The sequence below is a fragment of the Bradyrhizobium sp. Bra64 genome (assembly GCF_024519875.1).
Classification (GTDB): domain Bacteria; phylum Pseudomonadota; class Alphaproteobacteria; order Rhizobiales; family Xanthobacteraceae; genus Bradyrhizobium; species Bradyrhizobium japonicum_G.
In genome coordinates, this window is record NZ_JALJRD010000003.1 from 1 (window position 1) to 109,167 (window position 109,167).

At 64.7% G+C, this 109,167-nt stretch carries 110 protein-coding genes, 1 tRNA gene and 1 pseudogene; 62 read left to right on the plus strand and 50 right to left on the minus strand.

Translation table 11 applies throughout. From position 1 onward, the window contains the following. Positions 1-617 precede the first annotated feature (617 nt). Positions 618-2,342: a dihydroxy-acid dehydratase gene (gene ilvD, locus NR187_RS12330; RefSeq protein WP_211386301.1), complete on the plus strand. Its 1,725-nt coding sequence runs from the start codon at positions 618-620 to the stop codon at positions 2,340-2,342. Then, entirely contained in the window at positions 2,329-3,153 is an 825-nt protein-coding gene (locus NR187_RS12335; protein ID WP_211386302.1) for a tetratricopeptide repeat protein, read from the plus strand. Before ilvD ends, NR187_RS12335 begins: the two co-directional genes overlap by 14 nt. A 64-nt stretch (positions 3,154-3,217) precedes the next feature. On the opposite strand, the gene xth is transcribed toward NR187_RS12335, so the two are convergent. After that, entirely contained in the window at positions 3,218-4,015 is a 798-nt protein-coding gene (xth, locus tag NR187_RS12340) for an exodeoxyribonuclease III (RefSeq protein ID WP_256806589.1), read from the minus strand. Positions 4,016-4,148: 133 nt separating this feature from the next. Here xth and NR187_RS12345 point away from each other — a divergent pair, with 133 nt between their 5' ends. Further along, the gene (locus NR187_RS12345) at positions 4,149-6,479 is read left to right on the plus strand and encodes an ATP-binding protein (protein ID WP_256806590.1); all 2,331 of its coding nucleotides are present in this window, start codon (positions 4,149-4,151) and stop codon (positions 6,477-6,479) included. Positions 6,480-6,630: 151 nt separating this feature from the next. Beyond that, positions 6,631-7,668, plus strand: a complete 1,038-nt coding sequence (locus NR187_RS12350) for a dienelactone hydrolase family protein (RefSeq protein ID WP_256806591.1) — start codon at positions 6,631-6,633, stop codon at positions 7,666-7,668. A 36-nt stretch (positions 7,669-7,704) separates the two neighbouring features. Here NR187_RS12350 and NR187_RS12355 read toward each other — a convergent pair whose 3' ends face one another. Next, the gene (locus tag NR187_RS12355) at positions 7,705-8,607 is read right to left on the minus strand and encodes a hypothetical protein (protein WP_306235383.1); all 903 of its coding nucleotides are present in this window, start codon (positions 8,605-8,607) and stop codon (positions 7,705-7,707) included. A gap of 249 nt (positions 8,608-8,856) precedes the next feature. On the opposite strand from NR187_RS12355, the gene NR187_RS12360 reads away from it, so the two are divergent. The 3 genes from NR187_RS12360 to NR187_RS12370 all read left to right on the plus strand — a co-directional run bounded on the left by NR187_RS12360 (position 8,857) and on the right by NR187_RS12370 (position 10,863). After that, positions 8,857-9,438: a hypothetical protein gene (locus NR187_RS12360; RefSeq protein WP_256806593.1), complete on the plus strand. Its 582-nt coding sequence runs from the start codon at positions 8,857-8,859 to the stop codon at positions 9,436-9,438. Beyond that, positions 9,438-9,785 (plus strand): hypothetical protein, encoded by a 348-nt coding sequence (locus NR187_RS12365; RefSeq protein ID WP_256806594.1) that lies wholly within the window; start codon positions 9,438-9,440, stop codon positions 9,783-9,785. Before NR187_RS12360 ends, NR187_RS12365 begins: the two co-directional genes overlap by 1 nt. A gap of 139 nt (positions 9,786-9,924) precedes the next feature. Continuing rightward, entirely contained in the window at positions 9,925-10,863 is a 939-nt protein-coding gene (locus NR187_RS12370; protein ID WP_256806595.1) for a hypothetical protein, read from the plus strand. Positions 10,864-11,189: 326 nt separating this feature from the next. Here the strand turns inward: NR187_RS12370 and erpA are convergent, their stop codons facing one another. After that, positions 11,190-11,519, minus strand: a complete 330-nt coding sequence (gene erpA, locus NR187_RS12375) for an iron-sulfur cluster insertion protein ErpA (protein WP_256806596.1) — start codon at positions 11,517-11,519, stop codon at positions 11,190-11,192. 136 nt (positions 11,520-11,655) lie between these two features. Between erpA and NR187_RS12380 the strand changes: the two genes are divergently transcribed. The 12 genes from NR187_RS12380 to surE all read left to right on the plus strand — a co-directional run bounded on the left by NR187_RS12380 (position 11,656) and on the right by surE (position 23,748). Beyond that, on the plus strand, positions 11,656-12,864 hold the full coding sequence (locus NR187_RS12380) for a deoxyguanosinetriphosphate triphosphohydrolase (protein ID WP_256806597.1): 1,209 nt from the start codon (positions 11,656-11,658) through the stop codon (positions 12,862-12,864). Between the two features lie 9 nt (positions 12,865-12,873). Next, positions 12,874-14,664 (plus strand): arginine--tRNA ligase, encoded by a 1,791-nt coding sequence (argS, locus tag NR187_RS12385; protein ID WP_256806598.1) that lies wholly within the window; start codon positions 12,874-12,876, stop codon positions 14,662-14,664. A 141-nt stretch (positions 14,665-14,805) separates the two neighbouring features. Further along, positions 14,806-16,380 (plus strand): SPOR domain-containing protein, encoded by a 1,575-nt coding sequence (locus tag NR187_RS12390; RefSeq protein WP_211386307.1) that lies wholly within the window; start codon positions 14,806-14,808, stop codon positions 16,378-16,380. 46 nt (positions 16,381-16,426) lie between these two features. Then, positions 16,427-17,455 (plus strand): beta-N-acetylhexosaminidase, encoded by a 1,029-nt coding sequence (gene nagZ, locus NR187_RS12395; protein ID WP_256806599.1) that lies wholly within the window; start codon positions 16,427-16,429, stop codon positions 17,453-17,455. Then, positions 17,452-18,291, plus strand: coding sequence for a ScpA family protein (locus NR187_RS12400; protein WP_211386309.1), 840 nt, complete (start codon positions 17,452-17,454; stop codon positions 18,289-18,291). Before nagZ ends, NR187_RS12400 begins: the two co-directional genes overlap by 4 nt. Positions 18,292-18,312: 21 nt before the next feature. After that, positions 18,313-19,065, plus strand: a complete 753-nt coding sequence (gene scpB / locus NR187_RS12405) for an SMC-Scp complex subunit ScpB (protein ID WP_211386310.1) — start codon at positions 18,313-18,315, stop codon at positions 19,063-19,065. Between the two features lie 167 nt (positions 19,066-19,232). Continuing rightward, the gene (locus NR187_RS12410) at positions 19,233-19,466 is read left to right on the plus strand and encodes a twin-arginine translocase TatA/TatE family subunit (RefSeq protein WP_074120659.1); all 234 of its coding nucleotides are present in this window, start codon (positions 19,233-19,235) and stop codon (positions 19,464-19,466) included. Between the two features lie 90 nt (positions 19,467-19,556). Continuing rightward, a complete protein-coding gene (tatB, locus tag NR187_RS12415; RefSeq protein WP_211386311.1) occupies positions 19,557-20,081 on the plus strand; it encodes a Sec-independent protein translocase protein TatB in 525 nt (174 codons plus the stop codon). Further along, positions 20,078-20,887 carry a twin-arginine translocase subunit TatC gene (gene tatC / locus NR187_RS12420; RefSeq protein WP_211386312.1) on the plus strand — a complete coding sequence of 270 codons (810 nt, stop codon included), beginning with the start codon at positions 20,078-20,080 and terminating at the stop codon, positions 20,885-20,887. The genes tatB and tatC overlap by 4 nt, the downstream gene beginning before the upstream one ends. A gap of 195 nt (positions 20,888-21,082) precedes the next feature. Then, complete coding sequence (serS, locus tag NR187_RS12425; protein WP_211386313.1) at positions 21,083-22,414, plus strand: serine--tRNA ligase; 1,332 nt, start codon at positions 21,083-21,085, stop codon at positions 22,412-22,414. Positions 22,415-22,511: 97 nt separating this feature from the next. After that, positions 22,512-22,874, plus strand: coding sequence for a hypothetical protein (locus NR187_RS12430; protein WP_256806601.1), 363 nt, complete (start codon positions 22,512-22,514; stop codon positions 22,872-22,874). Between the two features lie 106 nt (positions 22,875-22,980). Continuing rightward, a complete protein-coding gene (gene surE / locus NR187_RS12435) occupies positions 22,981-23,748 on the plus strand; it encodes a 5'/3'-nucleotidase SurE (RefSeq protein WP_211386315.1) in 768 nt (255 codons plus the stop codon). A gap of 3 nt (positions 23,749-23,751) precedes the next feature. On the opposite strand, the gene NR187_RS12440 is transcribed toward surE, so the two are convergent. Continuing rightward, complete coding sequence (locus NR187_RS12440; RefSeq protein ID WP_211386316.1) at positions 23,752-24,144, minus strand: response regulator; 393 nt, start codon at positions 24,142-24,144, stop codon at positions 23,752-23,754. A gap of 198 nt (positions 24,145-24,342) precedes the next feature. Between NR187_RS12440 and NR187_RS12445 the strand changes: the two genes are divergently transcribed. Both NR187_RS12445 and NR187_RS12450 read left to right on the plus strand, forming a co-directional pair. Further along, entirely contained in the window at positions 24,343-24,993 is a 651-nt protein-coding gene (locus tag NR187_RS12445) for a protein-L-isoaspartate(D-aspartate) O-methyltransferase (protein WP_211386317.1), read from the plus strand. Between the two features lie 109 nt (positions 24,994-25,102). Next, positions 25,103-26,488 (plus strand): LysM peptidoglycan-binding domain-containing M23 family metallopeptidase, encoded by a 1,386-nt coding sequence (locus NR187_RS12450; protein WP_256806603.1) that lies wholly within the window; start codon positions 25,103-25,105, stop codon positions 26,486-26,488. A gap of 126 nt (positions 26,489-26,614) precedes the next feature. Here NR187_RS12450 and NR187_RS12455 read toward each other — a convergent pair whose 3' ends face one another. Then, positions 26,615-27,619 carry an ATP-binding protein gene (locus NR187_RS12455; protein ID WP_211386319.1) on the minus strand — a complete coding sequence of 335 codons (1,005 nt, stop codon included), beginning with the start codon at positions 27,617-27,619 and terminating at the stop codon, positions 26,615-26,617. A 181-nt stretch (positions 27,620-27,800) separates the two neighbouring features. Between NR187_RS12455 and yajC the strand changes: the two genes are divergently transcribed. Genes yajC through NR187_RS12485 form a run of 6 tightly spaced genes read left to right on the plus strand, consistent with a single transcriptional unit; the run spans position 27,801 to position 33,457 of the window. Continuing rightward, positions 27,801-28,181, plus strand: a complete 381-nt coding sequence (gene yajC / locus NR187_RS12460; protein ID WP_211386320.1) for a preprotein translocase subunit YajC — start codon at positions 27,801-27,803, stop codon at positions 28,179-28,181. Between the two features lie 47 nt (positions 28,182-28,228). Continuing rightward, the gene (gene secD / locus NR187_RS12465) at positions 28,229-29,833 is read left to right on the plus strand and encodes a protein translocase subunit SecD (protein WP_211386321.1); all 1,605 of its coding nucleotides are present in this window, start codon (positions 28,229-28,231) and stop codon (positions 29,831-29,833) included. Positions 29,834-29,843: 10 nt separating this feature from the next. Then, positions 29,844-30,863, plus strand: a complete 1,020-nt coding sequence (secF, locus tag NR187_RS12470; RefSeq protein WP_211386322.1) for a protein translocase subunit SecF — start codon at positions 29,844-29,846, stop codon at positions 30,861-30,863. Between the two features lie 60 nt (positions 30,864-30,923). After that, positions 30,924-31,307, plus strand: a complete 384-nt coding sequence (locus NR187_RS12475; RefSeq protein ID WP_211386496.1) for an Mth938-like domain-containing protein — start codon at positions 30,924-30,926, stop codon at positions 31,305-31,307. Then, positions 31,304-32,167, plus strand: a complete 864-nt coding sequence (locus NR187_RS12480; protein ID WP_256806604.1) for a phytoene/squalene synthase family protein — start codon at positions 31,304-31,306, stop codon at positions 32,165-32,167. Before NR187_RS12475 ends, NR187_RS12480 begins: the two co-directional genes overlap by 4 nt. A 45-nt stretch (positions 32,168-32,212) precedes the next feature. Further along, positions 32,213-33,457 (plus strand): threonine ammonia-lyase, encoded by a 1,245-nt coding sequence (locus NR187_RS12485; RefSeq protein ID WP_256806605.1) that lies wholly within the window; start codon positions 32,213-32,215, stop codon positions 33,455-33,457. An 11-nt stretch (positions 33,458-33,468) separates the two neighbouring features. Here NR187_RS12485 and NR187_RS12490 read toward each other — a convergent pair whose 3' ends face one another. The 6 genes from NR187_RS12490 to NR187_RS12515 all read right to left on the minus strand — a co-directional run bounded on the left by NR187_RS12490 (position 33,469) and on the right by NR187_RS12515 (position 38,641). After that, positions 33,469-34,647, minus strand: a complete 1,179-nt coding sequence (locus NR187_RS12490) for an aminotransferase class V-fold PLP-dependent enzyme (RefSeq protein ID WP_256806606.1) — start codon at positions 34,645-34,647, stop codon at positions 33,469-33,471. A 27-nt stretch (positions 34,648-34,674) separates the two neighbouring features. Continuing rightward, the gene (locus NR187_RS12495) at positions 34,675-35,088 is read right to left on the minus strand and encodes a GFA family protein (RefSeq protein ID WP_211386326.1); all 414 of its coding nucleotides are present in this window, start codon (positions 35,086-35,088) and stop codon (positions 34,675-34,677) included. A 92-nt stretch (positions 35,089-35,180) separates the two neighbouring features. Continuing rightward, on the minus strand, positions 35,181-35,738 hold the full coding sequence (locus tag NR187_RS12500) for a CAP domain-containing protein (protein WP_211386327.1): 558 nt from the start codon (positions 35,736-35,738) through the stop codon (positions 35,181-35,183). Between the two features lie 95 nt (positions 35,739-35,833). Then, positions 35,834-36,928, minus strand: a complete 1,095-nt coding sequence (locus tag NR187_RS12505) for a serine/threonine protein kinase (RefSeq protein ID WP_211386328.1) — start codon at positions 36,926-36,928, stop codon at positions 35,834-35,836. 7 nt (positions 36,929-36,935) lie between these two features. Next, a complete protein-coding gene (gene trmFO / locus NR187_RS12510; RefSeq protein ID WP_211386329.1) occupies positions 36,936-38,363 on the minus strand; it encodes a methylenetetrahydrofolate--tRNA-(uracil(54)-C(5))-methyltransferase (FADH(2)-oxidizing) TrmFO in 1,428 nt (475 codons plus the stop codon). Positions 38,364-38,488: 125 nt separating this feature from the next. Then, positions 38,489-38,641 carry a DUF1127 domain-containing protein gene (locus tag NR187_RS12515; RefSeq protein ID WP_007590701.1) on the minus strand — a complete coding sequence of 51 codons (153 nt, stop codon included), beginning with the start codon at positions 38,639-38,641 and terminating at the stop codon, positions 38,489-38,491. Positions 38,642-39,293: 652 nt separating this feature from the next. Here NR187_RS12515 and NR187_RS12520 point away from each other — a divergent pair. Next, positions 39,294-39,620, plus strand: coding sequence for a hypothetical protein (locus tag NR187_RS12520; RefSeq protein WP_256806607.1), 327 nt, complete (start codon positions 39,294-39,296; stop codon positions 39,618-39,620). Between the two features lie 79 nt (positions 39,621-39,699). Here the strand turns inward: NR187_RS12520 and NR187_RS12525 are convergent, their stop codons facing one another. Then, positions 39,700-40,524, minus strand: coding sequence for a lytic murein transglycosylase (locus tag NR187_RS12525; protein WP_256806608.1), 825 nt, complete (start codon positions 40,522-40,524; stop codon positions 39,700-39,702). Positions 40,525-40,653: 129 nt separating this feature from the next. Beyond that, positions 40,654-41,559 (minus strand): DUF2189 domain-containing protein, encoded by a 906-nt coding sequence (locus NR187_RS12530; protein WP_211386332.1) that lies wholly within the window; start codon positions 41,557-41,559, stop codon positions 40,654-40,656. Between the two features lie 331 nt (positions 41,560-41,890). Here NR187_RS12530 and NR187_RS12535 point away from each other — a divergent pair, with 331 nt between their 5' ends. Further along, a complete protein-coding gene (locus tag NR187_RS12535; protein WP_211386333.1) occupies positions 41,891-42,292 on the plus strand; it encodes a DUF3597 domain-containing protein in 402 nt (133 codons plus the stop codon). 55 nt (positions 42,293-42,347) lie between these two features. Here NR187_RS12535 and NR187_RS12540 read toward each other — a convergent pair whose 3' ends face one another. Beyond that, the gene (locus NR187_RS12540) at positions 42,348-42,623 is read right to left on the minus strand and encodes a GNAT family N-acetyltransferase (RefSeq protein WP_211386334.1); all 276 of its coding nucleotides are present in this window, start codon (positions 42,621-42,623) and stop codon (positions 42,348-42,350) included. 298 nt (positions 42,624-42,921) lie between these two features. On the opposite strand from NR187_RS12540, the gene NR187_RS12545 reads away from it, so the two are divergent. Next, positions 42,922-43,320 carry an SPW repeat protein gene (locus NR187_RS12545; RefSeq protein ID WP_211386335.1) on the plus strand — a complete coding sequence of 133 codons (399 nt, stop codon included), beginning with the start codon at positions 42,922-42,924 and terminating at the stop codon, positions 43,318-43,320. Between the two features lie 37 nt (positions 43,321-43,357). Here NR187_RS12545 and NR187_RS12550 read toward each other — a convergent pair whose 3' ends face one another. The 3 genes from NR187_RS12550 to NR187_RS12560 all read right to left on the minus strand — a co-directional run bounded on the left by NR187_RS12550 (position 43,358) and on the right by NR187_RS12560 (position 44,611). Further along, complete coding sequence (locus tag NR187_RS12550; RefSeq protein WP_256806610.1) at positions 43,358-43,633, minus strand: GNAT family N-acetyltransferase; 276 nt, start codon at positions 43,631-43,633, stop codon at positions 43,358-43,360. An 11-nt stretch (positions 43,634-43,644) separates the two neighbouring features. Further along, the gene (locus NR187_RS12555) at positions 43,645-44,160 is read right to left on the minus strand and encodes a DUF3828 domain-containing protein (RefSeq protein WP_256806611.1); all 516 of its coding nucleotides are present in this window, start codon (positions 44,158-44,160) and stop codon (positions 43,645-43,647) included. 91 nt (positions 44,161-44,251) lie between these two features. After that, positions 44,252-44,611, minus strand: coding sequence for a hypothetical protein (locus NR187_RS12560; RefSeq protein WP_256806612.1), 360 nt, complete (start codon positions 44,609-44,611; stop codon positions 44,252-44,254). Positions 44,612-44,705: 94 nt separating this feature from the next. On the opposite strand from NR187_RS12560, the gene NR187_RS12565 reads away from it, so the two are divergent. From NR187_RS12565 to NR187_RS12575, 3 genes are all read left to right on the plus strand, one after another. Further along, positions 44,706-45,200, plus strand: a complete 495-nt coding sequence (locus NR187_RS12565) for a hypothetical protein (protein WP_256806613.1) — start codon at positions 44,706-44,708, stop codon at positions 45,198-45,200. Positions 45,201-45,305: 105 nt separating this feature from the next. Then, complete coding sequence (locus tag NR187_RS12570) at positions 45,306-46,913, plus strand: acyl-CoA synthetase (protein ID WP_256806614.1); 1,608 nt, start codon at positions 45,306-45,308, stop codon at positions 46,911-46,913. 9 nt (positions 46,914-46,922) lie between these two features. Then, positions 46,923-47,783: a PCC domain-containing protein gene (locus NR187_RS12575; RefSeq protein WP_256806615.1), complete on the plus strand. Its 861-nt coding sequence runs from the start codon at positions 46,923-46,925 to the stop codon at positions 47,781-47,783. A 16-nt stretch (positions 47,784-47,799) separates the two neighbouring features. Here the strand turns inward: NR187_RS12575 and NR187_RS12580 are convergent. Beyond that, positions 47,800-48,090 (minus strand): annotated as a pseudogene (locus NR187_RS12580) (DUF1217 domain-containing protein); the annotation flags it as partial. A 114-nt stretch (positions 48,091-48,204) separates the two neighbouring features. Here NR187_RS12580 and NR187_RS12585 point away from each other — a divergent pair. Together NR187_RS12585 and NR187_RS12590 are read left to right on the plus strand one after the other, a co-directional pair. Continuing rightward, the gene (locus NR187_RS12585; RefSeq protein ID WP_256806616.1) at positions 48,205-48,786 is read left to right on the plus strand and encodes an SRPBCC family protein; all 582 of its coding nucleotides are present in this window, start codon (positions 48,205-48,207) and stop codon (positions 48,784-48,786) included. A 2-nt stretch (positions 48,787-48,788) separates the two neighbouring features. Continuing rightward, on the plus strand, positions 48,789-49,736 hold the full coding sequence (locus tag NR187_RS12590) for a cytochrome D1 domain-containing protein (RefSeq protein ID WP_211386343.1): 948 nt from the start codon (positions 48,789-48,791) through the stop codon (positions 49,734-49,736). A 16-nt stretch (positions 49,737-49,752) separates the two neighbouring features. On the opposite strand, the gene NR187_RS12595 is transcribed toward NR187_RS12590, so the two are convergent. From NR187_RS12595 to NR187_RS12620, 6 genes are all read right to left on the minus strand, one after another. Continuing rightward, positions 49,753-50,673: a nucleoside hydrolase gene (locus NR187_RS12595; RefSeq protein ID WP_256806617.1), complete on the minus strand. Its 921-nt coding sequence runs from the start codon at positions 50,671-50,673 to the stop codon at positions 49,753-49,755. Positions 50,674-50,704: 31 nt separating this feature from the next. Further along, positions 50,705-51,346 carry an HAD-IA family hydrolase gene (locus tag NR187_RS12600; RefSeq protein ID WP_256806618.1) on the minus strand — a complete coding sequence of 214 codons (642 nt, stop codon included), beginning with the start codon at positions 51,344-51,346 and terminating at the stop codon, positions 50,705-50,707. An 18-nt stretch (positions 51,347-51,364) separates the two neighbouring features. Continuing rightward, positions 51,365-51,928 (minus strand): DinB family protein, encoded by a 564-nt coding sequence (locus NR187_RS12605; RefSeq protein ID WP_211386346.1) that lies wholly within the window; start codon positions 51,926-51,928, stop codon positions 51,365-51,367. 47 nt (positions 51,929-51,975) lie between these two features. Beyond that, on the minus strand, positions 51,976-54,960 hold the full coding sequence (gene uvrA / locus NR187_RS12610) for an excinuclease ABC subunit UvrA (protein ID WP_256806619.1): 2,985 nt from the start codon (positions 54,958-54,960) through the stop codon (positions 51,976-51,978). Between the two features lie 277 nt (positions 54,961-55,237). Then, positions 55,238-55,927 carry an outer membrane protein gene (locus NR187_RS12615; protein WP_256806620.1) on the minus strand — a complete coding sequence of 230 codons (690 nt, stop codon included), beginning with the start codon at positions 55,925-55,927 and terminating at the stop codon, positions 55,238-55,240. A 236-nt stretch (positions 55,928-56,163) separates the two neighbouring features. After that, positions 56,164-56,931 (minus strand): outer membrane protein, encoded by a 768-nt coding sequence (locus NR187_RS12620; RefSeq protein ID WP_256806621.1) that lies wholly within the window; start codon positions 56,929-56,931, stop codon positions 56,164-56,166. A 458-nt stretch (positions 56,932-57,389) separates the two neighbouring features. Here NR187_RS12620 and NR187_RS12625 point away from each other — a divergent pair, with 458 nt between their 5' ends. The 3 genes from NR187_RS12625 to gyrA all read left to right on the plus strand — a co-directional run bounded on the left by NR187_RS12625 (position 57,390) and on the right by gyrA (position 61,390). Then, positions 57,390-57,887 carry a single-stranded DNA-binding protein gene (locus NR187_RS12625; RefSeq protein ID WP_211386350.1) on the plus strand — a complete coding sequence of 166 codons (498 nt, stop codon included), beginning with the start codon at positions 57,390-57,392 and terminating at the stop codon, positions 57,885-57,887. A 200-nt stretch (positions 57,888-58,087) separates the two neighbouring features. Continuing rightward, positions 58,088-58,486 carry a DUF2306 domain-containing protein gene (locus NR187_RS12630; protein WP_211386351.1) on the plus strand — a complete coding sequence of 133 codons (399 nt, stop codon included), beginning with the start codon at positions 58,088-58,090 and terminating at the stop codon, positions 58,484-58,486. 168 nt (positions 58,487-58,654) lie between these two features. After that, the gene (gene gyrA, locus NR187_RS12635) at positions 58,655-61,390 is read left to right on the plus strand and encodes a DNA gyrase subunit A (protein ID WP_211386352.1); all 2,736 of its coding nucleotides are present in this window, start codon (positions 58,655-58,657) and stop codon (positions 61,388-61,390) included. A 50-nt stretch (positions 61,391-61,440) separates the two neighbouring features. On the opposite strand, the gene NR187_RS12640 is transcribed toward gyrA, so the two are convergent. Continuing rightward, entirely contained in the window at positions 61,441-63,294 is a 1,854-nt protein-coding gene (locus NR187_RS12640; protein ID WP_256806912.1) for a potassium transporter Kup, read from the minus strand. Positions 63,295-63,486: 192 nt separating this feature from the next. After that, positions 63,487-63,744: a hypothetical protein gene (locus tag NR187_RS12645; protein WP_211386353.1), complete on the minus strand. Its 258-nt coding sequence runs from the start codon at positions 63,742-63,744 to the stop codon at positions 63,487-63,489. A gap of 246 nt (positions 63,745-63,990) precedes the next feature. On the opposite strand from NR187_RS12645, the gene coaD reads away from it, so the two are divergent. The 6 genes from coaD to NR187_RS12675 all read left to right on the plus strand — a co-directional run bounded on the left by coaD (position 63,991) and on the right by NR187_RS12675 (position 68,490). After that, positions 63,991-64,488, plus strand: coding sequence for a pantetheine-phosphate adenylyltransferase (coaD, locus tag NR187_RS12650; RefSeq protein WP_211386354.1), 498 nt, complete (start codon positions 63,991-63,993; stop codon positions 64,486-64,488). Positions 64,489-64,525: 37 nt separating this feature from the next. Beyond that, the gene (locus tag NR187_RS12655; protein WP_211386355.1) at positions 64,526-65,101 is read left to right on the plus strand and encodes a peptidylprolyl isomerase; all 576 of its coding nucleotides are present in this window, start codon (positions 64,526-64,528) and stop codon (positions 65,099-65,101) included. Between the two features lie 9 nt (positions 65,102-65,110). Continuing rightward, positions 65,111-65,521: a hypothetical protein gene (locus NR187_RS12660; protein WP_211386356.1), complete on the plus strand. Its 411-nt coding sequence runs from the start codon at positions 65,111-65,113 to the stop codon at positions 65,519-65,521. After that, positions 65,518-65,982 (plus strand): peptidylprolyl isomerase, encoded by a 465-nt coding sequence (locus NR187_RS12665; protein WP_028144513.1) that lies wholly within the window; start codon positions 65,518-65,520, stop codon positions 65,980-65,982. Before NR187_RS12660 ends, NR187_RS12665 begins: the two co-directional genes overlap by 4 nt. A 142-nt stretch (positions 65,983-66,124) precedes the next feature. Then, the gene (gene queA / locus NR187_RS12670) at positions 66,125-67,198 is read left to right on the plus strand and encodes a tRNA preQ1(34) S-adenosylmethionine ribosyltransferase-isomerase QueA (RefSeq protein ID WP_211386357.1); all 1,074 of its coding nucleotides are present in this window, start codon (positions 66,125-66,127) and stop codon (positions 67,196-67,198) included. Positions 67,199-67,386: 188 nt separating this feature from the next. Beyond that, on the plus strand, positions 67,387-68,490 hold the full coding sequence (locus NR187_RS12675) for an acyltransferase (protein WP_256806913.1): 1,104 nt from the start codon (positions 67,387-67,389) through the stop codon (positions 68,488-68,490). A 39-nt stretch (positions 68,491-68,529) separates the two neighbouring features. Here NR187_RS12675 and NR187_RS12680 read toward each other — a convergent pair whose 3' ends face one another. The 4 genes from NR187_RS12680 to NR187_RS12695 form a co-directional block, all read right to left on the minus strand. Further along, the gene (locus tag NR187_RS12680) at positions 68,530-69,567 is read right to left on the minus strand and encodes an aspartate-semialdehyde dehydrogenase (RefSeq protein ID WP_211386359.1); all 1,038 of its coding nucleotides are present in this window, start codon (positions 69,565-69,567) and stop codon (positions 68,530-68,532) included. Positions 69,568-69,799: 232 nt separating this feature from the next. Further along, a complete protein-coding gene (locus NR187_RS12685) occupies positions 69,800-70,402 on the minus strand; it encodes a PepSY domain-containing protein (RefSeq protein ID WP_211386498.1) in 603 nt (200 codons plus the stop codon). Between the two features lie 249 nt (positions 70,403-70,651). Then, positions 70,652-71,398, minus strand: coding sequence for a TetR/AcrR family transcriptional regulator (locus NR187_RS12690; protein WP_211386360.1), 747 nt, complete (start codon positions 71,396-71,398; stop codon positions 70,652-70,654). A gap of 134 nt (positions 71,399-71,532) precedes the next feature. Beyond that, positions 71,533-72,702, minus strand: a complete 1,170-nt coding sequence (locus NR187_RS12695) for a patatin-like phospholipase family protein (protein ID WP_211386361.1) — start codon at positions 72,700-72,702, stop codon at positions 71,533-71,535. 215 nt (positions 72,703-72,917) lie between these two features. Between NR187_RS12695 and tgt the strand changes: the two genes are divergently transcribed. Beyond that, positions 72,918-74,066, plus strand: a complete 1,149-nt coding sequence (tgt, locus tag NR187_RS12700) for a tRNA guanosine(34) transglycosylase Tgt (protein ID WP_211386362.1) — start codon at positions 72,918-72,920, stop codon at positions 74,064-74,066. A gap of 17 nt (positions 74,067-74,083) precedes the next feature. Here tgt and NR187_RS12705 read toward each other — a convergent pair whose 3' ends face one another. Further along, positions 74,084-74,302: a hypothetical protein gene (locus NR187_RS12705; protein ID WP_211386363.1), complete on the minus strand. Its 219-nt coding sequence runs from the start codon at positions 74,300-74,302 to the stop codon at positions 74,084-74,086. Positions 74,303-74,525: 223 nt separating this feature from the next. Between NR187_RS12705 and cysK the strand changes: the two genes are divergently transcribed. Together cysK and NR187_RS12715 are read left to right on the plus strand one after the other, a co-directional pair. Beyond that, the gene (gene cysK / locus NR187_RS12710) at positions 74,526-75,503 is read left to right on the plus strand and encodes a cysteine synthase A (RefSeq protein ID WP_211386364.1); all 978 of its coding nucleotides are present in this window, start codon (positions 74,526-74,528) and stop codon (positions 75,501-75,503) included. 3 nt (positions 75,504-75,506) lie between these two features. After that, positions 75,507-75,749 carry a BrnA antitoxin family protein gene (locus tag NR187_RS12715; protein WP_256806623.1) on the plus strand — a complete coding sequence of 81 codons (243 nt, stop codon included), beginning with the start codon at positions 75,507-75,509 and terminating at the stop codon, positions 75,747-75,749. A gap of 194 nt (positions 75,750-75,943) precedes the next feature. Here NR187_RS12715 and NR187_RS12720 read toward each other — a convergent pair whose 3' ends face one another. Together NR187_RS12720 and NR187_RS12725 are read right to left on the minus strand one after the other, a co-directional pair. Further along, positions 75,944-77,359, minus strand: a complete 1,416-nt coding sequence (locus NR187_RS12720; RefSeq protein WP_211386366.1) for a caspase family protein — start codon at positions 77,357-77,359, stop codon at positions 75,944-75,946. Positions 77,360-77,555: 196 nt separating this feature from the next. Then, the gene (locus NR187_RS12725) at positions 77,556-78,431 is read right to left on the minus strand and encodes a DMT family transporter (RefSeq protein WP_211386367.1); all 876 of its coding nucleotides are present in this window, start codon (positions 78,429-78,431) and stop codon (positions 77,556-77,558) included. A 150-nt stretch (positions 78,432-78,581) separates the two neighbouring features. Here NR187_RS12725 and NR187_RS12730 point away from each other — a divergent pair, with 150 nt between their 5' ends. After that, positions 78,582-78,980 carry a RidA family protein gene (locus NR187_RS12730; RefSeq protein ID WP_211386368.1) on the plus strand — a complete coding sequence of 133 codons (399 nt, stop codon included), beginning with the start codon at positions 78,582-78,584 and terminating at the stop codon, positions 78,978-78,980. Positions 78,981-79,032: 52 nt separating this feature from the next. Here NR187_RS12730 and NR187_RS12735 read toward each other — a convergent pair whose 3' ends face one another. The 3 genes from NR187_RS12735 to NR187_RS12745 form a co-directional block, all read right to left on the minus strand. Continuing rightward, on the minus strand, positions 79,033-79,578 hold the full coding sequence (locus tag NR187_RS12735; protein WP_211386369.1) for a hypothetical protein: 546 nt from the start codon (positions 79,576-79,578) through the stop codon (positions 79,033-79,035). Further along, positions 79,523-79,867, minus strand: a complete 345-nt coding sequence (locus NR187_RS12740) for a hypothetical protein (RefSeq protein WP_256806624.1) — start codon at positions 79,865-79,867, stop codon at positions 79,523-79,525. The genes NR187_RS12735 and NR187_RS12740 overlap by 56 nt, the downstream gene beginning before the upstream one ends. Before the next feature lie 198 nt (positions 79,868-80,065). Beyond that, on the minus strand, positions 80,066-80,653 hold the full coding sequence (locus tag NR187_RS12745; protein ID WP_211386371.1) for a formyltransferase family protein: 588 nt from the start codon (positions 80,651-80,653) through the stop codon (positions 80,066-80,068). Positions 80,654-80,841: 188 nt separating this feature from the next. Here NR187_RS12745 and NR187_RS12750 point away from each other — a divergent pair, with 188 nt between their 5' ends. Further along, positions 80,842-81,126: a hypothetical protein gene (locus NR187_RS12750; protein ID WP_211386372.1), complete on the plus strand. Its 285-nt coding sequence runs from the start codon at positions 80,842-80,844 to the stop codon at positions 81,124-81,126. Between the two features lie 338 nt (positions 81,127-81,464). Then, entirely contained in the window at positions 81,465-81,701 is a 237-nt protein-coding gene (locus tag NR187_RS12755; protein WP_211386373.1) for a hypothetical protein, read from the plus strand. Between the two features lie 3 nt (positions 81,702-81,704). Here the strand turns inward: NR187_RS12755 and NR187_RS12760 are convergent, their stop codons facing one another. Then, positions 81,705-82,007 (minus strand): hypothetical protein, encoded by a 303-nt coding sequence (locus NR187_RS12760; RefSeq protein ID WP_027534614.1) that lies wholly within the window; start codon positions 82,005-82,007, stop codon positions 81,705-81,707. A 127-nt stretch (positions 82,008-82,134) separates the two neighbouring features. Further along, positions 82,135-82,362 (minus strand): hypothetical protein, encoded by a 228-nt coding sequence (locus tag NR187_RS12765; protein ID WP_211386374.1) that lies wholly within the window; start codon positions 82,360-82,362, stop codon positions 82,135-82,137. 255 nt (positions 82,363-82,617) lie between these two features. Between NR187_RS12765 and NR187_RS12770 the strand changes: the two genes are divergently transcribed. From NR187_RS12770 to NR187_RS12780, 3 genes are all read left to right on the plus strand, one after another. Further along, a complete protein-coding gene (locus NR187_RS12770) occupies positions 82,618-83,337 on the plus strand; it encodes an outer membrane protein (protein WP_256806625.1) in 720 nt (239 codons plus the stop codon). A gap of 381 nt (positions 83,338-83,718) precedes the next feature. Continuing rightward, entirely contained in the window at positions 83,719-84,816 is a 1,098-nt protein-coding gene (locus tag NR187_RS12775) for an AI-2E family transporter (protein WP_211386376.1), read from the plus strand. 97 nt (positions 84,817-84,913) lie between these two features. Further along, entirely contained in the window at positions 84,914-85,309 is a 396-nt protein-coding gene (locus NR187_RS12780) for an NUDIX hydrolase (protein WP_211386377.1), read from the plus strand. A gap of 10 nt (positions 85,310-85,319) precedes the next feature. On the opposite strand, the gene NR187_RS12785 is transcribed toward NR187_RS12780, so the two are convergent. The 4 genes from NR187_RS12785 to NR187_RS12800 form a co-directional block, all read right to left on the minus strand. Continuing rightward, positions 85,320-85,613, minus strand: coding sequence for a hypothetical protein (locus tag NR187_RS12785; protein ID WP_211386378.1), 294 nt, complete (start codon positions 85,611-85,613; stop codon positions 85,320-85,322). A 207-nt stretch (positions 85,614-85,820) separates the two neighbouring features. Then, positions 85,821-86,045 (minus strand): hypothetical protein, encoded by a 225-nt coding sequence (locus tag NR187_RS12790; protein WP_372703104.1) that lies wholly within the window; start codon positions 86,043-86,045, stop codon positions 85,821-85,823. Positions 86,046-86,217: 172 nt separating this feature from the next. Next, on the minus strand, positions 86,218-86,460 hold the full coding sequence (locus NR187_RS12795; RefSeq protein WP_211386380.1) for a hypothetical protein: 243 nt from the start codon (positions 86,458-86,460) through the stop codon (positions 86,218-86,220). A gap of 379 nt (positions 86,461-86,839) precedes the next feature. Next, entirely contained in the window at positions 86,840-87,010 is a 171-nt protein-coding gene (locus NR187_RS12800; RefSeq protein WP_211386381.1) for a hypothetical protein, read from the minus strand. 273 nt (positions 87,011-87,283) lie between these two features. Between NR187_RS12800 and NR187_RS12805 the strand changes: the two genes are divergently transcribed. Further along, positions 87,284-87,949 (plus strand): hypothetical protein, encoded by a 666-nt coding sequence (locus NR187_RS12805; RefSeq protein WP_256806626.1) that lies wholly within the window; start codon positions 87,284-87,286, stop codon positions 87,947-87,949. Between the two features lie 131 nt (positions 87,950-88,080). On the opposite strand, the gene NR187_RS12810 is transcribed toward NR187_RS12805, so the two are convergent. The 3 genes from NR187_RS12810 to NR187_RS12820 form a co-directional block, all read right to left on the minus strand. Then, positions 88,081-88,156 (minus strand) — tRNA-Lys (locus NR187_RS12810). A gap of 295 nt (positions 88,157-88,451) precedes the next feature. Then, positions 88,452-91,121, minus strand: coding sequence for a glycosyltransferase (locus NR187_RS12815; protein WP_211386383.1), 2,670 nt, complete (start codon positions 91,119-91,121; stop codon positions 88,452-88,454). A 215-nt stretch (positions 91,122-91,336) separates the two neighbouring features. After that, on the minus strand, positions 91,337-91,930 hold the full coding sequence (locus tag NR187_RS12820) for a beta-1-3, beta-1-6-glucan biosynthesis protein (RefSeq protein WP_211386499.1): 594 nt from the start codon (positions 91,928-91,930) through the stop codon (positions 91,337-91,339). 330 nt (positions 91,931-92,260) lie between these two features. Here NR187_RS12820 and NR187_RS12825 point away from each other — a divergent pair, with 330 nt between their 5' ends. Next, positions 92,261-93,820, plus strand: coding sequence for a beta-(1-6) glucans synthase (locus tag NR187_RS12825; RefSeq protein ID WP_256806627.1), 1,560 nt, complete (start codon positions 92,261-92,263; stop codon positions 93,818-93,820). Here the strand turns inward: NR187_RS12825 and NR187_RS12830 are convergent. Together NR187_RS12830 and NR187_RS12835 are read right to left on the minus strand one after the other, a co-directional pair. Next, positions 93,780-94,160 (minus strand): hypothetical protein, encoded by a 381-nt coding sequence (locus NR187_RS12830; RefSeq protein ID WP_211386384.1) that lies wholly within the window; start codon positions 94,158-94,160, stop codon positions 93,780-93,782. The two genes, NR187_RS12825 and NR187_RS12830, sit on opposite strands and share 41 nt — an antisense overlap. A gap of 82 nt (positions 94,161-94,242) precedes the next feature. Next, entirely contained in the window at positions 94,243-95,658 is a 1,416-nt protein-coding gene (locus NR187_RS12835) for a hypothetical protein (protein ID WP_256806628.1), read from the minus strand. A 176-nt stretch (positions 95,659-95,834) separates the two neighbouring features. Between NR187_RS12835 and glmU the strand changes: the two genes are divergently transcribed. Beyond that, positions 95,835-97,190 carry a bifunctional UDP-N-acetylglucosamine diphosphorylase/glucosamine-1-phosphate N-acetyltransferase GlmU gene (gene glmU, locus NR187_RS12840; protein ID WP_211386386.1) on the plus strand — a complete coding sequence of 452 codons (1,356 nt, stop codon included), beginning with the start codon at positions 95,835-95,837 and terminating at the stop codon, positions 97,188-97,190. Positions 97,191-97,197: 7 nt separating this feature from the next. On the opposite strand, the gene NR187_RS12845 is transcribed toward glmU, so the two are convergent. Further along, on the minus strand, positions 97,198-97,416 hold the full coding sequence (locus NR187_RS12845; protein WP_211386387.1) for a hypothetical protein: 219 nt from the start codon (positions 97,414-97,416) through the stop codon (positions 97,198-97,200). Between the two features lie 220 nt (positions 97,417-97,636). Here NR187_RS12845 and glmS point away from each other — a divergent pair, with 220 nt between their 5' ends. From glmS to NR187_RS12860, 3 genes are all read left to right on the plus strand, one after another. Beyond that, complete coding sequence (gene glmS, locus NR187_RS12850; RefSeq protein WP_256806629.1) at positions 97,637-99,463, plus strand: glutamine--fructose-6-phosphate transaminase (isomerizing); 1,827 nt, start codon at positions 97,637-97,639, stop codon at positions 99,461-99,463. Positions 99,464-99,553: 90 nt separating this feature from the next. Then, entirely contained in the window at positions 99,554-100,324 is a 771-nt protein-coding gene (locus tag NR187_RS12855) for a DUF502 domain-containing protein (RefSeq protein ID WP_211386389.1), read from the plus strand. 106 nt (positions 100,325-100,430) lie between these two features. Next, positions 100,431-101,288: an NAD(P)-dependent oxidoreductase gene (locus NR187_RS12860; RefSeq protein ID WP_211386390.1), complete on the plus strand. Its 858-nt coding sequence runs from the start codon at positions 100,431-100,433 to the stop codon at positions 101,286-101,288. Between the two features lie 15 nt (positions 101,289-101,303). Here the strand turns inward: NR187_RS12860 and NR187_RS12865 are convergent, their stop codons facing one another. Next, complete coding sequence (locus NR187_RS12865; RefSeq protein ID WP_211386391.1) at positions 101,304-101,825, minus strand: AAA family ATPase; 522 nt, start codon at positions 101,823-101,825, stop codon at positions 101,304-101,306. A gap of 104 nt (positions 101,826-101,929) precedes the next feature. Here NR187_RS12865 and panE point away from each other — a divergent pair, with 104 nt between their 5' ends. Continuing rightward, the gene (panE, locus tag NR187_RS12870; RefSeq protein ID WP_256806630.1) at positions 101,930-102,859 is read left to right on the plus strand and encodes a 2-dehydropantoate 2-reductase; all 930 of its coding nucleotides are present in this window, start codon (positions 101,930-101,932) and stop codon (positions 102,857-102,859) included. On the opposite strand, the gene recG is transcribed toward panE, so the two are convergent. Next, entirely contained in the window at positions 102,856-104,964 is a 2,109-nt protein-coding gene (recG, locus tag NR187_RS12875) for an ATP-dependent DNA helicase RecG (RefSeq protein WP_211386501.1), read from the minus strand. The two genes, panE and recG, sit on opposite strands and share 4 nt — an antisense overlap. 193 nt (positions 104,965-105,157) lie before the next feature. Here recG and NR187_RS12880 point away from each other — a divergent pair, with 193 nt between their 5' ends. Then, positions 105,158-105,448 (plus strand): succinate dehydrogenase assembly factor 2, encoded by a 291-nt coding sequence (locus tag NR187_RS12880; RefSeq protein WP_211386393.1) that lies wholly within the window; start codon positions 105,158-105,160, stop codon positions 105,446-105,448. Beyond that, positions 105,445-108,963, plus strand: a complete 3,519-nt coding sequence (gene mfd / locus NR187_RS12885; RefSeq protein ID WP_256806631.1) for a transcription-repair coupling factor — start codon at positions 105,445-105,447, stop codon at positions 108,961-108,963. Before NR187_RS12880 ends, mfd begins: the two co-directional genes overlap by 4 nt. Positions 108,964-109,167 lie beyond the last annotated feature (204 nt).

Genomic DNA, 109,167 nt, shown 5'->3' on the forward strand with positions numbered 1-109,167 from the left:
CCACTGCGCAGGGAAGGCCGAGTGATTGGCTACACCTGTATGCTGCTGTGCGGTTTTCTCTGCGTGTGCTTTTCGCGCAGCGGACCGCGGGTGCAAGCCGGCACCCGGCCTTCCCTGCGCCCTCTTGGCTTAGAGGGTGGAGAAACGAAGCAGAGCTCGGGCGAAATGCGCCGCGAGGACGCGAAGCCGTGCCTGCAAGTCGAAATGTGTGTCGCAGGACTGCGATGTCGCCCCTTGCTCCGTCATTGCGATGTGTAAAGGCGAATACGTCGACTCACCTCGCTTGGCGCAATCGTCGAGCCGGATGGGGGGCGCGATGCGCCCGCACGAAATCTCAAGTTGTAGAGCGTCACCCCAGCAAGGGGTATCTCGGTAAGCCAATTCGTGTCTTCCGGGTCACGATTGTGCCATCCACGCAACAGTCATCGCGGATTTAACCCATATCTCCGTCCGTTCGCATCGGCGCCGCTTTTTAGCCACACCTGAACATGAATAAAATAACTCGAATGTTTGGCGGCAGCGGTGGTCTTGGAAGGCGACGGGAAATCCCAAGGTCGATTCAAATCTTGGCTCTGATTTTTCGGGTCTGAAAGGGTTGGCCGGGGAAACTGGTTGCGATGGACGCGAAGACCGACATCAAGCAGAGGCTGCCGAGCCGTCACGTGACGGAAGGGCCAACGCGCGCGCCCCATCGCTCCTACTTCTACGCCATGGGCCTGACTACCGCGCAGATCCACCAGCCTTTCGTCGGCGTCGCTTCCTGCTGGAACGAGGCCGCGCCCTGCAACATTTCCCTGATGCGCCAGGCCCAGGCCGTGAAGAAGGGCGTGGCTTCCGCCGGCGGCACGCCGCGCGAATTCTGCACCATCACCGTGACCGACGGCATCGCCATGGGCCATGACGGCATGCGCTCCTCGCTGCCGTCGCGCGAATGCATCGCCGACTCGGTCGAGCTGACTGTCCGCGGCCACGCCTATGACGCCCTCGTGGGCCTCGCCGGCTGCGACAAGTCGCTGCCGGGCATGATGATGGCGATGGTCCGCCTCAACGTTCCCTCGATCTTCATCTATGGCGGCTCGATCCTGCCCGGCAATTTCCGGGGCCAGCAGGTCACCGTGCAGGACATGTTCGAAGCTGTCGGCAAGCACTCGGTCGGCGCCATGTCGGACGAGGACCTCGACGAGATCGAGCGCGTGGCCTGCCCGTCGGCGGGCGCCTGCGGCGCGCAGTTCACCGCCAACACCATGGCGACCGTCTCCGAGGCGATCGGCCTGGCGCTGCCGTATTCGGCCGGCGCTCCGGCGCCGTATGAAATCCGCGACGCTTTCTGCATGACCGCGGGCGAGCAGGTCATGGATCTGATCGCCCGAAACATCCGGCCGCGCGACATCGTCACCCGCAAGGCGCTGGAGAATGCGGCCGCCGTTGTCGCCGCCTCGGGTGGCTCGACCAATGCTGCACTGCACCTACCGGCAATCGCGCATGAGTGCGGCATCAAGTTCGACCTGTTCGACGTCGCCGAAATCTTCAAAAAGACACCATATGTCGCGGATTTGAAGCCGGGCGGCCGTTATGTCGCCAAAGACATGTTTGAAGTAGGTGGCATACCGCTTCTGATGAAGACGCTGCTCGACAATGGATTTCTCCACGGTGACTGCCTCACCGTCACCGGTCGAACGATCGCCGAAAACCTCAAGAGCGTGAAATGGAATCCGCACCAGGACGTGGTGCACCCGGCAGACAAACCCATCACCGTCACGGGCGGTGTGGTCGGTCTGAAGGGCAATTTGGCGCCAGAAGGTGCGATCGTGAAAGTCGCGGGAATGTCCAACCTCAGGTTTACCGGTCCGGCCAGGTGCTTTGACCGTGAGGAGGATGCTTTCGAGGCGGTCCAGAAGCGTACCTACCGCGAAGGCGAAGTCATCGTGATCCGCTACGAGGGGCCGAAGGGCGGTCCCGGCATGCGGGAAATGCTCCAGACCACCGCGGCGCTGACCGGCCAGGGCATGGGCGGCAAGATCGCGCTCATCACCGACGGCCGCTTCTCCGGCGCCACCCGCGGCTTCTGCATCGGCCATGTCGGGCCGGAAGCCGCCATCGGCGGTCCCATCGGCCTGCTCGAAGACGGCGACATCATCGAGATCGACGCGGTGGCCGGGACCCTTAACGTAAAATTGAGCGACCAGGAACTGGTCCAGCGCAAGACCAAATGGAGCGCTCGCGCGACTAACCACACGACGGGCGCGCTCTGGAAATATGCTCAGCAGGTTGGACCAGCGGTCGGTGGGGCAGTCACCCATCCGGGCGGCGCGCACGAGAAACAGTGCTATGCGGATATCTAGGCGTACCATAGTTGCGTTTGTGTTGGGGGCCGGCGCGCTGGCCGCGCCGGCGCTCGCCTTTGACGGCGCACCTGTCAGCCCGAAGGATGCGACCATCCCGGTGGTCACGACCTTGCCGGGCGCAGCGGGCAAGGTGCGCAATGTGCCGCCGGCGGCCTTGCCCCAGGAAACCTCGCTCAGCGCCCTGCAATACGCCGCCGAAGGTGGCCACCCGATCGCGCAGTGGAAGCTCGGCCGCATGTACGCCAATGGCGACGGCGTCGCTCAGGACGACGTGCGCGCCTTCGAATATTTCAGCCGGATCGCCAACGCGCATGCCGAGGACAGCCCGTCGGCGCCGCAGGCGCAGGTCGTGGCCAACGCCTTCGTCGCGCTCGGCCGTTATTATCTCGCCGGCATCCCGAACTCGAAGATCAAGGCCGATCCGGACCGGGCGCGGGAGATGTTCTCCTACGCGGCGTCCTATTTCGGCAATGCGGATGCGCAATACGATCTCGCCCGGCTGTACCTGAAGACCCCGGACGCCTCGCGCGAGGATTTCCGCTATGGCGCGCGCTGGCTTGGCCTCGCGGCCCAGAAGGGCCAGCACGAGGCCCAGGCGCTGCTCGGTCAGATGCTGTTCAACGGCGACCGCCTGCCGCGGCAGGCCGCCCGCGGTTTGATGTGGCTGACGCTCGCGCGTGACAGCGCCGGGACCGACGAGGTCTGGATCAAGGAAAGCTACAACCGCGCCTTCTCCAAGGCCTCCGACGACGACCGCGCCATGTGCCTGCAAATGCTGGAACAGTGGGTGCAGGGCCGCCGCGAATAGGCCGCTCTCTTAGGATGGGCAAAGGCGCCTTGGCGCCGTGCCCACCACCACCTCGGCATATTGCCTAAGCCGCCTCCAGATCGAGATCCGCCCACACCGGCACGTGGTCCGACGGCTTCTCCCAGCCGCGCACATAGCTGTCGATGCCGACATTGGCGAGCCGATCGCCGGCTTGCGGCGACAACAGCAGGTGATCGATCCGCAGGCCATGGTTCTTCTGCCAGGCGCCGGCCTGATAGTCCCAGAAGGTGTAGAGCCCGGGCTCGTCGGTGACGGCGCGCAAGGCATCGGTCAGGCCGAGGCCGAGCAGTGACTGAAAGCTCTCCCGTGTCTCGGCCTTGAACAGGGCGTCCTCGGTCCAGGCGGCGGGATTGTGGACGTCGCGGGCATGCGGGATGACGTTGAAGTCGCCTGCGAGGATCAGCGGCTCCTCGGTCTTGAGGCGCTCCTTCGAATATTCAAGAAGCCGCGACATCCATTTGAGCTTGTAGGGATATTTCTCGGTCCCGACCGGGTTGCCATTGGGCAGATAGAGGCAGGCGATGCGCAACACCCCGCGCTTGAGCGTCACCACGCCTTCGAGGAAGCGGGCATGGGCGTCCTCGTCGTCGCCGGCCAGCCCCGACTTGGTCTCGTCGAACCGGAGCTTCGAGAGCAGGGCGACACCGTTGAAGGTCTTCTGTCCGTGGGTGACTACGTTGTAGCCGAGCGCCTCGATCTCCAGCCGCGGGAAGGCCTCGTCGACGCATTTGATCTCCTGGAGGCAGACGATGTCCGGCTGGCACTCCTTCAGCCAGCTCAGCAGGAGATCGATCCGCTGCCGAACCGAGTTCACGTTCCAGGTGGCAATTCTGATGGGCATGTCGGCGGCTCCGGGCAGGGGCCATGGTTAGAACAAAATGCAAACGCGCCCGTCAAGGACGCCGCAAAATCTCCCACAAAATTAACCCGGCTTAAGCCCGCCCCGGGCCATTGATACCAAAAAGGTTTTTCGAATGGGATGGCCGGACAAATCCATGAAGCGAACCGAACCGCGCAGCGGCCTGATCGGCGCGTTTCTGTATTGGCTCGGCGGCTACGAGATCGAGGAGGGCCTGACCGCCGATCTCAGCGAGCGCGAGCTGCGCCGCATCCGCGCCAAGCAGATCGACGCGGTGACGCGGCTGATTCCGGTGACGATGGCCGTCACCATGCTCAACGTCGCCATCGTGCTGATCCTGTTCTGGGGCCGGGGCTGGAACGACTTCCTCGCAATCTGGGGCGTGACGCTCGCCGCCGTCGCCCTCGTCGCGTTCCGGTCATGGCAGCGATCGCACGCGAGCCCCCCGCAGGAAGCCTCGCCGCATGCCGCGCGGCAGATGCTGCGGCAGGCATTCTTCCTCGCCGCGATCTGGGGCACGTTGCCGCTCGCGCTGTTCAGCCGCGTCGAGCCGACCAGCCAGCTCATCCTGGCCTGCCTGATGGTGGGCATGATGTCCGGCGGCGCCTTCACGCTGTCGACCTTCCCGCGCGCCGGCCTCGCCTATCTCGCCACCATGACGATCGCCTGCGCCGGTGCGCTGTTCGTGTGCGGGACGGGGCCGTATCTGGTGACGGCGGTGTTCCTGCTGCTGTTCGCGTTCTTCATGGCGCGCAACATCGTCTCGCAGGGCAATTTGTTTCTCGGCAATCTCAAGGCCCGGCTCGAGCTCGAACGGCAGACCGAGATCATCTCGCTGCTGCTGAAGGATTTTCAGGAGAACGCCAGCGACTGGCTGTGGCAGACGGATGCCGAAGGACATCTCACCGACGTGCCCCAACGCTTCGCCGACGTCGCGCAATTGCCGCTTCCGCTCCTGAAGGGATCGCTCTTCGCCGACGTGCTCGACATGCTCTGTCCCGAGGACAAGGCGGCCGCCTACAACATCGTCGGCCTGATGGAGCATGCCGAGCCGCTGCACGAGATGAACCTCAAGGTCGTTGCCGGCGGCGAGGCGCGGCTGTGGTCGCTGACCGCGAAGCCGGCCTATGACCGCGACGGCCAGTTTCTCGGCTATCGCGGCTTCGGGCGCGACGTCACCGAGCGCTGGCGCGCGGAAAAGGCCGAGGCCGAAAGCCGCGCCAAGTCCGATTTCCTGGCGGTGATGAGCCACGAGATCCGCACCCCGATGAACGGCGTGCTCGGGCTCGCCAGCATGCTGCTGGAGACCAGGCTCGATCCTGAGCAGCACGAGGCCGTCACCACGATCCGGGAGTCCGGCGACAATCTCCAGCGCATCCTCAATGACATCCTCGATCTCTCCAAGCTCGAGGCCGGGCGCTTCGCGTTCGAGGCGATCGATTTTGCACCGCAGTCGCTGGTCGAAGCGGTCGCAACCGTCGTGCGCGCGAGCGCCAAGAGCAAAGGATTGGCGGTCAAGGTCGAGCTCGATCCGACCCTGCCGCCGACGCTGCGCGGCGACGTCGCGCGCATCCGCCAGGTGCTGCTCAACCTTGCTTCCAACGCGGTGAAGTTCACCGATGAGGGCGAGGTGACGATATCCGCGACCTGCCAGGCGCGCCGCGATCTGCTCGCGACCGTCGAATGGACGGTGACCGACAGCGGCATCGGCATCGCTCCGGAGAAGCTCGACAAGCTCTTCAGTGACTTCGCGCAGGCCGACGCCTCGATCAGCCGCCGCTTCGGCGGCACCGGGCTTGGGCTTGCGATCTCCCGGCGCATCATCGAGCAGATGGGCGGCACCATCGGCGTCACCTCGACGCCGGGCGAGGGCTCGACCTTCCGCTTCACGCTGGTGCTGCCCTGGAGCCAGGCGCAGGCCTCCGACCTGGCGGACGGCCGCGATGAGGCCGACGAGCTCAAGGCCCGTATCGCCGAGCTGGACCGGCCACTGAAGGTGCTGGTCGCCGAGGACGACGCCGTCAACCGCATGGTCGTGAGCAAGATGTTGGGCGCGTTCGAGGTCGAGCTGCGCGTCGTCACCGACGGCGTCCAGGCCGTCGAGGCGGCTTCCGAGGGCGATTACGATGTCGTGCTGATGGACGTGCGTATGCCCGACATGGACGGCCTTGCCGCGACCCGCGCGATCCGTGCGCAAGGCGTACGTTTTGAGACGTTACCGATCGTCGCGCTGACCGCCAACGCCTTCCCCGAAGACGTCAAGATCTGCCGCGAGGCCGGCATGTCGGACTTCCTGGCCAAACCGCTGCGCAAGCCCGCGCTGGCTGCCGCCTTGTTGCGTGCGCTGAACGGCCACGCGATGTCGGAGGACGCGCCGCTGCAGCCGGAACTGATGCCGGTCGATGTCGAGTGGACGGACGAGGAAAGGCAGATGACGGGGGCGTAGGCGTTAACCCCCTGCATGAATATGCGCTTCGCACCGGTTAGCCGGGCGCTGGCGCTCCAAATGCGCCGTGTTACCTTGCGCCGCCATGCGCCTCCTTGCCCTGCTTCTCTTCTTGTTCACGGCCTCTGCCCGCGCCGGCGACGGGCCGTTGATGAGCGCGCATATGATGTTGCCTGTCGTGATCTCCGGCAACCAAGTGTCGCTCGAAAGCTTCGTCATTCGTCCTGATCGCCCCGGCAAATTTCCTCTCGTCGTGATCACTCACGGAATGCCTTCCGGCAATCAATTCTTCGCTGAAATCCTCGACCGCTCTCCGGTCGGATACAGCAAGGCGGCCGTCGCTTTCGCGCAGCGAGGATATGCAGTGGTCTCGGTCATGCGTCGTGGCTATGGCCGATCCGGGGGCGGGTTTTCCGAGTCCGCGCGGCAGGGCTGCGACTATCTTCCGGCCACGCGTGCTGCCAGCGACGATGTCATTGCGGCGGTCGCTTCACTGCGCAATGAGCCGTGGGTCGACGCTGACCATGTTGTCTTGCTCGGCCATTCCGTTGGGGGGCTCGCCGTGATGGCCGTCGCTGCTCAGAACATGCCGGGGGTCGTTGGCGCAGTGAATTTTGACGGCGGTCGGCATAGCTTCTCCGCACCCAACCAACCTTGCTCGCCTGATAATCTGGTCGATACATCAGCCGCATTGGGGCGTACGGCCCGTATCCCCATGCTTTGGCTCTATGCCGAGAACGATCAATTCTACGGTCCAGACCTGGTACAGCGCATGTTCGCGGCCTACAGCGCTGGCGGCGCGCCTGCGCAGTTGCATATGCTGCCTCCGTTCGAACCGAACGGCCACAATACCGTTGTGCTCGCGCCGGCAGGCAGCTGGTTTCCGGCCGTCGATCCCTTCCTTGAAAGGTTGGGTCTTCCAACCAGGACTGTCATCGAGGCGCCCTTGTTCGCTGAGCTACCGATCCCGCCGGGGGCTGTCGCCGCCTGTCAGGCGGCGTTCGCCGACTACCTTGCCAATCCTGATGATGCCAAGGCCTTCGCAGTGAGCACGCATGGCCATTGCGGGACTGGATTTGCCCGCACAGCTCTCGAGGCGCGCGAGCCTGCTGTGATGAAATGCAAGATCAACTCGCGCGGCGAAGATTGCAGGCTTTACGCGCTGGGACAGAAGCTTGCGGGGGACTGAACCGGGGTCCACGCGATGCAGTGTAACGCGGCACCGTCACAGCTTTCCATAGACTCGCCCGGCGACCGCCTTCAGGCGTTCGACCGAGCCGGACTCCGGATGCGGCTTGACCGGGGCGAACAGGATTGAGGCCTGCCTGCCGTTCTTCCAGACAAAGATGTTGACGGCATTGCCGTTGCCCTTGGTGCAGGAATGCTCGCCGAACGCTTCGCCGCCGAGCTCAGGGATCGCGACGTGTTTGCACGGGCCGGCGCGTTTCATCATGCTGATGACCGTGTCGCGCGAGATCGAGATCACCGCGACTGTCATGGCGTTGGCCTCGCGATCGAACATCATGCAGCTTCCTGCGCCGGTCCGCTGGACCTGCAGCGTGCTCTTGTCGAGGAAGCCGTCGGCATCCCCAGGCGTGAGCCATTCGCAGTCGCCGAACCGTTCGCTGCTCTTGCTCACTTTGGCGATGGCAATGCGCGCGGCTTCGGTGAGGGGCCCGAGCAACGCGTCATCGGCGCGCCGGCCGATCGGATAGATGCTGATCTGCAGAATGTAGTCGCCGGACAAGGTGACGATCGAGGCCCCCTGGCGCTGCGCGCCGGCGGCGGTCGTCCCGCGCTGGCCTTCATCGCCGATTCCCGCCACTGCGCTCAGCGGCATGCGCTCGCCGAGCGTCTTGACGAAGGTCGCATACAATTCCCTGGCGCGGTCCTTGTCGGGATTGCGGAACACGGTGAGCATCATCGTGTCGCCGCGCCCGGCCTGGTAGATGCAGCCGCGGCCGTCCTGATTTGAAATCAGCGACCATTTGAGCGCCGGCATTGCGCCGGCGAGCTCCTGGGCGCTGATGAACGGGCAGGTTTCGGCAGCGTTCGCGGAAGGCACCGGAAGGGCTGCGATCGCAAGGCATAGGGCGAGGCAAGAGAACAGACGATTGATCGTGCGCATGGGATGAATTGATACCTGTCAGCTCGCTGAAGGAGGCTTTCGAGCCTGAATGATGTGGACTGTCCCTGGCATTTGGTCGAGTTGGGCACACAACGGGTTCATGGTTGATCCCGGGCAGTGGCCGACGGAAGGACCATCAAATGATCTGAGGCCGTTTTCCCTCAAGGCAGCCGAAGAGCTATTGCAGGGAAGCGGGTCCTGCAGGCCCGGTTTGCTAGGGCAGTATTGTCGAGATCACTGGAGCCGCGCTTGCTTTCGCATATTGCTTTCCTGACGATGGTCGTTGCGCTCATTGCGTGGACCTTTCTGCCATTGCTCCGGAGATCGCGGAGTAGCGCGGTTCGGTTCGATCCCGATCGTCCCTATCAGGTCTATACCCGCGACTTCGATTTGGAGATCAAGGTCGACGATCTCGACGCGGTCCTGGCGACGCTCCCCGACCGGCGATGGGCTGAGCGATTTCCCGAGGTCGATCCCGGAGAGCTATACGACCTCGAAAGGGAGCTGGCTGGACGGCGTGTGGGCATGGAGACTGTCGAGCCTCAAGTCGCCGATATGATCGTGTCCTTGCTGATCGATCATTCCGGTTCGATGCGCGGACAACCGATGCTGTGCGCGGCCCGCGCTGCGTTGGTCGCCTCCGACCTGCTCGACGGCGTTGGCGTGAAGCACGAAGTGCTTGGTTTCACGACTGCGCGCTGGAGGGGCGGTCGAAGCCGGGAAAAATGGTTGAGCGCCCGCCGGCCCGCCTATCCTGGGCGACTGAACGATTTGCTGCACATCGTCTATTGCAACGCCGGCGAGACGCTGAGCGCACGACACTGTGCTTGATGCTGCGGCGAGACCTCGTGAAGGAGAATATCGATGGCGAAGCCGTTGAATGGGCCGCGTCGCGATTGCGCCGACGCGACGAAAAGCAGAAGCATCTGATCGTCCTGTCCGACGGCGCGCCGGTCGACGATTCCACATTGCTCGCGAATGGCGATGGGTATCTGATCCATCATTTGACCCGTGTCACAAGCGACATCGAGCAGGCCGGCGACATCACGCTTGCGGCGATCGGCATCGGCCATCCGGTCGAGCAGTACTACAAGCAAGGCATCACCATCGGCTCTCCGGAAGAGCTGGAGGGCACCCTGGTTCAGCTCATCAACCAACTATTGCACCCGGTGCCATGATGGCGCGGTGCATCGGTGACGCGCAGGCTCGTCTACCCGAACGAGGCCATCGCGCCCGCGCGGACGGGCCCGGCGGAAATCGAAGAGGAGAGCGGCTCCCCGGCTTCGCAGCAGCGCCCCGACGTGATTGAGTGCTCATATGAATCACGAGATGATTTTGGGCGGGACCACGCCTTTGCCATCCACACCCGGCGGATGGTTTGACTATGCCTATGCTGTGCTTTGGAACGGCGATTTGGCGCTCGTTCGCACTGATCGTGACATCCATGCGGAGCGCGTGCGCTGGCAGGACCAAGTTCAGCGCGGTAATATTCATGCGCATCATCCGGGTTTTCAAGGCAAATACCTGCGCCTCAGCACCTTTGACGGCAACACAGAGAGCGGTGCGATCGAGATACCGGCCTGGCCTTGGCCACGAGTCGATCGTCTTCCCGATGGACGGTGGCTGGTCGTCACGAGCCGCGTGGAGCCCAATCAGAACAATGCATCTCTATTCGCGACCGACGGAACGCTGACGGGCACCTTTGCGATGGGCGACGGCATCGCACATATCCAGTGCGCGAACGACGGCACGATCTGGGCGGGCTATTTCGACGAAGGGGTCTTTTCAGGCGGGGCTGCGGATGGAGGCTGGCCGGTCTCGGCGTCAGGCGTCGCGCAGTTTGGACCTGACGGCAGCGTCCTGTGGAAATTCAACGATCAAGCGCCCGAGAACCTCTTCATTGCCGATTGCTATGCGCTGACCATTGATGGGTCGGCTCTCTGGTGCTGCGCCTATGACGGTTTCTCAATCGTCAAGGTCGAGCGTGATGTCGTGACGGCCTGGCAGAACGAGGTTACGGGCGCGGATGCACTGGCTATCGATGGTGACCTCGTTGTTTTGGCCGGTGGCTATGGCGACCAATCAGGGCGGATTGCCTTGCTCCATCTCGGCGATGGTCAAGCCCAGCAGATCGGAGAATGGCAATTTCAGAGGCCAGATCGAAACGCCGCGCGGCTGGTACAGGGACGCGGCGCAACGCTCCATATCGTTGGACAGGGAAACTGGACCAGACTGAGTGTCGCCGACGCGAGTTGAGTTCGAATTCGCGGACGGTAGACAGATCGCCTCCGCGTCCAGCATCCGCGGCGGCTCGCTCACGGTGGTGTCGAGACGCAGTGGCGCCGCCGATGAAATTCGAACTTTCTCAAATGATTGGACTGCGGCAGAGGCCGCGTCGGCATCAGGCTATATCGAACCCGTGGCGCGCGCGCCTGGTCGAGCCCCCAGCCTGGGGATCTCGCGATGATGACATCCTACCCCTGTTTTGCCCGACGGGTCAAATGTTATTCGCAAAAGCCGAATCGCACTACCGGCATCCCGGCTACTGTGCATGGGGTTGTTTTGCGGATTTTTAAGTCGGGCTAGATCGAGAAGCTGGTCCCGCAGCCGCAGGACGCCGTCGCGTTCGGATTGTTGACGCGGAACGAGGCGCCGATCAGGTCGTCGACGAAATCGACCTGCGACCCCGCCAGAAACGGCTGCGAGGCGGAATCGACCAGCACCACCGCATTGTCCTGCTCGATCACGAGATCGTCGTCGGTGCGGTCGCGGTCGATGTCGAACTTGTACTGGAAGCCGGAGCAGCCACCGCCCTCGACGGAGATCCGCAGCATCGCGCCAGATCCTTCGCCCTTGAGGATCTCCCCAATCCGGCGTGCGGCCTTGTCACTGATGGTCACGTCAGTCGTCATCGTTCATCTCCGATAGTCCCGCGGTCATACCAAATTCACTTGATCGGTTCACTAGCCCAATTCATTTGGTATCCGGCACCCGGCATAGTTAAGTGCCACCATACGCAGAATCAAATGGATAGGGACTAAATTCGCCGTGTCCGTCGGAATGGCAGCCCCCCATGCGCCCTATGCCTGCGACCCCGACCGCAGCCGCGGCCGGCTGGTCGCCGAGCCCCCGAGCCGGACCCGGAGCCCGTTCCGGCGGGATTGCGACCGGGTGATCCATTCCACCGCCTTCCGCCGCCTGAAGTACAAGACCCAGGTGTTCGTGTTCCACGAGGGCGACCACTACCGCACCCGGCTGACCCATTCGCTGGAGGTGGCGCAGATCGCCCGCGCGCTGGCCCGGCAGCTGGGGCTGGACGAGGACCTCACGGAGACGCTGGCGCTCGCCCATGATCTCGGCCATCCGCCGTTCGGGCACGCCGGCGAGCGGGCGCTGGATGCCTGCCTGAAGGAGTTTGGCGGCTTCGACCACAACGCCCAGACGCTCCGCGTCGTCGCGGCGCTGGAGCACCGCTATCCCGAGTTCGACGGACTCAACCTGACCTGGGAGTCGCTGGAGGGCATCGTCAAGCACAACGGCCCGCTGACCGATCGCAACGGCGTGCCGGTCGGGCGCTATCGCGAGCACGGCATTCCCGTCGGGATCGCCGACTACGTCAAGGCCTACGATCTCGAACTGTGGAGCTTCGCCTCGCTGGAAGCACAGGTCGCCGCGATCGCCGACGACATCGCTTATGATGCCCACGACATCGACGACGGCCTGCGCGCCGGCCTGTTCCATCTCGACGATCTCAAGGCGATGCCGCTCACGGCCGAGATCATCGCCGAGACGTCCGCGCACTATCCAGATCTCGAAGACGTCAGGCGCGGGGCCGAGCTGGTGCGCGAACTGATCTCGCATCTGATCGGCGCCGTGTTTGCAGAGGCGCAGAAGAACCTCGCCGTCGTCAAGCCGCAATCGGCCCGGGACGTGCGCCAGCAGAGCCGGGCGCTGATCGCGTTCCCCGCCGCAGTCGCGGAGGAGGAGGCTGCCATCAAGCGCTTCCTCTACCAGCACATGTACCGCCACAAGCGGGTAATGCGGGTGATGGGGGAGGCGGAGCAGATCCTGTTCGACCTGTTCGCGAAATACCTGAAGGTGCCGACCGAGCTGCCTCCGGAATGGCTGCTGGGGGCGGAGGCGGACAACGCGGGCGACCGGGCTCGCCGGATCGGCAATTTCATCGCCGGAATGACCGACCGTTTCGCCCTGACCGAGCACCAGCGGCTCTTTGACTCGACCCCGGATTTGCGTTAGGCGGCGCCCATGCCCGACACATCCTCATCCCTGCACCTGTTCGCCGACGTGCTCGCGCGCGTGCACGCCGCCTGCCGCGCGCTCGCGGTGGATGCCAGCTGGCCCGAGGGCATCGATTTCTCGCGCGTGGTGGTCGAGCCGCCGCGCGACGCCTCCCATGGCGACATGGCGACCAATGCCGCCATGGTGCTTGCGAAAGAGGCAAAGGCGAAGCCCCGCGACCTCGCCGAGCAGATCGCCGAACGGCTGCGCGCCGATGCGCTGATCGCCAAGGTCGACATCGCCGGTCCCGGTTTCATCAATTTGACGCTCAGGCCGGCCGCATGGGCCGAGGCGTTGCGCACGGTGCTGCGCGAGGGCGCCGATTACGGCCGCGTCCGCGGCGGCTCCAATGTCAATGTCGAATACGTCTCGGCCAATCCGACCGGACCGATGCATGTCGGCCATTGCCGCGGTGCCGTGTTCGGCGACGCGCTCGCGAGCCTGCTCCAGTTCGGCGGCCACGACGTCACGCGCGAATATTACATCAACGACGCCGGCGCCCAGGTCGACGTGCTCGCGCGCTCAGCATTTCTCCGGTATCGCGAGGCGCTCGGCGAGGACATCGGCGCGATCCCGGAAGGGCTCTATCCCGGCGACTATCTGAAGCCGGTCGGGCAGGCGCTAGCCAGGGAGCATGGCGACAAGCTGCTCGCGATGAGCGAGGCGCAATGGCTGCCGACGGTGCGCGCCAAGGCGATCGCGATGATGATGGACGAGATCAAGGATGATCTCGCCGCCCTCAACATCCGCCACGACGTGTTCTTCTCCGAGCGCTCGCTGATAGAGACCGGGGACAACAAGGTCGCCGAGACCATCGATTTCCTGAAGGCCAAGGGCGACATCTACGAAGGCCGCCTGCCGCCTCCGAAGGGCGCGCCGGTCGAGGATTGGGAAGACCGCGAGCAGCTGCTGTTCAAGGCGACCGCCTACGGCGACGACGTCGATCGGCCGCTGATCAAGTCGGACAATTCCTACACCTACTTCGCCTCCGACATCGCCTACCACAAGAACAAGTTCGACCGCGGTTTTGCGGAGATGATCGACGTCTGGGGCGCCGACCATGGCGGCTACATCAAGCGGATGCAGGCGGCGGTGAAGGCGACGACGTCCGGCAAGGGCGCGCTCGACGTCAAGATCGTCCAGCTCGTGAAGTTGCTGCGCAATGGCGAGCCGGTGAAAATGTCGAAGCGAAGCGGGGACTTCGTCACCTTGCGTGAGGTGGTGGATGAAGTCGGTCAGGACGCCGTGCGCTTCATGATGCTCTACCGCAAGAACGACGCGGTGCTCGACTTCGACCTCGCCAAGGTCATGGAACAGTCGCGTGACAACCCGGTGTTCTACGTCCAGTACGGCCACGCCCGCGGCCACTCGATCTTCCGGAATGCGCGTACCGAGGTGTTCCCGGAACTCCCGGAGGACTCAGGCAAGCGCGTTGCATGGCTGCGTGAGTCGGCGGTGGAACGGCTGTCTGATCCGGTGGAACTCGACCTTCTTAAGCGCCTCGCAATTTATCCGCGCATGCTGGAAGCGGCCGCCAGTGCCCATGAGCCGCACCGAATTGCGTTCTATCTCTATGAGTTAGCCAGTGAATTTCATGCGCTTTGGACGAAGGGGCGCGATTTGCCCTATTTACGCTTCATTATCAATAATGATGCAGAGCTAACGAAGGCGCGGCTGGCCATGGTCCAGGGCGTCGTCTCCGTCCTGGCATCGGGCCTCGCCATCCTCGGCGTCCATGCTCCGGACGAGATGCGGTAGTTTGGGGCGAACTACTTAAGGGGAATTTTGGGGGTAACCGGCAGAAGCCGGATCACTTAGACTTGGTTGAAAGCCTTGTGGGTCGAAAGCCGTGCCTTGGTCGAGGGGCGCGCGGCTTTCCCGAAGGGACGCATCATCACGATGGCCGAACGATATCAGGACAGACCGTTTCCTTCCGATGACTACGGTCGCGGTGGCGACCAGCATGGCAAGGCGGAAAATGATCCCCTGGCCGAACTTGCCCGCCTGATCGGACAGACCGATCCCTTCGCAGCGCAGGGACGGCCCGGTACCCGCACGCCGGCGGCGCCAGCGCCGGCCCAGAGCTATCAGGACGACGACTATTCGCAGGACGATGACCAGCAGGACTATGCCGAGCAGGCGTCGCCGCCTCCGGCCGGGCCGCCCTCATGGATGCGGCGCGCCAACGTGCAGCCGCAGCCGGCACCCGAACCCGACTATCCGGTCTCTGTGAACCCGGTTCATCCATTGCATCGCTATTCGGCCCAGCCGACCGCGCCCGAGCCTGATTTTCATCAGCCGCAAGCCTATCAGGATCACGCATATCAGGATCAGGCTTATCAAGCTCAGGCCTATCAAGGGCATGCTCGCCAGCAACATGATCAGGCTTATCAGGAGCATGCCTATCAGGAGCTGCATCAGCAGCCCGATCCGGCGCGCTACGATGATGCGCTCTACGGACGGCTGGAGGCGGGCGAGCAGGACTACCAGCGCGATCCGGCCTATCCGGACGATCCCTACGCGTTCCAGAGCGATTATCCCGAAGCAGATCTCGACGAGCCGAAGAAGCAGCGCGGCGGCATGATGACCGTCGCGGCGATTCTCGCGCTCGCCGTGGTCGGCACTGGCGCGGCCTTCGCCTACAAGACCTATGTGGGCTCGCCCCGCAGCGGCGAGCCGCCGATCATCAAGGCCGACAACACCCCGACCAAGATCGTGCCTGCGCCGACGGATTCCTCGGCCAAGGTGCCGGATCGCATGGTCAGCGGCGATGGCACCGAGAAGATCGTGCCGCGCGAGGAGGCGCCTGTCGACGTCAACGCCAAGGCGGGCGGTCCCCGCGTGGTGTTCCCGCCGCTGAACCAGAATGCGAATCCGCCTCCGGTGGCGAGCGTTTCGCCGTCCATGGTTCCATTACAAAGCGCCGGCACAAACGCGAGCAACGGGACCCTGCCGAACAATTCGCCGCGCCCGATCAGGACTGTGGCCGTGAAGGGTGATCAGACCGATAGCACCGCGCCACAATCGGCTGCGGCCAAGCCGGCAACTGCACCAAAGCCGGTCGCTGCCCCGGCCGCGCCGCGCAATCCGCCGACCTCGGCCAATGCCAGCGCCAACCAGCCGATGTCGCTGGCTCCGCAGGCGGCGCCGGCTGAACCGCCGCAGCGGATGGCTGCGACCAATCCGACGCAAATTGCGCCCCCCAGCAGCGGTGGCGGCGGCTATGTCGTGCAGGTCTCCTCGCAGCAGACGGAAGACAGCGCCCACGCCTCCTATCGCGTGCTTCAGAGCAAGTATGGCAGCGTGCTGGGCTCCCGCTCGCCGGTGATCAAGCGGGTCGATCTCACCGACAAGGGCAAGGGAATCGTCTACCGCGCTTTCGCAGGGCCCTATGGTTCGGCTGAGGAAGCGACGCAGGCCTGCAACAGCCTGAAGTCCGCAGGCCTGTCCGCCTGCTTCGTCCAGAGGAATTAACGGCCGTTTCCTTGACCCCCTCGCGGGGCAGGGTTAATCGGCCCTTATGAGCACGCGGGCCTTCATTACGGGCGTATCCGGAACGGAACTGACCGCCGCCGAGCGGGAGTTTATCCGCAGCGAGCGCCCATGGGGCTTCATCCTCTTCAAGCGCAATGTCGAGACGCCGGCACAAGTTGCTGCACTCGTTGCTGAATTGCGTGCGGTTTCCGAAGCCGCCGACGCGCCGGTCCTGATCGATCAAGAGGGCGGTCGGGTGCAGCGGCTGGGGCCGCCACATTGGCCGGTCTATCCGCCGGGCGCCATTTTCGCGGGTCTGTACGACACTGATTCGGCGCTTGGGCTGACTGCGGCGCGCCTGAGTGCCCGCCTGATCGCGGCCGATCTCGCCGAACTCGGCATTACCGTGGATTGCTTGCCGTTGGCTGACGTACCGGTGGCGGGTGCCGATGCCGTGATCGGAAATCGGGCCTATGGCACTGAGCCCGGCAAGGTCGCGGCGATCGCCCGCGCGGTCACCGAGGGCCTGGAGCAGGGCGGCGTGCTGCCGGTCCTCAAGCACATTCCCGGCCATGGCCGCGCCACGGCCGACACCCATTTCAAGCTGCCGACGGTCGATACGCCACGGGATGAGTTGGAGCGGACCGACTTCGCAGCCTTCAAGCCGCTGGCGGATTTGCCGATGGCCATGACTGCACATGTTGTGTTTAGCGCGGTCGACCCCGCCCATCCGGCGACGACATCTGCGACAATGATCGCTCAGGTGATTCGCGGCGCAATCGGGTTCCAGGGTTTGTTGATGAGTGATGACGTGTCGATGAACGCGCTGTCGGGGAATATCGCGGAGCGGACCCGCGCCATCTTCGCGGCCGGCTGCGACATGGCCCTGCATTGCAACGGCAACATCGAGGAGATGCGCGAGGTCGCCGGCCAGACCCCTGAACTGTCGGGCAGGGCGCTGCAGCGGGCGAATGCTGCGCTCGCGGCGCGCAGAGAGCCGCAGCCGTTCGACCGGGCGGCCGCGCGCGCCGAACTGGACGCATTGATCGCACGGGCAAACACGGCATCCGCATGACCGCAGAAATCCTATCGTTTGAAACCGGGCGGCCCGCAGAGCTTGCCGAGGGTGAGCCGGCGTTGGTGGTGGACGTCGAGGGCTATGAGGGCCCGCTCGACCTGCTGCTCGCACTGGCGCGGCAGCAGAAGGTCGACCTCGCCAAGATCTCCATCCTGGCGCTGGCCGACCAATATCTCCACTTCATCGAAGCCGCGCGAAAAATCCGGCTGGAGCTCGCTGCCGACTACCTCGTCATGGCAGCCTGGCTTGCCTTCCTGAAATCGCGCCTGCTGCTGCCGGAGCCGCCGAGCGCGGAAGGTCCGAGCGCGGAAGAGATGGCGACCGCGCTCGCCAACCGTCTGCGCCGGCTGGAAGCCATTCGCGAAGCCGCCAACCGGCTGATGAACAGGCCGCAATTGCAGCGCGACATCTTCCCGCGCGGCGAGCCCGAACGGATCGCCGAGATCAAGCATCCGAAATACACCGCGACACTTTACGACCTGCTCACGGCCTACGCCGCGCAGCGTCAGTCGCGCGTGCTGGCGAGTGTGCATCTGGCCAAGCGCACGGTGTGGTCGCTCGCCGAGGCGCGCGCGACGCTGGAGCGGCTGGTCGGCAGCATCAGCGAACAGGACGACTGGGGCGTTCTCGACGATTTCCTGATCAGACACGTCGCCGATCCGACCCAGCGTGCGACGGTGTTCGCCTCGAGTTTCGCCGCTGCGCTCGAGCTGGTGCGCGAGGGGCAGCTCGAGCTGAACCAGAAAGAGGCATTTGCGCCCATCTACTTCCGGAAGGGGCGTCCCAAGCCGGTCCCGGACGCAGCTCCTGCGCCTGATGCGCCGGTCGCTTAAGTGCAAGAAGGAGAATCTGCCATGGCAAGCCTGGCTGAAGTGCGGGTAGAAGAGGCCGAGCCGATGGAGAGCGAGTCCCAGGCACGTCCCGAGGAATTGCGGCTGCTGGAAGCGCTGCTGTTCGCTTCGAACGAACCGCTGGATACCGCGACGCTGGCCAAGCGCATGCCCGAGGGCGTGGACGTGAAGGCTGCGCTCGAGCAGCTGCAGGCGGACTATGCCTTGCGCGGCGTGAATCTGGTGCGGGTTGCCAACAAATGGACCTTCCGCACCGCGGGCGATCTCGCCTGGCTGATGACCCGCGAAAGCACCGAGACCCGCCGCCTGTCGCGGGCCGCGATCGAGGTGCTGGCGATCATCGCCTATCACCAGCCGGTGACGCGCGCCGAGATCGAAGAGATCCGCGGCGTCGTCACGTCGAAGGGCACGCTCGACGTGCTGCTGGAGACCGGCTGGATCAAGCCGCGCGGCCGGCGCAAGACGCCCGGCCGTCCCTTGACCTTCGGAACCACCGAGGACTTCCTGTCGCAGTTCACCCTGGAACAGCTCGGCGACCTGCCGGGCCTGGAGGAACTGAAGGGCACGGGCCTGCTGGATTCGCGCCTGCCGACCGGATTCAGCGTGCCGACGCCGTCGGATGACCCGCAGTTGCGCGAGGACGAGGATCCGCTCGAACCGGGCGAGGACCTTGATCTGGCGCTGGCGCCTGCGGTGGAGCCCGAGACGCCGCCGGAAGGCGGCAATGAGGGTGGCGAGGGCGGCCGCGAGGACTGACGTTGCAGCCTTTTTGCGTCCCCCTGCGACCAGTTAACACTAGCAAGATTACGTAGTGCCAACAGCGAATTGGCGCTGCCTTGGTCCTTGTTTTTGACACCCGCCAAGCCTAGGTTTCGGTGAAGATCGGCCGGGTCCCCGGCCATGCGCGTTTGGAGGGTTGCAGGATGGGTTCACTCAGCATTTGGCACTGGATCCTGGTGATCGCAGTGGTCCTGCTGCTGTTCGGTCGCGGCAAGATTTCGGATCTGATGGGCGACGTGGCACAGGGCATCAAGGCGTTCAAGAAGGGCATGCAGGACGACGACAAGGTCGCCGACAAGCCCGAGCCGGCCAAGTCCATCGAGCACAATGCCGCCCCGACCGCGGCACGGTCCGACGTCGGCAGCAAGGCCGTCTGAGCCAGAGAGCACGCGAGACGCGGGTAGAGCGGCCCCGATCCTGCGCGCGAGGGATTGGGCCGGCTGCGGCTGGCGTGAACGGAAGACCTCATGTTCGACATCGGGTGGAGTGAACTGGTCCTGATCGGGGTCGTGGCCCTGGTCGCCATCGGCCCGAAAGAGCTGCCGGGCGTGCTGCGCATGGTCGGGCAGTGGATGGGCAAGGCCCGCAAGATGGCCGCCGAATTCCAGGGCCAGTTCCAGGAAGCGATGCGCGAGGCCGAGATGGCCGACCTCAAGAAGAGCTTTGACGAGGTCAAGGAAGCCGCCTCCGGCTTCGCCGGCAACAATCTGATGACCTCGCTCCAGAAGGACGTCAGCGACGCGCTCCGCGTCGATGCGCTCGACAAGCCGGCCGAGACGCCGGCCATCGCCGCTGTCGAATCGCCCGTGACTATTGAAGCGCCGGCGACACCGACGACACCGGAAGCGCCGACACCGGAAACCTTCGTGGAAGCGGAAGCCCATGCGGCGGTGAACGAGCCGCTCGCCATCACCCGTGAGGTCGAGCAGGCGTCGGTCGTTGCGCAGGACACCGCGCCATCCGAAGCGATCAAGGACGCCAAAGCGTCATGAGCGACGCCGATATCGAGGCCAGCAAAGCCCCATTGATGGACCATCTGATCGAGCTGCGGTCGCGGCTGATCAAGGCGCTGCTCGGCTTCGGCCTAGCCTTCATCTTCTGCTTCTTCTTCGCCAAGCAGATCTACAACGTGCTGGTCTGGCCGTTCGTGTGGGTCGCGGGTCCCGAGAATTCCAAGTTCATCTACACCGCGCTGCTGGAATATTTCATCACCCAGCTCAAGCTCGCTTTGTTCGGGGCCGGCTTCATCTCGTTCCCGATCATCGCGACCCAGATCTACAAGTTCGTCGCGCCGGGCCTGTACAAGCACGAGAAGAGCGCCTTCGTACCGTATCTGGTCGCGACACCGTTCTTCTTCGTGCTGGGTGCGGCGCTGGTCTATTTCGTCGTGCTGCCGATGCTGGTCCGCTTCTCACTCGGCATGCAACAGGCCGGCAGCGACGAGACCGCGCAGATTCAACTGCTGCCCAAGGTCGGCGAATATCTGTCGCTGATGATGTCGCTGATCTTCGCCTTCGGCATCGCCTTCCAGCTTCCGGTGATCCTGACACTGCTCGGCCGCATCGGCATCGTCACGGCAAAAATGCTGCGCGAGAAGCGCCGCTATTTCATCGTCGTCGCCTTCGTGATCGCGGCCGTGCTGACGCCGCCCGACATACTCAGCCAGTGCTCGCTCGCGATCCCGTTGCTCTTGCTCTACGAGGGCTCGATCATCGCGGTGGCGATGGTGGAGAAGAAGGCTGCGGCGTCGCAGACCACCGGCACCGACGTGTCGACGCCGGCCAATCCGGCCGAATAAGGCGCGACGCCTCCGTCATTCCCCGCGAATGCGGGGAATCCGGTATGCCGTGCTCTCTCGGAGAATCACCGCCGTCTTCGGAATACTGGATCGCCCGCTTTCGCGGGCGATGACAGAGTGCTAGGGGAAACCCAGCCATTTGCATGAATGCAAATCAAGGATTTGCATGTTTGCAACAAGCCCAGGACCACGGCCATGCACGACATCAAATCGATCCGCGACAATCCGCAAGCCTTCGACGCCGGCCTCGCCCGGCGTGGCCTGAAGCCGTTGTCGGCCTCGCTGCTCGCGATCGACGAGACGCGGCGCGCGGCGATCCTGGCCTCGGAGCAGGCGCAGGCGCGGCGCAATGCGGCCTCCAAGGAGATCGGCGATGCCAAGAAGGCCAAGGACGAGGCGCGCGCGGCCAAGCTGATGGCCGAGGTCGCCGAGCTCAAGACCACGATGCCCGAGCTCGAAGCTGCCGCGAAGGCCGCCGACGAGGAGCTGACGAAAGAGCTGTCTGCGATCCCGAACATTCCGTTCGACGAAGTGCCCGACGGTGTCGACGAGCACGGCAATGTGCAGCACCACGTCTTCGGCAAGAAGCGCAACTATTCGTTCGCGCCGAAGCTGCATGACGATCTCGGCACCGCGCTCGGCTACATGGATTTCGAGGCGGCGGCAAAGCTTTCCGGCGCGCGCTTCGTCGTGCTGAAGAAGGGGCTGGCGCGGCTCGAACGCGCGATCGGCCAGTTCATGCTCGACCTGCACACCAACGAGCACGGCTACACCGAGATCAACCCGCCGCTGCTGGTGCGCAACGAGGTGATGTTCGGCACCGGGCAGTTGCCGAAATTCGAGGACGATCAGTTCTGGGCGATCAAGGGCGAACTCCTGGCCGCGCCCGACCATGAGCGGCTGAAGACAGAGCGGCTCGGCCTGATTCCGACCGCAGAAGTGTCGCTCACCAACCTCGCGCGCGAATCCATTCTCGACGAGAAGCAATTGCCGATGCGGCTCACCGCGCTGACGCCGTGCTTCCGCGCCGAGGCGGGCGCCGCGGGGCGCGACACCCGCGGCATGATCCGCCAGCACCAGTTCACCAAGGTCGAGCTGGTCTCGATCACGACACCCGAAACCAGCAAGGACGAGCTGGAGCGGATGCTCTCCTGCGCCGAGCAGGTGTTGCAGAAACTCGACCTGCATTACCGCGTGATGACGCTCTGCGCAGGGGATATGGGTTTCTCGTCGCAAAAAACATATGACATCGAGGTCTGGATGCCAGGGCAGGGCGACGGCGGCATGTTCCGCGAGATATCGAGCTGCTCGGTGTGCGGCGACTTCCAGGCGCGGCGCATGGATGCGCGCTCGCGTGGTCCCGACGGCAAGCCGCGTTTCGTGCACACGCTGAACGGCTCCGGCACCGCGGTCGGCCGTGCGCTGATCGCCGTGATGGAGACCTATCAGCAGGAGGACGGCTCGATCGCGGTTCCCGACGTGCTCCAGCCCTATATGGGAGGACTCAAGGTGGTCGCGCGCGACTAAGGCAGCGTTGCTCGCCTGTAAACGCAGAAACGTTTGGTTGCGAAGATCGGGCGGCAGGTTATCCTGCCGGCCACCCGACAACGCGGACCCACCGTTCATGGCCTTGCACCGCGATATCTTCTGGGTCGGCCGACAATGGGCGGTGACAGGTGCCGGCATCCAGGCCGTCGATCAGCGCCTGCGCGGAGTGCTCGACATCGACATCGCGCGGCTCTGGGACGATCATCTCGTGCAAAGCCGGCGGGTCAAGCCCGGCGTCAATGCCGCGGATTTCGACAAGGCCCTGACGCTCGCACGTGAACGTTTCCCGCAGGCGCCGGATGCGGATCTGATCGTGGCTCAGCTGGAAGCGCTCGGCGTGATCGAGACTCCCGTCGCGAGCCCTGTCGTGCCGGCCATGAATCTGCGCGCGGAAGGCAGCCTCGCACGCTTCCTGCCGCAATGGCGCATCCGCCGGTAGCAGGATCAGGCCGGGAACCCGACGCCGGACCCAATCGGCTGGTTTGCCTGATCGGTCCCGGCCGGATAAGACGGCTTTAGGCCCGCTTCAGGAATCGAACCCTTCCATGCGCATTCTCTGCACCAATGACGACGGCATTCACGCCCCCGGCCTCAAGGTCGTGGAGGAGATCGCACGCGCATTGTCCGAAGACGTCTGGGTGGTTGCGCCCGAGCTCGACCAGTCCGGTGTCTCGCATTCGCTGTCGCTGAATGATCCCTTGCGCCTGCGCGAGGTCGGTCCGCGCCATTTCGCGGTGCGCGGCACGCCGACCGACTGCGTGATCATGGGTGCGCGCCATATCCTCGGCGCTCAGCTGCCCGATGTCGTGCTGTCCGGTGTCAACAAGGGCCGCAACGTCGCCGAGGACGTGGTCTATTCCGGCACCATCGCCGGGGCGCTGGAAGGCACCATCCTGGGGCTGCCGTCGTTCGCCCTGTCGCAGGAGTTCAGCGTCGAAACCCGCGAGCGTCCGCTGTGGGACACCGCGCGCAAATTCGGGCCCGATATCCTGCGCAAGGTGATCGCCGCCGGAATTCCGAAGGACACCGTCATCAACGTCAATTTCCCGGCCTGCGCGCCGGAGGATGTGCTGGGCATTCGCGTTACGCGCCAGGGCAAGCGCAATCTCGGCTTCCTCAGGATCGACGAGCGCAGGGACGGCCGCGGCAATCCCTATTTCTGGATCGGCTTCGAGCGCGCGGCAATGATGGATACGCCGGCAGACGGCACCGATCTCGCGGCGCTCCGCGAGCGCTACGTCTCGGTCACGCCGCTCAGGCTCGACCGCACCAACGAAGCGTTTTCAGAGGAACTGAGTGCGACGCTGAAGTAGCGGCTAGCTGCCGCGAAGCGCGGCTTCGATGGTCTTGCCGAGCGCGTCGAGCTGAAACGGCTTCTGAAGCGCAGGCCGGTCGCGGTACTGCTCGGGCAGTCCGGAGGAGCCGTATCCGGTGGCGAAGATGAAGGGGCAGCCTTTCGCCTTGATCACATCGGCCACCGGCGAGATGACCTTGCCGTTGACGTTGACGTCGAGGATCGCGATGTCGAATTCGGTCGCCTGGGCGAGCCGCATGGCTTCGGCGATGTCGCCCGCTTCGGCTGCGACCTTGTAGCCGAGCTCTTCGAGCATGTCCGCGACCATCATCCTGATCATCACCTCGTCCTCGACGAGGAATACAGAGCGGCCCGAAAGCCCTGTCGCGGCGGTCATGGTTGAGTCCTTGCCCATTGCCAAAAACGTTCGCAGATAACACGAATCGACGCAATGCGCGTTTCGACGAACGGATGTCTGAAAATGGCCATCGCGGCTCGCCCGTTGCAAGCCCATTTGTGGTCAGATACGCCATCCGAACGATATCATGGGTTCCTGCGCAGGAACAGGATTCTCCGCCCTCGGGCTTCGCGCCAAGGCCCCAAAGAGCAGGCAATGACCTCCCATCAGCCCCCGCCCGAAAAGATGATGTTTCAGCTCACGCTGAGGCGTCGCGGCATCAGCGACCAGGCGGTGCTGCGGACCATGGAGGAGGTGCCGCGCGAGCAGTTCGTCGACGAAGCCGATCGCGAGGGCGCCTATCGCGATAGTGCGCTGCCGATCGCGTGCGGGCAGACCATCAGCCAGCCCTTCGTCGTCGCCTACATGACCGAGCAGCTGCAGCTCCGGAAGCAGCACCGCGTGCTCGAGATCGGGGCTGGCTCCGGCTATCAGGCCGCGGTGCTGTCGCGGCTTGCCGGCCAGGTGCTGACCGTCGAGCGCTATCGCAAGCTCGCGGATGCCGCTCGCGCCCGGCTTGAAAAGCTCAACTGTCACAATGTCGAGGTGATGCTGGGCGACGGTCTCAACCTGCCTCCCAATATCGGCCCGTTCGACCGCATCATCGTCACGGCCGCGATGGAGCGGCTTCCGGAGAACCTGGTCGAGCGGCTGGAGGTGGGCGGTATCCTGATCGCGCCCGTTGGTCCGCATCAGGGCGTGCAGACGCTGATCCGCCTCGTCCGGACCGAAGCCGGGATAGAGCGCAAGGAACTCGTCGAGGTCCGCTTTGTGCCGGCGCTGCCCGGAGTGGCGCGGGAGCTGTAGATTTCCGGATCGGCTGTGCTGCCAACATCTTATTGGGAGGGTTAAGCCGTTATTTACTCGGCGCGTGTTTACTTAAAAGACCAGTTCAGTTGCGTACGAGTGAGTAACCATGTCCGTCGTCGCCGAGTTGCTTTACTCGCGCCGCGCACCGCAGGTCGCGGTGCTGGCGCTGATCTCCTTCAGCTTCGCAGGGTGCAGCGCCGACATGTCGTCGCGGCTGTCCCAGTCGAACTTCTCCAATCCCTTCGCGTCCGAGCAGACCGGTTCGGTGCAGCAGGCACCGCCGCCGCAGCGTGAGCTGCCGCAATATTCGCGGCCGCAGACGCAGTCCGGCTATTACCAGTCGCAGCCCTTGCCGCCGCCGGCGGTATCCGCGCCGCAATCCTATCCGGTTGCGGCAGCTGGCGTGTCCGGAGGCGGCCGCGGTGTCGGCTCCTACGCACCCCCGGCACAGCCGCATCTGGAGACCACGGCCACCGTGCCGCCGCGCTCGGTCGCGGCCGCCCAGCCAGCCGGCGGGACCAAGATCATCGTCGGCACCAGCGATACGCTCGACGTGCTGGCCAGGCGCTATCACGTCACGCCGCAGGCGATCCTTGCCGCTAACGGCTACAAGGGTCCGCGCGCACTGTCGCCCGGGCAGCAGATCATCATCCCGCATCCGGGCGCGACCGCTGCCGCGCCCGCGCCGGCGATGGCTCCCGTCGCCGCGGCGCCGGCGCCCGCTGCGAGGCCGGTTGCGGCCGTCGCTGCCGCGCCGGGCACCCACTTCGTCAATCATGGCGATACGCTCGCCAGCATCGCCCGCAAGAACCATATCTCTACCGCCGAACTCGCCCGTGCCAACGGCCTTGCGCCGTCGACCAAGCTCAAGCTCGGCACCAAGCTGACCGTGCCGGGTGCCAAGACCGCAGCTCTCACTGCGCCGGTTGCTGCGTCTCCCGTCATGGCCGCCCCCGTCGCGGGGACGCTGCAGCCCGTTGCTGCTGCGCCCGCTACCAAGATGGCCGCTGCTGCCGCGCCGCTGCAGAGCGCGCGCCTGGCCCAGGCCACGGCCAATGTCGAGGAGAAGACCGCCGAGGCTCCGGCGAAAGCGGCGGAGACCACCAGCGCGCTGCCGACCTTCCGTTGGCCGGTGCGCGGCAAGGTGGTCACGAGCTACGGCGCCAAGACCAATGGCAAATCCAATGACGGCATCAATCTCGCGGTGCCCGAGGGTACGCCGATCAAGGCGGCAGAAGACGGCGTCGTCGCCTATTCCGGCAACGAGCTGAAGGGTTACGGCAATCTGGTCCTGGTTCGGCACTCCAACGGCTACGTCACCGCATATGCCCATGCGAGTGAGCTGTTGGTGAAGCGCGGCGATACCATCAAGCGCGGTCAGGTCATTGCCAAGTCGGGTCAATCCGGGGAGGTGGCGTCGCCGCAGCTCCACTTCGAGATCCGCAAAGGATCGAGCCCGGTTGACCCGCTTCAATTCCTGAACGGCGCGTGAGGCCTGCGCTTCAGCGGGGTACACTTCCGCCACATACGCGCTGTCATCGCCCGCGAAAGCGGGCGATTCAGTAGAGAATCCCCGCTTTCGCGGGGAATGACAGTTGTGGGTGGCTTCGGGCTCCCGCTACGTCGCTGCCAGCTTCACGCCCAGCCGCCCGGCGAGTTCCTGCACGAACTGCCAGGCGACGCGGCCCGAGCGGGAGCCGCGCGTAGTCGACCATTCCAGCGCCTCGCGCTCCAGCGCTTCGTCGTCGACCTTGATGCCGAAATGGCTGCAATAGCCGCGGACCATCGCGAGGTATTCGTCCTGGCTGCAGCGGTGGAAGCCGAGCCACAGTCCGAAACGGTCCGACAGCGAGACCTTTTCCTCGACGGCTTCGCCGGGATTGATCGCGGTCGAGCGCTCGTTCTCAATCATCTCGCGCGCGAGCAGGTGGCGGCGGTTGGAGGTGGCGTAGAGGATGACGTTCTCGGGCCGGCCCTCGATGCCGCCTTCGAGCACGGCCTTGAGCGACTTGTATGACGCATCATTGCCGTCGAAGGATAGATCGTCGCAGAACACGATGAAGCGGAAGAACGAGGCGCGGAGCTGCTCCATGAGGGCGGGCAGGCTCTCGATGTCCTCGCGGTGGATCTCGATCAGCTTCAGCCTGTCGGCCGGTCTGCGCTCCGCGTTGATGCTGGCGTGTGCGGCCTTCACCAGCGACGACTTGCCCATGCCGCGCGCGCCCCAGAGCAGGGCGTTGTTGGCAGGCAGCCCGCCTGCGAAACGCTCGGTGTTCTCCATCAGGATGTCGCGCATCCGGTCGACGCCCTTGAGCAGGAACAGCTCGACGCGGCTGACCCGCGGCACCGCCGCGAGGCGGCCGTCCGGGTGCCAGACGAAAGCATCCGCCTGCTTGAACGACTCACGTTCGACGGCGGGCTTGCCCTGGGCGGAGAGGTGCGCTGCGATGATCTCCAGCGCGCGGACGATACGCTCCTGGGAGAGGCCGGAAGCAGGCTTGGAAACTGCCTTTAAAACGGCCTTGGGGGCTGCCTTGGGGCGTTTTGCCGCGACGCGGGCAGGCTTCGTGGCAGGGGTGCGGGGGCCTTTGCTGGCCGGGCTTTTGCTTGGTTTTTTGGGCATGTCCGAAGTTCCTGAGAATGCAGCCTTATCGGGCCTGACGGCGCGCCGCAAGGTGGCCAAAAGGGCGGTCTGGCAGCGTTGCAATTGGGGCAATGGCCGCTATAGTCCGCGCGAATTTGACCGAGCCGGTCGCCTTTGAGGGCCTGACCGGCTTTCCCCCGTTTCCACGAGGATCGTCCGAATGCTGATTACCCCTGCGTATGCCCAGGCCGCGGGCGCCGGCGACACCAACAGCATGTTGATGTCGCTGCTGCCGTTCGCCCTGATCTTCGTGATCATGTACTTCCTGATTCTGCGCCCGCAGCAGAAGAAGGTGAAGGACCATGCCGATCTCGTGAAGAACATCCGCCGCGGCGACACCGTGGTGACCTCGGGCGGCCTCGTCGGCAAGGTCACCAAGGTCGTCGATGACGACCAGATCGAGTTCGAGATTTCCGACGGCGTGCGCGTGCGGCAGATGCGCCAGATGATCTCCGGCGTTCGTGCCAAGGGCGAGCCGGCCAAAGAATCCGCCAAGGATAGCGCGAAGGAAAGCGCCAAGGACGACAGCGCGGCGAAGTGAGCGCTTCCGCGAGCATCTCAAGTCTCCCGATCTGACAGGTCCAGTCCATGTTGTATTTCACGCGGTGGAAAGCGCTGGGGATTATCCTGACGGCGCTGATCGTGTGCCTCTGCGCGGTCCCGAATTTTTTTCCCGAAGCGCAGGTCAAGACCTGGCCCGGCTGGGCGCAGCGCCGGCTCGTGCTCGGCCTCGATCTCCAGGGCGGCTCTTATCTGCTGCTGGAGGTCGACGGCGCTTATGTGAAGAAGGAGAGGCTCGACCAGGTCCGCGACGACGTTCGCCGGACGCTGCGCGATGCGAAGATCGGCTTCACCGGCGGCGTCACCGTGCGCAATGACGCGGCCGAGGTTCGCATCACCAAGGAATCCGACGTGCAGCCCGCGCTCGCCAAGCTGCGAGAGCTGTCCCAGCCGCTGGGCGGGCTGATGGGATCCAGCGGTCAGCGCGACCTTGACGTGACGGACGCCACCGGCGGCGTGATCCGCCTGAGCATCCCGCAGGCCGCGATGCTCGACCGCATGCGCAAGACCATCGAGCAGTCGATCCAGATCGTCGAACGCCGCGTCAACGAACTCGGCACCGTCGAGCCTGTGATCCAGCGTCAGGGCAACGACCGCATCCTGGTGCAGGTGCCCGGCCTTCAGGACCCGACCCGCCTGAAGGAACTGCTGGGCAAGACCGCGAAGATGGAATTCCGCATGGTCGACACGTCCGTGCCGCCGGATCAGGCGCAGCAGGGGCGGTTGCCGCCGGAATCCGAGCTCCTTATGAGCGCCTCGCCGCCGCCCACACCCTATGTGGTCAAGAAGCAGGTGCTGGTTGCCGGCGGCGATCTGACCGATGCCCAGGCGAGCTTCGACCAGCGCACGAGTGAACCGGTCGTCAGCTTCAAGTTCAACACCTCGGGTGCGCGCAAGTTCTCGCAGGCCACGCAAGAGAACGTGGGGCTGCCCTTCGCGATCGTGCTCGACAACAAGGTGATCTCGGCGCCCGTCATCCGCGAGCCCATCACCGGCGGCCAGGGCCAGATCTCGGGCAGTTTCACCGTGCAATCGGCCAACGATCTCGCGATCCTCTTGCGCGCCGGCGCGTTGCCGGCGCCTCTAACGGTCGTCGAGGAGCGCACCGTCGGTCCGGGCCTCGGCCAGGACTCGATCGAGAAGGGCGAGCTTGCTGCCTATGTCGGCTCGATCCTGGTCATCATCTTCATGCTGCTGACCTATCGCCTGTTCGGCGTGTTCGCCAACATCGCGGTGGCGATCAACGTCGCGATGATCTTCGGCCTGCTGTCGCTGCTCAACGCCACGCTGACGCTGCCCGGCATCGCCGGCATCGTCCTCACCGTCGGCATCGCGGTCGATTCCAACGTGCTGATCTACGAGCGCATCCGCGAGGAATTGCGCGGTGGCCGCAACGCGATCTCGGCGATCGACGCCGGCTTCAAGCGGGCGCTCGCGACCATCCTCGATTCCAACATCACCACCTTCATTGCCGCCGCAGTGCTGTTCTACATCGGGACCGGTCCGGTGCGCGGCTTCGCCGTGACGCTCGGCATCGGCATCATCACAACGGTGTTCACCGCCTTCACCCTGACGCGGCTGATCGTCGCCGGGTGGGTGCGGTGGAAGCGGCCGCAGAGCGTGCCGATCTAGGAGCCTGATCGTGACTCACACCGTTCTCATCGGGCTCGGCATCCTGATTGCCGTCCTCACCGTGGTTGCCGCGCTTGGGCTGCTGCCGTCGCTGCGCATCGTTCCGGACGATACGCATTTCGACTTCACGCGTTTCCGCCGCATCAGCTTCCCGATCTCGGCGGCGCTGTCGATCGTCGCCATCACGCTGTTCTTCACCCACGGCCTGAATTTCGGCATCGACTTCCGCGGCGGCACGCTGCTCGAGGTGCAGGCCAAGTCCGGCACTGCCGACATCGCCGCGATGCGCACGACGCTGGACGGCTTGCGTCTCGGCGAAGTCCAGCTCCAGCAATTCGGCGGTCCCGCCGACGTTCTGATCCGGGTCGCGGAGCAGCCGGGCGGCGACGCCGCCCAGCAGGAGGCGGTGCAGAAGGTCCGCACCGCGCTGGGTGATTCCGTCGACTATCGCCGCGTCGAGGTGGTCGGCCCGCGAGTCTCCGGCGAGCTCTTGGCCTACGGCATGCTCGGCCTGATGCTCGCGATCGTCTCGATCCTGATCTATCTCTGGTTCCGGTTCGAATGGCAGTTCGCGCTGGGAGCCATGATCGCCAACGTGCACGACATCGTGCTGACGATCGGCTTCATGTCGATCAGTCAGGTCGATTTCGACCTGACCAGCATCGCGGCGCTCCTGACGATTCTCGGATATTCGCTCAACGACACCGTCGTCATCTATGACCGCATCCGTGAAATGCTGCGGCGCTACAAGAAGATGCCGATGCCGCAGCTGCTCAACGAGTCCATCAACTCGACGCTGTCGCGTTCGATCATCACCCACTTCACGGTGACGCTGGCGCTGCTGGCGCTGCTCCTGTTCGGCGGTCATGCCATCCACAGCTTCACCGCGGTGATGATGTTCGGCGTGGTGCTGGTCGGCACCTACACCTCGATTTTCATCGCGGCGCCGATCCTGATCTATCTCGGCGTTGGCGAGCATCGCGAGGATGCGCCGGATACGGCTACGCCGGCGAAGAAAAACAAGGCATGATCCGAACCGCATGCCCTCGCAGGAGTTTGCGGGGGCAGGAAGCCCATTCGGATGAAGCTGATGGCCGGCGATCCCAACGCACCGCATTTCCCTCGTTCGGCACCGATCGAAGCCTATGGCAAGGGCGGCTTCGCCTTTGCCGGCATGTCGCATCGAGGCTCGCTGCTCTGCCTGCCTGACGCGATCTGGGCCTGGGACGTGACGGACCCGGCGAGTATCGATCGCTATTCGCTGGATCGGGTCTTCACGGCCGCGAGCAGCATCGACACGCTCCTGATCGGCACCGGAACCGGCGTGTGGCTGCCGCCGCCGGACCTGCGGCAGGCGCTGAAGGCGGCGAGGGTGGTGCTGGACACGATGCAGACCGGCCCTGCCGTGCGCACCTACAACATCATGATCGGGGAACGGCGCCGCGTCGCGGCCGCGCTGATCGCGGTGCCATGAGCAGCACTGCGCCGGCGCCCGACACCGTGTCCTTCTGCGCCGACCTCGTGCGCAGCCACGACTTCTCCCGCTATGCTGCGACCCTGTTCGCGCCCGCCGCGGAGCGCCGCGCGCTGCTGGCGCTTTATGCCTTCAATGTCGAGATCGTCCGCGTCCGCGACCAGGTGAGCCAGCCTTTGCCTGGCGAAATCCGCCTGCAATGGTGGACCGACATGCTCTCGGGTCACGTCCATGGCAGCGCCGAGGGCAATCCGGTGGCGGCGGAACTGCTGCGTGCGATCCGCGATTTCGACCTGCCGGTCGAGCCGCTGTCGCTGCTCGCCGACGAGCATCAATTCGATCTCTACAACGATCCGATGCCGACAATGGCTGCGCTCGAAGGCTATCTGGCCGCGACTTGCTCGGCATTGTTCGAGCTTGCGGCCCGGATCATGGTGTCACCTTCGGAAGCAGGCGAGCATATGGCCCGTCATGCAGGCTTGGCCCAGGGCATCGTGCAGGTGATTGCCAATCTGCCGCGTGATGCGGCGCACCGGCAATTGTTCCTGCCGCAGCAGCTGCTGGCGAGTCACGATTGCAACATGGAGGATGTGTTCGCCGGCCGGGAGACGCCGAACTTACGCGCCGTGCTGGACCAACTCGCGGGCGAGGCACAGCAGCATCTGGCAACGGCCTCGTCATTGCTGGCGGAGGTGCCGGCGTCGGCACGGCCGGCGTTTCTGCCGCTGAGCCAGGTGCGGGCCGACCTCAAGCGCCTGTCGCAGCCAGGGCGCAATCCGTTCACGCCGCAGTCCTCGTCGCGGTTGCGCACAATGTGGACGTTGTGGCGGGCTTCACGATCCCGGGAATTTACCAAATAGCGGTTGGCTTATCGCCTCGAGCCGCCAAATGCCCTATGCTGTCCTATGGCTGAGTTGTCCCCAATCACGTCCTCCGATCTCAGCGGGTTTCCGATCGCACCGGGCGACATTCATGCCGCCGCCGAGACCATCCGCGGCGCCGTCATCGAGACGCCCTGCGGCTACAGCCGCACCCTGAGCAACATCTGCGGCTGCGACGTCTGGCTCAAATTCGAGAACCTCCAGTTCACCTCCTCGTTCAAGGAGCGCGGCGCGCTCAACCGCCTCGCGGCGCTGACGCGGGAGGAGCGTGCGCGTGGCGTCGTTGCGATGTCGGCGGGTAATCACGCGCAGGGCGTTGCCTATCACGCCAGGCGGCTCGGCATTCCCGCCACCATCGTCATGCCGGTCGGCACGCCCATGGTGAAGATCGAGAACACCAGGCACCATGGCGCTGAAGTGATGGTCACGGGCGCAACGCTGGAGGAGGCGGCCGCTTTCGCGCGCAGCCACGGTGAAGCCCGCGGCATGATCTTCGTCCACCCCTATGACGATCCGCTCGTCATCGCGGGGCAGGGCACGGTCGGGTTGGAGATGCTGAAGGCGGTGCCGGAGCTCGATACGCTGGTCGTCCCGATCGGCGGCGGCGGGCTGATCAGCGGCATCGCCATTGCCGCGAAATCGATCAAGCCGTCACTGCGGATCCTCGGTGTCGAAGCCTGGCTTTATCCCTCGATGTACAACGCCATCCATGACGGCAATCTGCCGGCTCGCGGCGACACGCTGGCCGAAGGGATCGCCGTGAAATCGCCGGGCAAGATCACGACCGAAATCGTTCGCCGCCTCGTCGACGACATCGCGCTGGTGAACGAGGCCGAGCTGGAGCGTGCGGTTGCGACGCTGATCTCGATCGAGAAGACGGTCGTCGAAGGCGCCGGAGCCGCCGGCCTCGCTGCGCTGATGTCGGATTCGACCCGATTTGCCGGTCAGAAGGTCGGCCTCGTCCTGAGCGGCGGCAATATTGATACGCGGCTGATCGCATCCGTGCTCACCCGCGAGCTCGCCCGCGAAGGGCGCCTGACTCAGCTGTCGCTCGATATTCCCGACAGGCCAGGCCAGCTGGCCGCTGTCGCGACGCTGCTGGCCGAGGCCGGCGCCAACATCATCGAGGTCTCGCACCAGCGCACCTTCTCGGACCTGCCGGCCAAGGCGACGTTGCTGCAGCTCGTCATCGAGACCCGGGACAGCGCCCATCTCGACGAGGTCATGGCGAGGCTCGGGGCATCCGGGTTGAGCGCGCGCTGCACCTGAGCGGCGCGGCACTATCGCGGCGCCAGGGCCGCGAGGTGGCCGATCAACCGATCAATCTCGGCCTCCGTATTGTAGTAGTGCGGGGAAGCCCGCACCACCGGTGGCAGCGAGCGCACTTCGGCATCGATCCGTGTGCTCGCGGGATCTGAAGCGCCGATGGTGATGCCGGCCGCAAGGGCACTTTCGACGACAGCATCTGCCTGATGCCCCTCCATTGTGAAGCTGACGATGGCACCCGGTGCGCGTCCAAGGTCGCGAATCCTGATACCGCCAATGGCGGCTAGTCTGCTGCGAAGGCGGTCCGCAAGCAGGCGGCAGCGCTGCTCGATAGGACCGATTCCAATATCGAGCGCATAATCGACGGCAGCCCCCAACCCAAGGCGTGCCGCGTAGTTGTTTTCCCAGGTCTCGAAACGGCGCGCATCGTCGCGAAGCCGATATTCGTCTCGCGAGACCCAGGGCGCTGCGAAGTGGTCGATCATCGGCGGCTCGAGCTGTTGCAGCATCGCGCGGCGGACGTAGAGAAAGCCGGTGCCGCGCGGGCCGCGCAGGAATTTGCGCCCCGTCGCAGACAACATGTCACAGCCGATGGCTTCGACGTCGACCGTCATCTGGCCGACCGCCTGGCAGGCGTCGAGCAGATAGGGGATACCCCGCGCCCGCGCGATCTTGCCGATCGCCGCCGCGGGATTGACCAGTCCGCCATTGGTCGGAACCCAGGTGATCGCGATGAGCTTGACGCGCTCGTCGATCATGCGTTCGAGCGCCTGGATGTCGAGCTCGCCGCTGGAATCGCTCGGCACCACGTCGATGATCGCGCCGGTGCGTTTGGCGACCTGAAGAAAGGCGACATAGTTGGCGGCATACTCCGCCTCGGCGGTCAGGATGCGGTCGCCCTTGCGAAACTCGAGCGCGTAAAACGCCATCTGCCAGGCGACCGTCGCGTTCTCGACAAGCGCGATCTCGTCAGGCGCGGCTTTCAGCAGCCGGGCCACCGAACCGTAGACCGCGTCGAGCCGATCGGCCTCGAGGTCGGCGGCGGCATAGCCTCCGACCTCGCTCTCCAGATCGATATGCTGCTTCATCACCTCGGCGACGGGCACCGGCATCAGCGCCGCCCCGGCATTGTGAAGGTAGGCAAGCCGGGAGGCGGCCGGCGTGTCGGCGCGAATTCGGTTGATGTCGATCAAGTGATTTTGCCTCGTGCTATCGTCGCTTCAGTGCGGCATTTCTTCGAACTGCGGCAGGTTGAGCGGCGTGTTCCATGACATGCGGCGCTTGGTGAACATCTCGAGCTTCGGTGCGACGAGGTCGGGCCGGTCGAGACTGCCCAACTGGACGAAGATCGTCCCAGGGAAACTGTCGAGGTTCGACGTGAAGACCCGCGAACCACATTCCGGGCAAAAATTGCGATCCAGGCCTTTGCCGGAATTGGCGATGTAGTGAAATGTCTTCGGCTTGCCGCTGAGAAGCGTGAAGTCATCCTCGGGCACCGCGAAGAAGGTCGCCATCTCGCCGCCCGAGGCGCGCTTGCAATCGTTGCAATGACAATTGGCGATGAAGGACGGATCGGTGTTGAATTCGAACTTGATGGCGCCGCAAGCGCATCGAGCTGTATATTTTTTGGCCATAGATCGCCTCAGGTTGGTCCAAGACTCCGGCGCGGTAATATTGGCTGGCCTGAGACGTCCACGCAACAGTGCCGCCGCCGCGGCGTCTCGTCTCAGATGCAGAGGCCGAGCAGCCTGATGTGGCAGCTGCTGGATTTGGGCTTGCTTGCGGGCGCGGCCTCGCGCTTCACGGCAACCAGAGGCTCCCCGTCTTTCTTGCCTTTGCCCTTGCCCTTCGGTTCGTAGTCTCCGGCGATCACCATCGCCCAGTAGGTGCGCTTGCCGCTGTCGGTCTTGGCGCTCGCGATGCCGACGCGGGACGCATTGTGCAGCAGCAAATTCTTGCGGTGCCCTGACGAGTCGATCCACTGGCCGAGCGTCTTCTCGAAATTGTCGTAACCGTAGGCGATGTTCTCGGCGGCGCGACCTGCGCCGGCTGGTGCGACGCGGCGGTTGAACGGGCCGAGGGCGTCGTGACTGAGGTCGTCCTTCGCCGCCATCGCGCGGGCCTGATCCATGGCGATCCGGTCGAGGGTTGAATCGCGGACGACGCGGGCTTCACCATGCTTGAGGCGGAAGCTCGAGATCAACTCGGCCGGGGATTCGGCCATTGCGGGAGCGGCGGCCATCAGCAGAAGGCTGGCAATCAGGCCGCCAACCACACGACGCATCATCGTCCCCCGAGTGCCCATGATCCCACCAAGTCCCGAATTATCCGGTCGCTTCTCTATCGCCAATGTGGACGCTTCAAGGCGCGGGCGGCCTGTCAGCTCGCTGGCAAGTCCGCCTCGAAATTGAAGCGGTCGCGCAGGTTCTTGCGTTGCTCCAGGATGTCCTTGAGGAAGGCGCGGTCCTGGTCGTTCTTCATCATCGGCTCGATCAGGTCGAGCTGGTTCATGGCGACCAGTTGCAGGATCTCGGTGCGCGGTTTGCCGCCGGAATCGCGGGGCAGCGCGTGGACGATTTGGATATGTTCCGGAGGCTTCGGACCCTTGGCGGCCGCCAGCTCGTTGCGAAGCTGGCCTTCGAGTGCGGCCTGATCGGCTTCGACGAAAGCATAGAGTCCAACCCCGGAGCGGCGGTCGGCAAAGGCGACGATGGCGGTGTCGCGTACGGCGGGATTCTTGCGGATCAGTTCCGCCAGCACCGGGGCGTCGTTGACGAGCCGGCGGCCGCCGCCCTCACGGTCGGTGAAGTTGAACAGGCCGCGGGTGATCGCGCGATAGACCTTCTTGCCCGTGGCGAGCCACAGGCTCGCGGCAACGGATTTCTTTGCGAGGATCTTGCGCTCGCTCGGTGTCAGCGCTTCCGGCGCGTAGGAGCGCTTGTGCTTGAGCAAATGCCGGAGGTCTTCATAGGCGAGGATGCGATAGAGCCGGCCGCGTCGGTTGAAGCAGGCCGCGAGCTGGAAGTCGGTCACGTAGGCACGGCCGTCACGGCCGACCAGCCAGTTCTGTTCCTTGGCGAGATCATTGTGGCAGATGCCGGCGCGGCGCAGCCGGCGCAGCGCGGCCTTGGCCGAGCGGAAATAGACGAGGTCGCCATGCGGTTTCGCCAGATGCAGCGCGACGCCGTCGACGAATCCGCGCACCAGCGCGCGGCGGCCGGCCCACAGCAGTTCGGGACCGACGTTCAGGCCCTTGGCAAGCGTCAGCGCGTGCTTCTCGCGGGCGAACAAATGGCGCGCCAGCAGGAACGACCACCACGGCACCTCGTCGAGGCGGCGCAGCACCGCGTCGACCTCGCCATTGGCACCACGGAAGCGGCCGCGCTCGACGGTCGAGAACACGTCGCGCTTGAGCAGCACGCCCTCGGTCCAGCGCGCCGAGAGCACCGCGGCGTCGTCTTTTGGGAGGCTCATCGAAAACTCACGCGGCTGCGGCAATGCGCAAATGATCGGCGATCCAGCGATCGAGATCGGCGAGCGCCAGCGCGCTCATCGCCTGCTTCTTGGCCACCGTCTTCTCGTTGCCGCGCAGGCGCGTGCCGTCGGGCTTCTTCGTCGGTGCGCTGGCGAGCGGCGGGAACAGGCCGAAATTGATGTTCATCGGCTGGAACGACCGCGTGCCGGGCTCGATGGTTTCGATATGGCCGCCGGTGATGTGGCCGAGCAGCGATCCGAGCGCCGTGGTGCCCGGCGGGCTCGCAAGCGTCTCGCCGCGTGCATCTGCGGCCGCATAGAGGCCGGCGATCAGGCCGACACTGGCAGACTCCACATAGCCCTCGCAGCCCGTCATCTGGCCGGCAAAGCGCAGCCGCGGCTGTGCACGCAGGCGCAACTGGCCGTCGAGCAGCTTTGGCGAGTTGAGGAAGGTGTTGCGATGCAGGCCGCCGAGGCGGGCGAACTCCGCCTTCTCAAGCCCCGGAATGGTGCGGAAGATACGCTGCTGCTCGCCGTATTTCAGCTTCGTCTGGAAGCCGACGATGTTGTAGAGCGTGCCGAGCTTGTTGTCCTGGCGCAGTTGAACGATCGCGTAGGCTTTCGTCGCAGGATCGTGTGGATTGGTGAGGCCAACGGGCTTCATCGGCCCGTGGCGCAAGGTCTCGGGGCCGCGCTCCGCCATCACCTCGATCGGCAGGCAGCCGTCGAAATAGGGCGTGTTGGTCTCCCATTCCTTGAACTCGGTCTTCTCGCCGGCGATCAGCGCGGCGACGAAGCCGTCATACTGCTCCCTGGTCATCGGGCAGTTGATGTAGTCGGCACCGGTGCCGCCGGGACCGACCTTGTCGTAGCGCGACTGGAACCAGGCCACCGACATGTCGATGGATTCGCGGTGGACGATCGGTGCGATCGCGTCGAAGAAGGCGAGCGCATTCTCGTCGGTCAGCTCGCGGATGGCATCAGCCAGCGGCGCGGAGGTGAGGGGGCCGGTGGCAACGATGACGTTGCTCCAGTCGGCCGGCGGCAGGCCTGCAATCTCGCCGCGCGCAATCTCGATCAGGGGGTGATCGTTCAGCGCCTTGGTGACGGCCGCTGAGAAGCCGTCACGGTCGACCGCCAGCGCGCCGCCGGCGGGCACCTGGTTGGTGTCTGCCGCGCGCATGATCAACGAGCCGAGGCGGCGCATTTCGGCATGGAGCAGGCCGACGGCGTTGTTGGCGGCATCGTCCGAGCGGAACGAATTGGAGCAGACGAGTTCGGCAAGTCCGTCGGTGCGGTGCGCCTCGGTCGTGCGGGTCGGCCGCATCTCGTGCAGCACCACGCGCACGCCGGATTTGGCCACCTGCCAGGCGGCTTCTGAGCCGGCAAGGCCTGCGCCGATAACGTGCACGGTATTGGATTGGGGTCCTGTCATGGGGCGGACAGGTAGCGCTTTTCGGCGGCCAGTGGAATCGCCGAGATCGAGTTTTCTGCCATCGGATACGACAACGCCCGCACGAGGCGGGCGCTATCGGTTCGTCCAGTTAGGGCTGAACGATTTCAGCCCTGATACTGACCGGCGGCAACGCGCGGGATGTCCGAGCGATCGAGGCCGATGTCGGCCAGTTCGCGATCGCTGAGCTGGGACAGCTCGGCAACATTGCGCTGATAGTCCCGGAAAGCCTGGATCATGCGGATGAGCGAGAGCAGCATAGGTAGTCTCCTGTAGTTCGATTCAGCCCTTGCCCGGGCCTCATCGTTGAAATGAATATAGGTGAGAGTGGTGCACTGCGAAAGTTCCGATGTTGCGATGCAGCTAAGCGCCGAATGCATAGCGTCGGTAACGGACGATTAACTTGAAAGCACTCCCGCCCAAAGGGCAGGCGGAGTGAGGACTAAGGGGCAGTAAAATCCCGTGAATTCACGGATTTAGTCGAGATTTTCGTGCTCGTCTGGATCTGAAATAGGTTCAGTTCCAATCATTCACAAGGCAATCGATCAGCGTCTACACCCAATTCTCGCATGCGCGAATCGCATGAGCCTCAAATATAAAAACTGATTTTAAATTCATTTCAATCGCCTGCGAGCTGACTCTGCTCCGACGGGTATGCGCCAGCGAAGCGTTTGGATTGGGCCGCCTGATCAACATGCGAAAGAGGGCCAAGCTAGGGGCGGACCGGATCCTGGCTTCGCTTGACAGCCGAAGCCGCCGCCTAATGCAGTGCACACACGCCGAACGTGTAGGATTCATTACGAGATTGTAATGAAAATCAGAAATTCCGCATGCGCCTCTGCTTCCCGCGCAACATCACGCAATTCTCGCGAGGAATTTATTGCGGCAAGTTGTCGCGCCCGATGAAAAGTCATGTCGCAGATTCCGGCAATGTCGCCGGGTCTGTCGCAAGAACAAGAGAAGGAAAGTAACGTCATGACGAAGTTACTCGGGGTTATCGCAATTGCTGTCGCCGCATTCGCCGTCGCGCCGGCTCAGGCTGCCAAGCACGCTGCCGGCGGCTGCAGCTCGGGCAATCTGGAGAAGACCGAGACCGCGATCGAGAACATGGCCGATGGTGACGGCAAGTTCGTCGCGCAGAAGGAGATCGCGGCTGCTCAGGACGCGCTGCTCAACGGCAAAATGGGTGCGTGCGGCGCGCATCTGAACAAGGCGATGCACGCCACCATGGGCAAATAGAAACGTCGAGAGGAAGACGCACTGAGAGGGCCGGTCGCCAGCCGACCGGCCCTACGCGTTTTGACGAGGGGTTGCTAGACTAAGGGGCGTGTGCGAGCTGGGTGGCGAAATGCGCGACGGTCTTCGAGTAGACCTCGCTCTTGTTCCACTGCTGCAGCACCGCGAAGTTCGGACTGCCCGGCTGCCAATCCTTGCCCTTCTGCCAGCCATAGCCGGCGAGATAGTTGGCGGTAGAGGCGAGCACGTCGGGCGCGTTGTGCAGGAGATCGCGCTTGCCATTGCCGTCGAAATCGACGGCGTATTTCATCCAGGACGACGGCATGAACTGGGTCTGGCCGAGCTCGCCGGCCCAGGCGCCCTTCATGTCGGCCGGCGCGAGGTCGCCGCGCTGGACGATGCGCAGCGCGTCCAATAGCTCGGCCCGAAACTGCTCGGCGCGCCGGCAGTCGTAGGCCAGCGTCGCCAGCGAGCGGATGGTTGCGAACTTGCCGGTATTGACGCCGAAATCGGTCTCGAGACCCCATATCGCGACCAGGACCTCGCCCGGGACGCCGTAGGTCTGCTCGATGCGCGAGAGCACCGAGCCGTACTGCTTCATCATGTTGGAGCCGCGCATCATCCGCGGCGGCACCATGCGGCCGGAGAACTCCTCGAAAGTCTGGTTGAACACCTTTTGCGATCGGTCGCGGTTGAGCACGCTTTGGTCGAGCGTGACGCCGGCAAGTCCGGCGGAAATCGCCTGCTGCGAGATACCTTTGGCGGCGGCGTCGGTTTTGAAGTCCGCAAGCCAGGCGTCGAAATTGCCCGAGCCGCAGGCGACAGCGGCAAGCGCTGCTGCGGTGGACAGGATTGAGGCGGAGAGGATGAAGGCTGCGAGAGCGAGACGAGAAATCGTCGGGGTCATTCGAGTAAATGAATTCCGTGAAGTGATCTGACCGGCGGGGCGCAATCTCGATTGTAACCGCGGCCAAAGCAAGGCGCGTGACAGCGCGATCCTGCCCGGCCCGGGGCAGGATCGCATGTCACGATATCGTCAGGCGTCCGTCCGATTGCGCCAGGGGAAGAGGTTGGCGGGGAAGTCGGCGGCCGGCTTGCGCGGACGATGCGGCGGCGGCACCGGACGCGCGCTCGGATCGGACACGATTACCTTGCGGTAGAGATGCCAGGTGGCGTGGCCGAGCAGTGGGATCACCACGGCAAGGCCGAGGAACGCCGGGATCGTGCCCAGCGCCAGCAGCACCGCCACGATCAGGCCCCAGGCTGCCATCGGGACGGGATTTTTGGCGACGACGCGCAGCGACGTCACCATCGATTCGAACGCGCCGGCATGGCGATCGAGCATCAGGGGGAATGATACGGCGCTGATGCAGAGGGCGGCGAGCGCGAACAGGAATCCGGCGCCGCAGCCGACCACGATCAGCCACCAGCCTTGCCTTGTCGTCAGCACGCGGATCAGAAAATCCGAGATCCCGGACGCGCCCTCATAGCCGAACGCCGCGACATAGATCGCCTGCGCGGTCGCGACCCAGGTCACGAACAGTGCGAGCAGCAGCGTGCCGAGTCCCAGCATGGCGCCGAACGAGGGCGAGCGCAGCACTTCCATGGCATCCCAGGCGCTGGCCTCCTCATAGCGTTCGCGCCGGCTGGAGAGTTCGTAGAGGCCGAGCGCGGCGAACGGGCCGATCAGCGCGAAGCCTGCGGCCAGCGGGAACAATAGCGGCAGCACTGAATAACCCATCACCACGCGGGCGAGCACGAGGCCCAGCACCGGATAGATCACGCAGAGGATGATGGCGTGGCTCGGCACCGCCTTGAAATCCTCCCAGCCGCGCCGGAGCGCGTCGTGCAGATCGGAGAGTTGGATGGTTCGGATCACCGGTCCATCCGCATCCGCGGTCTGGACCACTGTGGGCACATTGCCCTGGTAGAGGGTGGCCATGGTCGCTAGCTCCTTGCCAAGCGGCCGAATTCGGCGCCGGTAACGGCGCAAGCGGCCGCAATTCTGAGTTTCGCGATCCCAACCAGACGCGAATTCCGGATGGCATCGCGAACTGAACATGAACCGTACGCCTATTTCCGAGTCCTGTCCCTCACGCCTGGGTGAGATTCGATGCCGCAGCGCAACCTCGATGACGTCATTCGGTCGTCATTTCGCCGCAGATAAGCTGATGCTGGTTGCTGTTTCGCGGAACTTCGCGGGCGCAACGCAGTAACTTCGTCTATAAGTGCCACTCAAGGCCTTTCCAACGGATCCTTCTCGGGGAGCAGACATGAGCATTTTCGGAAAAATCATGGGCGCGATCTTCGGCAGCCACCCGGCTTCCGCCGCGCCCGCAGGCGGCGCTCCCTCGGGCAGCGCGCCCGCAGGCGCCGCTCCAGGTGGATCGGCGCCTGCTGCCGCGCCCGCGTCGACAGTGGACGTTGCTGCGATCGTCGACGCGGCGGTCGCGGCGCACAAGGGCGAGAAGCTCGAATGGCGCACCTCGATCGTCGACCTCATGAAGGCGCTCGACATCGACTCCAGCCTTGCTGCGCGCAAGGATCTCGCCAAGGAGCTCGGCTACACCGGCGACACCAACGATTCCGCGAGCATGAACGTCTGGCTGCACAAGCAGGTGATGTCAAAGCTCGCCGCCAATGGCGGCAAGCTGCCGCCGGAAATCAAGCACTGACCGATCGTTCGGTTGCAAGCCAAGGGCCCGCGCGATGCCGCGGGCCCTTTTGCTTTCAGGCCAGCAAATCGGCATCTTCCGGATGCCTGTCGAGATAGTCGACGACGAAGCCGCAGCCGGGGATCACCTTGTTGCCGTCGCGGCGGATCAAGTCGAGCGCGCCCTTGACGAGCTCGGATGCGATGCCGCGGCCGCGGAGCGCGCGCGGCGTCTCGGTGTGGGTGATGATGACCGCTGATGGCGTCAGCCGGTAATTGGCGAAGGCGATTTCGTTGCCGACATCGAGCTCGAAGCGGCTTCTATCCTTGTTATCGCGTACCGATGCCGCCATGCAAAATCCTTCCGAAGTGCGTATTGCTTGCCGATCTAGGAAGCCCGATCCCGCCCTTGGCAAGCGGGGCCAGAGGGGGCGCACGGGAGATATCTGCAAACGCGCATCCCTGTGGCCGCAGCGCAATAGGTCTTGTCCCGCAAGAGTCTAATAATTCCCGACATCGCTCTTGCAAGTTCCACGGCGACTCCCACGTCTTTTGGAGGACATACGCCCGAATGCGGCCGGCAGGTCGCCAGACATTCGGTATGTCACGATCGCCAGCCGCAGACGTATGCCTCTGTTGTAGGAGGGTACTATGTCGGACTTTGGTTTCTTGAATACGCATCGAACATGGGAAGATTGGTGCGGGATGCTGCTCGGCGCGCTGATTGTCGTTTCGCCGTGGTTCCCTATCCAGGATCGGTCGCCCATCGCCGGACACGAGATGATGATCCTGAACGCGGTCGCAGTCGGCCTGATCGTGTTTGGCATCAGCCAGCTCGAGTATGTCGCGCTGCAACGCTGGCAAGAGGTGACGACGATCCTGGTCGGATTGTGGCTCATCGCCTCGCCCTATGTCCTCGGCTATTCCGGTGAAGGCTTTGTCCGCATCTACCATACGAGCCTCGGTGCGATGGTGGTGCTGCTCGGCGTGCTCCAGCTCTGGCAGGACTGGGATTTGAATGACCAGGACATGCTCAGGCATGGGCATTAGGCCGTAGGCGAGGCCCGTCAGCAGCGGGCCTGCGCGCTCATCGCTCCATCAGGTCCTGATAGTCGGGGTGCTTCTCGATCCACGCCTTCACGAACGGGCATTGCGGGATCAGCTTCAATCCGGCGGCGCGGACCTCGTCGAGCGCGCCTTGCACCAGCTTTGAGCCGACACCCTTGCCGCCGAGCTCCTTCGGCACCTCCGTGTGCTCGAACGTGATGAATTTGCCGTCGAGCTTGTAGTGTTCGGTGGCAAGATAGCCCTCCACCTCCAGCTCGAAGCGGTGATGGTCCCTGTTGTCGATGACGTCGCTCATGGCGTCTCCGGTCAGCTCTTCAGCGAGTCCGTCAGCATCTTGCGGATCGACCAGGCTTCGCCTTCGGACGAGCCCTTGATGTCGTCGATCTTCCAAGTGCTGGCCTCGCGCACGAAGTCGTAACGCACGATCAGGTCGGCCGGTTTCCGGTCGTTGCGGTGGCCGGTGATGGTCACCGCGATCGTCGCCTTGTCGGCCCCCATCTTCTCAGCGTCAACCTTGAATGACTTCACGTCGGGTTCCTGCGAGTTGGTGACGGGATCGAAATCGACCGGTCCGACGTCGCCCTTGGGCGTGTGCGCATCCGCCTTGGCCCACAGCGCGATCAGCGCCTTGGAGAGATATTGGCTCTTGGCCGCCTTGTTCTCGATGATGACGGCACCGCCGCCATCGCCCTTGCCCTTGGCCGCGCGGGTGTAGATCGCGGTCACGATGGCGACGGGATCGCCGGGGGCGGGCATCACGGCGAATGCCGGGGAGGTACTGGCAAGCAGAGAGGCGACGACGAAGGTCCGGCGGGTGAGCATGAAATGTCCCTGGGGGGATGGCGCGCGGCGACAGGCCGGAGCGGCCGGAGTCAGCGCGCATCTGTGTAGACCAATGGAGCGGCCGTTCGGTTCAATCGGTCGCTTTGGCCAGCCGCGCATCCTCGGGCTGCGGCTGCGGGCGGAGGCAGCCCTGGCAGATGACGAGGGAGCGGTTGACCCTCGCGTCCTGCTCGGCCTCGATCCCGTCCTGGGCCTGCCACCATTCCTTCGAATAGGGTTGAAGCCCGGCTTGCGCCCCGTTGCGCTCGGATCGGGCCGCGGTCCGCGCAGGTGCGGAGGCCGCACGCGGCTGATTGGGATTCTCGCCGGCGCCATCCCAGGCATAGCGCGCCGGCTTGAAGGCGGGATCGGAGGCCAGATGGGCTTGCGGGCCCACGGCACATCCGGCGAGCGCCAGCGACAACAGGAGGAAGGCGGGCGCTTTGACCATGATGCGGCACTCTGTACGCGGAGACTGATCAAGGGTGCGCCGATCATGTTTAAAATTCGCTGAACGATTGCGGCCTCGGCTGCGACCAACGCGAATGCGATATCTCGTCTTCCTGCTCGCTCTCTTCGCCACCGCTGCGCGTGCCGAGGAGGCAAAACCGTTCAACCCCTCCGATTATCCGCCCGGGGTGCAGAAGGCGCTGCACTATGCCAATGAGGAATGCGAGAGTCAGGGCGGCGGCGCGGTGACCTTTGCGGCGGACACGGTGCGCAAGATCGATCTGACCGGCGACGGCCGCGACGACTACGTCGTCGACTTCCGCGACACCAAATGCGGGGAGCGCGAGACCACCTATTGCGGAACCGGCGGCTGCGTCATGACCATCCTGGTGACGCTGCCGGATGGCCGCGTGCGCCCGGTGTTCGACGGCTATGTGCGCAGCTACAAGATCGTGGCGCCGCCGATCAAGCGCGCCGCGCGCACGATCCGATTCGACCTGCATGGCAGCTTCTGCGGCGGCTTTGGCGCGCAGGCCTGCTGGAAGGAGAAGGCCATTACGGCGACGCCGTTCGCATTCAGGCAGCCGTAAGGCAGGTGTGCGGCCGGTGGTCTTGCAGGGGCGCGTTCGATGGCGATAAATGGGCTGCAATGAGCGGGCGGCTCGCGTGCCGTCCGCCGCCCAAGAGGAAGCCCGATGCAGCCCCTGCGCATGTCCCGCCGCGTCATGAATCTCGCTCACATGCTGACCCAGAATGCGCGGCGGCATGGGGCGCGTCCCGGCTTCGTCTGGGGTGACAAATCCTGGACCTGGCGCGAGATCGATGTGCAGGTCTCGGCGCTCGCCGCCGCACTCGCCGCGCGTGGTATCGCCAAGGGCGACCGCATCCTCGTCCATTCCAAGAACGGCGACGAGATGTTTCTCTCGATGTTCGCGGCGTTCCGGCTTGGCGCCGTCTGGGTGCCCACCAATTTCCGCCTGATGCCGGACGAGGTGACCTATCTCGCTCAGGCCTCCGGTGCGAAGGCGTTTCTGTGCCATGTCGATTTTCCCGAGCACGCCGCGGCCGTGAGCGGTGGCGCGCTGGAATTCACTTGGAGCATCGACGGCGAGGCCGCCTTCGGCGAGCGCTCGGTGGCTGATGCCATCGCTTCGCAGGCCGGCAGTGCCGTCGAGAACGTTGCGGTCGAGCACGACGATCCCTGCTGGTTCTTCTTCACCTCCGGGACCACCGGCCGCTCCAAGGCCGCGGTGCTGACTCATGGCCAGATGGGCTTTGTCGTCACCAATCATCTCGCCGATCTGACGCCCGGCGTCACCGAAGACGATGCCTCGCTGGTGGTGGCGCCGCTGTCGCATGGCGCCGGCGTGCACCAGCTGGTGCAGGCCGCGCGCGGTGTGCGGACCGTGCTGCTGCCGACCGAGAAGTTCGACATCGACGAGGCGTTCCGCCTGATCGAGATACATCGGGTCGCCAATCTCTTCACCGTGCCGACGATCCTGAAGATGATGGTCGAGCATCCGGCGGCGGACAAATACGATCATTCTTCGCTACGCCATGTGATCTATGCGGGCGCGCCGATGTATCGCGAGGACCAGAAGGCCGCGCTGAAGAAGCTCGGCAAGGTCATCGTGCAGTATTTCGGTCTCGGCGAGGTCACCGGCAACATCACCGTGCTGCCGGCGGCGCTGCATGATCCCGAGGATGGTCCGCATTCGAAGATCGGTACCTGCGGCTTCGAGCGCACCGGCATGCAGGTTTCGATCCAGGACGACGAGGGCCGCGAACTCGCGGCCAACCAGAGCGGCGAGATCTGCGTGATCGGCCCCGCCGTGCTCGCCGGCTACTACGACAACCCTGAAGCCAATGCGAAGGCGTTCCGCAATGGCTGGTTCCGCACCGGCGATCTCGGCCACATGGACGAGGAGGGGTTCGTCTACATCACCGGCCGCGCCTCCGACATGTACATCTCCGGCGGCTCCAACATCTATCCGCGCGAGATCGAGGAGAAGATCCTGACGCATCCTGCGGTCGGTGAGGTCGCCGTGCTCGGCGTGCCCGATGCGACCTGGGGCGAGGTCGGCGTCGCCGTCTGCGTTGCGCGTGAGGGCGAGAAGCCGGTGAGTGAAGCGGAGATGGCGGCGTTCCTGTTGCCGAAGGTGCCGCGCTACAAGATGCCGAAGCGCTTCTTCTTCTGGGAGGCGTTGCCGAAATCCGGCTATGGCAAGATTCCAAAACGCATGGTGCGCGACGAGCTCGAGGCACGCGGGCTGCTCGACCTCGACAAGACGAAGACGGGCTGAGCGCAGGTCATGCGGAGCATCAAGCAGCCGGGCGCGCCAGTCGCAGAACGCATCCAATGGGTGGAGGCGAGGGGGCGCGCTTTCTCCTTCGCGCTTCAGGCCGGTGTGCCGCTGCTGGAGGCCGCGCGCCGCGGTTTCGCCGCCGAAGGCTTTGCCGGCGGCGTGCTGAACTTCGGTAGCGGCGCGGTCGGGCCGTTCGCTTACGTCATGCCGGCACTGTCGAAGACCGGCGAGAATGCTGCGTTCTACAGCGATACATATCGCCCCGCGGGCCTGACGCGCGTGAAGTTCGGCAGCATGACGCTCGGTATGCGCGACGGCGCGCCGTTCTTTCATTGCCACGGGCTGTGGACCGAGGCGGACGGCAAGCCAGGCGGCGGCCACATGATGCCGGACGAGACTGTTGTCGCAGAACCGTTCGAGGTCGAGGCCTTCGGTCTCGATGGTGCGATGTTCACCGCCGAGCCCGACCCCGAGACCAATTTCAAGCTGTTCGGGCCGGTCGCCTCCGCGAGCACCGGCGCGCGCACGACCAGCCGCGCCTTCGCGCTCCGGCTGCGCCCCAACCAGGATTTTGCCGGCTGCCTCGAAGAGTTCTGCCGCGCGCGCGGCATCGCGCGCGCGAAAATCCACGGCGGCGTCGGCTCGACCGTCGGCGCGCGTTTCATCCATGGCGGCGTGACCGAGCCGTTCGCAACGGAGCTTGCGGTGACGGCCGGGACGATCGCGCCGGGCCCTTCGGGTGCGCTCGAAGCCGCACTGGATGCCGCCCTGATCGACTACACCGGCGGCATTGCGGAGGGCCGTCTGATCCGTGGCGACAATCCCGTGCTGATGACCATGGAGCTGGTGCTCGAGGTGTTGGGCTAGGATCGGCGAGCGGTCATCAGGGGTGAGAACGTAGCTTGGCAATGGCCAGGTACGTAGATTGACTTACCCCTGAGTTCGATCCTTGAAAGAGGTCGAGCAATGGAGATTGGCCCTGACCGGTGCTCTGGCTGTTTCTGACGTCATACATCGCGGAGAAACGGTTCAACAGCTTTGCAACTTTCGCGGGATCGGACAGATCCTTGATCTTCATGAATTTGTCCACGAACTTGGCTTGCTGATCGATCGGCATCGCAGCCATCGAGTCAGGCAGATCGAACGTGGTCCTGAACACCTCCGAAAGAACGCGGGTGCGCGCCCCAACGAGGCCATGAACAGGTCTCCCCTCTGCCGCAAAATGGGCTACGATGATCCCAGCGCGCTTCAAGTCGCGCACGATCAACGAGACGCATGGGGAAACGAGATGAGGGTGACGATTGGACGGCGCACGGTCTTGGCCGCGGTGCTGACTGCCGCGAGTGCGGCGGCTTTGGCGGCGGCGTTTGGCCCGGCTTCTACACCGGCCTGGGCGCATGGGCCGACCCGGCAGAAGGTGCGCGAATCCATCGAGATCAACGCAGCCCCGGCCAAAGTGTGGGCCGCAATCGGCAATTTCCAGGACATGAGCTGGCTCCCGCCGGTCACCAAGACCGAGGGCGAGAAGGGCAACGAGATCGGCGCCACGCGGAAGCTGACGCTGACGGGAGGCGCGACCGTCGACGAGGAGCTCTACAAGTTCGACGCCGCCGCGATGACCTATTCCTACCGGATCACCACCGTCGACGTGAAGGTGCTGCCGGTCACCAATTATTCCTCGACGCTGACGGTGACGCCGAGCGCTGACGGCAAGGGCTCGACCCTGGAATGGGCTGGTGCGTTCTACCGCGGCTTTCCCAACAACGACCCGCCGCCGGAGCTGAGCGACGAGGCTGCCAAGACCGCTGTGAGCGGGCTCTACAAAGCCGGCCTCGCGGCGCTGAAGAAGAAGGTCGAGAGCGGAAGCTGACGGTGCGCATCCCGGTCATGGCGGCACTGGCCGCCAGTCTTGCTTGCCTCGGCAGCGCCTTCGCCGAAGAGGCGTTCGTCACCAACCAGCTCAGCGACGATATGATGGTCGTGGACCTCGCCACGGCACGCAGCGTGGCGACCATCCCGATCGGCGGCAAGCCGGCGGGCGTCGCCGTCAGTGCCGACGGCCGATTTGCCTATGTCACGAGCCCGGACGCCAAGGCCGTAACTGTGGTGGACGCAGCAACGCGGCAGGTCGCGGGGCGGATCGAGGTCGGCGGCGGGCCGCTCGGCATTGCGGTCGCGCCCGATGGCAAGACGGTCTATGTCGCCGACTGGTACGCCGCGGCGGTGCGTGTGATCGACGCGGCGACGCGCAGCGTCACGGCCAGCATCGCAGTCGGCGCCTCGCCGTCGGGCCTGGCGGTGACACCTGATGGCAAGCTGCTGCTCTCGGCGGACCGCGACGACGACAGCGTCTCGGTCGTGGATACCGCGACGCGCCAACGCAAGGCGACCATCAAGGTCGGCACGCGTCCGTTCGGTGTCACCATCGACGCCGAGGGCAAGCGCGCCTACACCGCCAATGTCGGCTCTGACGACGTCTCCGTGATCGACATCGCGGCAGGTCAGGCGATCGGTCGCGTGCCGGTCGGGATGCGTCCCTATGCGGTGGCGATGGCGCAGGGCCGCGGCTTCGTGACCGACCAGTATGGCGGCACCGTCAGCGTGTTCGACCTGGCGACGCTGAAGCCGATCAAGCGCATCAATGTCGGCGACTATCCCGAAGGCATCAATGCGACCGCAGACGGCAAGCGCATCATCGTCGCCAATTGGGAGAGCAACACGCTTCATATCATCGATGCAGCCGAGCTGAAGGTCGTCGGCGAGGTCAAGGTGGGCGACGGCCCGCGCGCGTTCGGGGCGTTCTTGCGCAGGACGGAGTAGGGGGCGGAGAGGCGACCTACGTCGTCCCGGCGTAGGCCCTCAATTTCAGGAAGAAGTCCCTCAGGATGGGGTTGCGATCCACATAGGTCACGTAGCGGATCGCATGCCGGCTGCGATCGACGCTCCAGGTCATCTGCTCCGTCAGGACCGGCGCCGGGATGATCACGCTCGGCGCCCACACGGGGTTCAGCAGCCATCCGACCGGCGCCATGTCCCAGATCTCCTTCGCCCAACCCAGATGGTCGGACGAATATTCCTTGAAGCGCATGGCGAGGAACGCGCCGATGCTGCCGTGCGGTTCGACGTAACGCTCGATCTCCGGCACTGTCGAGTGAAGGTGCGAGGCGACGCCCTTGCACGGCACCAGAACCAGCGGCACGCCGCTGTCGAGCAGCACCTGAGCGCCGCCGACGTCCTGCTTGAGGTTGAACTCGATCGTGTGCGGCCATTCCAGCGCATGGCCGCCGAGCCACACGACGACGATGCGTTCGATGATATCGGGGGCTTTGAGAAGCGCAGAGGCGACGTTGCTGATGGCGCCAATGGCGATTACGTAGAGCGGATGGTCCGGCGAGCCCGCGCGCGCCCGGGCCACGAGGTCGTCGACGGCAGGCGCCTCGCGCGCGGCCTTGCCGGGCCCGACATAGGCGGTGACGCCGCGATGAACCAGGCCCTCGGCTGCGATGTTCAGGCGCTCCAGCAGGCGCAGGATTTCCTGATAGCTCAGCACCATGCCGTGGCCGGGGCTGTCCGCGCGCGCGTTGAAGAACGGCGCGGCATAGATCGCCTCGACGTCGAAGCGATCCTTCGACAGCAGCATTTGAACCAGCGCAAACTGATCGTCGATCTCGTTGTAGGTGTCGGTGTCGAGCACGACGCGGATCCGGCCGACCGGCGGCTCCAGCAGCTTGAGGCGGGCTGCATCCGTGAGTGTCATCGGCGTCTCCCTGGATGGGCGGATGCCGGGCTCAGGCCTTCAACGGCATCCGGCAGACCGCGTCCGCGATCTCATCCATCTGCGCGAAGATGCGATCGGGCGCAAGCGCCCGCAGCGCGGCCGGTGCCGCATAGCCCCAGCACACCGCGCCACAGGCGATGCCGACGGCCCGCGCCGCCTCAATGTCGCGCACCTCGTCGCCGATCGAAATCACGTGAGCGGGGTCCACGCCGGCGCGGCGGATGACCCGGCGGAATTTCGTGGGCTTGCCGAAGATCGATGCCGCGCAATCGAAATGCGCGAACAGCGCCGCGGCCTCGCCGAGCTTCTCGCGCGCATTGGCTTCGCTGTCCGATGTCACCAGCGCCAGCTGCACGCCGCGCTCGGCCAGCGTCCGCAGCATCGCCTCGACGCCCGCGAACAGCGAGATCTCCGCAGCCGCCTCCGCCTTCAGCCGCCGCGCATATCGCGCGATCGCCGGCAGCTTCCAGAGCGGCACCTCGAGCCGGCTGAGGATCTCCCGCGTCGAGGCATGCCGCAGCCCCTCGACGTCCTCATCGGCCACACGACGAAAGCCGAAGCGATCGGCGACGTCGTTGATTGTGCGCAGGAACCACGGAAAGCTGTCGGCGAGGGTACCGTCGAGATCGAAGATGGCGAGGGCGTAGGGCATGGGGAAGAAATTACACCGCTAGGATTTCCACACGGTCTCCTCGGTCCATCCGAGCTCGTCGAACTCGGCGGCCCTGAGCGGTGCTTCTCCCTCGGCAAAGAATTCGTCGAGCTGAGGCGGCGGGACACTTGTTGCAGAGAGCATCGCGTGCGCCTGTCCGCGGTGATGAATTTGATGCTGAAACAGATGCATGAGCAGTCGGTCGCGACGTTCGGTCTGGACGCGCGTGTCGCGGTTGATCCGCACAATGCCGTCGAGAAGTTCGGGTGTCAGCGCATCGCAGACGGCGAGCAAACGCTTGTCCATTTCGGCTTGGGCAGGTTTCAGCTCAGAGAGTGAGGGGTACGGAATCTGGTTCTTCCAGGCCGCAGGCCCGAGCCATCCGCCCTCCAGTGCATCGACATAGAAGAGGTCGATGACATGGATGTGGTTCAGTGTGCGTTGCAGGCTCGGAAAGAAGCCGGTCCGCTCGGCTTCGAAGTCGGTCTGAGACAGCGCAGCACAAGCGGTGAGCAGCCGGTGGTTGGCCCAAGCATTATTGTGGGCGAACGCACTGTAGGTTTGCACAAGTCCGGCAGGCAAACTCCGTCTCCCTCAGACAATGTGTCGGCACGCTCCCGGTACGTAACCTATTCGGCCGCCTCGCTCGCCGCGCGCCGCCGCTTCGGCTTCCGCGCCTTCTCCAGCACCGGCGCCAGGAATTTGCCGGTGTAGCTCCGCGGCGCCTTGGCGATGTCTTCCGGCGGGCCCCAGGCGACGATTTCGCCGCCGCCGTCGCCGCCTTCCGGGCCGAGGTCGATGACCCAGTCGGCGGTCTTGATGACTTCGAGATTGTGCTCGATGACGACGACCGTGTTGCCCTGCGCGACCAGCTCGTGCAGCACCTCCAGCAGTTTCTTGACGTCGTGGAAGTGCAGGCCAGTGGTCGGCTCGTCCAGGATGTAGAGCGTGCGGCCGGTGGCGCGCTTGGACAGTTCTTTCGCGAGCTTGACGCGCTGGGCTTCACCGCCCGACAGGGTCGTGGCCTGCTGGCCGACATGGATGTAGTCGAGGCCGACGCGGTGCAGGGTCTGGAAGGTCTCGCGCACGCGCGGCACCGCCTTGAAGAAGTCTGCGGCCTCCTCGACGGTCATGTCGAGCACGTCGGCGATGCTCTTGCCCTTGAACAGGACTTCGAGCGTCTCGCGATTGTAGCGCTTGCCCTTGCAGACGTCGCAGGTGACGTAGACGTCGGGCAGGAAGTGCATCTCGATCTTGATGACGCCATCGCCCTGGCAGGCCTCGCAGCGGCCACCCTTGACGTTGAAGGAGAAGCGGCCGGGCTCGTAGCCGCGCGCCTTGGATTCGGGGAGGCCTGCGAACCATTCGCGGATCGGCGTGAAGGCGCCGGTGTAGGTCGCCGGATTCGAGCGCGGGGTGCGGCCGATCGGCGACTGGTCGATGTCGATGATCTTGTCGATGTGCTCCAGGCCCTCGATGCGGTCGTGCGGAGCTGCGCCTTCGCTGGCGTTGTTCAGCTTGCGGGCGATCGCCTTGTAGAGCGTGTCGATCAGCAGCGTCGACTTGCCGCCGCCGGAGACGCCGGTGACGCAGGTAAACAGGCCGAGCGGGATTTCGGCCGTGACGTTCTTGAGGTTATTGCCGCGCGCGTTGACCACCTTGATGGTGCGGCGATGGTTCGGTGGGCGCCGCTCCGGCACCTCGACCTCGAGCTCGCCGGTGAGGTACTTGCCGGTCAGCGATTTCGGGTTTCGCATGATCTCGGCGGGCGTGCCTTCGGCGACGATGTTGCCGCCATGCATGCCGGCGCCCGGGCCGATGTCGAGCACGTAGTCGGCCAGCAGGATCGCGTCCTCGTCATGCTCGACCACGATCACGGTGTTGCCGAGGTCGCGCAGGCGCTTGAGGGTGTCGAGCAGGCGCGCGTTGTCGCGCTGGTGCAGGCCGATCGAGGGCTCGTCGAGCACGTAGAGCACGCCGGTCAGGCCCGAGCCGATTTGCGAGGCGAGGCGGATGCGCTGGCTCTCGCCGCCGGACAGCGTGCCGGAGGAGCGGGACAGGGTGAGATAGTTGAGGCCGACGTCGAGCAGGAAGGTGAGTCGCTCGCGGATCTCCTTGAGGATGCGGCCGGCGATCTCGTTCTGCTGCGTGTTCAGCGCCTCCGGCACGGTCTCGAACCATGCACCGGCGCCTTTGACGGACAGCTCCGAGATGTCGCCGATATGCTTGCCGCCGATCTTGACGCAGAGCGCCTCGGGCTTGAGCCGGAAACCGTTGCAGCCGCCGCAGGGCACGTCGTGGAAATATTTCGCCAGCTCCTCGCGCGCCCACTCGCTCTCGGTCTCGCGGTAGCGGCGGTCGATGTTGGTGATGACGCCCTCGAACGGCTTCTTGGTGTCGTAGGAGCGGACCCCGTCCTCGTAGGAGAACTTGATCTCGTCCTCGCCGGAGCCATGCAGGATCGCGTTCTGCGTCTTCTTGGGCAGATCCTTCCATTTGGTGGTCAGCGTGAACTTGTAGTGCTTGCCGAGCGCCGTCAGCGTCTGCGTGTAGTAGGGCGACGACGATTTGGCCCAGGGCGCGATCGCGCCCTTGCCGATCGCGAGCTCCTTGTCGGGGATGACGAGGTCTTCGTCGACATGCTGCTCGACGCCGAGGCCGCCGCAGGCAGGACAGGCGCCGTAGGGGTTGTTGAAGGAGAACAGGCGCGGCTCGATCTCGGGGATGGTGAAACCCGAGACCGGGCAGGCGAACTTTTCCGAGAACAGGATGCGCTCTGGCCCGCTCTTGTCGTGAATCTTCGCGGTCTTCTTTTTCTCTTTCTCTTCCGCGGGAGCGGCCGCCGGCGCGTCGGCGAACTCGACGACGGCAAGGCCTTCGGCCAGCTTCAGCGCGGTCTCGAAGCTCTCGGCGAGGCGCTGGCCGATGTCGGCGCGCACCACGATGCGGTCGACGACGACGTCGATGTCGTGCGGGAACTTCTTGTCCAGCGTCGGCGCTTCCGCCAGTTCATGGAAGGTGCCGTCGATCTTGACGCGCTGAAAGCCCTTCTTGAGCCATTCGGCGAGCTCTTTCCTGTACTCGCCCTTGCGGCCGCGCACGACAGGCGCGAGCAGGTAGAGGCGGGTGCCTTCCGGCAGCGCCAGCACGCGGTCGACCATCTGGGAGACGGTCTGGCTTTCGATCGGAAGGCCCGTGGCCGGCGAATAGGGCACGCCGACGCGGGCCCAGAGCAGGCGCATGTAGTCGTAGATCTCGGTGACGGTGCCGACGGTCGAGCGCGGGTTCTTCGACGTCGTCTTCTGCTCGATCGAGATTGCCGGCGACAGGCCATCGATCTGGTCGACATCAGGCTTCTGCATCATTTCCAGGAACTGGCGCGCATAGGCCGACAGCGATTCGACGTAGCGGCGCTGGCCCTCGGCGTAGATGGTGTCGAATGCGAGCGAGGACTTGCCGGAGCCCGAGAGACCGGTGAACACCACGAGCTTGTCGCGGGGAATCTCGACGTCGACGTTCTTGAGGTTGTGCTCGCGCGCGCCACGGATCGTAATTGCGCGCAGGTGTGATCCCGCGTTCTGTTGTTGGCGCTTCGCCTTGATCACTTCATCCATCCTGGTGGTCCTCAAGGAATCCCAAAGGCGCGCGATCGCGCCAACGTTGAAGGCGCGCTTCGCCCGGAACCGGGATCGGCGCCGATGGGTATGTCAGCGAACGTAGGAAGAACGAGCACGGATTTCCAGTGGGACTTGCGAATCGTCAACGGATTGTTGGCGCGCTGGCGGCATCTGGCAGGAGCACGTGCGCGGAACTGCGCGGGGACCGGCCGGTCAAACAAAAAGGCCGGCGCAAGGCCGGCCTTTCGTAACACGATGGCGTTGGAGGCGAAGATCAGTACTTCGCGACCACCGGGCCCCCGAAGTGATAGTTCACGCCGACCTGCACGGTGTGGAAGTTGAGCGTGCCGGTGGGCAGGGCGCCCGAGAAGTAGCTCTCGCCGCCGAGGCTGCGATAGAGGTACTCGCCCTTGACCGACCACTGCGGCGCGAAGAATGCTTCGATGCCCGCACCGACGGTCCAGCCGGAGTGCCACTTGCTGTCCGAAGCGGTCACGCCGAGCGCGGAGAGGGTGATCTTGTTGTCGATCCAGGCGTAACCACCGGTGCCGTAGAACAGGACGTTGTTGACGGCCCAGCCGAGGCGGCCGCGCACGGTGCCCATCGCGTCGGTCTTCGAGGTCGCGGTTGCGGTCACGACGCCGAAGCCGGGAACGACGGTGGCGCCGGTCGCGGTGGCGCTGACGTCAGCCCAGGCGCCATCGGCCTCGACGCCGAACACTACGTTGCCGGTCTGCCAGTTGTAGCCGGCGGTGCCGCCGACGAAGCCACCCTTCATCTTCGGGTCGCCGGAAGCGTTTTCCCAGGCGCCGCCGCCGACGATACCGAGGTAGAAGCCGGTCCAGTTGTAGACCGAAGCCATAGCCACCGGGGCCTTGGTGTAGGGGCGAGCCGCCAGATCAGCGGCCGAAGCCGGAGCGGCAAGTGCGAACAAACAGGCCGAAGCCAACAAAACCTTCTTCATTTTCGATCTAATCCCAGTCCCAGTTTCTGTTTGTGCCTTCCACGATCGGGAAGGGGTATCGGACGCTCTCGTCCAACTGATGTCGTGCTTACACCAGCAAAGCCGCAAGTTGTGTGTCCCATCAGCCACAGCAGCCTGAAAATGTAGCAAGTGCTGACCTATTGTTCCTCAAGGGGAACAGAAACGAAAGGCCGGCGCGAGGCCGGCCTTCAAGTCTTTGAATGATATCAGTAGGTTCAGTACCTCGCGACGATCTGGCCACCCCAGCGATAGTTCAAGCGGATGAGGCCGATATCGACGTCCTGGCTGATGCGATCTGAGCGTGTGGCAGCGCCAAGCGGCGCGAACAGGAAATTGCCGGAGCCGGTGAAGCCGATGGTGCGGTTACCGAGGAAGATGTGGTCGTACTCGAAGCCCACGGTCCAGTTCGGTGCGAAGCCTACCTCGATGCCTGCGCCCACGGTGCCGCCCCAGCGGGTCTCGTCGGCCCGGTCGACCTCGAGGCCGGAGACGACGTCGAAGCTGCGGTAGCGGTCGCCGACGACGGCGCCGCCGCCCTTGACGTAGAGCAGGACGTTGTTCCAGGCATAGCCGACCTGGCCGGTGATCAGGCCGAAGGCGTTGATCTTTGAACGATCGCGCAGGCCGGTGATCGCGCTGATGTTGTCACCCGAGAAGTCGGCCCAGTTGCCCTGGCCCTCGAGGCCGAACACCCAATTGGCCGACTGCCAGCGGTAGCCGACCTGGCCACCGGCAGTGCCGCCGACCGCGTTGTGGCAGCCTTCGCCGACGAAAACGCCACCGCCGACATCGCCGTCCCAGCACTTGTGGCTGGTGCCACCGCCGCCGTTGAAGCCGATGTAGAAGCCGCTCCAGTCGTAGATGGCGGCGACCATCGGCGCCGGAGCCTTGGTGTAGGGACGCGCGGCCATGTCCGCCGCGCTGGCGGGAGCCGACAGGCTCAACGCCACTGCACCGATTGCACCAATCAGGATCTTATTCATTGCAAGTTTCCCCAGGTTCGTCCGCTTCTTGAAATCCCCGAAGCGGTTTGATCAGGCGCGAGGCCCAAATGCATTAATTCCAAGGCAAGCCTAGTCCGAGCGAGGGACAGAGTCCGTCGCCGAAATGCCACAGTCGCAGATCGGCGGAGCCGCGATAACTTGCTGAATGTTAAGTTGTTTTGCTCTTTTCAGGGAACCCGAAAAAGTTCCATGTTTGCGCCTGCCTTCCGCAGGACGCTGGCCGCTCAAGGCCGCCCCTTCGGCTCCGTCATTTGCAAGAACAAATCTGGAACAAACCGGAGGTCGATGCTATATGTGGGGATAACCTGAGGGGTGGCGCGGTGATCGGCGTCCGCAAGCGTCCGGCGAGCGTATAGGGTCGCCTCAACAGGGGCAGCGGAACGCGGGGAGCGGGCCGGCCTTTTTAAATTCAGTGGCATTCGGAGTGGAGAGCGGCGATGGCGGGAAGCGTCAACAAGGTCATTCTGGTTGGAAATCTCGGCAAGGATCCTGAAATCCGCCGCACCCAGGACGGGCGGCCGATCGCGAATTTGAGCATCGCCACCTCGGAGACCTGGCGCGACAAGAACAGCGGCGAGCGCAAGGAAAAGACCGAGTGGCATCGCGTGGTGATCTTCAATGAAGGGCTGTGCAAGGTCGCCGAGCAGTACCTGAAGAAGGGCGCCAAGGTTTACATCGAGGGCGCGCTCCAGACCCGCAAATGGACCGACCAGGCGGGCGTCGAGAAGTACTCCACCGAGGTCGTGCTCCAGGGCTTCAACTCGACCCTGACGATGCTCGATGGCCGCAGTGGCGGCGCGGGAGGCGGCAGCTTCGGCGATGAGCCGGCCGGCGATTTCGGCTCCTCCGGTCCAGTCAGCAGCGCACCGCGCCGTCCCGTTGCCGCTGGCGGCGGTGGCCGCAACAGCGACATGGACGACGATATCCCGTTCTGAGCGGCGGGGCGCTTCGTCCTTAACGTCGCCTTGCTCGCGTGATGCGGCAGGATTTCTTACCAATTTGCGGGTAAGGCTCGGGTTTCCCGGGCTTGCCTCATGTGCTGCTTCAAGCTTTTGACGGGCAGTCATGTGAATGGTATTAACTTGATGTTAATCCTGTTTACATGGCTCGCGCCTCTAACGGGGGAAGCCTCGCAATGAGCCTTGCGCCGCTGCTTGAGGCTGCTCCGGCCATTCCGCTGCACGCGTTTGCCGCGATGGCGGCCTTTCTGCTGGGCCTGGTCCAGTTCGCGGCTCCCAAGGGCACGTTGCCGCACCGGACGATCGGGTGGATCTGGGTCGCGCTGATGGCGGTGGTGGCTGCATCGTCGTTCTGGATCCACCAGATCCGCCTGGTCGGGCCGTTCAGTCCGATCCACCTGTTGTCGATCTTCACGTTGGTGATGCTTCCGCTGGCGGTGTGGCGGGCGCGCACCCATCGCGTTGCCGATCACCGGCGCATCATGATCCTCGTCTTCGCGGGCGCGCTGGTTGTGGCGGGCCTGTTCACGCTGGTGCCCGGACGCATCATGCATCGGGTGATTTTCGGCGCGTAAGAGGGCGGCTCCCGGCGGCGCATCCGGCCCCGTTCAAGGTGGTGGCGCGGAGCACGTAAGTCTCTGGAAAAACAGTCGGAAAAAGCGCTTCCCTTGACCCCCGCGAGGGTGGTTATCAGGGGCCTGATGCGCTATATGATTCCCAGATAAACCTCATCGGATTCCCCCTTGGCTGACGACGACGACAACAAGCCCGGCGACCAGCCGGCGCAACCCTCGGACATTCGCCCCGTCTCCATCTTCGAGGAGATGAAGAAGTCCTATCTCGACTACGCCATGAGCGTGATCGTGGCACGCGCGCTGCCTGACGCCCGCGACGGCTTGAAGCCTGTGCACCGCCGCATCCTGTACTCGATGCACGAGCAGGGGCACACGCCGGACAAGAAGTACGTCAAGTCGGCGCGTGTGGTCGGCGACGTCATCGGTAAGTATCACCCGCACGGCGACCAGTCGATCTACGACGCCATGGTCCGGATGGCGCAGGACTTCTCGATGCGCGTGCCGCTGATCGACGGCCAGGGCAATTTCGGTTCGGTCGACGGCGATCCCCCGGCCGCCTATCGTTACACCGAAGCGCGGCTGACCAAGTCGGCGCTGGCCCTGCTGGCCGATATCGACAAGGACACCGTCGACTTCCAGCCGAACTACGACAACAACGAGACCGAACCGTCGGTTCTTCCGGCCAAGTTCCCGAACCTTCTCGTCAACGGCGCGGGCGGCATCGCCGTCGGCATGGCGACCAACATCCCGCCGCACAATCTCGGCGAGGTCATCGATGCCTGCGTGGCGCTGATCGACAATCCCGCGCTCACCATCGACGAGCTGATCAACATCGTTCCCGGCCCGGATTTTCCAACCGGCGGCATCATTCTCGGACGGGCGGGTATCCGCGCCGGCTACCATCTGGGCCGCGGCTCGGTGGTGATGCGCGGCAAGGTCACGATCGACACCATCCGCAAGGAGCGCGAGGCGCTCATCGTCACCGAGATTCCTTACCAGGTGAACAAGGCGACGATGGTCGAGCGCATCGCCGAACTGGTCAAGGAGAAGAAGATCGAGGGCATCGCCGACCTGCGCGATGAATCCGACCGCGACGGCTTCCGCGTCGTCATCGAGCTGAAACGCGACGCCGTGCCCGACGTGGTGCTGAACCAGCTCTACAGATTTACGCCGCTGCAGACGAGCTTCGGCGTCAACATGGTTGCGCTCGACAGCGGCCGTCCGCGGATCATGCATCTGAAGGACCTGCTCGCCATCTTTGTCGACTTCCGCGAGCGGGTCGTCACGCGTCGCACCAAGTTCCTTCTCGCCAAGGCGCGCGACCGCGCCCATATCCTGGTCGGCCTCGCGATCGCAGTCGCCAATATCGATGAGATGATCCGCGTCATCCGCACCTCGCCCGACCCGACCACCGCGCGCGATACCCTGATGTCGCGCGACTGGCCGGCCCGTGACGTCGAGGACATGCTGACCCTGATCGACGACCCGCGCCATCGCATCAGCGAGGCCGGCACGATCCGGCTCTCGATGGAGCAGGCGAGGGCCATTCTCGATCTGCGTTTGCAGCGCCTCACAGCACTCGGCCGCGACGAGATCCGCGACGAGCTCGACACGCTCGCCGGCGAGATTGCCGATTATCTCGACATCCTGCGCTCACGCGCGCGCGTGCTCGACATCGTCAAGACCGAGCTTGCCGACGTGAAGGCCGAGTTTGCCACCCCGCGCCGCACCGTGATCATCGAGCAGGAAGGCGAGGTCGAGGACGAGGACCTGATCCAGCGCGAGGACATGGTCGTCACCGTGTCACATGCCGGTTACGTCAAGCGCGTGCCGCTGTCGGCCTACCGGGCCCAGCGCCGCGGCGGCAAGGGCCGCGCCGGCATGCAGACCCGCGACGAGGATTTCGTCAGCCGGCTGTTCGTGGCCTCCACGCATACGCCGGTGCTGTTCTTCTCGTCGCGCGGCCAGGTCTACAAGGAGAAGGTCTGGCGCCTGCCGATGGCGGCGCCCAACGCGCGCGGCAAGGCTCTGATCAACATCCTGCCGCTGGAGCAGGGCGAGCGCATCACCACCATCATGCCGCTGCCGGAGGACGAGTCCACCTGGGGCAACCTCGACGTGATGTTCGCGACCACCGGCGGCAATGTCCGCCGCAACAAGCTGTCCGACTTCGTCGACGTCCGCCGCTCCGGCATCATCGCGATGAAGCTCGACGACAATGAAGCCATCGTCGACGTGCAGATCTGCACCGAGCGCGACGACGTGCTGCTGACCGGCGCCGCCGGCCAGTGCATCCGCTTCCCCGTCACCGATGTCCGCGTGTTCACCGGGCGCACCTCGATGGGCGTGCGCGGCATTGCGCTCGGCGAGGGCGACAAGGTGATCTCGCTGGCGATCCTGCGCCATGTCGAGACCTCTTCGGACGAGCGCTCGGCGTACCTGAAGATGCGCCGTGCGGTCGCCGGAGAAGCCGTGGCCGAGGAGCCTGCAGCGGACGCCGAGGCGGAGGAAACTTCGGGCAGCTTCCAGCTCGCCCAGGAACGCTACATCGAGATGTCGGCGCAGGAGCAGGTCGTCCTGACCGTCTCCGTCAACGGCTTCGGCAAGCGGACCTCATCCTACGAATACCGCACCACGGGCCGCGGCGGCAAAGGCATCGTCGCCATGAGCGTCAACAACCGCAACGGCAATTTGGTCGCGTCCTTCCCCGTCGAAGATGCTGATCAAATCATGCTGGTCACCGACAAGGGCCAGCTGATCCGCTGCCCCGTCGAGGGCATCCGCATCGCCGGCCGCTCGACGCAGGGCGTGATCGTGTTCGACACCGCCGAAGACGAGCACGTCGTCTCGGTCGAGCACATCACGGAAGAGGCGGAGAACGGGAACGGGACGAACGGGGAATAGCGAGTGGCGAATAGGGTGTACAACTCCAATCGCTATTCGCCACTCACCCTTTAAATCTCCAGCTCCGTGCCGAACTCCACCACCTGCTTGGTCGGCACGCCGAAGAACGCGGCCGAGCGCTCGGCGTTGCGTTGCAGGAAGGCGAACACGGTTTCGCGCCAGACCCACATGCCCGGCACGTCCTCGCGCGGGATGATGGTCTCGCGGCCGACGTAATAGGTGATGTCGGAGAGGTCGATGCCGGGCAGCTTGCCCTGCCGGCAGGTCAGCGTCAGCCCCTCATAGATCGTCGGGTTCTGCATGAAGCCGTAATGCAGGATGATGCGGGTGATGCCGGGGATGATCTCGATCACCTCCGCGCGCTCCTCGTCCGTGATGTGCGGGGATTCCTCGATCAGCACGGTGGCGAGGAGCACGCGCTCGTGCAGCACGTGGTTGTGCTTGACGAACTGGGTCAGCGCGAGCGGCACGCCGCGCGGCGCGGAGGCCAGGAACACCGCCGTTCCCGGCAACCGGGTGTGGCACTTGTTGACCGCGGTCTCGATCAGATCCTCCTCGGGCTGGCGCAGCTTCGCGCGCGCGGCCTCGACCAGCTTCACGCCGGCGCGCCAGGTCAGCATCAGGAAGGCGACGAAGGCCGCGAGCAGCAGCGGAAACCAGCCGCCCTCGAACAGCTTGATCGAATTGGCCGAGAAGAAGATCACGTCGATCACGAAGAAGAATCCGTTCACGGCAACCACGAGCCACGGCGAATAGCCCCACTGGATCGCGACCAGTGCCGCAAGCAGCGTGGTGATCGCCATCAGCAGCGACACCGCGATGCCATAAGCGCCGGCGAGCGCGTCCGACGTGCCGAAGCTGAGGACCGCACCCAACGTCGCGGCGGCGAGCAGCCAGTTCACCAGGGGCACGTAGATCTGGCCGATCGCATCGCTCGTGGTGTGACGGATCTGCATGCGCGGCAGGAAGCCGAGCTGGATCGACTGCTGGGTCAGCGAGAACACGCCGGAGATGATCGCCTGCGAGGCGATCACGGTCGCAACAGCCGAAAACGCGACCAGCGGATAGTGCAGGGCGTCGGGGCAGAGCTGGAAGAACGGATTCTCGATCATCGTGGGGTCGGTGATCAGCAGCGCGGCCTGGCCGAAATAGTTCAGCACCAGCGCGGGCAGGCAGATCGCGAACCAGGCCAGCCGGATCGGCAGGCGACCGAAATGCCCCATGTCGGCATACATGGCCTCACCGCCGGTCACCGCGAGAAAGGCGGCTCCGAGGATTGCAAAGGAGACATGGAAATCCTGGTGGATCAGGAAGTCGAAGGCATAGAGCGGGCTGAGCGCGGCCAGCACCGCCGGCGCCTTGACGATGCCGTGGATGCCGAGCACGGCGAGCACGACGAACCAGGCCAGCATCACCGGTCCGAAGATGCGGCCGATGAATCCGGTGCCCTGCTTCTGCATCATGAACAGGCCGATCAGGATGGCCACCGTGATGGGTACCACCACAGGCGCGAGCGAGGGCGCGTCGACCTTGAGGCCCTCGATGGCGCTGAGCACCGAGATCGCAGGGGTAATGGCGCCGTCGCCATAGAGCAGCGCGGCGCCAACGAGGCCGACTACCAAAAGATGTGCGCGCCATGTCCCCGGCAGGGCATTGCGGGCATGCAGCAGCGCCAGCAGCGCCACGATGCCGCCTTCGCCGCGGTTGTCCGCGCGCAGGATCAGGAGCGCATATTTCAGCGAGATGATCAGCAAGAGTGCCCAGAGGATGAGCGATGCGATCCCCAGCACGGCGTCGGGAGCGAGAGCAGCGCCATGGGCCGCCGCCTTGGCTGCTTCCTTCAGGGCGTAGAGGGGGCTGGTGCCAATATCGCCATAGACCACCCCAAGGGCGCCCATGGTCATCGCAATCGGCAGAGGCGCGGGATGGTGGCCGGAAGCGACTGCGGGCGTACTGGACACGGTCGACCCCCCGATGGGTTCACGCCCGGCGGGCCATTCCGCAGGGCGCGAGCATCACCCAGTCTGCGACGGGACGTCGCAAATATCCATGGGGTTTATCTTGAGGGTAACCGGACGCGAAGCTGACAGACGCGACTACGGGGTGCGGTCGGCGGTCACGAGGCGAGCCTCGCGGATGTTGGTCTTGGTACCGGCCTGACGGAGGCACGATGCCTCGAAGTTCGGCCAGGCCTGCTGCGAGCAGTCCTTGCCGATGGTGCGGATATCGAGCCGGTCGCTCTTGGCGAGCGGCTGCGGCACGCTGGCTTCGACGGTCGGGGCAAAGCCGGGCAGGATGGTGAGGGCGGCAGCAACACATGCAGAGATGGCGATCGCTGAAAGAGCCTTGATCATTGACGGTCCCCTGTGATGTGGCCGCCACGCCCAGTGTGCGGCCCGTCATTCGTTGGCCGGATTAGTAACCATGGCCAGTTTCCGGACGTCTTCGCCGGCACGGGAAATGGTTTCGTTCGCGCGTCCTTTGTTTCGTGGCCGCCCTCAGGACGAAACAATTCGCGGAATCCGACATGGTTTTGCGGAAATAACGCCGGGGAACCTGCCCGGCTTGCCGGGCCGGGCCGGGCGCGGTAGGAGGGAGCTATGCCGCGCATCGCCTTCTATCCCGGTTCCTTCGACCCCATCACCAACGGCCATCTGGACGTGGTCCGGCACAGCGTGTCCCTGTGCGACAGGCTCGTTGTCGCGATCGGGGTCCATCCCGGCAAGAAGCCGCTGTTCTCGACCGAGGAGCGGCTGAAGATGCTCGAGGACGTCTGCGGGCCGGTCGCAGTGCAGGCCGGCTGCGTGCTCGAGACTGTGACGTTCGACGATCTGTCGGTGACGGCCGCGCGCAAGCATGGCGCGACCATCATGATTCGCGGCCTGCGCGACGGTACCGACCTCGACTACGAGATGCAGCTTGCCGGAATGAACGAGGCCATGGCACCGGAGGTGCACACGGTGTTTCTGCCGGCCTCTCCCATGGTCCGCCCGATCACCGCCACTTTGGTGCGCCAGATCGCGGGCATGGGCGGAGATGTTTCGACCTTCGTGCCGCCGCTCGTAGCAAGTCTGCTCAAGGCCAAATTCGCCGGATAACGGCGCACTTCTTCATCTCACCTGATCCGGAGTTTTCATGATCCGTCGTCTCGCAATTCTTGCCACGATCGTTGCCGCGCTCGTCAGCGCGGTCCCGGCGGTGGCGCAGCAACTACCGGCGAACCTCGACAAGGCCAACGCGCTCGTCATCGACACCACCAAGGGCCGCATCGTCATAAAGCTGAGGACCGACCTGGCGCCGCAGCATGCGGAGCGCCTCAAGCAGCTCGCGCGCGAGGGCTATTACAACAACGTGCCGTTCCACCGCGTCATGGACGGCTTCATGGCGCAGACCGGCGACGGCCAGAACTTCAACGGCACCGGCGGCTCGAAATACCCGAACCTGAAGCAGGAATTCTCCAAGGTGCATTTTGCGCGCGGCATCGTCGGGATGGCGCGGCGCGGCGACAGCGTCGACACCGCCAATTCGCAGTTCTTCATCATGTTCGCCGACGGCGGCAGCCTCGACAACCAGTACACAGTGATCGGCGAGGTCGTGCAGGGCATGGACGTCGTCGACAAGCTGAAGAAGGCGCCGCCCGGATCGAGCAGCGGCACCGTCACCGATCCCGACAAGATGGTGAAGGTGCAGGTCGCCTCCGACATCAAATAGGAGAGGGCGATGACGCGCTGCGGCGGCAAGCTCCTGCTGATCGCCGCTGCGCTGCTGCTCGGCGCCTGTCCCGCGACTGCCGAGGACGCGCAGGTCAACACCATCCAGGACATCTTCCGGCATCTGCGCACCTGCTGGAAGCCGCCGCCGCCGGCCAAGGCTCGCCCACTCGACATCACCGTCGTCGTGAGCTTTAACCGGTCCGGAAACATTCTGGGCCATCCGAGGATTACCTATGAATCCGCGGAGGCCTCCGACGATGACCGGCTGCAATACCGGATCGCAGTGATGGAGGCGTTGCAACGTTGCACGCCGATGCCATTTACCGATGCGATGGCCGGCGCCGCCGCAGGGCGTCCATTTACGATCCAGTTCCGTAGCCGGAAGACTTCACCCCCAACGCAAGAGAGACGAGCATGAGCGCCACCGAAAACACATTGATCCTCGAGACCACGCAGGGCCCCGTCACCATCGAGATGCGGCCTGATCTGGCGCCCGGCCATGTCGCGCGCATCAAGGAGCTGGTGCGCGAGGGCTTCTACGACGGCATCGTGTTCCACCGCGTCATCGACGGCTTCATGGCGCAGACCGGCTGCCCGCAGGGCACCGGCACCGGCGGCTCCGGCAAGAAGCTGAAGGCAGAATTCAACAAGGAGCCGCATGTGCGCGGCACCACCTCGATGGCGCGCGCCGCGAGCCCCGATTCCGGCGACAGCCAGTTCTTCATCTGCTTCGACGACGCCCGCTTCCTCGACAACCAGTACACGGTGTGGGGCAAGGTCACCGAGGGCATGGAGAACGTCGACAAGATCAAGCGCGGCGAGCCGGTGCAGAACCCGGACAAGATCGTCAAGGCGCGGATGGCCGCGGACGCGGAATAATTGCTCGCCCCTCATCCTGAGGAGCGCGGAACGCGCGTCTCGAAGGATGAAGGCCCCGCTGCTGCAGCTCGGCTTTCATGGTTCGAGGCGGGCTAAGCGCCTCCTCACCTTGAGGGTTTGACTGTGTGGCGCTGAGCCCGACATGCGCACCGATCTCTTCGATTTCGACCTGCCTGCCGAGCGCATCGCGTTGCGCCCGGCAAGCCCGCGCGACTCCGCGAAGATGTTGGTCGTGGAAGGCGGCGCGCTGCGCGATCAAGCGATCGCCGACCTGCCGCACTGGCTCCGCCCCGGCGACCAGCTCGTCGTCAACGACACCAAGGTGATCGCGGCGCAATTGAAGGGCCGGCGCATCGGCCGCGAGACCGAGCCGAAGATCGAGGCGACGCTGATCAAGCGCATCGACGGCTCGCGCTGGCAGGCGCTGGTTAAGCCCGCCAAGAAACTTGCCGCCGGCGATCGCATCCGCTTCGGCAACGAGGGCAAGGTCTGCCTGCTCGGCCATCTCGACGCCGAGGTCGAGGCCAAGGGCGCCGAGGGCGAGGTGACGCTTGGCTTCTCGTTCCACGGCCCGGCGCTCGACCAGGCGATCGCCGATCTCGGCAGCCCGCCGCTGCCGCCCTATATCGCCTCCAAGCGCACGCCCGACGATCAGGACCTTGCCGACTACCAGACCATGTTCGCGGCGAACGAGGGCGCCGTTGCCGCGCCGACCGCGGGCCTGCATTTCACGCCCGCGCTGGAGCAGGCGCTGCGCGCGCGCGGCGTCGGCCTCAACCGCGTGACGCTGCATGTCGGGGCAGGCACGTTCCTGCCGGTGAAGGTGGACGATACCGAAGGCCACAAGATGCATGCCGAGTGGGGCACGATCTCGGCCGAAACGGCTGCGAGGCTCAACATCGCGCGAAACAACGGCGGCCGCGTCATTGCCGTCGGCACCACGTCGCTGCGGCTGCTTGAAAGCGCCGCGAGCGTGGACGGCACCATCCAGCCGTTTGCGGCCGAGACGTCGATCTTCATCACCCCCGGCTATCGCTTCCGCGCCGTCGACGTGCTGATGACCAATTTCCACCTGCCGAAGTCGACGCTGTTCATGCTGGTGTCGGCATTCTCGGGGCTGGAGACGATGAAGCAGGCGTACGCGCATGCCATCGCGAATGGCTATCGGTTCTACTCGTATGGGGATGCCTGCCTGCTGTTCCGCTCGCAGGATTAGCGCCGCGCCGCCAGGTTCGAGGCATGTTTGCTGTTTCGCAAGTAATTGAGCGTATCGTCGTGCCGATTTGATGGACGATCGAGGTGTTCCCGATGCGGGCGGTTTGCCGGGCGGGGAGGGTTCGCCAGCCGGCGTCGTCGATCAGCTGAGGAACCGCACACTTGCCGAGCCCGGCAACGCCCACCGCAATGGCCCCGTTCACGGAACGAACATTCGTCGCACTCGACGGGTTGCGGGGTATCGCGGCAATCATGGTCGCCCTGCGGCATGCTCCGTTCCTCTGGGACGTCCCGGCCGGGTCGACCGGATGGATGAGGAACAGCTATCTGGCTGTCGATCTGTTCTTCGTTCTGTCGGGCTTCGTGCTGGAGCACGCCTATCGAAAACGCTTCCGCCAGGGGTTGTCGGTCCGGTCTTTCATGCTCGACAGGCTGCAGCGGCTATACCCGTTATACGCTCTGGCGTTCCTCGTCTCCTTGCCTTTCCTCCTCGGGCAATTTGCAGATGGCGTGCCGGATCCGGCGCAAATGATCCTCGGCCTCCTTTGCAGCGCGCTGATGCTGCCGACCCCCAATCCCGGTCATCCCGGCGCCGATCTCTACCCGTTCAACTTCGCCGCCTGGTCGCTGTTCTTCGAGCTTGCGGCAAACCTGCTGTTCGCGGCCTTCGGACCACGGCTCGAGACGAAAACCCTGATCTGGCTCGTCAGCGGCTTCGCGCTTGGCCTTGTGGTCTGCGCCATCACGGGATGGCTCGGGTTCGGCATCGAAGTCGGCAAGCGGGGAGTTCTCGGCGGCGGACCGACCTGGGAAACCATGGGCGCGGGTGTGATCCGGGTCGGGTTCTCGTTCTTTGCGGGGGTCCTGATCTACCGATTCTATGAAAAGGCCCGATTGCCGCCGGCGAGTCCCGGAATGGCAATCGGGGCCTTTGCTCTCGTCAGCGTTGTTCTCGCAACGGGTTTTCCCGGAGGTCTCGATCTCGCGTTGAGCCTGCTCTCCGTCATCGTCGTATTTCCGCTGGCCATCATGATCTGCGCGCGATTTGATCCTCCGAGCGGCGCCTTGACGAATACGATGCAGACCCTCGGACTGCTGTCCTACGGGATCTATGTCCTGCAGGTCGTGACGTTCCATGTGGTGGAGGTCTGCGCGCAGCATCTCGGGACCCGATCCGCAATCGTCGGGCTTGCCGCACTACCGGTTGTCTTGGCGGCGGCGTACGCAGCCACCGTTTTCGTCGACGTTCCAGTCAGGCTTGCGATGAAACAGGCATTGAAGCGGCGCGCGTAGGACAGGCGGACGCTTGGCGCCGCCTGTCCGCTGGTCAACTCACGCCATCACGCGCTGCGGCAAGAGTTCGGCGATCTGCACCGCGTTCAGCGCCGCGCCCTTGAGCAACTGATCCGCCGCCACGAACATCGAGATCGAATGACCCGAGGGATCGCTGAGATCCTTGCGGATGCGGCCGACCAAAACGTCGTCCTGGCCCGAGGCGTCGATCGGCATCGGGAAATAGTTCCTTGCGCGGTCGTCGACCACCTTCACACCGGGCGCCTGCGCCATGATGGCGCGGACCTGGTCCTCGCTGATCGGCTTCTCGCATTCGAAGGTGATGGCCTCGCAATGGGCACGCAATACCGGCACGCGCACGCAGGTGACGCCGATCGCGATCGCCTCGTCCTCGAAGATCTTGCGGGTTTCCTTGATGACCTTGGTCTCTTCGTCGTTGTAGCCGGTCTCGGGATCGATGGCGGTGTTGTGGTTGAACAGGTTGAAGGCGTAGGGGTGCGGCATCACCCTGGGCGTATAGACTTGGCCGTTGAGATTGGCGCGGGTGGACTCGACGAGTTCCTCCATCGCGGCGGCGCCGGCGCCGCTCGCGGCCTGATAGGTCGAGATGATCACGCGCTTGATGCGGTTGTTCTGGTGGATCGGCCACAGCGGCACCAGCGCGGTGATCGCGGCACAATTCGGGTTGGCGATGATGCCCTTGTGATCGCGGATACGCTTGCCGTTGACCTCCGGGATCACCAGCGGCACGTTCGGATCCATGCGGAAGGCGGAGGAGTTGTCGACCACGACGGCGCCGGCCTTGACCGCGAGCGGCGCGAACTTCCTGGAGATGCTGCCGCCGGCGGAAAACAGCGCGATGTCGACGCCGTCCAAGGCGCGCTCGGTCAGCTCCTCGATGACGACGTTTTGGCCACGGAACGACACCGTCTTGCCGGCCGAGCGGGCGCTGGCCAGCGCCTTGAGCTTGCCGACGCGAAAGCCGCGCTTGTCCATGGTGGCGATGAATTCGGCGCCCACCGCACCGGTGACGCCGACAATCGCGACGACGGGATCGTTACTCACATTCTCCTCCATTGCATTGAGATCAAGACAACAAAAAAGCCCCGGACCATCGTGGGCGGGGCTTCGGTAGAGCTGATTGCGTTTTAGTCGACGACTATAAGCGCACGCCTCCCCGGGCCCCGAAGGCCGCGGTGGTTTTGGTCGTGCGTTTGGTGGTCGTGATCATGGCGGCGACTTATGGGGGAGAGTTTTGCGCCCGTCAATGGCTTTTCGGCAGGATTGCGGCCGCGCGAGGGACCTGTCGCTATTTGGCCCGGGCGCCCGGCGGCTCCAGGATGACCTCCTTGAGGTCGTCGCCGCTGATCACGACGATCGCGAAATTGAGCCGTCCGCCTTCGCGCACCAGCCCGCCGCTGATTGCCTTGCCCGAGGCCGCGCGTTCGGCGACCCGCACCGCATCGGTAAGCCGTTGCCGGATGGCGCCCAGCGCTGCGAGGTTGCTGCGATCGTCGCCGTCGAGCTCGGCCAAGGGGAGGGCGGCTTCTCCGCCGACGAACTCGCCGGTCGTGGCATTGATGGTGTGGCGCCAGATCCGGTCGTTGTGCAGGGTCTTCACCCGGTAGACCGGCACGCCGGAGGCTCCATCGAAACTCACATCTGCCGTGGTGGCGCCGGTGTGGCGGGCTTCCGCAATCGCCATGGCCTGGCGGATCGAGATCGACGAGCTGCGGAAGCGTTCGATCTCTCGGCTGACAGCCTGGCGATCCGCTTCGGCATCACCATCTGTGTCGCTGTGAAGCGTGGTCGGCGTGCCCGCGGTGACGATCGCCCGCGCCGGCGCCGCAACAAGGAGCGCAGACAAGCTGATCGCCAGCAACGGCAAGGTCCATCGTTTGGTTGGCTTCATGTTCGAAACCTCCGACCGGCTCGCTGGCCCGATCATCCGAAAGAAGTCGCGGCCGACCTTGGGCATCGGCCGGCCGCGGAACGTCGCTACGGGCTGCACCCGGTGCGGCGATCAAGCGGTGCGGACCTCTTGGGGCTGGTGAAAAAGCGGTCCGTATCGCCCTATAACTAAACCATACCGTATCGTTTTATTTAGGTCAATCGTGCGGGCATATCCCTCCGGGGAATAGGGCGCAACCTCACGGAATTGTCAGCGGGACTGGCGCCGCCGCGGCGTGCCCTTGGCCGCGTCCCGGACGCGGTCCGCAGGTCCAATCGCACCGGCCAGGAACAGCTTGATCGCAGCCCGCATCCGCTTTTCCGCGGGCTTCAATTCGAGCGCCGTTCCGAACGTCGCCATGCGATGGGTGTGACCGACGACGACGTCGAGGAAAACTTCCGCCGCGATAGTGGTGTCGTCGACGTCGAGCGCGCCTTGCGCCGCCAGTTGGTCGAAGAAACGCGCCGTGGTGGCGACGGCCTTGAGCCAGCCTTCCTCCTTGCCCAGCTTGGCCACGTCGGGGAAGTTGATGGCTTGTGACGTCATCATGCGGCTGAAGGCGACGGCATCGGGACCGCAGGTGAATGTCAGCATCTCGCGCCCGATCTCGACCAGCCGCTGCTCGACGGAAATGTCCGAGCCGCTGGAGAGCTGCGTCTCGGCGGCTGCCGACAGCGGCGCAAGCCACCGCGCGATCTCGCGCCTCAGCACCGCCGCGAACAGGCCACGCTTGTCGCCATAACGGGAATAGACGGTCGGCTTGCTCACCCGCGCCGCTTCGGCGACTGCATCGAGCGAGGTCGCGTCGAAGCCGCGGTCCAGGAACAGGCGGGTCGCGACCTCGATCAGGCGCTGATCGCGCTCGATCGCGGCGGTTTTGGTCGGCCGGCCGCCGCGCGATTTAGGCACCTCGCGCCGCGGCGCAGCCGCTCTTGTCCTGGTCGCAGTCAATCCCATGCCCAATGATTCCTGCGCGGTCGTGACATCAGTCATTGCTCTATAACGCGCAGCAACCGGGGCGTCATGGCGAATCTGGCCGAATTGGCCGCATCTTCAACGGTTTTCGCATGGCGTCGTTCCGTCGCGACAGATCACGGAAGTGTCGAAGTCCAGGCCTGGCCCGAAGCCGCCTTCTCGTATCCGTACTGATAAAGCGCCCGCATATAGGCGGTGTCGAATCCTTCCGAAGGCGCCGCCGGATAGTCGCGCGCGATGTAGGAGAGGTGGAATCCCAGGTGGTTGCGCTTGGCGAAATCATAGGTCGAGAAGATGATCGAACGGGTCTGCGACTGGGTGATCGACGACAGGCTGCGTGAGGCGACGTCGATGGTGCTGTTGGAGACGAGCTCGAAGTTGCGTTCGATCTTCTTGTTGACGAGGATGTAGATGTCCATCCTCGCATTGCCGGGCAGGCGACTGCCCTGGAACAGCAGGGCTTCAGGCAATGTCAGCACTGGGGCCGTCACGCCGCCGTCGACGTGCATCTCCTGAAACTTGCGGCCCTGGCCTTCGGCGTCGATCATGATGGGCGGAAACACCAGGGGTATGCTGGCGGAGGCCGCCATCACGTCGCGAAACAGCTTGAGCGCCTCGGGCGTGCCGACCGCTGCGATCTTGCCCATGTCCCAGATCGCGGTGCGCTGGGTGTCTAGATCGGTGGTGACGACCAGCAGCCGTCGGCCCTTGGCATATTCGCGCGCGACCTGAGCCAGGATCTCCGGCCCGACATAGCGCGCAACGAGCTCGCGCAGCCGAGTGTTGCCGAACAGGCCGGAGCCAAACAGGACCCGCATGATGCTGGGGTCGTTCAGCAGGCTCTCGGCGATGCCGCTGGTGTAGACGTCTTTCAGCGTATCGTCGTATTGCGGACCGAGAAACGCAAAGGGCGCGATCAGGCCGCCGGTGCTGACGCCGGAGACAACGGAGAAGGTCGGGCGGGTGCCGGCCGCACTCCAGCCGCTGAGCACGCCGACACCGTAGGCGCCGTCGGCTCCCCCGCCGGAGAGCGCCAGATAGCTCCTCGTCGCCGGAAAGCTGAATTTCGTGATGGGCTCGTCGGCGTAGCGCCTCAAGCCGTCGATATCGAGCACGCGCGAATTACCGGCATCGGCCGCCGTGTAGGGCGTCCGCGGCAACGTCGTGCAGGCGCCCAGCGCAAGGCTGCACGCGAGGAGCTGGAATGCGATCAGGCGGGCGCCTGTTCGCCTGATCCAGCCAGGCAGGTGGCCGGACGCGTCAGTCGAACTCGAAGGGGAGGGCATCGTCGGTGGCTGGCGATCACGCTTGTACCGCCGCCGGCAACCTTGCCGCGGCAGCTCGCCCGGCCCCACGGATAAAACTACACTGTATCGTTCTGTTTAGCAAGCGCGGGGGCGCTTCTGGGCTCGTCGATTGTGTCCCGGTATGAGGCACAAGCCGGCCGCAGCATCGCCTGAGCGGGTTGATCGGCTTCCTCCGACACGCAATAAGCACCGCCATGAATCGCCCTGACACCGATCTGCCCAATCATTTCGAACTGCTTGCCACCGATGGCGCCGCGCGCACCGGGCGCCTGACCACGCCGCACGGCGTCGTGCGCACGCCCGCCTTCATGCCGGTCGGAACCGCCGGCGCCATGAAGGGCATGCACTGGCGCGAGGTGCGCGAGGCCGGTGCCGACATCGTGCTCGGCAACACCTATCATCTGATGCTGCGTCCCGGCGCCGAGCGGATCGCGGCGCTCGGCGGCTTGCAGCGGTTCACCGGCTGGAACGGGCCGATGCTGACGGATTCCGGCGGCTTCCAGGTGATGTCGCTGTCGGACCTGCGCAAGGTGACCGAACATGCCGTGACCTTCCGCTCGCATATCGACGGCGCCAAGGTCGAGCTGTCGCCGGAGCGCTCGATCGAGGTGCAGCGCTTTCTCGGCTCCGATATCGCCATGCAGATGGACGAATGCGTGCGGCTGCCGGCCGAGCGCGCCGACATCGACCGCGCGATGCAATTGTCGCTGCGCTGGGCCGAGCGCAGCAAGCGTGCCTTCGAGAGCGCGCCCGACGGCTATATGCTGTTCGGCATCGTGCAGGGGGGCGACGTGCCGCAGCTTCGCCATGCCAGCGCCGAAGGACTCGTCGCGATCGGCTTCCATGGTTACGCGATCGGCGGTCTCGCCGTCGGCGAGCCGCAGGCCGTGATGCTGGCAATGATCGACGAGACCGCGCCGCTGCTGCCGCGAGAGCGACCGCGCTATCTGATGGGCGTCGGCACACCCGACGACATCCTCGAAGCGGTCAAGCGCGGCATCGACATGTTCGACTGCGTGATGCCCACGCGCAATGGCCGGCATGGGGTTGCCTTCACGCGCTTCGGCCAGGTCAATCTGCGCAACGCGCGCCACGCCGACGATCCGCGTCCGCTCGATGACGAGAGTTCCTGGCCGTCGGCGCGCAATTACGCGCGCGCCTATTTGCACCATCTCGTGAAGGCGGGCGAGACGCTGGGAGCGATGCTGCTGTCCGAAATCAATATCGCCTACTACCAGTTCCTGATGCAGGGCATCAGGGACGCGATCGCGCACGGAACGTTCGAGCAGTTCTATCAGCGTACGCGTGAAGACTGGGCGAGGGGCGACATCGCCCCGCGCTAGCTAGAGCGTCGCAGGCGTCAGTTGCACACGAGGCGCTGCTTGACCATGTGCTTCGTCACGAAGCCATAGCCGCAATTGTCGCACGTCCAGAGGTAGCTGATCATGTGGTCCGACACATATGCAGACGCTTCGGCGGCGACCATGGAGTCGGCGCAGACGGGGCACGTGGGCAACTCGCTACAACGCGGATCGCGCTGGTGTGCGACGGTCGACAACACTTCAGCGACTGCTGACATCGTGGTGACCTCCCTGCTTTGAGACGTAAGTCTAACATAAACAGAATCAGTTGACGAGGTCGCAACACAAATGCGTTGGTTTTCTGATAATTAATGCTCACGCGATTTTGCGATGCAGCGTATTTAACATGTGCCCCATTGCCGCTTGCGTGTCGCCGCCAGCTGTCCGTAACTGCGCAAGGGCCACGATAGAAGCGCGAATTGTTGCCAGAGGGAGTTGATCATGGACGCATCGTCCAACAGGGGTGCGGCGCACCAACCAGGTCGCGGCCGAATTTATGACTCGATCGTCGAGGCTTTTGGCGACACGCCGATCGTTCGGTTGCGACGGCTGCCGGGCATGCACGGCGTGAACGCGACGATTTTGGCAAAACTTGAATATTTCAACCCGGCCGCCAGCGTGAAGGATCGCATCGGCGCCGCCATGATCATCGCGATGGAGAAGGCCGGCATCGTCAAGCCCGACACCGTCCTGATCGAGCCGACCTCCGGCAACACCGGCATCGCGCTGGCCTTCGTCGCGGCGTCACGGGGGTATCGGCTCAAGCTGGTCATGCCGGAATCGATGTCGATCGAGCGGCGGAAGATGCTGGCCTTTCTCGGCGCCGAGCTGGTGCTGACGCCCGCCGCGCAAGGCATGAAGGGCGCGATCGCGACGGCTGAAGAGTTGTTGAAGACGACACCGAATTCGGTGATGCCGCAGCAGTTCAAGAACCTCGCCAATCCCGAGGTGCATCGCCGCACCACGGCAGAGGAGATCTGGAACGACACCGCCGGTACCATCGATTTCTTCGTCGCCGGCGTCGGCACCGGCGGCACCATCACCGGGGTCGGCCAGGTGCTCAAGCCGCGCAAACCCTCGCTGCGCGTGGTCGCGGTCGAGCCTGAGGAGAGCCCGGTGCTCTCCGGCGGCCAGCACACACCGCACAAGATCCAGGGCATTGGCGCCGGCTTCGTCCCCGACATTCTCGACCGCGCCGTGATCGACGAGATCGTGAAGATCAACTCGACGACGGCGATCGAGACCTCGCGCGCGCTGGCGCGGCATGAGGGCATTCCGGGCGGCATCTCGTCTGGCGCGGCGATCGCGGCGGCCCTCGAGATCGGCAAGCGGCCGGAAGCTGCGGGAAAGACCATCCTGGCTATAGTGCCGTCTTTCTCCGAGCGGTATCTTTCGACGGCTCTGTTTGAGGGAATCTAGGACATGGCGGATCAACCACCGAGGCGGCCGCGCACGCTCGGCGATGCCAGGACCGAAGCCGAGGCGGCGTTCAAGAAGGTGACGGCCAAGGTCGCTGCGGCGCCGCCGAAGCAGAACGTGGCGCCAGGCATCAAGGAGCAGGTCACGCTGCGCATCGACCAGGACGTGCTCGAGTTCTTCCAGGGGGGCGGTCCCGGCTGGCAGGATCGCATCAACGATGCGCTGCGCAAGGCGGCGGGGAAGTAGGGGCTCTTTCTGGAGCACACACGGTCCTCATCCTGAGTAAGACCGCGGAGCGGTCGTCTCGAAGGATGACCACTGGAGAGGCAGGGGTCTTCATGGTCTGAGACGGCGCTCTGCGCCTCCTCACCATGACGGGCGGAAAGAGAAAAAGCCCGGCGTAAGCCGGGCTTTTGCGTCTTTGGATCTGGCCTTGCGCCTCAGCGGCGGAACATGCCGCCCATCATGCCGCCGACGACACCGCCGACGAAGGCCGCGCCGGCATCGCCGCCGCCGTTGTGACGGGGGGCCGGGGCGCCCTGGGCCTGTGCGGGGGCACGTCGGGCCGGCTTCGCGCTCTCATCGCTCGCCGTGGCCGGCGCGGCCACGATCTCGGAGAGCAGAGCCTTGTGCTGGAGCTTGTTCAGGTAGCCCGTCGACGGATAGCCGCGGGCGGCCTGCCAGCGCTTCAGCACCGTGCGGGTATCCTCACTGAAGGCGCCGGTGACCTTGGTGTCGAAGCCGAGACCGGTCAGACGGCGCTGCACGTCGCGGCGCTGGCCCTTGTCGAGGCCGATCTGGTCCTCGGTGAGCTGGCTCGCATCGTCGGTGAAGGTGGCGGGGTCGACACCAGCGTTCAGGTTTCGGGTCGTCGTCGACGGGCCGCTCTTGACCGCGGCGAGCCGCGCCAGCGCCAGCGCCTTGAACTGACCGTTCGGGTAGGCGGAGAGGTAGGCGTTGAGCTCTTCCGGCTTGTTGCTCTCCTTGACCGAGCGCCAGTATTCGAGCTCGACACCATCCGAGCTGCTGGTCGCCGCCGGCACGACACCCGCGGCCGTCGGCGCCGCATTGGCAACCTGGGTGGTCGGGGCCTGGTTGAGATAGACCGCGCCGATCAGGTTGGTGTGGCCCCAGGGCAGCTGGCCCTTGTGGGTCTCCTCATTGACCTGGGCGCGCACCGACGTCATCGCCTGCTGGATCTCGACACCGGGCTTGGTGATGTTGTCGATCAGAGCGCGGGTGAACGGGCTGTTGTTGCCCTCCTGGCCGTCGAGCGCGGTCTGGCCGGGTCCGGTGGCGAATGCGATCAGCGTGCCTTCGCCCGACTTCATCTCGGCAAGACCGCTCTGCACGTTGACGCTGCGGGTCGCGGAGTTCGACTTGATCTTGGCGGCGAACGGATTGTCGCGGCAGGCGTCGAGGAAGACGAGCTTGACCTTGGCATCGCCCATGGTCTGCTCGAGCGTCAGGTCGATGTTGATGGCGGCCCCTAACTTGACGTCCATCTCCGACTTGATGTCGGCGTCGACGGGCAGGAGGTAGTTGCTGCCGCCGACGGCGATGCCGTGGCCGGCATAATAGAACACCGCGACGTCGGAGCCCTGCGCCTTGCGGCCGAAGTCCAGCAGCTTCTCCGTCATCTGGTCGCGGGTGAGGTTGGATCCCTCGATCACCTCGAAGCCGACATTGCGCAACGTCGCCGCCATCGCCTTGGCGTCGATCGGCGGGTTCGGCAATTGCGCGACGTTTTTGTAGGTACCATTGCCGACGACGAAAGCCACACGGCGGTCGGCCTTCGCGGCGCTGACCGACAGTGCCATGCACATCAGCGAAGCGAGGAGGGTGAGAGTGCGCATCTGAAATCCCCAACAGAATCGAATTGCAGGCAGCAACAAATTGGCCGCAAACCTACACGAAATCGCCCGGCTCCGTGCAAGCAAAACGACCGCAACCCGTTGCTTGGCGGCCGAGTGTTGCACGATGGAATGCTCCTCCAACGTGATCCAAATCACGCTCGACCACTTGTTTTGTCGCGCGAGGCCGCGCGCGGGTTCACTGCGCGCGTGCAGTAACCGGGCCGGCCGGCTTCAAATTCAGGAGGTTGCCGAACAGGATCAGCGCGGCGCCGAGCACGGTCCAGCCGTCGAGCCGTTCTGAATACAGCAGCCAGCCGGCTGTCGCGGTGAGAGGAACCCGCAGGAAGTCCATCGGAACCACCACCGTCGCGTCGGCATAACGCATCGCGCTGGCAAGGCAATAATGCGCGAACGTGCCGCAGACCGAGATCACCGCCACCCAACCCCAGACATAAGTCGGCGGCCAGGCCCAGACATAAAGCGCCGGCAGGAAGCCCGCGACCGACTGCACCACCAGCATCCAGAACAGGACCGCCAGCGCACTCTCGGTGCGGGTGAGCGATTTGACCAACGCCATGGACACGCCGAAGCCGACCGCCGCGCCGAGCGCGATCAACTGGCCCTGATTGATCTCGCCGGTCGCGGGCCTCACGATGACGATCACGCCGACGAGGCCGAGCACGATCGCAGCGATCTTCCACGATGTCATGCGCTCGGACAGGAAGCTGGCGGCGAGGATCGCGGTCCAGATCGGCATCGTGAACTCGATCGCCACCACCTGGCCGATCGGAATCAGCGTCAGCGCAAAGAACCAGCCGAGCTGCGAGACGTAGTGGATCAGGTTGCGCGCGATGTGCTGCGGCAGGCGACCCGTCCTGAGCGTCCCGAAGCCGCCGGCGCGCCGGATCATCGGATAGAGCATGCAGAGGCCGAGCAGCGAGCGCACTTCCATGACCTGGAAGACGTTCATCACGCGCACAGCCTCGCGCCCCGCGACCGCCATCACCAGTGTCAGCGACAGCCAGCCAGCCATCCACAATGCAGCCATCGATTTGGACGGAGGAGTGGTCATTGGCGCGGAATGCGGAAGGAAAGAGGGGCGTTGGAGGGGAGGCTGGTATCCGCGACATCAATTGGGTTTGCAACGGCCAAAACTGCGGATGCAGCGATGCGCCGGTGCGTGCTAAGGGAAGGTCAACGAGCGAAACGGGAGAAACAGCTCATGCACATCCTGCAGCCGGCCGAGTGGACGAAACCGCGCGGCTTTTCCCATGGCGTTGTGGTCGAAGGACCGGGCCGGTGGGTGGTGCTGGCCGGACAGACCGGCGGCGACGAGACCGGCAATTACGCGACTGACATGGCGGGGCAGGTGACAACCGCGCTGAAGCGGATCATCAAGCTGCTCGCCGAAGCCGGAGCCGGCCCGGAGCATATCGTCCGCCTGACCTGGTACCTGACCAGCCGCAGCGAATACGAGGCCGCCGGCGCCGGTATCGGCGCGGGCTGGAAGGAAACGCTGGGACGCAATTTCCCGCCCTCGACCTTGCTCTATATCGGCGGCCTCGTGGACGAGCGCGCCAAGGTCGAGATCGAGGTCACGGCATTCGTGCCGAACGCATAAAAAAATCGATCCGGCGGGGGCACCGGATCGATTGTCATGTGGCTGTAGCCGCTTAGCGCGACATCGAGATGTTGGCGCCGCGGAACTGGCTGTCCGCGCGCATCGTGACAGTTTGCTTGTTGCCGCTCGTCCTCAGCGCGATGTTGGCATTGAAGCCCGCAGCGGAGGCGACCACCTCGAAGCTCCCACCACCGCCGCGGCCCTGGAGCGAGCCGCTGATGTTCCGGCTGGCTTCAGACCAGCTACCGGTGATGGCGCTGCCCTCGGCCTTGACGTTGGCTCCGAGATTGAACTTGTAGGCGTCGCTGGCGCAGGTCAACGACATCTCCATGGTCGGTCCGATCGGAGCGTATTTGGCCCGGCAGCGAATCCGCTCGGTCGAGCCGTCATCCAGAGTGACGGTTCCCGAGCCGCTCCAGCTGCCCGCCATGGGAGCGAACGGGCCGGACTGAGCCTTGCTCTCGGAGCCGGCAATCCCGGCCACAAACAGAACGGCGACCGCGATCAGCAGCCGCCGGCTTAGGACGCTGGTCCCGAATTTCTTATTGGCGCGATGCTTCCCACCGCCCGCTGCACGGTATGCCTGCAGATGCTCCATTCCACTTCCCCGATCCGGCGTTGCCGCTGAGTTGACCGTTGGCATATGCACCATTGATCGAAACTTTCACAAGACCCCCGCTGCCGATGGTGCCGGAAACGTTAGCGCCGGGAGCGGTGATCTTGCCGTCGGCGACCGTCAGCAAGGAACTCGCGGTCGGCTCGCATGTGCCGCTCTTGGTGACGATGGTGACCTGCCAGTTGCCGTCGTAAGGGGTCTGGGCAAAAGCGGGAGCGGCGAGGGCAACAATTGAGGCGGCACAAAACGCCGCGATGCGGGCAAAACGCATGAATTCCGTCCTTGAATCTGTCTGATATGGTGACGCTTATTCGGGCGAAATGTGACGGAAATTTGTTGCATTGCCAAATCGAAAATTGTTCCTGTGGAAACAATGGTTTATTTGTGTTTCCGGCCGCAATTTTCGAAGCAGAATCAAAGCGCCCTGACGTTAAGGGTAAACGTCAGGACGGAGACTCAGGACAGGGGCTCAGGACAGGCTTGGCGCCGAGGTCGCGAACTGCTCGTCCTGAGCCTTGGACGGCAGCGCCTTGTGGACCTTGGCATAGTCGATCACGTCGGCCAGCAATTTGAGCCCGAGCGGAGCGAGCGCGCGCTCCCATAGCTCCCGCGCAGTCTCGCCCTTCTTGACGAAGCACCATTCCTGGGCGGCGATGGCGCCGGCATCCATGCGGTCGGCGAGGTGATAGATCGTGCCGCCGGCGATCGGATCGCCTTCCTTGATGGTCCATTCCACGGCGGCTTTGCCGCGGTGCCTCGGCAGCAGCGAGGGGTGATAACCGATCCCGCCCAGCTTCGCCGCGGCGAGCGCGTCCTTGCCGATCCGGGCGTGGCTGTGCGCAGTGACGATCAGATCGGTGTCGGGGGCGATCTCGGCCGCCACCACCAGCTTGGGGTTGGCCTGCACCACGACTTCGATGCCCGCCGCCTTGGCGGTCGCGGCAAGTCGATCCTCGGGGTCGGCTACCACGACGCGCACAATCGAGACGCCGTGCTCCCGGAGCATGTTCAGGGTGGTCACGCCGAAATGGCGGGAGCCGACGAGGGTAATGCGCATGGGTATCCGATCCGTCTCGCAACTGCGTCTTCACCCGATAACACGTCGGTACGTCCTGTCACCACCCGGGCGGCGTTTGCGCCGGTTATCAACAATGCGCCGGGCGCCGAGCACAATGAATTCCGCGATTGCGGAGCTGGCCGATCCGGTGCTTCCATGCGCGCATGGCACCGGCTTGGAGCGGGCGGATGCGGAGCGCGTGGTTTTTCCTTGTGGCGACCCTGATCGCGGCAGCTCCCGCCCGTGCCGGCGGGCCGTACCCGGCGGTGCCGCCCGAGACCGGGGTGGCGCCCTTCATCGGCCCGACCTGGGAGGCTCATCGCTGCGCTGACGGGCCGGTGATCAATTTCTATCACGGCGCCTATTACGGCGAGGAGCCGCCGGCGCTCTATCGCGGCTACGCCTACAGGCCGTATTACCGCTACAGTGCCTATCGGAGGCTGCCGCGTAAGTATTTCTGCGTCACTGACTAGCGTTGCCGGGCTGCCACGGTCGGATGGCAATTGAGTGAATGCGCGGTTCCTGTGTCTCGTTTTTAACAGATCGATCCCTGGTTTGCGCTAGAACGTGCACCAACCGGGGCTGGCGACATTTCAATCCGCATCCGTTTTCGAACCCGGGTTTGGCCGCTGGCGTGATCGCCAGCGGCTTTTTCGTGCCCGGCGATCACGAAATCATCCGACGGTAACACGATCTCAACCTGCCTGGCGTATCGACGAATCCGTCGCGGATTAGTATTGCGTACCGCGACACCGAAATCGTCCCGCCGGCGTGGGTGCGCCGTGCGGGCTTTTTCGCCGGGACGGATTTCATGCCGAGCGCGATTGAGCAGATCGTCGACGTCTATGTCCGACTGAAGAACCGGCGCGGCCTCGATCAACTGATGATGCACCGGCAGCGGCTCGCGGTCGACCTGAAGAGCAGGTCAGGCTATGATTTCAGCCTGCCAATCGGCCAGATCGACGAGGAGATCGCGATCATCGAAGCCGGTCTCAGCCGGCTCAAGGCCGGCGATGCCGACGCGAGCGGCGCCGTCGGCTCAATTTGACGCTCAGTCGCGCCGGCCGCCGTCGATGACGGTGAACAACGGCCGCGCCGGGGTCGGCTCGACCAGCAATTCCTCCACCAGCGCGGTCGCCGCATCGACATATTTGCGCGTCGGCTTGTCGAGTTCGCGTTTTGCCTCGTCGTCGAGCGCAATCTTCGCAGCCTCGACCAGCTTGCGCATCCGCACCGCATGGTCGTCGCCCGCCGTCAGCGTCGCGCGGGCCAGCGAGCGCAGCACGAACAGCTCGCCCTCGAGGCGGAGCAGACGGTCGTTGAGCCTGGTGAGGACGGCGTTGAGGTCGGCCATGGCGGGTGTTCGCTGCGGAAGATCCATCCTGATCTAGCGGCGATCGGTGAACGGAATCCAAATGACATCAGCGCAATTGGGGCGATCCGCCGGTCAGGCTCGCGCGCCCGTACGATCCCGCCGAAGCCTACCATCCGACTCCGGCCCAGCGACGGCCGAACACGGGCGGCTTGGTCTTCACCGCTTCCCAGCCGAAGAAATGATGCTTGCCGGACCAGGTGTGCACCACGCCGCTGCAGATGCTGCATTTGAAGCTGCCGGAATGCGCTTCGGCATGCTCTTCCCTCGTCGCGGTGTAGTTCATGCTGCAACCGGTGCAGGTGAATTCTTCGATCGTCCAGATGCTGTTGGCCATTGCACAGACTGTTTTTTGGGGACCTTCATTCACGGTAGGAGCGGGCCTTTGCAACGGCGTAAACCGGCGCAGGGAAATCCGGTTAACGGGCGTTAGCCAAGCCTGCCTCCGCCGCGGACCATGCGGGAGCCGCGCCAAGGCGAGCGCCCGTCAGTCCAATTCGCGCCGCCGGTCGGTCCAAGCGCGCGCCTGATCCGGCCGCTAGATTTCACCTCGGTCGCCTCGGTCGAAAGGCGCATCATTGGGGGTGAAGTCATGGGAAAGAAACTTGTTCTGACGGCTGCGCTGCTGTCGCTCGCAACGCCGGCATTCGCCGCGGATATCATCGCGCCCGTGCCGGTGAAGGCACCAGTGCCGGCGCCGATCTTCAGCTGGACCGGCTTCTACATCGGCGCGCATGGCGGCGGTGCCTGGAGCAAGTGGACCGGCATCGATCCGACCGATCCGGCTGCCGTCTGGAGCTCCGTCACGGCCAGCGGCGGCATCGTCGGCGGCCAGTTCGGCGGCAATTACCAGATCAGCAATTTCGTGGTCGGCCTCGAAGGCACCGGTGCGTGGTCGAGCGTCACGCTGAACACAGGCGGGCCGTTCGGCGGCGGCGCCGGCTTCAACCTGTCGCTCAAGAACGACTACATCGCAACGGTTGCCGGACGCTTCGGCGTCGCCTTCGACCGCGTGCTGCTCTACGCCAAGGGCGGCGCGGCCTTCACCCGCGACAGGTACAGCGCCGATAACGGCCTCGCCGGTGCTCTCGCCGGCTCCGCCTCGGGCAGCTTCAACCGCACCGGCTGGCTCGCCGGAGGCGGCGTCGAATGGATGTTCATACCGAACTGGTCGGTGAAGGCCGAATACAATTACATGGGCTTCGGCACCATCACCGAGCAGCCGGTGACGACGGGCAATCTGGCGGCGACGCCGGCGAACGTGAAGCTGAACATCCAGACCGGAACGGTCGGCGTGAACTACCACTTCTAGCCACGCCGGCGCTGCCGCAAGATTAATCGCCGGTCCGGCTGCTCAGCATGTCCCGGTCGATGCACATCTGCACACGCCTGATGGCGAGCAGCGACAGCCTGCCTTGCACACGCCCGGAGCGAACCCGCGCCCCGACCGCATAGGCATAGCGCCAATAGCCAGGTGCGGCGTTTCGCGTCAGGGAAAAGTGGATGCCGCGGTGAATTCCCGCATGTGCGTCAGGCTCTTTGTGACGGCGCCCCATCGTCTAGCAATGCGGGATGGCCCGATACGTTCCTGGCCGCCGGCTCGGGCGGGCCCTGTCGCCTTGACGCGGGAGGCACGGCTGGCAATAACGCTAGGCCTCGCAAGCGCCGGCGCGTTCATGCCGCAAGGAAAGCTGTGCCCGTGAAAAGTCTCCGCCAGCTCCTGACCGGAGAGGACATCATCCAGCTCGTGATCCGGGTCGGCCTGCTCGGCCTTTTGATCATCTGGACCTTCCTGATCATCCGCCCGTTCGTGCCGATCCTGGCCTGGAGCGGCGTGCTCGCGGTGGCGTTCTACCCCGCTTTCAGCTGGGTCGCCAAAGTCCTCGGCGGCCGGCCCAAGACTGCTGCGGCGATCCTGACCCTGATCACGCTCGGCATCGTCATCGGCCCTGCGACCTGGCTCGGCATCAGCGCGGTGGATGGCGTGCGTGAGCTGGCGCGCCAGCTCGGCACCGGCGACCTCGCGCTCCAGTCGGCGCCGGAGCAGCTCAAATCGTGGCCGCTCGTCGGCCCGTGGCTCTATGACCTCTGGGAGCAGGCCTACAACAACATCCGCGCGGTGCTGCGCGAGGTCGCGCCCTATCTCCAGCCGCTGGCCGGACCACTGCTCTCGCTCGCGGGCGATGCCGGCGTCGGCACCCTCCAGTTCCTGGTCTCGGTGTTCGTCGCCGGCTTCTTGTTTCCGCACGGGCCGCGGCTGGTTGCGGCCGGCCGCGGCTTCCTGTTTCGCATCGTGCCCGAGCAGACCGAGCATTTCCTCGGGCTCGCGGGTGCGACCATCCGCGCCGTGGCGCAGGGCGTGATCGGCGTCGCGATCGTGCAGGCACTGCTCGCCGGCATCGGCTTCAAGCTCGCGGCCGTGCCGAGCGCAGGCCTGCTCGCCTTCATCGTGCTGCTGCTCTCGATCGTGCAGATCGGCGCCTTCCTGGTGCTGCTGCCGGTGATCATCTGGATATGGACCGCCAAGGACGTCACCACGGCGCTGCTGCTCACCGTGTTTCTCGTCCTCGTCGGCTTCCTCGACACCATGTTGAAGCCGCTCGTCATGGGGCGCGGCCTGACGACGCCGACCATCGTGATCTTCGTCGGCGTGATCGGGGGCACGCTCGCCCACGGCATCGTCGGCCTGTTCATCGGGCCGATCATCCTGTCGGTGGCATGGGAGATGATGATGGCCTGGATCAGGACGGAGGACCGGGCCGAGGCGGAGGCGCGGACGGGGGAGGGCTGAGCTGCCCGCGCGGGCTGTGATCAACGCCCCGGCCGAACTTGTCTATTCAGCTAGACAAGTTACGATAGGTTAGATTCTGTTCGAGCCTACGATTGTAATGGCGAAGTCTTCCAAGCTGGTTGCAGCGAAGCGCGGCAAGGTATTGTTGGTCAGACGCCGGTCGGACGGCCTGTGGATGTTCCCGGGCGGCCGCAAGCGTGCGCGCGAGTCCGACAAGGACTGCCTGCGGCGGGAGATCAAGGAAGAGCTGCCCAAGCTGAAGCTCGGCCGCATCAGCCTCTGGAAGGAGGTAACGGCCAGGAACAAGCGCTCCGGCCGCAAGATGAGCGACGCGATCTTCATCGCCAAGGGCGCCAAGGGAAGACTCGCGATCGGTGACAAGAACGAGATCGACCGGGCTGCGTGGCAGAAGCCGCGCGGCATCCGCCTGACGCCGACCTCGCGCTACATCCGCGACCGCCTGTTTCCGAGGAAACCGCGTCGGCGCGGGTGAGCTGGAGCGTTTAGTCTTCGTCTGCGTCCTTTGCCGACGACTCCGTCCGTCCGTCGTATGATCGGGAGGCATTGCTGCGTGATTTGGGCGCGGACGCCATGGTCATTTCGGTCTCGCGCTGCTCCTTGCGAGCCTTGCGCGCGCGCTTCATCGCCGCCTTGACCTGAGGGTTCGGCGAATCCTCCGCGAAGAAGAGCACCACCTCGCAGCTCGGACATTGCCTGGAGTAGCCGTCCTGCAACCGCCCGGCGCGGTCGCGGAATACGGTCTTGCAGCGCTGGCACTGAATCTGGATGAAACTCATGCGCCGCCGAAAATGATAGATGGAAATGGAGCATCAGGTGATCCCAAATGTCTGAAGAAAGCCTGAATGGTTCCGCCAATTCACCATCGGGTTCGCCGCGCCCGATGCGGATGCGCCGGAGCCGCTCGCAAAAGCCGCACGGTGAGGCGTCATCAGGCCGCCGCAACAGGCGACGGGATCAGCCCGTCAGAACCGCCCGATCGGTCGCTATTGCTTGGCCGCTATCGTGTCCAGGCAATGGTTGAGAAAGGCGGTGCGGTCCCTCGGCAGCACCTTCTCGAGATCGGCCTTCAGCGCGCATTCGCGCTGCTTGATCTGCTCGGCGCGCCGCTTCTCGGCCGCCTCGCGGTATTCGGGAGCAACCTTGTTGGGATCGACGAGGGCTTGGGAGCGCGCGGGGGCTGTCACGGCGAGTGCAATGGCGACGACCATAATGAGCTGTTTCAAATGAGCCTCCGTAAAAAGGCTCATGCTAGCGCGAGCGCTGCGAGGGCTCAAACGCTAAGTGCGATGAGGCGACCGATGGCGCAATGCATCCGGGCCGCGTCGCTGTGGGCTTGGCGGAGCTGGAATCGGCGACTTGAAGTTGATCAAGCCAGGCCCGTCACTTCACGGCGTGGTCGATCTTGTGTCCCAGATGCCCGGTGTCGTGATCGCGGCGCAACTGGCTCAACGACGTCTCGTTCAGCTGAAGCAGGACCTCGTTGAGCTCAGTCGCATCCGGATAGCCGGCCGCAAAACCCTTGCCGTAGATCTTGCGCAACGTGCCGACCAGCGTGTTGCCATGCTTCTTGCCGATCGCGCCATCCTTGTCCCGATGGCGACCATCCAGGCCCGATCCCTTCATGTGCCTCTCCCTGTGCGGCGTCTTGAGCGCCTGAAGCGAACGTGCTCCCAAACGAGTTGATTGGCAACGATGCAGCGCGTTGCGTCGCACTCGCATCCCTTGGCCGTGAAACCGCGTCAGATCGAGGTGCGACGGTTGGCGTATCGTGGCTGTGGAAAGATCGGCGCGGGATTGTGAACCAGTTCACACGCGATCTCCGGGGCCGCCGCTATAAAGGCTCCATTGCTTTACCGATTGATATTTGAAAACGCCCCAGCGCTGCCACCAGGCGCTGGGGTTTTCATTTTGATCGCCGCAAAGCCCAGACTTCAACGCCCGGATTTCGCGAAGCGCGATCTGATCGGCGGGTGGTGGCTTCCGAATAGCGGAGGCGGGGCGGCTAGGCTGCTTGCTCCTCGAACGAGGTGTAGACCCGGCCATTTGGATCAACGATCTGAACGTCCCGGCACCCGTCCTCGACAAGCTCTCTTGCCTTCTTGAGGGCGGCCGCGAGTGACAGCCGCTTCAGGCTGACCGCGCCTGCCGTGTCGAAACCGCTGATTTCAAACATGCCGCTCCCTCCTGTTTTGGCGAATCCTACACCTTTTTGGGGCGTTGTCTGCGGCTTTGTCGCGCCTCGAAGCAGGCTGCCCGCATGACCAGTTCCAGCGCATGGACCCCGTAATCGGCCGGGGTGGCTGGAGACGCCGGGCGGCTACGTCGCTAACGTGGAATTAATCCGAAATGTTCACAATTTTAGGCAGTTGTAGGTGGGTGCTGCGTAGAGGAGCCGTCGGTAGGACGTTCCGGCGTCGGCTTCCTTTTGCTCGCTCATTTGAGGTCAATGCACATGACCACGACACCGGAAGCGCAAGGCATCGTCGAACAATTCGACCCCGTAGCACTCGCACTCGCCGCCGCACCCGAAACTGCAGCGCCGGAAGCAGCAGTCCCGGTCGAGCGGTCCAGCCGGAAATCGGTCCTGGCACTGTCGGTGTGTGCCCTGGCCATCAACGGAGCGGCCGCCATCTACACATTGCCGTCTGATTTTGCGTCGCTGAATGTCGGAAGTCTGGCTGAACTGCTTCCGCGCCGGGAAGCTTCCGTGCCTAAACCGGATCCGGTTGTCGCTGCCTTGAAGGATATTCAGTCGGCCCAGCAGCAACACACGGCTTCGCTGCAGGAGAACAATTACTTAGCGCAGCAAAATGCAGCTGTTCGGCAGCAGGATACAACGGTGCTGCTGTCTCTGCGACAGAGCATTACGGACGAGCGGGTCGATGTGAGGAAGATCTCCTCGCAGCTGTCCACGCTCATCGCGAAGGTCGACTCGCTGCAAACTACAATGATGTCGGACGTCACGTCCTCCATCCGAAGAGCGCATGCTCGCTATGGACTGTCTGCGGCGATTCGCAAACGGATGGCGCGGCAGCCGAAAGCTATCGGGCCGGTTTCGGTCGGCGGAGCGCCGCTGAGTGTGCCGGTCGCGGCGTCGGCTCCGGAGAGTTGAGGACGCGTCGAGCAAATCGGCGGAGTTGGTTTCGACGAAATGGGCTTGGCCGAGTGACTTCAGTCACTCGCGGCGTGGTCGATCCCGCGCCAAATGCCCGGTGTCGTGATCGCGACGAAACCAAGGAATTTTGGTGAGCGCGCTGGGGCTCGAACCCAGGACCCCGTGATTAAAAGTCACGTGCTCTACCGGCTGAGCTACGCGCTCCCATGGCCGCTGATGGCATTCAAGATCGATCGCCATCGTCTTCGGACATTCGAGAAGCATGTCTTGCCGCTGCGCTGAAGCTCGCGTCGCGGGGAAAACCGGCTGTTTCCGGATCATGCTCTCGGCCCGCGCTGTGTAGGGGGATGGGGCGCTGAGGTCAATAGCAGCGGTTGCTGCCGAAGTTCGCAGCAGGAGCGGGGATTTGCTCGCGGTATCCGCCGCTTAGGCCGGAATTTTCAACTCGATTGGCGGCCCGCTGTCCACGCCGAACAGCACCGATGGTTTACCGGCGCCGTCAGTTCGTCTCCCGCCGCACCTCGCTCGGCACGGGCTGCGGCGTGCCGGCGGGGGTCGGCAACGCGACGGGGCGCAGGCCGATCAGCTCTGCGGTGCGGATCGCGCTGTCGCGCCAGAACTGGAACGAATTGATGCGGCTGAGTTCGAGGATGGCGATGGCGACCGCGGCCAGGAACGGCAGGCTCTGCAGCACCAGCACGCCGGCGAAGATGTAGATCTCGGTGATCTGCCTGAAGCTGTTGGAGGCAACAAGGACGCCGGCGCCGATCAGGAGCAGGGCGCCGATCACGGCCTCCCAGAACGCCTGGAACTCGATCGACATCCTGGACAGGCCACCCTTGGAGGTGCGCGCGAACGCGATGTGCTCGGTGATGAGACCCTGCGCGACCGCGCGCGACACCGTCCACTGCACGCTCATCGCCGCGATCATGGCGCCCAGCATCTGGCCCGGCTTGATCGCGACGCGCGCGCGGTACATCGACAGGAAGTGCGCGAGCGAGACGATGAAGGCGCCGATGATCGGCAGCGTCAGGATCTTGTCGGGGATGGCGATGTCGGCGAAGGCGACGATCGGCACCCAGACGAGGTTGAGCAGCGCCACGACCACGCCGAGGCTTTCGGCGCCCAGCCAGTTCAGCCAGCCGAGGCCGTATTCACGCTTCTGGTCGGGCGTCAGCCGGCTGCGGCCGGGCAGGAAGTGGCGCCAGTGCTTCTTCACGATCTGGAGGCCGCCATAGGCCCAGCGGTGACGCTGCTTCTTGAACGCCTCGTAGGTGTCGGGGAGCAGGCCCTGGCCGTAGCGGTGGTTGGTGTAATGGGTGGTCCAGCCGAGCTCCTGGATCGCAAGGCCAAGATCACTGTCCTCGCAGATCGTGTCGCTCGACCAACCGCCCGCCATGTCCATCGCGGCGCGGCGGATCAGGCACATTGTGCCGTGCACGATGATGGCGTTGGTCTCGTTGCGCTGGACCATGCCGATGTCGAAGAAGCCGGCATATTCGCCGTTCATGATGTAGTGCATGATCGACAGATCGCCGTCGCGATGCTCCTGCGGTGCCTGCACGAGGCCGACGCGCGGATCGGCGAACGCCGGCACGAGGTCCTTCAGCCAGTCGGGATCGACGACGTAGTCGGCATCGAGGATACCGATGATCTCGGCATCGACGGCGGTGCGATCCATCGCGATGCGAAGTGCCCCGGCCTTGAAGCCTTGCACCTTCTCGGCATTGATGAACTTGAAGCGTTCGCCGAGCGTGCGGCAATGGTCCTGAATCGGCTGCCAGAAGGCGGGGTCCGGCGTGTTGTTGATGATCACGACGCATTCGTAGTTCGGATAGTTCAGCCGCGACAGCGCATCGAGCGTCTGCTTGAGCATCTCGACCGGCTCGAAATAAGCGGGGATGTGGATCGAGACTTTCGGAAAGTAGTTCTCGGGCACGTTCTCGACCGGCTTGTCCTTGCTGAGCAGCCGCTGGGGCGGCCGGCCGAACGCGACCGCGGCGATCTCGTCGATGCGCGCCATCGCGATGAGGACGAGGGGAACAAGCAGGATCATGCCGAGCGTCAGCGCGAAGGCCGAGCCGAAGATGAAATAGTGTCCGTTCCAGAACGCGAACACGGTGGCGGCCCAGGCGCCGACGCCGTTGGCGGTGGCCGACAGCAGGAACGCCTGCTTCGCCGTCGGCTGCTGCAGCCGCAGGATCGGCAGCGACAGCAGGATTCCGACCAGCAGGGCGATCGTCATCAGCTTCCAGTAGTCGGGATTCTCCACCGGCCCGGTCCAGGCGAATTTCGGCTCGCGGCTGGCGTTGAGGATGCCCCAGTACGGACCGACGCCGCCCTCGAAATATTTCCAGGGCTGATCGATGGCTTCGACGATGTTGTATTCCATGCCGATGGCGTCGGCGCGGCTGACGAAATTCCGCAAGGTCAGTGCCTGCTGGAACGGACCCGGGTCGGCATTGCGCAGATTGTAGCCCGCGCTCGGCCAGCCGAACTCGGCGATCACGATGCGCTTGCCGGGGAACAGGTTGCGCAACAAATTGTAGCGATCGACGGCCTGATCGACCGCCTGATCCGAGCGGAAGTTTTCCCAGTAAGGAAGCACGTGGGCGGCGATGAAATCGACGTTGGAGCCGAGGTCGGGATTGTCGCGCCAGATGTTCCAGATCTCGCCGGTCGTGACGGGCACGCGGACCGCGCCCTTGACCTTCTTGATCATGTCGATGAGGTCTTCGACCTTCTGCTCGCCGCGGTAGATCACTTCGTTGCCGACGACGACGCCGTTGACGTTGCTGTTCTTGCGGGCGAGCTCGATCGCGGCCTTGATTTCGCGCTCGTTGCGGTCCTTGTCCTTGTCGATCCAGGCGCCGACGGTGACCTTGAGCCCGAACTCGGCTGCGATCGGCGGCACCAGTTCCACGCCGCCCGTGGACGAATAGAGGCGGATCGCGCGCGTCATGGTCGACAGCGTCTTCAGGTCGGCGCGGATTTTCTCTACCGTCGGGATGTTGTCGATGTCGGGGTGAGCCGAGCCCTCGAACGGCGCGTAGGAGACGCTGGGCAGCAGGCCCTTGAAGTCCGGTGCGGGTTCCTTGTCGCGCAAGACTCCCCACAGGCCGGCGTGGAGCACGGACACAAGCAACAGGACGGCGGCGACAACGCGCATCGCGGCTAAACCAAAAGGGGCTGAGGTGGCAGGGAAGCGGATCCGACCCCGAGATCCGACCAAGTCCGCGGCAAATGGAGCATATCTCTGCTGCGCGGTTTCACAACTGTCATGCCCTCATGACCTTATGAGGGCATGGCCAGTTTCGGAATGTGCGGCAGTGCCAACCGCCCTTATCGCCGATCGTTCCTGAACGCAGGCTGAAACGATCGCGGCTATTTCGGGGGCGCCGGCGACGGGCTTGCCGCAGGCGAGGGGGTCGCGGCCGGCTGCGGGGCTTGCGAGTTGCCGGTGGTCGGAGCGGCCGGCTGAGATGCCGCGGCGGCCGCCTGCTGTGGCTGGGAGGCCGGGTTGATCCAGCAAGCGTGCACGCGGCTGTCCAGGGTCTCGGCGACCTTGGGATCGATCTGGCCGCCGAACCGGGTCAGGCAGCGGAAGGCGGCCTGGATGTGGCCGCCGGGGCAGCCGAAGCGGTCGTAGAGATCGAGATGGCGGAATGCGGTATCGAGGTCATCCCGCCACATCAGCCGCACCACGCGCCGGCCGAGCCATACGCATTCGGGATTGCCGGCCGGGCCGTTGATGACCTGGGCCGCTTCGGCGAACTCATCGGTGCGGCGCTGGTTCAGTGCGGCATCCTTGGCGGCGTCGGCGGGCTGGGCCGCTGCCTTGCTCTGGTCCGGGGCGGGCGTGCCGCTCTGGGCGGAGGTGGCGTTAACGCCGACCAGGACGAGAAGGGAAGAAACGGCCAAGGTGGCGGCGAACCGCCGCAGGACCGCATTTCGTAACTCGAACACCCGTTGCCGCATGAATTCCCCAATAGATCCGCTGACCGTCCGCATCCCGACCTCGCGGACGCGCCGGTGATGGCGTCCAAATGGGTCCCCAATGCGGCGGAAAAGTCCTCGGGAGTCCATGACCTGTATTTGGAATTTTGTCCAGCAAAGTCACGATCCTAGCTCCCGGTCGAACGGCCGCGGCCAAATTCCTTTGGGGGAGGAGCGGATCCGCACCCGGGCACCCCCCTTGGCAGACGGCTTGCAAGCAGGTAATCGACGGACCCTTCGCGGAGGACGGAACCGATTTCTCTTCGTACGCCACTGGCGCTTCTGCTCGTTTCGCTGGGTGCGATTGCTGCCGTGTGGTGGTGGTTGGCGACGCCGATCACACTCGCGCGCGCTCCGATCGATCCCGCCGAGAAGGTCCAATGCGTCTCCTATGCACCGTTCCGCGGCGAACAGTCGCCGCTGGACGCGTGGACTCATATCGACGCGGACCAGATCGAGCAGGACCTGCGCCAGCTCAAGGAAATCACCGACTGCGTCCGCACTTATTCGATGGAGAACGGGCTCGACCAGGTGCCGGCGATCGCCGCCAAGGTCGGCGGGCTGAAGGTGCTCCAGGGCATCTGGCTCTCCAGCAACCGCTCCAAGAATTTTGAGCAGGCCGCGCTCGCGGTTCGCCTCACCAAGGAATTCCCTTCCATCATCACGGCGGTCATCGTCGGCAACGAGGTGCTGCTCCGCGGCGAGATGACGACGGCCGACCTCGTCTCCATCATCCATTTGGTGAAGACGCAGGTCAGCGTGCCCGTCACCTATGCCGACGTATGGGAGTACTGGCTGAAGAACCGCGAGGTCTATGACGCCGTCGACTTCGTCACGATCCACATCCTGCCCTATTGGGAGGATTTCCCGATTAAAGCAAAATTCGCCGCCGCCCATGTCGAGGCAATCCGCGAGCGCATGGCGGTGGCGTTTCCGGGCAAGGAGATCCTGATCGGCGAAACCGGTTGGCCGAGCGAAGGCCGCATGCGCGATGGCGCGCTGCCGTCGCGCACCAATCAGGCGCGCGTCGTGTCGGAAATCCTGGGCCTGGCGAAAGCGCAGAAATTCCGCGTCAATCTGATCGAGTCATACGACCAGCCGTGGAAGCGCAAGCTGGAAGGCACCGTCGGCGGCTATTGGGGCCTCTACGACTCGGTGCGCCGAAGCCTGAAATATCCGCCGGGCGAGCCGATCAGCAATTTCCCGTACTGGAAATGGTACATGGGCGCCGGCATGGGCCTCTGCGTCCTGGTGTTCGCGGTCGCCGGCCTGACGTTGCGGCGCAGGCCCTGGACGCCGCGCTTCTCGGCCTGGCTCGGGGTCGGCATCTCGGCGACCTCGGCGGGAATCCTGCTCGGGATCGGCGCCGACAAGATGTATTATGAGAGCTACGGCATCGGCGGCTGGCTGTTGTGGGGCATGCTGCTCGCGGCCGGCATCCTGTCGCCGATCTTCTGCGCGCAGGCGATGGTGATCGGCCGCAGTCTTCCGACCTTTCTCGATCTGCTGGGCCCGCGCGAGGGCCGGAAATGGTCGAAGCTAACCGCCGTGCTGGGTCTCACGCTGGCGGTGACGGCGGTGATTGCGGCGCAGACCGCGCTCGGCTTCGTGTTCGATCCACGCTACAAGGATTTCCCTTACGCCGCGCTGACGATGGCGGTGGTGCCGTTCGCGCTGCTGATGCTGAACCGGCCGCAGATCGGCCAGCGTCCGATCGCGGAGTCCGTGTTCGCGGGTGTGCTGGCGCTGTCGGCCGCGTATGTGCTCTTCAACGAGGGGCGCGACAACTGGCAGTCGCTGTGGACCTGCGCGATCTATCTGTTGTTCGCGCTCACGCTGTGGCGGGCGCGGGCCGAGCAAATCCAAGAATGAACAGGCCGATCGCCAGGCCAGACAGCACGACATTGTAGAGCACGATGCCGAGGCCGGCGGCGATGATGCCGACGGTGAGCAGCACGATCGACGGCCGCATCAGGTTCAGCGCCGCAACCACCAGCGCGACGATCCCGAACACCGAGTTCTTGAACAGCACGGTCGCGACCGAGCGCGCCTTGCAGATCAGTGTCTGCAGCCCGGCGTCGCAGGCGAGCCCGACGGTCGAGAACTCGATGCCGAGATAGCGCAAGTAGAGCGCATAGCCGACGGATGCGAAGCCGACGACGATCAGGAACTGCACCTGGTAGGGCGTGAGGCGGAAGGGCTTTTTTGTCATGGCGGCAATATGGTCGGGAAGGCGCGGAGGGGCAACAGGGCGGGTGGAAGTTTCTCGCGGGCCTGCGTGAGAAACTTCGACCCTACCGCCTGAAGAACGACGACAGCGTCGAGCCCGCCGACGCCGTCTCCGGCTTGGCCGGCGCGGCCGGTTGCGCCGCAGGTGCGGACGTGGGCTCCTCGCGCTTTGACGAACGCTTTGAGGAGTAGCTGCGGCGGCGCTTGTCCGGCTTGGCGGTGGGGGCGGGCGCAGGTGCAGTCTCGGCTTGCGGCGCTGCGTCCGGATTCTTATCGGCGTTCTTCTCCTGAACCCGGTCCTGGGACTTTTCTTGTCCCTTCTCCTGAGCCTTGTCCTGACCTTTCTCCTGGCCGCCGCGCATCGACAGGCGCTGGCCGTCGAACACAGTGGTCTCGCAGTGGCGGCTGTTCTCCGCGAGACCTGCGCAGAGCTTTGCAGCGGCAGCCGCATTGATCAGGGGGCCGGCACCGAGACGAAGCTGCATGCCGAGGCCGGTATTGCCTTCCTTGATCATGATGATCGGCCGCAGCGCCGCAACTTCCGGATTGGATTTGGTCAGGCCGCGCCAGAGTGCGCGCAGGCCGTCGATCGAGTGGGCGCCGCCGAGATCGATCGCAAAGCGCGTCTGCTGAACCGGGATCGCTGGAGTCTCGCTTTCGGTTGCCTCCGGCGGCTTGGCTGATGCGGCTGCGACTTCGGTCGGAGCGGGCGCCGGCTCGGGCTTCGTCTCGGCGGCCTTCTCGGTTGGCTTCTCAGTTGCCTCGGGCTGGACCAGTTTCGACGCAGCCGGATCGGGCGGCGCCATGATCGACTTGGAGGGCACCAGCGGAAGCATCGGCAGTGCCGACGTCGTCAGCGGCGCCTGCTGCACGAGCGAGGCCGCGGCCGCGCTCTGAGGCGGGGGGATCAGCTGCTCCTTCGCGGCGTCCTTCGGAGCGTCCTTTGGAGCGTCCTTGGCGAGTTCAGCACGCGGCTTGTCGTTGGCCAGGGCGGGCGTCGAGGCGACCGGCGCGACGCTGGGGGCCGTTGGCCCGATCAAGGCCGGCGTATCCTGCGACTTGGCTGCGGACGCCGGCGGCGGTGTTGCGGCGCTCTGCTTGGCGATGGCGCCGGTGACGGAATCGAGCCCTTGCTCCAGCACGGTGACGCGCGAATACAGCCGGTCGCGATCGGTGTTCAGCGTCTCGATGGCGGAGGCGAGGCGGCGGGCCTCGTTCTGGCTCTCCTTGGTCAGCAGCTGGAGCCGGTCGGACTGGCGGGCGAGATCGGCGGACGCAACCTGGTCGCGCCGCCAGCCGAGCTGGGCCTGGTTGGCCGTCACGGCAAGCACGACCGCGCCGACAGCCGCCACGCCCCATGAGCCCAGCCGCCACATCATGCGGCGATCGAACGAACTCTCCTCGGCCAAAAGTCCGGAGAACAGCCCGCCGGTCTGCTTGGTCCCGAAGGCGTCCGCCAGTGGGTCGGAATCCTTTGCCATGAACGTTAAGTGCCCAGCCCCTGTCCGGCTTCCCCGAATCAATCAGGGAACATTAGCAGTAAAACTGCGTCGCACTTGAACTCCGGGCGTTTGCGGGGGTAGCAAGGCGGGCAGCTCATGAGGGCGGTCGCCGCCCGCCGGCACCATTTGATTCGGCCGTATCTGACAGGATTTTGATGACCGCCCGTTCCAGCCTCACGATCGTGCTCGCCGCCGGGGAAGGCACGCGCATGCGATCGAGCCTGCCGAAAGTGCTGCATCCCGTCGCACAGCAGAGCCTGCTCGCCCACGTGCTCGCCGCCGCCCCCAAGGGAACCGGCACCGCGCTCGCCGTTGTGATCGGCCCCGATCATCAGGCGGTCGCGGACGAAGCAAAGCGCATCCGTCCCGACGCGCTCACCTTCGTGCAGGCCGAACGGCTCGGCACCGCGCATGCGGTGCTGGCGGCGCGTGATGCCATTGCGCGGGGCGTGGACGACCTGCTGATTGCATTCGGCGATACGCCGCTGATCTCGGCCGAGACCTTTGCGCGCCTGCGCGCGCCGCTCGCCAAAGGCGCTGCGATTGCCGCGCTCGGTTTTCGCGCCGCCGATCCCACCGGCTATGGCCGCTTCATCGTCGAGGGCGACCGCCTGGTCGCGATCCGCGAGCAGGCCGATGCGAGCTCCGAAGAGCGCAAGATCGATCTCTGCAATGCCGGCGTGATGGCGATCGATGGGCGCCGCGCGCTCGAGATCCTCGGGCAAATCGGCAATGCGAATTCCAAGGGCGAATATTATCTGACCGACGCGGTCGGCATTATCAGCGACAAGGGATGGGATGCCGTGGTGATCGAAACCAGCGAGGACGAAGTGCGCGGCATCAACACCAAGGCGCAGCTCGCCGAGGCCGAAAGCGTCATGCAGGCGCGGCTGCGCAGGTCTGCGATGGAGGCCGGCGTGACGCTGATCGCGCCCGAGACCGTCTATCTGTGCGCCGACACCGTGTTCGGCAAGGACGTCACGATCGAGCCGTTCGTGGTGATCGGCCCCGGCGTCTCGATCGGCGACGGTACGGTGGTCCATTCCTTCTCGCACATCGTCGAGACGTCGCTCGGCAAGAAGGTCTCGATCGGCCCCTATGCGCGGCTGCGGCCCGGCACCTCGCTCGGCGACGGCGCGCGGATCGGCAATTTCGTGGAGACCAAGGCGGCGACGCTGGAGGCCGGGGTCAAGGTCAACCATCTCTCCTACATCGGGGACGCCACTGTCGGCGCCAATTCCAACATCGGCGCCGGCACCATCACCTGCAACTATGACGGCTTCAAGAAGCACAAGACGATCATCGGGCAGGGCGCCTTCGTCGGCACCAACTCCTCGCTGGTCGCGCCGGTGAAAATCGGCAACGGCGCCTATATCGGTTCGGGCTCGGTGATCACCCGCGACGTGCCCGACGATGCGATGGCGCTGGAGCGGAGCCCGCAGACCATCAGGGAAGGCGGCGCGGCGCGCTATCGCGAGATGAAGACAGGCGGCAAGAAGACCGGGAAATAGGCTTGCGCTATTCGTCGTCGGCGAATTCGGAGAAGATGGCGCGCGTCAGGCGCCAGCCGCGGGGCTTGGCGCGCTTGGCCGGTTCGCCTTCCGCATGCTTGACGAAGACGGGCTTGCTTTCCTTGCCGCGGTGGGGCGGCGGCCAATGCGCCAGATGCGTGCCCGAGGTCTCGCTGGCGCGCATGGACATCGGTGACAGACCTTTGCGGTCGGACGAGCTCTTCATGGCCTTGCTCTCCTGACCCGGAATCGTTGGCCAAACCTGTTGACAACAAGTTAACGCGCGCGATTTAAGGCCGGCCAGTTCGACGCAGGCGAAGTCGCGTGCGTGCCGGTGCTGTCTCAATCAGCAATAATTATTGAGTATCTGGTTCCTTAGGAACTTCGCTAAAAGCCGAGCGCGTCGTTTAGGCGATTTTTCGACGATTTGGGGGATATTGATCCGCATGTGCGGGATTGTCGGCATTCTCGGGCGCGAACCGGTTGCAGAGCAATTGGTGGATTCGCTCAAACGTCTTGAATATCGCGGCTACGATTCCGCGGGCGTCGCCACGCTCGAAGGCAACCACCTGGAGCGCCGCCGCGCCGAGGGCAAGCTGAAGAATCTGGAGAAGCGGCTCGAAGCGGAGCCTCTGAAGGGCACGATCGGCATTGGCCATACCCGCTGGGCGACCCATGGCAAGCCGACCGTGAACAACGCCCATCCGCACGCGACCGAGCGCGTCGCCGTGGTCCACAACGGCATCATCGAAAATTTCCGCGAGCTGCGCGAGGAGCTCGAGAAGAAGGGCGCGGTGTTCCACACCGAGACCGACACCGAGATCGTGCTGCATCTGGTCGACGATCTCTTGACCCGCGGCAACAAGCCGGTCGAGGCGGTGAAGCTGGCGCTGGCGCGGCTGCGCGGCGCCTTCGCGCTCGGCTTCATCTTCGCAGGCGATAACGACCTCATGATCGGGGCCCGCAACGGCCCGCCGCTCGCGATCGGCTATGGCGACGGCGAGATGTATCTCGGCTCCGACGCCATCGCGCTCGGCCCGTTCACCGACACGATCAGCTATCTCGAGGACGGCGATTGGGTCGTTCTGACCCGCAAGAGCGCTGATATCTTCGACAAGGACGGCAAGGCCGTCCAGCGCGACAAGATCAAGCACGCCGCCTCGACCTCGCTGGTCGACAAGGCCAATTACCGCCACTTCATGGCGAAGGAGATCCACGAGCAGCCGGAAGTGGTCGGCCACACGCTGGCGCGCTATGTCGACATGGCGACCGAGCGCGTCTCGCTGCCGGTCAAGCTGCCGTTCGACTTCAAGGACATCCAGCGCATTAACATCACGGCCTGCGGCACCGCGAGCTATGCCGGCTTCGTCGCAAAATACTGGTTCGAGCGCTTTGCGCGCGTGCCGGTCGAGGTCGATGTCGCCTCCGAATTCCGTTACCGCGAGGCGCCGCTGCGCAAGGGCGACCTTGCCATCTTCATCTCGCAATCGGGCGAGACCGCCGATACGCTGGCGGCATTGCGTTATGCCAAGGCCGAGGGCGTGCACACGGTGGCCGTCGTCAACGTGCCGACCTCGACGATCGCGCGCGAGAGCGAGACCGTCCTCCAGACGCTCGCCGGACCCGAGATCGGCGTCGCCTCGACCAAGGCCTTCACCTGCCAACTCATGGTGCTGGCGAACCTTGCAATCGCGGCCGGCAAGGCCCGGGGTGAGTTGTCCAACGAGGACGAGACCAAGCTGGTCCACGGTCTCGTCGAGATTCCGCGTTTGATGGCGGATGCGCTCACCACCGAGGTCCAGATCGAAAAGCTCGCGCACAGGATCGCCAAATCCCGCGACGTGCTCTATCTCGGCCGCGGCACCAGCTTCCCGCTGGCGCTCGAAGGCGCGCTGAAGCTGAAGGAAATCTCCTATATCCACGCCGAAGGCTATGCCGCCGGCGAGCTCAAGCACGGCCCGATCGCACTGATCGACGAGACCATGCCGGTCGTCGTCATCGCGCCCTACGACCGCGTATTCGAGAAGACCGTCTCCAACATGCAGGAGGTCGCGGCCCGCGGCGGCAAGATCATCCTGATGACCGACGCCAAGGGCGCGGCGGAGGCGACCGTCGAGTCCCTCGTCACCATCGTCATGCCTGACATGGCGGCGGCGTTCACGCCGATGGTCTATGCCGTTCCCGTGCAGCTGCTCGCCTATCACACGGCCGTCGTCATGGGCACCGACGTCGACCAGCCACGCAACCTCGCAAAATCGGTGACCGTGGAATAGGCAGAGGGGATATCGGCCGGTTCGCTTCGTGGTCTTCCAAAACCTGCTACAAGACCATAGCTTGTGTGCTGCGACCGACCTGGAACCCGAATGACCCCCCGTGACGACGCGCCTGCGCCTCTGGATCCCCTGCCGGAACCGCATACCGGCCTGATGGGCCGCTTCCGCAATTATTTCCTCACGGGCCTCGTCGTGACGGGGCCGATTGCGATCACGCTGTATCTGGTCTGGTGGTTCGTCACCTGGGTTGACGGCGTGGTGCGGCCTTTCGTGCCGCTGGCCTATCGGCCCGAGACCTATCTGCCTTACGTCATTCCCGGCTGGGGACTGATTGTCGCGTTCTTCACGCTGACGCTGGTCGGCTTCCTTGCGGCCAACCTGATCGGGCGGACGCTGGTTGATGTCGGCGAGACCTTTCTCGGTCGCATTCCGGCGGTGCGCGCCATCTATCGCGGCCTGAAGCAGGTGTTCGAGACGTTGTTCTCGGGCAAGGGTTCGAGCTTCCGGAAAGTTGGCCTGGTCGAGTTTCCCTCGCCGGGCATGTGGTCGATCGTGCTGATCTCGCAATCGCCGAATGAAGAGGTCGCGCGCAGCCTGCCGGGGCAGCAGGAGCACGTTTCGGTGTTCCTGCCTTGCTCGCCGAACCCGACCACGGGGTTCTTCTTCTACGTGCCCAAGAGCAAGATCGTCGAGGTCGACATGAGCACCGAGGATGCCGCGACCCTGATCATGTCGGCCGGTGTGGTGCAGCCGGGCTCGGCGCCCGACCCGAAGAAGGCTGCGGCACTCGCCGGCATGGCGAACGCCGCGCGCATTGCCAATGCGGCGGCGCTCCAGCCGCAGCCTGCGAAGGTGGAGTAGGGCCATTCCCGTTTCGGATGGCCGCATTGGCGCAAAGCACTTTCGTCCTCTGCTAGTCTCCCGGTCGAATTGAGCGCCTCGCTCGGAATTCGACCTGGAGTGCACGATGTCCAAAACCATTGCGATCCTCGCCCCCGGCGCCATGGGCAGCGCGGTGGCCCGCCGGCTCAGCGAGCACGGTGCACGCGTGCTGACGTCGTTGAAGGGGCGGAGCGAGGCGACGCAAAAGCGCGCGGCGGACGCCGGCATGATCGGCGCCGAGGACGAAGCGATCGCGGACGCCGACATCATCCTCTCGATCGTGCCGCCGGGCGAAGCTGTGGCACTCGCCGAGCGGCTGGCCGCCCTGATCGTCAGGCGCGAGAAGAAGCCGGTCGTGGTCGACTGCAACGCCGTCAATGTCGATACCGTGATGCGGATCGAGGAGATCATCGGCTCGGCACAGGCGCCGTTCGTCGATGCCGGCATCATCGGATTCCCGCCGCAGCCCGGCGGCAAGAGCCCGGCCTTCTACATGTCCGGCGAGCACGCCAAAGACGTCGCGGTGCTGAAGGAACTCGGGCTCGACGTGCGGATCGTCGAAGGCCCGGTCGGCGCCGCGTCGGCCTTGAAAATGTCCTATGCCGGTATCGTCAAGGGCCTCGCCGGCATCGGCTCGGCGATGGTGGTCGCGGCAACGAAGGCAGGCGCGGCGGACGCGCTGCGCGACGAACTCGCGCTGAGCCAGCCCGCGATTTTGGCCCGCCTCGAAGTCGCCCTGCCGGACATGGTTCCAAAAGCCTATCGCTGGGTGGCTGAGATGCGGGAGATTTCCGGCTTTCTCGGCTCCGATCATCCGGCCAGCCAGATCTACGAGGGCTTTGCGCGCTGGTTCGAGCATCTCGCCGAGGACGCGAATGGCGATGCGATGGAGGCGGACTTGATGAAGGCGTTTGCCGCGCGCGTTGCACAGAAGAAATCCTGATTGTCAGCCAATCACTCACTCGTCGTGCACTGAAACCGAATCCAGAAAGCCCTGGATGTCCCGGTCGCGTCTCAGGCGCACGACCGGGACGTCAGGGCCATATTGGATGCGTTCGGCCTCAATGACTGGCACACGTTCCGTGTCGTAGCGCCAGGCTTCCTTCATCAGTTTCCAGTCGAACTGTTCCGGACACCCCTGGGGCAGATCGGGCCGCGTCGTGTCGCGATCGAGGGCGGAGCGCCAGAGAATGCGCCACTGGCAGAGCCAACGCGGGCGGTCGATGATGACCAGAGTATCGGCGCGGGCGAGGGTGAGATCGAAGGCCAGACCGGAAAAGCTGCCGTCGACGACCCACGCCTCGCCGGCGATCGCCTCGGCGACGCGCGCCCGAAAGCCCGGCTTGTCGGACGGCTTCCAGCCCGGCCGCCAGTAGAGCACGTCGAGATGCACCACGGGCAGCCCGAGCTTGCTCCCGAGATTCCGGGAGAGGCTCGTCTTTCCGCTACCCTGACTGCCTACGACGATGATCCGGCGCATCGCGGCAAGGTTTCACGAAAACCGCCGAGACGATAGATTGGATTTCAACTTGCCGTTCCAGGGGCCGGGTGGCTGTATGTGCGTCGCGTGCAATAGGAGTTCGAATGAGAGTGCTCGTGATCGGCGCAGGGGCGCTCGGAGGCTACTACGGAGCTCGCCTGGTCCGCGCCGGCGGCGATGTGACCTTTCTGGTACGGCTGGGGCGGGCGGAGCAATTGCGGCGGAACGGACTGCAGGTCGTGAGCCCGCATGGCGACTTTGCCGTGCAGCCGAAAGTCATCCTGGCTGACGACCTCAAGGAAGCGTTCGACGTCGTGCTCGTCGGGGTGAAATCCTACTCGCTCGACGATGCGATGGCCCAGTTTGCCCCGGCAGTCGGCGCCGATACGATGGTTCTGCCGATCCTCAACGGTTTGAAGCATATCGATGCTCTGATCGCGCGGTTCGGCGCGAGGTGCGTCCTCGGCGGGCTTGCGAACGTCAGTGCCGGACTCGATGCGGATGGCAGGGTCGTTCAGTTCATGGCCAATCAGACGATTGTGTTCGGCGAGATCAGGGGTTCGTTGAGCGAGCGTGCCCTTGCGCTGGAGGCACTGCTCCATGTCCCCGGCATCGACGTACGCGCCAGCGAAGCGATCATGCAGGACATGTGGGAGAAGTTCGTCCAGCTCAGCACGCTTGCCGGCATCACCTGCCTGATGCGTGCAAGCGTTGGCGACATCCTGGCTGTGCCGAACGGCGAGCAATCTATTTTCCGCCTGTTCGCCGAATGCTGCGCAGTCGCGACGGCTTCCGGTTTTGAGCCGCGCGCTCCGTTCATCGAGTTCGACCGTAAGCTGTTCACGACCCTGGACTCTCCGCTCAAGGCCTCGATGCTGCGCGATATCGAGCGCGGCTCGATCACCGAGGCGGAGCACATCCTCGGCGATATGGCCAACCGGGCCCGTGCGCTGGGCATCGACACGCCGCTGCTGGATCTCGCCCGGGCGCATGTGGCGGCTTATGAGATCGGGCGTCAGAGAGCTGCGGGCTAACCTGCCCCGATCAGCGGGATCGCCTCGTCCCGCTCATACAGATACAGCAGGCACCGCAGCGCTTCGCCACGCTCGCCCTTGAGCTTCGGGTCGTCCTTCAGGACGCGCAGCGCCTCGTCGCGGGCCTGCGTGATGAGCTGGCCGTGCACCTCCGAGCGCGCGATGCGGTAGCCGGGCAGGCCGCTCTGGCGCACGCCAAGCACGTCGCCTTCGCCGCGCAGCTTCAGATCCTCCTCGGCGATGCGGAAGCCGTCGGTGGTCTCGCGGATCACCTTCAGCCGTGCCTTCGACATCTCGCCGAGCGGCTCCGAGTAGAGCAGCAGGCAGGTCGATGCCTCCGAGCCGCGCCCGATGCGGCCGCGCAACTGGTGCAGCTGGGCGAGGCCGAAGCGCTCGGCGTTCTCGATCACCATGATGGTCGCCGCCGGCACGTCGACACCGACCTCGACCACAGTGGTCGCAACCAGCAGCCCGATTTCGTGGGCGGCGAACTGGCCCATCACCCGGTCCTTCTCGGTGCCTTTCATCTGGCCGTGGACGAGGCCGACGCGGTCGCCGAAACGCTTTTGCAGATTTTCGAAGCGCTTGGTCGCATTGGTCAGGTGCTCGGTGCCCTCGGCCTCGGATTCCTCGACCAGCGGGCAGATCCAGTAGACCAGCTTGCCCGATTGAAGCGCTCGGCCGATGCTGTCGGTGACTTCCTCGAGGCGGCTCATCGATATGGTGCGGGTTTCGATCGGCTGGCGGCCGGCAGGTTTTTCACGCAGCTCGGAGATGTCCATGTCGCCGAAATAAGTCAGCACCAGCGTTCGCGGGATCGGCGTGGCGCTCAGCACCAGGACGTCGACCGCTTCGCCTTTCGAGGTCAGCGCGAGCCGTTCGCGCACGCCAAAGCGGTGCTGCTCGTCGACGATCGCGAGCGCGAGATCGTGGAAGATGACGTCGTCCTGGATCAGCGCATGGGTGCCGACGAGCAGGTCGATCTCGCCTTCCGCAAGCTGCGCGAGGATGTCGCGCCGCTCCTTGCCCTTTTCGCGGCCGGTGAGGATCGCGACTCGCATTCCCGCGCGCTCGGCGAGCGGCGCGATGGTCTTGATGTGCTGGCGGGCCAGAATTTCGGTCGGGGCCATCAGCGCCGCCTGCTTGCCGACCTCGGTGACGGCCGCGGCAGCGAGCAGCGCCACCACGGTCTTGCCGGAGCCGACGTCGCCCTGGAGCAGGCGCAGCATGCGCACGGGCTGTTGCAGATCATTGGCGATGGCGGCTGCCGCGTCGCGCTGGGATGACGTCAGCGCATAGGGCAGCGCGTCGATGATCTTGTTGCGGAGATGCCCGTCGCCGGCGTTGCGCACGCCGGCGGGGCGGCGCAGTTGCGCGCGGATCAGGGCGAGCGCCAGTTGTCCTGCCAATAGCTCATCGAAGGCAAGGCGCGACCAGAACGGCTGGTCGGGCAAGATGTCCGTGAGCTCGACCGGCTGATGCACGCGGGTCAGCGCTTCGGTGATCGGCGGGAAATTGCAGCGGCGTAGCACCTCCGGGCTGATCCATTCCGGCAGGGCCGGCAGTTTCTGCAGCGCCTGGGTGACCGCGCGGCGCAGCGACCCGAGCGCGAGGCCCTCGGTCAGCGGGTAGACGGGATCGATCCCGGAGAGTTTCGAGATCGCCTCCTCGTCCAGCACGCGGTCGGGATGCACGATCTGCGGGATGCCGTCATACATCTGGAGCGTGCCCGAGACGTAGCGCTTCTCGCCAACGGGCAGCAGCTTTTCGACATAGCCGGGCTTGGCGCGAAAGAACGTCAGCACGACGTCGCCGGTGTCGTCGCTGGCATAGACGAGATAGGGCGCGCGCGCATTGCGCGGCGGGGGCGGGCGGTGGCGATCGACGGTGACCTCCAGCGTCACCATGGTTCCCTGGGCGGCGTCGCGGATTTTCGGCCGGGCCCGGCGGTCGATGACCTGGCTCGGCAGATGCAGCAACAGGTCGACCAGCCGCGGCGTCTCGCTGCGGCTGAGCAAATATTGCAGCAGCTTGTCCTGCTTCGGACCGACGCCGGGCAGGCTGGTCACGGGGGCGAACAGCGGATTGAGCAGGCTGGGGCGCATTCTTGCAACATTCGTCATGCGCGGGCTCGACCCGCGCGTCCATCTTTTCAATGACGATGGATTGCCGGGTCAAGCCCGGCAATGACGGTCCCCAAACAATTGCAATAACAAAGGGCTGACACGGCTCGCCTGAATGGCTATATCACCCCCGCCCGGCACGTCCGGGCTTTCTGCGTTTGACTGGATTTGAGACATGACGGGAACGACACGATCGAGCAACGGGCTGGATGACCGCCGCAAGCGGCTCCTGTTCCGCTGCTGGCACCGCGGCACGCGCGAGATGGACCTGATTCTCGGCCGCTTCGCGGACGCCGAGATCGGCAATTTGTCCGACACCGAGCTGACCGAGCTCGAGACGCTGCTCGAGGTCAACGATCCCGATCTCTATGCCGCCATCACCGGCGACAAGGTGCTGCCGGCTGATGTCACCGGCGCGCTGTTTGCCCGCATCAAGGCGTTTCCGATCGCGGACGGCAACGCATGAAGCAGGGGATGAAATCTCCGGCCGAGCTGCTCACGCCCGGCCGCGCGCTGACGCTTGCCAATGTTGCCGAGGGCGCTGAGGGCCTCGTCGTCTCCGATCTGGCACGCGCCATCGCGGCGCGGCCGAAGAAGCCGGCCGTCAGCCTCGCGGTGGTCTGCCGCGACGGCCCGCGGATGCAGCAGCTCGAGCGCGCGCTGCAATTCTTTGCGCCCGATCTGCCGGTGCTGACGTTTCCGGCCTGGGACTGCCAGCCCTATGACCGCGTCTCGCCGCATGGCGGCGTTTTGGCGCAGCGCCTGACGACGCTGGCGCGGCTTGCCTCGCTTACCGGCAGCGACAAGCCACTGATCGTGCTGACCACCGTGAACGCCGTCGTTCAGCGCGTGCCGGCGCGCGAGCTGGTCGCGGCACAAGCGCTGTCGGTGGCGCCGGGCAACGTCGTGCCGATGGACACCATCATCGCCTGGCTCGAGCACAACGGCTACAACCGCTCCTCCACCGTCCGCGAGCCCGGCGAATACGCCGTGCGCGGCGGCATCCTGGACCTGTTTCCGGCCGGCCTCGAGCAGCCCGTCCGCTTCGACTTCTTCGGCGACAGCCTGGAATCGATCCGCTCCTTCGACGCGGAGACCCAGCGCACGCTGCTCGACATGCGATCGCTGGATCTCGTGCCGATCTCCGAATTCCAGCTCGTCACCGACACTATCCGCCGCTTCCGCATGGGCTATGTCGCCGAGTTCGGCGCGCCCGAGCGCGACGACGCGCTGTACGAGGCCGTCAGCGAGGGGCGCCGCCATCCCGGCATGGAGCATTGGCTGCCGCTGTTCCAGGACCGGATGGATACGCTGTTCGACTATCTGCAAGGCGCGGCCGTCGCGATCGAGCCACAGGCCGAGGACGCCATCCGCGAGCGCTTCAAGCAGATCCTCGACTATTACCAGGCCCGCCACGATGCGATGGAGCATCCGGGCGGCGGCGCCATCTACAAGCCGCTGCCGCCTGACAGGCTCTATCTGACCGAGCAGGAGTGGGGCAGGCGCGAGAGCGAGATGCCCCTGGTGCGGCTGACGCAGTTTTCGGTTCCGGCCGATGGCACGAGCGTCGTCGATGCCGGAGCGCGCAAGGGCCGCGACTTCGCGCCGGAGCGCAACGACACCGCCGCCAACGTATTCGAATCCGTCGTCAGCCACGTGATGGGGCTGCACGCCCAGCGCAAGAAAGTGGTGATCGCGCTCTGGAGCGAAGGCTCGCGCGACCGCATGACCTCGATGCTGCGCGACCACAAGCTGACCCACACCACCAGCGTCAACAGCTGGCGCACGGTGCAGGCGACCCCGCGCAACGAGACCATGCTCGCCGTGCTCGGCCTGGAAAGCGGTTTCGAGACCGACGAGATCGCGCTGATCAGCGAACAGGACATCCTTGGCGACCGCCTGGTCCGGCCGCGCAAGGCGAGCCGCAAGCTCGACAATTTCATCTCGGAGGTGACGAGCCTTGCCGCCGGCGACATCGTGGTCCACGTCGACCACGGCATCGGCCGCTTCATCGGCCTGCAGACGCTCGACGTCGCCGGCGCGCCGCACGACTGCCTCGAGCTGCATTACGCCGCCGAGACCAAGCTGTTCCTGCCGGTCGAGAACATCGAGCTGTTGTCGCGCTACGGCTCCGATCAGACCACGGTCGAGCTCGACCGTCTCGGCGGAAGCGGCTGGCAGACCCGCAAGGCGAAGCTCAAGAACCGCATCCGCGAGATCGCGGGCGAGCTGATCAAGATCGCCGCGGAGCGGCATTTGCACGAGGCGCCGAAGCTTCCGGTGCAGCCGGGCCTTTACGACGAGTTCTGCGCACGCTTCCCCTACGACGAGACCGAGGACCAGCTAGGGGCGATCGAATCCACCCTGAAGGACCTCGAAACGGGCCGTCCCATGGACCGGCTGATCTGCGGCGACGTCGGCTTCGGCAAGACCGAGGTGGCCTTGCGCGCGGCCTTCGCCGTGGCGCTCGAAGGCAAGCAGGTCGCGGTCGTGGTGCCGACCACGCTGCTCGCCCGTCAGCACCACAAGACGTTCAGCGAGCGGTTCAAGGGTTTTCCGGTGCAGGTCGCACAGGCCTCGCGCCTGGTCCCGACCAAGCAGCTCAATCTGGTCAAGAAGGGCCTCACCGACGGTTCGGTCGACATCGTCGTCGGCACCCACGCGCTACTCAGCAAGTCGATCAAGTTCAGGGATCTCGGGCTGCTGATCGTCGACGAGGAGCAGCATTTCGGCGTCAGCCACAAGGAACGGCTGAAGCAACTGCGCGCCGAGGTGCACGTGCTGACGCTGTCGGCAACGCCGATTCCGCGCACGCTCCAATTGGCGCTCACCGGCGTACGCGAACTCTCGATCATCGCCTCGCCGCCGGTCGACCGTCTCGCGGTGCGCACCTTCGTCGCCCCGCACGATCCGCTGATGATCCGCGAGGCGCTGCTGCGCGAGCGCTATCGCGGCGGCCAGGCGTTCTACGTGGTGCCGCGCATCGACGACCTCGCCGAGGTCAAGGATTTCCTCGACAAGAACGTGCCGGAGATGAAGGTCGCGGTCGCGCACGGCCAGATGCCGCCCGCCGTGATCGAGGACATCATGACCGCGTTCTACGACGGCAAGTTCGACATCCTGCTGTCGACCACCATCGTCGAATCCGGCCTCGACATCCCCAACGCCAACACTCTGATCGTGCACCGCGCCGACATGTTCGGCCTTGCCCAGCTCTACCAGCTCCGCGGCCGCGTCGGTCGCTCCAAGCTGCGGGCCTATGCGCTGTTCACGCTGCCGGCGCAGCAGAAGATCACGGCGCAGGCCGAGCGCCGGCTCACCGTGCTGCAATCGCTGGAGACGCTGGGCGCGGGCTTCCAACTCGCCTCCCATGACCTCGACATCCGTGGCGCCGGCAACATCCTGGGCGAGCAGCAGTCCGGCCACATCAAGGAAGTCGGCTTCGAGCTCTACCAGTCGATGCTCGAGGAGGCGATCGTCAACCTCAAGGCCGGCGTGTCCGAGCCGGCCGCCGACCGCTGGTCGCCGACCATAACGATCGGCATGCCCGTGCTGATCCCGGAGGACTATGTCGGCGACCTCTCGGTGCGGCTGTCGCTCTACCGGCGGCTCGCCGATCTCGACAGCGAGGAGGAGATCGAGAACTTCGGCGCCGAGATGCGCGACCGTTTCGGCGTGCTGCCGGACGAGGTGCGCTACCTGTTCAAGGTCGCCGCGATCAAGGCGTTCTGCCGCCAGGCCAATGTCGAGAAGATCGATGCCGGTCCGAAGGGCGCCGTCATCGCCTTCCGCGACAGTTCGTTCGCCCATCCCGACCGACTGGTGTCGTTCATCCGCAGCCACGGCCAGGCCGCCAAGGTGCGGCCCGACATGAAGGTGGTGTTCTTCCAGGACTGGGAGACGCCGGAAGAGCGTCTCGCCGGTACCACCGAGATCATGCGCCAACTGGCGCACCTCGCGCAGAGCAAGAAGGCGGCGTAGACGCTATCGCGCCTCCAGGAGCGGCGCAGCGCGAAACGATGCGGCGCTCCTGGATCCGAAAACAACGACTTATGGCTACTTGCGGAATGACCGAGCAGTAGCCATATCCATTCCATCGAGTTTCGGCCGAATGACTTGGCCTCGCCGCTTTCAAGCGCGCCTGACTGACGACCCTCCCTCCAGATCTCGACGACACCGACCGCG

What these genes read in the sequence shown, in the direction of transcription:
- NR187_RS12550 (WP_256806610.1), bottom strand. Translation starts at nt 43,633, where the DNA reads ATGAGCGACGTCATCGACAACAGGGACCATCACCGCTTCGAGCTGGAG.
- NR187_RS12515 (WP_007590701.1), bottom strand. Translation starts at nt 38,641, where the DNA reads ATGCTGCTCTCGCTCATCCGCATGATCCAGGCTTTCCGGGACTATCAG.
- NR187_RS12485 (WP_256806605.1), top strand. Translation starts at nt 32,213, where the DNA reads ATGGCTGAGTTGTCCCCAATCACGTCCTCCGATCTCAGCGGGTTTCCG.
- NR187_RS12805 (WP_256806626.1), top strand. Translation starts at nt 87,284, where the DNA reads ATGCACATGACCACGACACCGGAAGCGCAAGGCATCGTCGAACAATTC.
- NR187_RS12530 (WP_211386332.1), bottom strand. Translation starts at nt 41,559, where the DNA reads ATGGCCACCCTCTACCAGGGCAATGTGCCCACAGTGGTCCAGACCGCG.
- mfd (WP_256806631.1), top strand. Translation starts at nt 105,445, where the DNA reads ATGAAGCAGGGGATGAAATCTCCGGCCGAGCTGCTCACGCCCGGCCGC.
- NR187_RS12625 (WP_211386350.1), top strand. Translation starts at nt 57,390, where the DNA reads ATGGCGGGAAGCGTCAACAAGGTCATTCTGGTTGGAAATCTCGGCAAG.
- NR187_RS12730 (WP_211386368.1), top strand. Translation starts at nt 78,582, where the DNA reads ATGCACATCCTGCAGCCGGCCGAGTGGACGAAACCGCGCGGCTTTTCC.
- NR187_RS12545 (WP_211386335.1), top strand. Translation starts at nt 42,922, where the DNA reads ATGTCGGACTTTGGTTTCTTGAATACGCATCGAACATGGGAAGATTGG.
- erpA (WP_256806596.1), bottom strand. Translation starts at nt 11,519, where the DNA reads ATGACGACTGACGTGACCATCAGTGACAAGGCCGCACGCCGGATTGGG.
- NR187_RS12665 (WP_028144513.1), top strand. Translation starts at nt 65,518, where the DNA reads ATGAGCGCCACCGAAAACACATTGATCCTCGAGACCACGCAGGGCCCC.
- glmS (WP_256806629.1), top strand. Translation starts at nt 97,637, where the DNA reads ATGTGCGGGATTGTCGGCATTCTCGGGCGCGAACCGGTTGCAGAGCAA.
- NR187_RS12860 (WP_211386390.1), top strand. Translation starts at nt 100,431, where the DNA reads ATGTCCAAAACCATTGCGATCCTCGCCCCCGGCGCCATGGGCAGCGCG.
- NR187_RS12765 (WP_211386374.1), bottom strand. Translation starts at nt 82,362, where the DNA reads ATGGCCAACAGCATCTGGACGATCGAAGAATTCACCTGCACCGGTTGC.
- cysK (WP_211386364.1), top strand. Translation starts at nt 74,526, where the DNA reads ATGGACGCATCGTCCAACAGGGGTGCGGCGCACCAACCAGGTCGCGGC.
- argS (WP_256806598.1), top strand. Translation starts at nt 12,874, where the DNA reads ATGCCCGACACATCCTCATCCCTGCACCTGTTCGCCGACGTGCTCGCG.
- NR187_RS12445 (WP_211386317.1), top strand. Translation starts at nt 24,343, where the DNA reads ATGACCTCCCATCAGCCCCCGCCCGAAAAGATGATGTTTCAGCTCACG.
- scpB (WP_211386310.1), top strand. Translation starts at nt 18,313, where the DNA reads ATGGCAAGCCTGGCTGAAGTGCGGGTAGAAGAGGCCGAGCCGATGGAG.
- surE (WP_211386315.1), top strand. Translation starts at nt 22,981, where the DNA reads ATGCGCATTCTCTGCACCAATGACGACGGCATTCACGCCCCCGGCCTC.
- NR187_RS12390 (WP_211386307.1), top strand. Translation starts at nt 14,806, where the DNA reads ATGGCCGAACGATATCAGGACAGACCGTTTCCTTCCGATGACTACGGT.
- NR187_RS12520 (WP_256806607.1), top strand. Translation starts at nt 39,294, where the DNA reads ATGTCGCAGATTCCGGCAATGTCGCCGGGTCTGTCGCAAGAACAAGAG.
- uvrA (WP_256806619.1), bottom strand. Translation starts at nt 54,960, where the DNA reads ATGGATGAAGTGATCAAGGCGAAGCGCCAACAACAGAACGCGGGATCA.
- NR187_RS12640 (WP_256806912.1), bottom strand. Translation starts at nt 63,294, where the DNA reads ATGACCATGGGCGCCCTTGGGGTGGTCTATGGCGATATTGGCACCAGC.
- NR187_RS12830 (WP_211386384.1), bottom strand. Translation starts at nt 94,160, where the DNA reads ATGACAAAAAAGCCCTTCCGCCTCACGCCCTACCAGGTGCAGTTCCTG.
- NR187_RS12455 (WP_211386319.1), bottom strand. Translation starts at nt 27,619, where the DNA reads ATGCCCAAAAAACCAAGCAAAAGCCCGGCCAGCAAAGGCCCCCGCACC.
- NR187_RS12480 (WP_256806604.1), top strand. Translation starts at nt 31,304, where the DNA reads ATGAGCAGCACTGCGCCGGCGCCCGACACCGTGTCCTTCTGCGCCGAC.
- NR187_RS12835 (WP_256806628.1), bottom strand. Translation starts at nt 95,658, where the DNA reads ATGGCAAAGGATTCCGACCCACTGGCGGACGCCTTCGGGACCAAGCAG.
- NR187_RS12740 (WP_256806624.1), bottom strand. Translation starts at nt 79,867, where the DNA reads ATGCGTTTTGCCCGCATCGCGGCGTTTTGTGCCGCCTCAATTGTTGCC.
- NR187_RS12615 (WP_256806620.1), bottom strand. Translation starts at nt 55,927, where the DNA reads ATGAAGAAGGTTTTGTTGGCTTCGGCCTGTTTGTTCGCACTTGCCGCT.
- trmFO (WP_211386329.1), bottom strand. Translation starts at nt 38,363, where the DNA reads ATGACAGGACCCCAATCCAATACCGTGCACGTTATCGGCGCAGGCCTT.
- serS (WP_211386313.1), top strand. Translation starts at nt 21,083, where the DNA reads ATGCACGACATCAAATCGATCCGCGACAATCCGCAAGCCTTCGACGCC.
- NR187_RS12430 (WP_256806601.1), top strand. Translation starts at nt 22,512, where the DNA reads ATGGCCTTGCACCGCGATATCTTCTGGGTCGGCCGACAATGGGCGGTG.
- NR187_RS12355 (WP_306235383.1), bottom strand. Translation starts at nt 8,607, where the DNA reads ATGCGCACGATCAATCGTCTGTTCTCTTGCCTCGCCCTATGCCTTGCG.
- NR187_RS12475 (WP_211386496.1), top strand. Translation starts at nt 30,924, where the DNA reads ATGGCCGGCGATCCCAACGCACCGCATTTCCCTCGTTCGGCACCGATC.
- NR187_RS12645 (WP_211386353.1), bottom strand. Translation starts at nt 63,744, where the DNA reads ATGATCAAGGCTCTTTCAGCGATCGCCATCTCTGCATGTGTTGCTGCC.
- NR187_RS12660 (WP_211386356.1), top strand. Translation starts at nt 65,111, where the DNA reads ATGACGCGCTGCGGCGGCAAGCTCCTGCTGATCGCCGCTGCGCTGCTG.
- NR187_RS12695 (WP_211386361.1), bottom strand. Translation starts at nt 72,702, where the DNA reads ATGCCCTCCCCTTCGAGTTCGACTGACGCGTCCGGCCACCTGCCTGGC.
- NR187_RS12400 (WP_211386309.1), top strand. Translation starts at nt 17,452, where the DNA reads ATGACCGCAGAAATCCTATCGTTTGAAACCGGGCGGCCCGCAGAGCTT.
- NR187_RS12790 (WP_372703104.1), bottom strand. Translation starts at nt 86,045, where the DNA reads ATGGTCGTCGCCATTGCACTCGCCGTGACAGCCCCCGCGCGCTCCCAA.
- NR187_RS12675 (WP_256806913.1), top strand. Translation starts at nt 67,387, where the DNA reads ATGGCCCCGTTCACGGAACGAACATTCGTCGCACTCGACGGGTTGCGG.
- NR187_RS12335 (WP_211386302.1), top strand. Translation starts at nt 2,329, where the DNA reads ATGCGGATATCTAGGCGTACCATAGTTGCGTTTGTGTTGGGGGCCGGC.
- xth (WP_256806589.1), bottom strand. Translation starts at nt 4,015, where the DNA reads ATGCCCATCAGAATTGCCACCTGGAACGTGAACTCGGTTCGGCAGCGG.
- tatC (WP_211386312.1), top strand. Translation starts at nt 20,078, where the DNA reads ATGAGCGACGCCGATATCGAGGCCAGCAAAGCCCCATTGATGGACCAT.
- NR187_RS12725 (WP_211386367.1), bottom strand. Translation starts at nt 78,431, where the DNA reads ATGACCACTCCTCCGTCCAAATCGATGGCTGCATTGTGGATGGCTGGC.
- NR187_RS12540 (WP_211386334.1), bottom strand. Translation starts at nt 42,623, where the DNA reads ATGGCGGCATCGGTACGCGATAACAAGGATAGAAGCCGCTTCGAGCTC.
- NR187_RS12655 (WP_211386355.1), top strand. Translation starts at nt 64,526, where the DNA reads ATGATCCGTCGTCTCGCAATTCTTGCCACGATCGTTGCCGCGCTCGTC.
- NR187_RS12880 (WP_211386393.1), top strand. Translation starts at nt 105,158, where the DNA reads ATGACGGGAACGACACGATCGAGCAACGGGCTGGATGACCGCCGCAAG.
- tgt (WP_211386362.1), top strand. Translation starts at nt 72,918, where the DNA reads ATGAATCGCCCTGACACCGATCTGCCCAATCATTTCGAACTGCTTGCC.
- NR187_RS12500 (WP_211386327.1), bottom strand. Translation starts at nt 35,738, where the DNA reads ATGCGTCGTGTGGTTGGCGGCCTGATTGCCAGCCTTCTGCTGATGGCC.
- yajC (WP_211386320.1), top strand. Translation starts at nt 27,801, where the DNA reads ATGCTGATTACCCCTGCGTATGCCCAGGCCGCGGGCGCCGGCGACACC.
- NR187_RS12780 (WP_211386377.1), top strand. Translation starts at nt 84,914, where the DNA reads ATGGCGAAGTCTTCCAAGCTGGTTGCAGCGAAGCGCGGCAAGGTATTG.
- NR187_RS12450 (WP_256806603.1), top strand. Translation starts at nt 25,103, where the DNA reads ATGTCCGTCGTCGCCGAGTTGCTTTACTCGCGCCGCGCACCGCAGGTC.
- NR187_RS12865 (WP_211386391.1), bottom strand. Translation starts at nt 101,825, where the DNA reads ATGCGCCGGATCATCGTCGTAGGCAGTCAGGGTAGCGGAAAGACGAGC.
- NR187_RS12410 (WP_074120659.1), top strand. Translation starts at nt 19,233, where the DNA reads ATGGGTTCACTCAGCATTTGGCACTGGATCCTGGTGATCGCAGTGGTC.
- NR187_RS12365 (WP_256806594.1), top strand. Translation starts at nt 9,438, where the DNA reads ATGCTGCGGCGAGACCTCGTGAAGGAGAATATCGATGGCGAAGCCGTT.
- NR187_RS12350 (WP_256806591.1), top strand. Translation starts at nt 6,631, where the DNA reads ATGAGCGCGCATATGATGTTGCCTGTCGTGATCTCCGGCAACCAAGTG.
- NR187_RS12685 (WP_211386498.1), bottom strand. Translation starts at nt 70,402, where the DNA reads ATGAAGCCAACCAAACGATGGACCTTGCCGTTGCTGGCGATCAGCTTG.
- NR187_RS12795 (WP_211386380.1), bottom strand. Translation starts at nt 86,460, where the DNA reads ATGAAGGGATCGGGCCTGGATGGTCGCCATCGGGACAAGGATGGCGCG.
- NR187_RS12680 (WP_211386359.1), bottom strand. Translation starts at nt 69,567, where the DNA reads ATGGAGGAGAATGTGAGTAACGATCCCGTCGTCGCGATTGTCGGCGTC.
- NR187_RS12800 (WP_211386381.1), bottom strand. Translation starts at nt 87,010, where the DNA reads ATGTTTGAAATCAGCGGTTTCGACACGGCAGGCGCGGTCAGCCTGAAG.
- NR187_RS12750 (WP_211386372.1), top strand. Translation starts at nt 80,842, where the DNA reads ATGCGGAGCGCGTGGTTTTTCCTTGTGGCGACCCTGATCGCGGCAGCT.
- NR187_RS12565 (WP_256806613.1), top strand. Translation starts at nt 44,706, where the DNA reads ATGCGATATCTCGTCTTCCTGCTCGCTCTCTTCGCCACCGCTGCGCGT.
- NR187_RS12620 (WP_256806621.1), bottom strand. Translation starts at nt 56,931, where the DNA reads ATGAATAAGATCCTGATTGGTGCAATCGGTGCAGTGGCGTTGAGCCTG.
- NR187_RS12505 (WP_211386328.1), bottom strand. Translation starts at nt 36,928, where the DNA reads ATGAGCCTCCCAAAAGACGACGCCGCGGTGCTCTCGGCGCGCTGGACC.
- NR187_RS12715 (WP_256806623.1), top strand. Translation starts at nt 75,507, where the DNA reads ATGGCGGATCAACCACCGAGGCGGCCGCGCACGCTCGGCGATGCCAGG.
- NR187_RS12855 (WP_211386389.1), top strand. Translation starts at nt 99,554, where the DNA reads ATGACCCCCCGTGACGACGCGCCTGCGCCTCTGGATCCCCTGCCGGAA.
- glmU (WP_211386386.1), top strand. Translation starts at nt 95,835, where the DNA reads ATGACCGCCCGTTCCAGCCTCACGATCGTGCTCGCCGCCGGGGAAGGC.
- NR187_RS12575 (WP_256806615.1), top strand. Translation starts at nt 46,923, where the DNA reads ATGCGGAGCATCAAGCAGCCGGGCGCGCCAGTCGCAGAACGCATCCAA.
- NR187_RS12525 (WP_256806608.1), bottom strand. Translation starts at nt 40,524, where the DNA reads ATGACCCCGACGATTTCTCGTCTCGCTCTCGCAGCCTTCATCCTCTCC.
- tatB (WP_211386311.1), top strand. Translation starts at nt 19,557, where the DNA reads ATGTTCGACATCGGGTGGAGTGAACTGGTCCTGATCGGGGTCGTGGCC.
- recG (WP_211386501.1), bottom strand. Translation starts at nt 104,964, where the DNA reads ATGCGCCCCAGCCTGCTCAATCCGCTGTTCGCCCCCGTGACCAGCCTG.
- panE (WP_256806630.1), top strand. Translation starts at nt 101,930, where the DNA reads ATGAGAGTGCTCGTGATCGGCGCAGGGGCGCTCGGAGGCTACTACGGA.
- NR187_RS12630 (WP_211386351.1), top strand. Translation starts at nt 58,088, where the DNA reads ATGAGCCTTGCGCCGCTGCTTGAGGCTGCTCCGGCCATTCCGCTGCAC.
- NR187_RS12690 (WP_211386360.1), bottom strand. Translation starts at nt 71,398, where the DNA reads ATGGGATTGACTGCGACCAGGACAAGAGCGGCTGCGCCGCGGCGCGAG.
- NR187_RS12845 (WP_211386387.1), bottom strand. Translation starts at nt 97,416, where the DNA reads ATGAAGAGCTCGTCCGACCGCAAAGGTCTGTCACCGATGTCCATGCGC.
- NR187_RS12760 (WP_027534614.1), bottom strand. Translation starts at nt 82,007, where the DNA reads ATGGCCGACCTCAACGCCGTCCTCACCAGGCTCAACGACCGTCTGCTC.
- NR187_RS12345 (WP_256806590.1), top strand. Translation starts at nt 4,149, where the DNA reads ATGGGATGGCCGGACAAATCCATGAAGCGAACCGAACCGCGCAGCGGC.
- NR187_RS12600 (WP_256806618.1), bottom strand. Translation starts at nt 51,346, where the DNA reads ATGCCCTACGCCCTCGCCATCTTCGATCTCGACGGTACCCTCGCCGAC.
- NR187_RS12560 (WP_256806612.1), bottom strand. Translation starts at nt 44,611, where the DNA reads ATGGTCAAAGCGCCCGCCTTCCTCCTGTTGTCGCTGGCGCTCGCCGGA.
- NR187_RS12755 (WP_211386373.1), top strand. Translation starts at nt 81,465, where the DNA reads ATGCCGAGCGCGATTGAGCAGATCGTCGACGTCTATGTCCGACTGAAG.
- NR187_RS12495 (WP_211386326.1), bottom strand. Translation starts at nt 35,088, where the DNA reads ATGGCCAAAAAATATACAGCTCGATGCGCTTGCGGCGCCATCAAGTTC.
- NR187_RS12535 (WP_211386333.1), top strand. Translation starts at nt 41,891, where the DNA reads ATGAGCATTTTCGGAAAAATCATGGGCGCGATCTTCGGCAGCCACCCG.
- NR187_RS12720 (WP_211386366.1), bottom strand. Translation starts at nt 77,359, where the DNA reads ATGCGCACTCTCACCCTCCTCGCTTCGCTGATGTGCATGGCACTGTCG.
- NR187_RS12555 (WP_256806611.1), bottom strand. Translation starts at nt 44,160, where the DNA reads ATGCTCACCCGCCGGACCTTCGTCGTCGCCTCTCTGCTTGCCAGTACC.
- NR187_RS12440 (WP_211386316.1), bottom strand. Translation starts at nt 24,144, where the DNA reads ATGGGCAAGGACTCAACCATGACCGCCGCGACAGGGCTTTCGGGCCGC.
- NR187_RS12785 (WP_211386378.1), bottom strand. Translation starts at nt 85,613, where the DNA reads ATGAGTTTCATCCAGATTCAGTGCCAGCGCTGCAAGACCGTATTCCGC.
- NR187_RS12735 (WP_211386369.1), bottom strand. Translation starts at nt 79,578, where the DNA reads ATGGAGCATCTGCAGGCATACCGTGCAGCGGGCGGTGGGAAGCATCGC.
- NR187_RS12770 (WP_256806625.1), top strand. Translation starts at nt 82,618, where the DNA reads ATGGGAAAGAAACTTGTTCTGACGGCTGCGCTGCTGTCGCTCGCAACG.
- NR187_RS12370 (WP_256806595.1), top strand. Translation starts at nt 9,925, where the DNA reads ATGAATCACGAGATGATTTTGGGCGGGACCACGCCTTTGCCATCCACA.
- NR187_RS12820 (WP_211386499.1), bottom strand. Translation starts at nt 91,930, where the DNA reads ATGCGGCAACGGGTGTTCGAGTTACGAAATGCGGTCCTGCGGCGGTTC.
- NR187_RS12595 (WP_256806617.1), bottom strand. Translation starts at nt 50,673, where the DNA reads ATGACACTCACGGATGCAGCCCGCCTCAAGCTGCTGGAGCCGCCGGTC.
- NR187_RS12815 (WP_211386383.1), bottom strand. Translation starts at nt 91,121, where the DNA reads ATGCGCGTTGTCGCCGCCGTCCTGTTGCTTGTGTCCGTGCTCCACGCC.
- nagZ (WP_256806599.1), top strand. Translation starts at nt 16,427, where the DNA reads ATGAGCACGCGGGCCTTCATTACGGGCGTATCCGGAACGGAACTGACC.
- NR187_RS12570 (WP_256806614.1), top strand. Translation starts at nt 45,306, where the DNA reads ATGCAGCCCCTGCGCATGTCCCGCCGCGTCATGAATCTCGCTCACATG.
- NR187_RS12585 (WP_256806616.1), top strand. Translation starts at nt 48,205, where the DNA reads ATGAGGGTGACGATTGGACGGCGCACGGTCTTGGCCGCGGTGCTGACT.
- secD (WP_211386321.1), top strand. Translation starts at nt 28,229, where the DNA reads ATGTTGTATTTCACGCGGTGGAAAGCGCTGGGGATTATCCTGACGGCG.
- NR187_RS12745 (WP_211386371.1), bottom strand. Translation starts at nt 80,653, where the DNA reads ATGCGCATTACCCTCGTCGGCTCCCGCCATTTCGGCGTGACCACCCTG.
- queA (WP_211386357.1), top strand. Translation starts at nt 66,125, where the DNA reads ATGCGCACCGATCTCTTCGATTTCGACCTGCCTGCCGAGCGCATCGCG.
- coaD (WP_211386354.1), top strand. Translation starts at nt 63,991, where the DNA reads ATGCCGCGCATCGCCTTCTATCCCGGTTCCTTCGACCCCATCACCAAC.
- NR187_RS12705 (WP_211386363.1), bottom strand. Translation starts at nt 74,302, where the DNA reads ATGTCAGCAGTCGCTGAAGTGTTGTCGACCGTCGCACACCAGCGCGAT.
- ilvD (WP_211386301.1), top strand. Translation starts at nt 618, where the DNA reads ATGGACGCGAAGACCGACATCAAGCAGAGGCTGCCGAGCCGTCACGTG.